This window comes from Coraliomargarita sinensis (assembly GCF_003185655.1).
In the GTDB taxonomy this organism is placed as follows: Bacteria; Verrucomicrobiota; Verrucomicrobiia; order Opitutales; family Coraliomargaritaceae; genus Coraliomargarita_B; species Coraliomargarita_B sinensis.
The window spans coordinates 57,672-169,064 of sequence record NZ_QHJQ01000001.1 but is presented as its reverse complement, the minus strand read 5'-3'; the positions used below and the strand labels follow the sequence as shown (position 1 = coordinate 169,064).

The 111,393-nt window shown below is 56.2% G+C and carries 112 protein-coding genes and 1 tRNA gene (2 of these 113 running past the window's edge); 59 read left to right on the top strand and 54 right to left on the bottom strand.

The features are described from left to right. From DDZ13_RS00800 to DDZ13_RS00780, 5 genes are all read right to left on the bottom strand, one after another. Positions 1-1,045, bottom strand: the 5' portion of a protein-coding gene (locus DDZ13_RS00800; protein ID WP_110129519.1) for a hypothetical protein. It extends 560 nt beyond the left edge of the window; 1,045 of the gene's 1,605 nt are visible here — the first part of the coding sequence; the start codon lies at positions 1,043-1,045; the stop codon falls past the left edge of the window. A gap of 38 nt (positions 1,046-1,083) precedes the next feature. After that, positions 1,084-1,875, bottom strand: a complete 792-nt coding sequence (gene surE / locus DDZ13_RS00795; protein WP_110129518.1) for a 5'/3'-nucleotidase SurE — start codon at positions 1,873-1,875, stop codon at positions 1,084-1,086. A 143-nt stretch (positions 1,876-2,018) separates the two neighbouring features. Continuing rightward, positions 2,019-2,480 carry an acyl-CoA thioesterase gene (locus tag DDZ13_RS00790; protein WP_110129517.1) on the bottom strand — a complete coding sequence of 154 codons (462 nt, stop codon included), beginning with the start codon at positions 2,478-2,480 and terminating at the stop codon, positions 2,019-2,021. A gap of 165 nt (positions 2,481-2,645) precedes the next feature. Continuing rightward, the gene (gene tal, locus DDZ13_RS00785; RefSeq protein WP_110129516.1) at positions 2,646-3,602 is read right to left on the bottom strand and encodes a transaldolase; all 957 of its coding nucleotides are present in this window, start codon (positions 3,600-3,602) and stop codon (positions 2,646-2,648) included. A 113-nt stretch (positions 3,603-3,715) separates the two neighbouring features. After that, complete coding sequence (locus DDZ13_RS00780) at positions 3,716-4,102, bottom strand: DUF423 domain-containing protein (RefSeq protein WP_110129515.1); 387 nt, start codon at positions 4,100-4,102, stop codon at positions 3,716-3,718. 135 nt (positions 4,103-4,237) lie between these two features. On the opposite strand from DDZ13_RS00780, the gene DDZ13_RS00775 reads away from it, so the two are divergent. The 3 genes from DDZ13_RS00775 to DDZ13_RS00765 all read left to right on the top strand — a co-directional run bounded on the left by DDZ13_RS00775 (position 4,238) and on the right by DDZ13_RS00765 (position 7,311). Further along, on the top strand, positions 4,238-4,774 hold the full coding sequence (locus DDZ13_RS00775) for a hypothetical protein (protein ID WP_146209186.1): 537 nt from the start codon (positions 4,238-4,240) through the stop codon (positions 4,772-4,774). A gap of 52 nt (positions 4,775-4,826) precedes the next feature. Beyond that, a complete protein-coding gene (locus DDZ13_RS00770; RefSeq protein ID WP_110129513.1) occupies positions 4,827-5,957 on the top strand; it encodes an outer membrane beta-barrel protein in 1,131 nt (376 codons plus the stop codon). A 145-nt stretch (positions 5,958-6,102) separates the two neighbouring features. Continuing rightward, positions 6,103-7,311 carry an outer membrane beta-barrel protein gene (locus DDZ13_RS00765; RefSeq protein WP_110129512.1) on the top strand — a complete coding sequence of 403 codons (1,209 nt, stop codon included), beginning with the start codon at positions 6,103-6,105 and terminating at the stop codon, positions 7,309-7,311. Positions 7,312-8,044: 733 nt separating this feature from the next. Here the strand turns inward: DDZ13_RS00765 and DDZ13_RS00760 are convergent. From DDZ13_RS00760 to DDZ13_RS00730, 7 genes are all read right to left on the bottom strand, one after another. After that, the gene (locus DDZ13_RS00760) at positions 8,045-9,226 is read right to left on the bottom strand and encodes a hypothetical protein (protein ID WP_146209185.1); all 1,182 of its coding nucleotides are present in this window, start codon (positions 9,224-9,226) and stop codon (positions 8,045-8,047) included. 12 nt (positions 9,227-9,238) lie between these two features. Beyond that, positions 9,239-9,964: an outer membrane lipoprotein-sorting protein gene (locus tag DDZ13_RS00755; RefSeq protein WP_158279718.1), complete on the bottom strand. Its 726-nt coding sequence runs from the start codon at positions 9,962-9,964 to the stop codon at positions 9,239-9,241. Continuing rightward, complete coding sequence (locus DDZ13_RS00750; protein WP_110129509.1) at positions 9,957-11,210, bottom strand: ABC transporter permease; 1,254 nt, start codon at positions 11,208-11,210, stop codon at positions 9,957-9,959. Before DDZ13_RS00750 ends, DDZ13_RS00755 begins: the two co-directional genes overlap by 8 nt. Further along, complete coding sequence (locus DDZ13_RS00745; RefSeq protein ID WP_110129508.1) at positions 11,207-11,881, bottom strand: ABC transporter ATP-binding protein; 675 nt, start codon at positions 11,879-11,881, stop codon at positions 11,207-11,209. Before DDZ13_RS00745 ends, DDZ13_RS00750 begins: the two co-directional genes overlap by 4 nt. Before the next feature lie 13 nt (positions 11,882-11,894). After that, the gene (locus tag DDZ13_RS00740) at positions 11,895-14,348 is read right to left on the bottom strand and encodes a thrombospondin type 3 repeat-containing protein (protein ID WP_110129507.1); all 2,454 of its coding nucleotides are present in this window, start codon (positions 14,346-14,348) and stop codon (positions 11,895-11,897) included. 61 nt (positions 14,349-14,409) lie between these two features. Then, positions 14,410-15,204 carry an SDR family NAD(P)-dependent oxidoreductase gene (locus tag DDZ13_RS00735; protein WP_110129506.1) on the bottom strand — a complete coding sequence of 265 codons (795 nt, stop codon included), beginning with the start codon at positions 15,202-15,204 and terminating at the stop codon, positions 14,410-14,412. Positions 15,205-15,207: 3 nt separating this feature from the next. Beyond that, complete coding sequence (locus DDZ13_RS00730) at positions 15,208-16,329, bottom strand: sulfotransferase family protein (RefSeq protein WP_158279717.1); 1,122 nt, start codon at positions 16,327-16,329, stop codon at positions 15,208-15,210. 83 nt (positions 16,330-16,412) lie between these two features. Here DDZ13_RS00730 and DDZ13_RS00725 point away from each other — a divergent pair, with 83 nt between their 5' ends. Both DDZ13_RS00725 and DDZ13_RS00720 read left to right on the top strand, forming a co-directional pair. Further along, the gene (locus DDZ13_RS00725; RefSeq protein WP_199221018.1) at positions 16,413-17,513 is read left to right on the top strand and encodes a 3-oxoacyl-ACP synthase III family protein; all 1,101 of its coding nucleotides are present in this window, start codon (positions 16,413-16,415) and stop codon (positions 17,511-17,513) included. A gap of 127 nt (positions 17,514-17,640) precedes the next feature. Then, complete coding sequence (locus DDZ13_RS00720) at positions 17,641-18,894, top strand: argininosuccinate synthase (RefSeq protein WP_110129503.1); 1,254 nt, start codon at positions 17,641-17,643, stop codon at positions 18,892-18,894. Positions 18,895-19,042: 148 nt separating this feature from the next. Here DDZ13_RS00720 and DDZ13_RS00715 read toward each other — a convergent pair whose 3' ends face one another. Further along, positions 19,043-20,311, bottom strand: coding sequence for a type II secretion system F family protein (locus tag DDZ13_RS00715; RefSeq protein ID WP_110129502.1), 1,269 nt, complete (start codon positions 20,309-20,311; stop codon positions 19,043-19,045). A 132-nt stretch (positions 20,312-20,443) separates the two neighbouring features. Here DDZ13_RS00715 and DDZ13_RS00710 point away from each other — a divergent pair, with 132 nt between their 5' ends. From DDZ13_RS00710 to trmB, 3 genes are all read left to right on the top strand, one after another. Then, positions 20,444-21,235, top strand: coding sequence for a hypothetical protein (locus DDZ13_RS00710; RefSeq protein ID WP_110129501.1), 792 nt, complete (start codon positions 20,444-20,446; stop codon positions 21,233-21,235). A gap of 34 nt (positions 21,236-21,269) precedes the next feature. Next, entirely contained in the window at positions 21,270-22,286 is a 1,017-nt protein-coding gene (locus tag DDZ13_RS00705; RefSeq protein ID WP_110129500.1) for a LolA-like protein, read from the top strand. A gap of 103 nt (positions 22,287-22,389) precedes the next feature. Further along, positions 22,390-22,986: a tRNA (guanosine(46)-N7)-methyltransferase TrmB gene (trmB, locus tag DDZ13_RS00700; protein ID WP_110129499.1), complete on the top strand. Its 597-nt coding sequence runs from the start codon at positions 22,390-22,392 to the stop codon at positions 22,984-22,986. A gap of 55 nt (positions 22,987-23,041) precedes the next feature. On the opposite strand, the gene DDZ13_RS00695 is transcribed toward trmB, so the two are convergent. After that, the gene (locus DDZ13_RS00695; protein WP_110129498.1) at positions 23,042-23,275 is read right to left on the bottom strand and encodes a hypothetical protein; all 234 of its coding nucleotides are present in this window, start codon (positions 23,273-23,275) and stop codon (positions 23,042-23,044) included. Positions 23,276-23,464: 189 nt separating this feature from the next. On the opposite strand from DDZ13_RS00695, the gene atpB reads away from it, so the two are divergent. The 15 genes from atpB (at position 23,465) to DDZ13_RS00620 (ending at position 37,769) form a co-directional block, all read left to right on the top strand. Beyond that, positions 23,465-24,310 carry a F0F1 ATP synthase subunit A gene (gene atpB, locus DDZ13_RS00690; protein ID WP_233246046.1) on the top strand — a complete coding sequence of 282 codons (846 nt, stop codon included), beginning with the start codon at positions 23,465-23,467 and terminating at the stop codon, positions 24,308-24,310. Between the two features lie 93 nt (positions 24,311-24,403). Beyond that, positions 24,404-24,673, top strand: coding sequence for an ATP synthase F0 subunit C (locus DDZ13_RS00685; protein WP_110129496.1), 270 nt, complete (start codon positions 24,404-24,406; stop codon positions 24,671-24,673). Positions 24,674-24,741: 68 nt separating this feature from the next. Continuing rightward, complete coding sequence (gene atpF / locus DDZ13_RS00680; RefSeq protein WP_110129495.1) at positions 24,742-25,287, top strand: F0F1 ATP synthase subunit B; 546 nt, start codon at positions 24,742-24,744, stop codon at positions 25,285-25,287. Between the two features lie 21 nt (positions 25,288-25,308). Next, on the top strand, positions 25,309-25,704 hold the full coding sequence (locus tag DDZ13_RS00675; protein WP_110129494.1) for a F0F1 ATP synthase subunit delta: 396 nt from the start codon (positions 25,309-25,311) through the stop codon (positions 25,702-25,704). 40 nt (positions 25,705-25,744) lie between these two features. Further along, complete coding sequence (gene atpA, locus DDZ13_RS00670) at positions 25,745-27,289, top strand: F0F1 ATP synthase subunit alpha (protein WP_110129493.1); 1,545 nt, start codon at positions 25,745-25,747, stop codon at positions 27,287-27,289. A gap of 43 nt (positions 27,290-27,332) precedes the next feature. After that, entirely contained in the window at positions 27,333-28,232 is a 900-nt protein-coding gene (gene atpG / locus DDZ13_RS00665) for an ATP synthase F1 subunit gamma (RefSeq protein WP_110129492.1), read from the top strand. A 45-nt stretch (positions 28,233-28,277) separates the two neighbouring features. After that, on the top strand, positions 28,278-29,699 hold the full coding sequence (atpD, locus tag DDZ13_RS00660) for a F0F1 ATP synthase subunit beta (RefSeq protein ID WP_110129491.1): 1,422 nt from the start codon (positions 28,278-28,280) through the stop codon (positions 29,697-29,699). A gap of 40 nt (positions 29,700-29,739) precedes the next feature. Continuing rightward, positions 29,740-30,153 (top strand): ATP synthase F1 subunit epsilon, encoded by a 414-nt coding sequence (atpC, locus tag DDZ13_RS00655; RefSeq protein ID WP_110129490.1) that lies wholly within the window; start codon positions 29,740-29,742, stop codon positions 30,151-30,153. A 319-nt stretch (positions 30,154-30,472) separates the two neighbouring features. Next, complete coding sequence (locus DDZ13_RS00650) at positions 30,473-31,735, top strand: hypothetical protein (protein ID WP_146209184.1); 1,263 nt, start codon at positions 30,473-30,475, stop codon at positions 31,733-31,735. A gap of 140 nt (positions 31,736-31,875) precedes the next feature. After that, the gene (locus DDZ13_RS00645; RefSeq protein ID WP_146209183.1) at positions 31,876-32,190 is read left to right on the top strand and encodes a phasin family protein; all 315 of its coding nucleotides are present in this window, start codon (positions 31,876-31,878) and stop codon (positions 32,188-32,190) included. Between the two features lie 49 nt (positions 32,191-32,239). Then, positions 32,240-32,590, top strand: a complete 351-nt coding sequence (locus DDZ13_RS00640; RefSeq protein ID WP_110129487.1) for a four helix bundle protein — start codon at positions 32,240-32,242, stop codon at positions 32,588-32,590. A gap of 49 nt (positions 32,591-32,639) precedes the next feature. Continuing rightward, on the top strand, positions 32,640-34,289 hold the full coding sequence (locus tag DDZ13_RS00635; protein WP_110129486.1) for an ABC1 kinase family protein: 1,650 nt from the start codon (positions 32,640-32,642) through the stop codon (positions 34,287-34,289). A 141-nt stretch (positions 34,290-34,430) separates the two neighbouring features. After that, positions 34,431-35,957 (top strand): ribonuclease Y, encoded by a 1,527-nt coding sequence (gene rny, locus DDZ13_RS00630; RefSeq protein WP_110129485.1) that lies wholly within the window; start codon positions 34,431-34,433, stop codon positions 35,955-35,957. Beyond that, a complete protein-coding gene (locus DDZ13_RS00625; RefSeq protein ID WP_110129484.1) occupies positions 35,954-36,997 on the top strand; it encodes a DUF481 domain-containing protein in 1,044 nt (347 codons plus the stop codon). Before rny ends, DDZ13_RS00625 begins: the two co-directional genes overlap by 4 nt. Positions 36,998-37,286: 289 nt before the next feature. Next, on the top strand, positions 37,287-37,769 hold the full coding sequence (locus tag DDZ13_RS00620) for a S24/S26 family peptidase (protein ID WP_110129483.1): 483 nt from the start codon (positions 37,287-37,289) through the stop codon (positions 37,767-37,769). Positions 37,770-37,788: 19 nt separating this feature from the next. Here the strand turns inward: DDZ13_RS00620 and DDZ13_RS00615 are convergent, their stop codons facing one another. The 4 genes from DDZ13_RS00615 to DDZ13_RS00595 form a co-directional block, all read right to left on the bottom strand. Continuing rightward, complete coding sequence (locus DDZ13_RS00615; protein ID WP_110129482.1) at positions 37,789-38,664, bottom strand: alpha/beta hydrolase family protein; 876 nt, start codon at positions 38,662-38,664, stop codon at positions 37,789-37,791. A gap of 114 nt (positions 38,665-38,778) precedes the next feature. Beyond that, positions 38,779-40,404 (bottom strand): hypothetical protein, encoded by a 1,626-nt coding sequence (locus tag DDZ13_RS00610; RefSeq protein ID WP_110129481.1) that lies wholly within the window; start codon positions 40,402-40,404, stop codon positions 38,779-38,781. Positions 40,405-40,647: 243 nt separating this feature from the next. Continuing rightward, a tRNA-Met gene (locus DDZ13_RS00600) sits at positions 40,648-40,722 on the bottom strand. Positions 40,723-40,787: 65 nt separating this feature from the next. Then, a complete protein-coding gene (locus tag DDZ13_RS00595) occupies positions 40,788-41,201 on the bottom strand; it encodes a DUF4405 domain-containing protein (protein ID WP_110129479.1) in 414 nt (137 codons plus the stop codon). Between the two features lie 150 nt (positions 41,202-41,351). On the opposite strand from DDZ13_RS00595, the gene DDZ13_RS00590 reads away from it, so the two are divergent. Next, positions 41,352-41,939 (top strand): riboflavin synthase, encoded by a 588-nt coding sequence (locus DDZ13_RS00590; protein ID WP_110129478.1) that lies wholly within the window; start codon positions 41,352-41,354, stop codon positions 41,937-41,939. Between the two features lie 92 nt (positions 41,940-42,031). Here the strand turns inward: DDZ13_RS00590 and DDZ13_RS00585 are convergent, their stop codons facing one another. The 7 genes from DDZ13_RS00585 to DDZ13_RS00560 all read right to left on the bottom strand — a co-directional run bounded on the left by DDZ13_RS00585 (position 42,032) and on the right by DDZ13_RS00560 (position 47,312). After that, positions 42,032-43,324 carry an MFS transporter gene (locus tag DDZ13_RS00585; RefSeq protein ID WP_110129477.1) on the bottom strand — a complete coding sequence of 431 codons (1,293 nt, stop codon included), beginning with the start codon at positions 43,322-43,324 and terminating at the stop codon, positions 42,032-42,034. 102 nt (positions 43,325-43,426) lie between these two features. Then, positions 43,427-44,527 carry an ACR3 family arsenite efflux transporter gene (gene arsB / locus DDZ13_RS00580; protein WP_110129476.1) on the bottom strand — a complete coding sequence of 367 codons (1,101 nt, stop codon included), beginning with the start codon at positions 44,525-44,527 and terminating at the stop codon, positions 43,427-43,429. A gap of 4 nt (positions 44,528-44,531) precedes the next feature. Further along, the gene (locus DDZ13_RS00575) at positions 44,532-44,963 is read right to left on the bottom strand and encodes an arsenate reductase ArsC (protein ID WP_110129475.1); all 432 of its coding nucleotides are present in this window, start codon (positions 44,961-44,963) and stop codon (positions 44,532-44,534) included. A 119-nt stretch (positions 44,964-45,082) separates the two neighbouring features. After that, positions 45,083-45,487: a four helix bundle protein gene (locus tag DDZ13_RS00570; protein WP_110129474.1), complete on the bottom strand. Its 405-nt coding sequence runs from the start codon at positions 45,485-45,487 to the stop codon at positions 45,083-45,085. Positions 45,488-45,547: 60 nt separating this feature from the next. Beyond that, complete coding sequence (locus DDZ13_RS00565; protein ID WP_158279714.1) at positions 45,548-46,501, bottom strand: permease; 954 nt, start codon at positions 46,499-46,501, stop codon at positions 45,548-45,550. Between the two features lie 155 nt (positions 46,502-46,656). Beyond that, the gene (locus DDZ13_RS15400; protein ID WP_158279713.1) at positions 46,657-46,830 is read right to left on the bottom strand and encodes a hypothetical protein; all 174 of its coding nucleotides are present in this window, start codon (positions 46,828-46,830) and stop codon (positions 46,657-46,659) included. A 98-nt stretch (positions 46,831-46,928) separates the two neighbouring features. Then, positions 46,929-47,312, bottom strand: a complete 384-nt coding sequence (locus DDZ13_RS00560) for an ArsR/SmtB family transcription factor (protein WP_110129472.1) — start codon at positions 47,310-47,312, stop codon at positions 46,929-46,931. A gap of 188 nt (positions 47,313-47,500) precedes the next feature. On the opposite strand from DDZ13_RS00560, the gene DDZ13_RS00555 reads away from it, so the two are divergent. The 3 genes from DDZ13_RS00555 to DDZ13_RS00545 are packed head-to-tail and all read left to right on the top strand — an operon-like array spanning position 47,501 to position 49,371. Continuing rightward, on the top strand, positions 47,501-48,172 hold the full coding sequence (locus DDZ13_RS00555) for a MotA/TolQ/ExbB proton channel family protein (protein WP_233246045.1): 672 nt from the start codon (positions 47,501-47,503) through the stop codon (positions 48,170-48,172). Between the two features lie 39 nt (positions 48,173-48,211). Then, the gene (locus tag DDZ13_RS00550) at positions 48,212-48,625 is read left to right on the top strand and encodes an ExbD/TolR family protein (RefSeq protein ID WP_110129470.1); all 414 of its coding nucleotides are present in this window, start codon (positions 48,212-48,214) and stop codon (positions 48,623-48,625) included. Next, on the top strand, positions 48,625-49,371 hold the full coding sequence (locus tag DDZ13_RS00545) for a TonB family protein (RefSeq protein ID WP_110129469.1): 747 nt from the start codon (positions 48,625-48,627) through the stop codon (positions 49,369-49,371). Before DDZ13_RS00550 ends, DDZ13_RS00545 begins: the two co-directional genes overlap by 1 nt. A gap of 93 nt (positions 49,372-49,464) precedes the next feature. On the opposite strand, the gene DDZ13_RS00540 is transcribed toward DDZ13_RS00545, so the two are convergent. Continuing rightward, positions 49,465-50,337 (bottom strand): sugar phosphate isomerase/epimerase family protein, encoded by an 873-nt coding sequence (locus tag DDZ13_RS00540; RefSeq protein WP_110129468.1) that lies wholly within the window; start codon positions 50,335-50,337, stop codon positions 49,465-49,467. A gap of 105 nt (positions 50,338-50,442) precedes the next feature. Here DDZ13_RS00540 and DDZ13_RS00535 point away from each other — a divergent pair, with 105 nt between their 5' ends. From DDZ13_RS00535 to hemN, 6 genes are all read left to right on the top strand, one after another. After that, the gene (locus DDZ13_RS00535; RefSeq protein WP_110129467.1) at positions 50,443-50,892 is read left to right on the top strand and encodes a MarR family winged helix-turn-helix transcriptional regulator; all 450 of its coding nucleotides are present in this window, start codon (positions 50,443-50,445) and stop codon (positions 50,890-50,892) included. A gap of 33 nt (positions 50,893-50,925) precedes the next feature. Next, positions 50,926-51,654, top strand: a complete 729-nt coding sequence (locus tag DDZ13_RS00530) for a pirin family protein (RefSeq protein WP_110129466.1) — start codon at positions 50,926-50,928, stop codon at positions 51,652-51,654. Between the two features lie 204 nt (positions 51,655-51,858). Beyond that, the gene (locus DDZ13_RS00525) at positions 51,859-52,749 is read left to right on the top strand and encodes a glutathione S-transferase family protein (RefSeq protein ID WP_110129842.1); all 891 of its coding nucleotides are present in this window, start codon (positions 51,859-51,861) and stop codon (positions 52,747-52,749) included. A gap of 101 nt (positions 52,750-52,850) precedes the next feature. Further along, positions 52,851-53,087 (top strand): hypothetical protein, encoded by a 237-nt coding sequence (locus DDZ13_RS15395; RefSeq protein WP_233246044.1) that lies wholly within the window; start codon positions 52,851-52,853, stop codon positions 53,085-53,087. Positions 53,088-53,132: 45 nt separating this feature from the next. Continuing rightward, a complete protein-coding gene (locus DDZ13_RS15580) occupies positions 53,133-53,261 on the top strand; it encodes an entericidin A/B family lipoprotein (protein ID WP_110129465.1) in 129 nt (42 codons plus the stop codon). 118 nt (positions 53,262-53,379) lie between these two features. Beyond that, on the top strand, positions 53,380-54,744 hold the full coding sequence (hemN, locus tag DDZ13_RS00515) for an oxygen-independent coproporphyrinogen III oxidase (protein ID WP_110129464.1): 1,365 nt from the start codon (positions 53,380-53,382) through the stop codon (positions 54,742-54,744). A 322-nt stretch (positions 54,745-55,066) separates the two neighbouring features. On the opposite strand, the gene dapF is transcribed toward hemN, so the two are convergent. Both dapF and DDZ13_RS00500 read right to left on the bottom strand, forming a co-directional pair. Continuing rightward, positions 55,067-55,915 (bottom strand): diaminopimelate epimerase, encoded by an 849-nt coding sequence (dapF, locus tag DDZ13_RS00505; RefSeq protein WP_110129462.1) that lies wholly within the window; start codon positions 55,913-55,915, stop codon positions 55,067-55,069. Positions 55,916-56,018: 103 nt separating this feature from the next. Beyond that, positions 56,019-57,104, bottom strand: a complete 1,086-nt coding sequence (locus DDZ13_RS00500) for a mechanosensitive ion channel family protein (protein ID WP_158279711.1) — start codon at positions 57,102-57,104, stop codon at positions 56,019-56,021. A gap of 133 nt (positions 57,105-57,237) precedes the next feature. On the opposite strand from DDZ13_RS00500, the gene purB reads away from it, so the two are divergent. Next, complete coding sequence (gene purB / locus DDZ13_RS00495) at positions 57,238-58,662, top strand: adenylosuccinate lyase (RefSeq protein WP_110129460.1); 1,425 nt, start codon at positions 57,238-57,240, stop codon at positions 58,660-58,662. Between the two features lie 63 nt (positions 58,663-58,725). Continuing rightward, positions 58,726-59,988: a 6-phosphofructokinase gene (locus DDZ13_RS00490; protein WP_110129459.1), complete on the top strand. Its 1,263-nt coding sequence runs from the start codon at positions 58,726-58,728 to the stop codon at positions 59,986-59,988. A 184-nt stretch (positions 59,989-60,172) separates the two neighbouring features. Here DDZ13_RS00490 and DDZ13_RS00485 read toward each other — a convergent pair whose 3' ends face one another. The 7 genes from DDZ13_RS00485 to DDZ13_RS00455 all read right to left on the bottom strand — a co-directional run bounded on the left by DDZ13_RS00485 (position 60,173) and on the right by DDZ13_RS00455 (position 64,519). Further along, positions 60,173-60,796, bottom strand: coding sequence for a hypothetical protein (locus DDZ13_RS00485; RefSeq protein WP_146209182.1), 624 nt, complete (start codon positions 60,794-60,796; stop codon positions 60,173-60,175). Between the two features lie 72 nt (positions 60,797-60,868). Beyond that, a complete protein-coding gene (locus tag DDZ13_RS00480) occupies positions 60,869-61,387 on the bottom strand; it encodes an AAA family ATPase (RefSeq protein ID WP_110129457.1) in 519 nt (172 codons plus the stop codon). Beyond that, entirely contained in the window at positions 61,384-61,791 is a 408-nt protein-coding gene (locus tag DDZ13_RS00475; protein ID WP_110129456.1) for a hypothetical protein, read from the bottom strand. Before DDZ13_RS00475 ends, DDZ13_RS00480 begins: the two co-directional genes overlap by 4 nt. Positions 61,792-61,800: 9 nt before the next feature. Then, positions 61,801-62,391, bottom strand: a complete 591-nt coding sequence (gene pnuC / locus DDZ13_RS00470; RefSeq protein WP_110129455.1) for a nicotinamide riboside transporter PnuC — start codon at positions 62,389-62,391, stop codon at positions 61,801-61,803. A 147-nt stretch (positions 62,392-62,538) separates the two neighbouring features. Next, positions 62,539-62,838 (bottom strand): Dabb family protein, encoded by a 300-nt coding sequence (locus DDZ13_RS00465; RefSeq protein WP_110129454.1) that lies wholly within the window; start codon positions 62,836-62,838, stop codon positions 62,539-62,541. Positions 62,839-63,030: 192 nt separating this feature from the next. Beyond that, positions 63,031-63,579, bottom strand: a complete 549-nt coding sequence (locus DDZ13_RS00460) for a DUF4136 domain-containing protein (protein WP_110129453.1) — start codon at positions 63,577-63,579, stop codon at positions 63,031-63,033. Between the two features lie 181 nt (positions 63,580-63,760). Beyond that, positions 63,761-64,519, bottom strand: a complete 759-nt coding sequence (locus DDZ13_RS00455; RefSeq protein ID WP_110129452.1) for a Nif3-like dinuclear metal center hexameric protein — start codon at positions 64,517-64,519, stop codon at positions 63,761-63,763. Positions 64,520-64,665: 146 nt separating this feature from the next. Here DDZ13_RS00455 and DDZ13_RS00450 point away from each other — a divergent pair, with 146 nt between their 5' ends. Continuing rightward, a complete protein-coding gene (locus tag DDZ13_RS00450; protein ID WP_233246043.1) occupies positions 64,666-65,514 on the top strand; it encodes a tRNA threonylcarbamoyladenosine dehydratase in 849 nt (282 codons plus the stop codon). 90 nt (positions 65,515-65,604) lie between these two features. Continuing rightward, a complete protein-coding gene (locus tag DDZ13_RS00445) occupies positions 65,605-65,892 on the top strand; it encodes a hypothetical protein (protein WP_110129450.1) in 288 nt (95 codons plus the stop codon). A gap of 12 nt (positions 65,893-65,904) precedes the next feature. Here DDZ13_RS00445 and DDZ13_RS00440 read toward each other — a convergent pair whose 3' ends face one another. Continuing rightward, positions 65,905-67,446: a glycine--tRNA ligase gene (locus DDZ13_RS00440; protein ID WP_110129449.1), complete on the bottom strand. Its 1,542-nt coding sequence runs from the start codon at positions 67,444-67,446 to the stop codon at positions 65,905-65,907. A gap of 473 nt (positions 67,447-67,919) precedes the next feature. Between DDZ13_RS00440 and DDZ13_RS00430 the strand changes: the two genes are divergently transcribed. From DDZ13_RS00430 to DDZ13_RS00405, 6 genes are all read left to right on the top strand, one after another. Next, the gene (locus tag DDZ13_RS00430) at positions 67,920-69,266 is read left to right on the top strand and encodes a vWA domain-containing protein (protein ID WP_110129447.1); all 1,347 of its coding nucleotides are present in this window, start codon (positions 67,920-67,922) and stop codon (positions 69,264-69,266) included. A gap of 123 nt (positions 69,267-69,389) precedes the next feature. Next, positions 69,390-69,983 (top strand): rhodanese-like domain-containing protein, encoded by a 594-nt coding sequence (locus DDZ13_RS00425; protein WP_158279710.1) that lies wholly within the window; start codon positions 69,390-69,392, stop codon positions 69,981-69,983. A 64-nt stretch (positions 69,984-70,047) separates the two neighbouring features. Further along, a complete protein-coding gene (locus DDZ13_RS00420) occupies positions 70,048-71,973 on the top strand; it encodes a sensor histidine kinase (RefSeq protein ID WP_110129445.1) in 1,926 nt (641 codons plus the stop codon). A 132-nt stretch (positions 71,974-72,105) separates the two neighbouring features. Further along, positions 72,106-72,810, top strand: coding sequence for a response regulator transcription factor (locus DDZ13_RS00415; RefSeq protein WP_110129444.1), 705 nt, complete (start codon positions 72,106-72,108; stop codon positions 72,808-72,810). A gap of 16 nt (positions 72,811-72,826) precedes the next feature. After that, on the top strand, positions 72,827-73,579 hold the full coding sequence (locus DDZ13_RS00410; RefSeq protein WP_110129443.1) for a lysophospholipid acyltransferase family protein: 753 nt from the start codon (positions 72,827-72,829) through the stop codon (positions 73,577-73,579). Continuing rightward, entirely contained in the window at positions 73,579-73,992 is a 414-nt protein-coding gene (locus DDZ13_RS00405; RefSeq protein WP_110129442.1) for a hypothetical protein, read from the top strand. The genes DDZ13_RS00410 and DDZ13_RS00405 overlap by 1 nt, the downstream gene beginning before the upstream one ends. Here the strand turns inward: DDZ13_RS00405 and DDZ13_RS00400 are convergent. Next, positions 73,989-75,056 carry a substrate-binding domain-containing protein gene (locus DDZ13_RS00400; RefSeq protein WP_110129441.1) on the bottom strand — a complete coding sequence of 356 codons (1,068 nt, stop codon included), beginning with the start codon at positions 75,054-75,056 and terminating at the stop codon, positions 73,989-73,991. The genes DDZ13_RS00405 and DDZ13_RS00400 overlap by 4 nt on opposite strands. Before the next feature lie 85 nt (positions 75,057-75,141). On the opposite strand from DDZ13_RS00400, the gene DDZ13_RS00395 reads away from it, so the two are divergent. Beyond that, a complete protein-coding gene (locus DDZ13_RS00395; RefSeq protein WP_110129440.1) occupies positions 75,142-75,957 on the top strand; it encodes a PEP-CTERM sorting domain-containing protein in 816 nt (271 codons plus the stop codon). A gap of 64 nt (positions 75,958-76,021) precedes the next feature. On the opposite strand, the gene DDZ13_RS00390 is transcribed toward DDZ13_RS00395, so the two are convergent. Both DDZ13_RS00390 and DDZ13_RS00385 read right to left on the bottom strand, forming a co-directional pair. Beyond that, positions 76,022-76,702 carry a DUF429 domain-containing protein gene (locus DDZ13_RS00390; protein ID WP_110129439.1) on the bottom strand — a complete coding sequence of 227 codons (681 nt, stop codon included), beginning with the start codon at positions 76,700-76,702 and terminating at the stop codon, positions 76,022-76,024. 90 nt (positions 76,703-76,792) lie between these two features. Next, complete coding sequence (locus tag DDZ13_RS00385; RefSeq protein ID WP_110129438.1) at positions 76,793-78,055, bottom strand: DNA polymerase Y family protein; 1,263 nt, start codon at positions 78,053-78,055, stop codon at positions 76,793-76,795. Positions 78,056-78,390: 335 nt separating this feature from the next. Between DDZ13_RS00385 and DDZ13_RS00380 the strand changes: the two genes are divergently transcribed. Beyond that, on the top strand, positions 78,391-79,404 hold the full coding sequence (locus tag DDZ13_RS00380; RefSeq protein WP_158279709.1) for a DUF3500 domain-containing protein: 1,014 nt from the start codon (positions 78,391-78,393) through the stop codon (positions 79,402-79,404). A 26-nt stretch (positions 79,405-79,430) separates the two neighbouring features. On the opposite strand, the gene DDZ13_RS00375 is transcribed toward DDZ13_RS00380, so the two are convergent. Beyond that, positions 79,431-80,678, bottom strand: coding sequence for a hypothetical protein (locus DDZ13_RS00375; protein ID WP_110129436.1), 1,248 nt, complete (start codon positions 80,676-80,678; stop codon positions 79,431-79,433). Between the two features lie 3 nt (positions 80,679-80,681). Between DDZ13_RS00375 and DDZ13_RS15390 the strand changes: the two genes are divergently transcribed. The 3 genes from DDZ13_RS15390 to recQ all read left to right on the top strand — a co-directional run bounded on the left by DDZ13_RS15390 (position 80,682) and on the right by recQ (position 83,483). Further along, entirely contained in the window at positions 80,682-80,849 is a 168-nt protein-coding gene (locus DDZ13_RS15390) for a hypothetical protein (RefSeq protein WP_158279708.1), read from the top strand. Between the two features lie 46 nt (positions 80,850-80,895). Then, positions 80,896-81,156 carry a Sec-independent protein translocase subunit TatA/TatB gene (locus tag DDZ13_RS00370; protein ID WP_233246042.1) on the top strand — a complete coding sequence of 87 codons (261 nt, stop codon included), beginning with the start codon at positions 80,896-80,898 and terminating at the stop codon, positions 81,154-81,156. A 131-nt stretch (positions 81,157-81,287) separates the two neighbouring features. Beyond that, positions 81,288-83,483 carry a DNA helicase RecQ gene (gene recQ, locus DDZ13_RS00365; RefSeq protein WP_110129434.1) on the top strand — a complete coding sequence of 732 codons (2,196 nt, stop codon included), beginning with the start codon at positions 81,288-81,290 and terminating at the stop codon, positions 83,481-83,483. 65 nt (positions 83,484-83,548) lie between these two features. Here the strand turns inward: recQ and DDZ13_RS00360 are convergent, their stop codons facing one another. Genes DDZ13_RS00360 through mutS form a run of 3 tightly spaced genes read right to left on the bottom strand, consistent with a single transcriptional unit; the run spans position 83,549 to position 87,064 of the window. Then, entirely contained in the window at positions 83,549-84,160 is a 612-nt protein-coding gene (locus DDZ13_RS00360) for a nucleotidyl transferase AbiEii/AbiGii toxin family protein (protein WP_146209180.1), read from the bottom strand. Beyond that, positions 84,160-84,456: a DUF6922 domain-containing protein gene (locus tag DDZ13_RS00355; protein WP_110129432.1), complete on the bottom strand. Its 297-nt coding sequence runs from the start codon at positions 84,454-84,456 to the stop codon at positions 84,160-84,162. Before DDZ13_RS00355 ends, DDZ13_RS00360 begins: the two co-directional genes overlap by 1 nt. Positions 84,457-84,508: 52 nt before the next feature. Beyond that, entirely contained in the window at positions 84,509-87,064 is a 2,556-nt protein-coding gene (mutS, locus tag DDZ13_RS00350) for a DNA mismatch repair protein MutS (RefSeq protein ID WP_110129431.1), read from the bottom strand. 129 nt (positions 87,065-87,193) lie between these two features. Between mutS and DDZ13_RS00345 the strand changes: the two genes are divergently transcribed. The 3 genes from DDZ13_RS00345 (at position 87,194) to DDZ13_RS00335 (ending at position 91,209) form a co-directional block, all read left to right on the top strand. Next, positions 87,194-87,877 carry a GDSL-type esterase/lipase family protein gene (locus DDZ13_RS00345; protein WP_110129430.1) on the top strand — a complete coding sequence of 228 codons (684 nt, stop codon included), beginning with the start codon at positions 87,194-87,196 and terminating at the stop codon, positions 87,875-87,877. Positions 87,878-87,916: 39 nt separating this feature from the next. After that, complete coding sequence (locus tag DDZ13_RS00340; protein WP_110129429.1) at positions 87,917-90,301, top strand: glycoside hydrolase family 95 protein; 2,385 nt, start codon at positions 87,917-87,919, stop codon at positions 90,299-90,301. A gap of 122 nt (positions 90,302-90,423) precedes the next feature. Next, complete coding sequence (locus tag DDZ13_RS00335; RefSeq protein ID WP_110129428.1) at positions 90,424-91,209, top strand: alpha/beta fold hydrolase; 786 nt, start codon at positions 90,424-90,426, stop codon at positions 91,207-91,209. On the opposite strand, the gene DDZ13_RS00330 is transcribed toward DDZ13_RS00335, so the two are convergent. Beyond that, positions 91,206-91,700 carry a PAS domain-containing protein gene (locus DDZ13_RS00330; protein ID WP_110129427.1) on the bottom strand — a complete coding sequence of 165 codons (495 nt, stop codon included), beginning with the start codon at positions 91,698-91,700 and terminating at the stop codon, positions 91,206-91,208. The two genes, DDZ13_RS00335 and DDZ13_RS00330, sit on opposite strands and share 4 nt — an antisense overlap. A gap of 223 nt (positions 91,701-91,923) precedes the next feature. Between DDZ13_RS00330 and DDZ13_RS00320 the strand changes: the two genes are divergently transcribed. The 7 genes from DDZ13_RS00320 (at position 91,924) to DDZ13_RS00290 (ending at position 100,459) form a co-directional block, all read left to right on the top strand. After that, entirely contained in the window at positions 91,924-93,081 is a 1,158-nt protein-coding gene (locus DDZ13_RS00320; RefSeq protein WP_110129425.1) for a hypothetical protein, read from the top strand. 85 nt (positions 93,082-93,166) lie between these two features. After that, a complete protein-coding gene (locus DDZ13_RS00315; RefSeq protein ID WP_110129424.1) occupies positions 93,167-93,910 on the top strand; it encodes a hypothetical protein in 744 nt (247 codons plus the stop codon). Positions 93,911-94,032: 122 nt separating this feature from the next. Beyond that, the gene (locus DDZ13_RS00310) at positions 94,033-95,070 is read left to right on the top strand and encodes a polyprenyl synthetase family protein (RefSeq protein ID WP_110129423.1); all 1,038 of its coding nucleotides are present in this window, start codon (positions 94,033-94,035) and stop codon (positions 95,068-95,070) included. 134 nt (positions 95,071-95,204) lie between these two features. Further along, entirely contained in the window at positions 95,205-96,701 is a 1,497-nt protein-coding gene (locus DDZ13_RS00305) for an SDR family NAD(P)-dependent oxidoreductase (RefSeq protein ID WP_110129422.1), read from the top strand. Between the two features lie 95 nt (positions 96,702-96,796). Beyond that, positions 96,797-97,426, top strand: a complete 630-nt coding sequence (locus DDZ13_RS00300) for a carboxypeptidase regulatory-like domain-containing protein (RefSeq protein WP_110129421.1) — start codon at positions 96,797-96,799, stop codon at positions 97,424-97,426. Positions 97,427-97,431: 5 nt separating this feature from the next. Beyond that, positions 97,432-99,192: an adenylate/guanylate cyclase domain-containing protein gene (locus tag DDZ13_RS00295; RefSeq protein WP_110129420.1), complete on the top strand. Its 1,761-nt coding sequence runs from the start codon at positions 97,432-97,434 to the stop codon at positions 99,190-99,192. 13 nt (positions 99,193-99,205) lie between these two features. Beyond that, positions 99,206-100,459, top strand: coding sequence for a hypothetical protein (locus tag DDZ13_RS00290; protein WP_110129419.1), 1,254 nt, complete (start codon positions 99,206-99,208; stop codon positions 100,457-100,459). A 205-nt stretch (positions 100,460-100,664) separates the two neighbouring features. On the opposite strand, the gene DDZ13_RS00285 is transcribed toward DDZ13_RS00290, so the two are convergent. From DDZ13_RS00285 to ruvB, 4 genes are all read right to left on the bottom strand, one after another. After that, positions 100,665-101,072 carry a gamma-glutamylcyclotransferase family protein gene (locus DDZ13_RS00285; protein WP_110129418.1) on the bottom strand — a complete coding sequence of 136 codons (408 nt, stop codon included), beginning with the start codon at positions 101,070-101,072 and terminating at the stop codon, positions 100,665-100,667. A gap of 35 nt (positions 101,073-101,107) precedes the next feature. Then, entirely contained in the window at positions 101,108-101,674 is a 567-nt protein-coding gene (gene rlmB, locus DDZ13_RS00280; protein ID WP_110129417.1) for a 23S rRNA (guanosine(2251)-2'-O)-methyltransferase RlmB, read from the bottom strand. 27 nt (positions 101,675-101,701) lie between these two features. Further along, positions 101,702-102,610 (bottom strand): Abi family protein, encoded by a 909-nt coding sequence (locus tag DDZ13_RS00275; RefSeq protein ID WP_158279705.1) that lies wholly within the window; start codon positions 102,608-102,610, stop codon positions 101,702-101,704. Between the two features lie 239 nt (positions 102,611-102,849). Beyond that, the gene (gene ruvB / locus DDZ13_RS00270) at positions 102,850-103,896 is read right to left on the bottom strand and encodes a Holliday junction branch migration DNA helicase RuvB (protein ID WP_110129841.1); all 1,047 of its coding nucleotides are present in this window, start codon (positions 103,894-103,896) and stop codon (positions 102,850-102,852) included. A 170-nt stretch (positions 103,897-104,066) separates the two neighbouring features. On the opposite strand from ruvB, the gene DDZ13_RS00265 reads away from it, so the two are divergent. Further along, positions 104,067-105,359 (top strand): Gfo/Idh/MocA family protein, encoded by a 1,293-nt coding sequence (locus DDZ13_RS00265; RefSeq protein WP_110129415.1) that lies wholly within the window; start codon positions 104,067-104,069, stop codon positions 105,357-105,359. Positions 105,360-105,546: 187 nt separating this feature from the next. Here the strand turns inward: DDZ13_RS00265 and DDZ13_RS00260 are convergent, their stop codons facing one another. From DDZ13_RS00260 to DDZ13_RS00235, 6 genes are all read right to left on the bottom strand, one after another. Continuing rightward, complete coding sequence (locus DDZ13_RS00260) at positions 105,547-106,344, bottom strand: ABC transporter ATP-binding protein (RefSeq protein WP_110129414.1); 798 nt, start codon at positions 106,342-106,344, stop codon at positions 105,547-105,549. A 59-nt stretch (positions 106,345-106,403) separates the two neighbouring features. Further along, positions 106,404-107,198 (bottom strand): ABC transporter ATP-binding protein, encoded by a 795-nt coding sequence (locus DDZ13_RS00255; RefSeq protein WP_110129413.1) that lies wholly within the window; start codon positions 107,196-107,198, stop codon positions 106,404-106,406. A 10-nt stretch (positions 107,199-107,208) separates the two neighbouring features. After that, complete coding sequence (locus DDZ13_RS00250) at positions 107,209-108,099, bottom strand: ABC transporter permease (RefSeq protein WP_110129412.1); 891 nt, start codon at positions 108,097-108,099, stop codon at positions 107,209-107,211. Next, the gene (locus DDZ13_RS00245; RefSeq protein ID WP_110129411.1) at positions 108,099-109,100 is read right to left on the bottom strand and encodes an ABC transporter permease; all 1,002 of its coding nucleotides are present in this window, start codon (positions 109,098-109,100) and stop codon (positions 108,099-108,101) included. The genes DDZ13_RS00250 and DDZ13_RS00245 overlap by 1 nt, the downstream gene beginning before the upstream one ends. Before the next feature lie 2 nt (positions 109,101-109,102). After that, complete coding sequence (locus DDZ13_RS00240) at positions 109,103-110,914, bottom strand: ABC transporter substrate-binding protein (RefSeq protein WP_110129410.1); 1,812 nt, start codon at positions 110,912-110,914, stop codon at positions 109,103-109,105. A gap of 119 nt (positions 110,915-111,033) precedes the next feature. Continuing rightward, on the bottom strand, positions 111,034-111,393 hold the 3' portion of the coding sequence (locus tag DDZ13_RS00235) for an SOS response-associated peptidase (RefSeq protein ID WP_110129409.1). Its footprint extends 300 nt past the window's final position; the window shows 360 of its 660 coding nt (coding positions 301-660); its start codon lies beyond the right edge, outside the window — the gene reads right to left on this strand; the stop codon is at positions 111,034-111,036.

Here is a 111,393-nt window from a genome sequence, read left to right as displayed (position 1 = left end):
CGGGGCGGTATTCGTAGAGCACGAAGCCGTGCCCCACCGGTGAAAGCACTTTCCGCATACCATCGTCCCAACGCATGAAGACATCCTGCCCCGTCATGGTCCACTGGCCGTCGAGCGAGCGGTCTTTCGAGGTCGTCAGACCTCCGAAACGGGCCAATTCCAGGCGCTCGTATTTTCCGTTTCCGCGGCGGACCAGCCAGTCGCCCCGGTAAAATGCACGGGCAACCTTGCGACTGGAGAAGGCGAGCCCTCCCGAGTCGGCTTCGCGTTCGGTTTTGTAGTCGGCATACCAGGCTGCCGGGACGTTCGACTCAATGGTGCGGGTGGCAGGAATGGTTTCGGTCTCATCGTCTTCGATAACCATGCCTGATTCGACTTGTTTGTAGTTAAAGCCGCGCTCGGTTTCCCGGAGGATGCCGTATTGGCCGCTGTCCCAAATAATATGCAGCTCACTGCCTTGCTTAGCCCACTCCCCCCGCTGGCCGCCGTCTTTACCAATGTTGGTCGCGGCGGATCGGTCGGGTTCGACAAAGAGAAAATCTTCTGTGTCAGCGAGTTTCCAGATCCCGAAATAACCTTTGGCCTGGTCCCGGTCAGAGCGCATGTCGTCTTCGCGGGTAGGCGGCTTGGCCCACTGGCCCAGTATTTCCTGAGGCAATTGAGAGCCGGCGGAACTGTAGATTTCGTTTCCTGTCGCGCCTTGATGGGTGACGGTAAACCCGGAACCGCTTCTCTCAATGACATGAGAGGAGCCGTCCTCCCAGGTCGCCGTTGCCGAGGAATCAGTGTGGCTCCAGTTGCCTTGGTAAACTGTGCGGTCCGTGTTATCGCCCCAAAAATAGGACGCAAGCCCCTGGCTTTTCAGAATGATGACAAGTGCGCCTTTCTCCGGGACCTGGACCTGCCAGGTGCCCCGAAACAAGTCTTCGGAACTCTGGGCAGAAGACGTGGTCGCGGTCAGTGCGAGAGTCAGTGCGAGTAGATACTTGGCCGCACCTACTATAAGGTCTATCGGGCAGGATTTTCCCCCTGTGATGGTGATCATGTGAGGTGCCTATTGTTCGTGGCCTAGGCAGGCAAGTTTTATTCGTGCTCCGAATGACCCCGACCAATTTTTGAAAAATCCAGAATGCTGCGGCTGATGTATCCTGCATCCAAAGCAGCCCGGTCTGTGTCCGACTCCTTTTCAACCGTCAGGCCCTCGTGAAAGTGGAAGCGGAATCGGCCGGGCCGGACTTCTTTAAACATACTGCCCAGCTCCACTTTCGCCGGCCGGGTCTCGAGAATCGAGCTGTCATCCCCGGTTTCGGGGGGGAAATTGATGTTCAGCACGACCCCTGCAGGAGGTGGCGCGTCGAGCACCTCACGGCTCATGAGGGCGGCCCAGCGCGCGGCCGAGTCGAGGGATCGGGAAAAATCACCGGAAGTCCGGCCCTTCGAACGACTCACCTCCGGAAACAAATCCTTCGGCACGCACTGACTGAAGGCGATCGCCGGTAAGCCCCAAAACGCACCTTCCAGGGCCCCTGCGATCGTGCCGGAGCTGAGCATGAGTGCCTCGGTTGTGTTATAGCCTATGTTGATACCGGAGACCACGACATCGGGCTTTTCCGGCAACAAATGTCCGAGCGCGATATTGACGCAATCGGTGGGCGTACCGCTGATGGCCCATGCCTCTTCCGTGCCCTCAAAAGTGGCAGGGCTGTGAACCACCTCGATTTCTTCCCGACGGCTCATCGCCCGACCGATCCAGCTTTGTTCGAATGCCGGTGCGGCGACCGAGATGCGGAATTCAGGCAGAAGCGACGCCACCAACCGGTGTAAAAAAGCCGACTCGATTCCATCGTCGTTGGTGACTAGTGCGTGAGGTTTCATAGTACGTTGCCTGTTGTTCGTTGACGGGTCATTGCTGGCTCCGGCGGGTTCCTCTTTTCGGCAGATTCTTCGGGGAAACGAAAAAGGTATTTAATCAAGACAAGTTGTGCGATTCCCAACAAGCAACATGGGACGAACAACGCTTAAACTCCCTCCGGCTTAGCCAGTACTTCGGCGGGTGCTTCGGTGATGCGCTCGCGAACGTGCGCCGGTAGTTCGACCGAGCGGAGTTCGCCCTCGGGGGTCAGTTCCGTCAGCACTGTCGTCATATGGCCTTTGCCGCATTGGGTCCGGCTGCCGTCCGGGTTGCGGCGCAGGATACGAAATTGGAATTCGATCGAGCGGTCTTTGACCGCTTTCACGGCGAGATGGATGTCGATTGTCTCTCCGAATCGCACCGGTGCCGAGAATTTACACTCGGCCCGGGCACGGGGCCAGCCCACCACCTCGCCCGGTTTTGTTCGGATCAGATCGACACCGGCGGCTTCGAAGAAGTCGCGCTCCGCCGTCTCCATGTATTTAAAGAAGTTGGAGAAATGAACCAGCCCGGCCATATCTGTCTCCGAAAATTCAATACGTCGGGTGGAGGTGTGTTCGTAGGCCATAGTGTAGAGTCATGACCAAGCTGGGAGTCTTGGCAACCACCTGTCTCGGTTTTCTGGAAGATGCAAGATAGATGGTGGGACCTCGCTGCGCGAGTTCGCTACGGTTCCTGCGGGTTGTCGCAATCTGCCGTATTGTAGCGTTGCGACGCCAGTCGCGTCTTTCCTTCAAAGTTTTTCCGCAACGATTTCCCGCACCTTCACCAGGTCCTGACTGAAGACGCGGATCCCCTGAGCCAGCTTTTCCGTGGCCATGGCGTCCTCGTTCATCAACCAGCGGAAAGAAGCCTCAGAGACATCCAGTCGTTGTATATCGGCGGACTTGGCCTCTTCCGGATCGAGCTTTCTTGTTACCTCGACGTCCATTCCCTGAAGCTCTTCCAGGAGTGCTGGGCTGATGGTCAGCAGGTCGCAGCCGGCCAGTTCCAGAATTTCACCCACGTTGCGGAAGCTCGCGCCCATGACCTCGGTGTCGTGGCCGAACTTTTTGAAGTAAGTGTAGATTTCCTTAACACTGGCGACGCCAGGGTCATTCTCGGCGGTGTATTCGGTGTCCGTGTTGGCCTTGAACCAGTCGAGGATACGCCCGACAAAAGGGGAAATCAGCTTAGCGCCGGCTTCCGCGCAGGCCACAGCCTGGGCCAGCGAGAACAGCAGGGTCATGTTACAGTTGATGCCTTCTTTCTGTAGAACCTTCGCGGCCTGGACGCCCTCCCAGGTCGAGGCGATCTTAATCAGAATACGCTCGCGTGGTGTGCCGGCAGCTTCGTAGAGCCCGATTAGTTCGCGTGCCTTGGCAATCGTGGCCTCGGTATCGAAGGAAAGGCGGGCATCCACCTCGGTGGAAACGCGTCCGGGCACGATCTCGAGAATTTTTTGGCCGAAGCCGATCAGCAGGTGATCGATAACTTGGTCGATCCGCTCCTCTCCGCTGGTTCCGGAATCCGCTGCCGCCGCGACGGCTGCATCCAGCACGCTGCTGTATTCCTCCTTCTGGAGCGCTTTTAGAATGAGCGATGGATTCGTCGTGGCATCCTGCGGGGCATAATCCGCCAGTGTTTCAAAGTCGCCGGTGTCAGCAACGACAGTCGTGAGTGATTTGAGGGTATCGAGTGAGTTGGACATGTGGAACATCAGATAAGTGATCCACCTCAAAGACAAACCTGAATCCGGATTCTTTAAGGGGTAGGGCCCTTTACATGCCCGGCGGGCGGAGGAAATATATTAGCAGGAAGGCGCTATGGCTCGGTAGTTGTGGGCTTGACGCGCCATACTGCCACCGCGAGAGCCACCCAGCCGCTCATCAGGGAAAGACCTCCGAGTGGCGTAATCGGCCCCAGCCATTTCGGCCCTTCCAGCGCCAGCCAGTAAAGCGAACCGCTGAAAAGGACGATTCCGATAAAGAAGAGCCATGCTGCAATCGCCTGCGCCTTGCCGGCCCCGGGCACCATCGCGCCAACAATCAGCGCCAGCGCGTGCCAAATGTGGTAGTCGACCGCCGTTTGCCATACCTCAAGCATGCCGGCTTCAACCAAAGTATCTTTGAGGGCATGGGCGCCAAAGGCACCCAGCGCGACTGCGACCAATGCTAGGGAGCATCCAATTGTGCCGTAAGTTCGATTCATCCTCTTTGCGATGTCTCAGTTTCATGCGGTCGGCAAGTTTGTTTCAATTGCTCCGGATAGTGAACGAAAGAGCATCGGTGAAAGTTATTTTATACTTGCGTTAGGGCGCACGAAAGACTTTTAAAAGCACTTAATATGCCGAAATTATCTACTAAAGCTGCGGCGCTTATGGCGTTGTCTGGTCTTTTCGTATGTCTCCCCTCTCCTGCTCTCGCCGATGCGGATGCCGATCGCATTGCGCGCTTGGAAAAGCGCTTGATGGAATTGGAGGCGCGCTTGTCCGAGCAGGAACAGGAAACCAAGGAAGTCAAAACCCTGGCGGCCAGCAGTGCGGCCGGAGCGAACCAATCCGGTGGCAGCTACACGGGTAACCCGCTCGCACTTGATATCATGGCCAACAGTGCCTGGCGTAATCTGCGCTGGACGCAGGAAGAACAGTGGGCCGGCATACGCAAAGGAATTTCGGAAGAGAAAGTGATCGAACTCCTTGGTAACCCGCCCCGCAGTCTCGATTCTTTAAAGCCCCGTGTGGACAAGGTATTCTGGTACGAAACCAGCCTTCGCGACCGCAGCACAGCCCTGCGCGGCAAAATTTCCTTCAAAGATGGCAAGGTAATTGCTGTCAAGAAGCCCAACTTTCAAGCGGTGAAGCAGGCCCTTCAATCACGATAGGCCTCGCTAAAGCGCTCGGAAAAACAAACAAAACAATAAACAAAACTACACTATGAAAAACAAAATTGCACTCGCATCTGCCTTCCTGGCAGCTTCGAGCTTCTCGACTGCGGAGATCGTGATCAACGACTTCCTCAGCTTCGAGGGCTTTGTAGACATGTCCTACTCCCATGTTGACGGGGAATTGGCTGACGCTAACGAGTCGGATAACAGCTTCGCGATCGACCAAGTCGAAATCAGCTGGTTGTTCGACTTCGATCCGGTAACCGCTCAAATCGACCTTCAGTACGAAGATCTGCCCGGTGATGACACTGTGGTTGAGCAAGCTTTCGCCACCTACCATCTCGACAATGGTAGTGCGATCACTGCCGGTCGTTATGCTTCCATGCTTGGTTTCGAAGCTTTCGAGCCGACTGGTTTGTATCAGTACTCCCTCGCCTACGACCTTCAGGTTCCTGGCTTCGACATTATGCTCGGTGGCGCAATGCCTGTTGCCGACGGTGTCGGCACTGTTGAAATCATCCCCGGTTACGCTCAAGGTGTGAAATACACTTACGAAGCGGACAACACCTTCTTCGGACTCTCCCTACAAGATGAAGTGTTCGATTATGACGGTGACCGCCTCGGTGGTGATGACGCTTCATCCTTCGGCATCGAAGCCGCTGGTTCGATCAACTTCGACAATGGTCTGACTTACTTCCTCGGTGGTGCGTATGAAGACTCCGATGAAGCCGAAGGTGACAGCTACATGCTGAACACTTACGTGACCTTCGAAACAGGCGCATGGATCTTTGCTGCTGAGCTCAACTACGGTGAGTCGGAAGCAGATGCATTCGCACTGGGTAGCCTGGTCAGCGGTAATTATCTTGCTGGTGGTAGCACGATGGGTGAAGAAGAAGCCCTTCAAGCACTCCTGATGGCGAACTTCGCCTACAGTGAAAAAGCTTCGATCACAGGTCGTTTCAGCTATGTTGATCACGAACTCGACGGAGACGGCTTCGGTGGCGACGTTGAACTTGAAGCATTCAAGTACACTCTGGCCCACGGTTATGCCTTCACGGACAACCTCTTCCTCGTCAACGAAATCTCCTACGTTGACGGTGATGCAGAATCCAGCACGCTTGCGCTTGACGAAGATTTCGAGTCGATCCAATACGCGGTCGAGCTGATCTTCAGCTTCTAATTTAGCCCAGACTAAATTTTATCTTAAGCCCTCCGGCCGTCAGGCCGGGGGGCTTTTTTTGTGCTTGCTAAACTAACGGTGTAATACCATATTCCTCCGATGAAACCCACTGGTTTCTGCAACAAACAACGCAAACTAACAAACTATGAAAAATTCAATTGCACTTGCTTCTGCCTTTTTGGCAGCTTCAAGCGCCTCGACGGCGGAGATCGTGATCAACGATTGGCTGTCTTTCGAGGGCTTTGTGGATATGTCTTATGTTCATTACGAAGGTGATGTAGATGCGACTTTAGACGGTACCGATGCGGAATTAACCGAATCGGGTAACAGCTATCAAGTCGATCAGGTCGAGATCAGCTGGCTCTTCGATTTCGATCCGGTCACCGCTCAGATTGATCTTCAGTATGAAGATCTTCCGGGTGATTCCACGGCCGTGGAGCAAGCATTCGCCACCTATCACTTCGATAACGGCGGCGCGATCACTGCAGGTCGCTACGCTTCCATGCTCGGCTTTGAGGCTTTCGAGCCGACTGGCCTGTACCAATACTCCACCGCATACGGCCTTCCGGCCACAGCAGGTGAGCTTACCGGCTTGATCCCGGGACCCATCGACACATTCCTCGGCCCGTTAACAGCGACGGCCTTTCCGATCGGTGCCCGTTACAGCCAAGGGGTGAAATACACCTACGACGGTGACGACACCTTCTTCGGCATCTCTATCCAGGACGGGATCAACCTGTATTCCGATCGTCTAGGTGGCGATCCCAATGGCTTCGACAACGGCGGTTATGGCGTGGAAGTGGCCGGGTCCTACTACATGGACAATGGCTTGAGCTTCTTCCTCGGCGGCGCTTACGAAGATGGCGATGGCATCGCTGTGGGCGGGACTCCCGTCACTGGTGATACCGAGTCTATTATTCTGAACTCCTATGTCACCTTCGAGACCGGCGCGTGGCTCTTCGCATTCGAACTCTTCTACGGAGAGAACGAGTTGGAAGACATCGTAATCGCTCCCGGTTCCAGTGCCGAGACAGAGTCATTCGGTGGTCTGCTTATGGCTAACTTCGCTTACAGCGACAAAGCTTCTGTGACCGGTCGTCTCTCCTACACAGATTTCGACATCGAAGGTTCGACCACTGTCCCTACACCGATCAACGGCAGTGCCGACGCAGAAATGCTGAAGCTCACACTCGCGCACAGCTACGCGTTCACCGACAACCTTCTGCTGGTGACCGAAGTTAGCTATTCTGATATCGATGCCGATGGTTCTGCTTCGGATGGGATCGACACGCTGTCGGCCGATGCCGACTTCGACGAACTGCTCGGCGCAGTCGAGTTGATCTTCTCCTTCTAAACGGAGACAACTGCTAAATTTTCAAACCCCCGGGAAACCGGGGGTTTTTTGTGGGTCGGGAGGCAATAGGTGTTGGCCCCATAGTATCCGGGTTAAAAGATTTGATCTGCATCCGATCGACTGGAGCGATGGTACGCTACATGCTACGCCATCTCCGTAAAAATTCCGTCGAGGCCACGTAGCCTCGCTTGTCAAAGCGGGGTGTTCGAGTTGCGAAAAATCTGGTTTTACCGGAAAAAGTAAGAAGCTGGTATAATACCGAATTCAGAAAGGGCTGTCTCGGTAGGCTCGCTTGTAGCGAGGGCACGATGGTGCCGTCGATTATCGCATAGATCTATCGACCTTGCTCTCGCAACGTCGTTACGAGGACAGATCTTCTTTAATTTGTATTTCACCATTACGAAGAAGGGCTGACCGAAATGACACCCAACTCATCATCTTAAGCGGAACTTATTGCGGAGCAGAGGATTACGATTACGAGCATGATTACGATGGTGAAACTTACGAGGGGCGAACCTCTTGTGTAACGGTATTATACCGCTTCGATATAATTATGGTTCAATCGAATTGATGTAGCAGAGCCAGTCTCTGGCTCTATCCCGATATGTATGCATGAGGGCCCGTCTTTGAAAAGCGACGCCGTGGCATACTGACTCGGCTACATTGCTCATTTCGACATACTTCGACCCCAACTTGTGTCGGATCGCTACCGGTATACTTCCAGAATACTGTATTAAAAGAAGAGCTCGATTCCGGCCTGCACCCAATATTCACGGAAGCTGTCGAGTTCTCCACCTCCGCTGCTGTTGATGGTCGCCGACGTAAAAAAGAGAGCGTTATCACAAAGATCCATTTCGATGTGCCCGAGTAAGCTGCGAGACTGATCGTCGAGATTATGAGTGTAGCGCAGAAGTCCGTCGGCGCCGCCGACCAAATCGTTGTGGTAGGCTTGCAGCAGTAGATAATTCTCACGGAAGAAGGACTCACGGTTGCTCTGGCTCAGTGCAAAATCAGCCAATGGTTCCAAATCGGGGAGTGTCTCCGGCAGCGGATCGTCAATCCCGCTGGAATTGTAGAAATATTCGGCGGCGAGCATTAAACCGTTGCCGAATGTATAGCTGGCTCCGGCGAGCATTTCTTCATCCTCAGTGGAAAAACTACCCTCGGAGTAGAGAATCCAAGCATCATCGAGATTGTAGCTCAGGTAGTAACCAAGGCGCTCGTCGATGGCCTCGGCATCCTCCATGGTGGAGGCAACGAGCGCGGCGTGCCCGCGGTCGAAAAGGTAGTCCAGTTTGAGTGCATAGATATCGCGGAAGTCCTGACGCAACTCAGGGCGGATGCGATATTCTTTACGCCCGTCATCAATATTGGCGATCGCGGTGAGGCTCCACTGGTCGTCAATCGTCCATGAGGCCTGAAGGAAATCGGCAGCATCGACTTCGTCTTTCGGCTCACTCCGCCCGTTCTTGCTGTCAAAGGGGTTGGAGGGCGAGAGCAGAAACGCGGGGCCCCATTGCAGGTCCTCGCGGGCATACGAAAGCGAGAGCCAGGGAGTCGGAAAGAACCGCAGGGTCCATTCGTGAAGGTAAGTGTCGTTATCGCTGTCTTCCTCGCCTTCCCGTGTGCCATCCTTGTAGTAATCCCGCCATGCCACGAAGCGCGGCGCGAGGTAAGCATAGAAACGATCCGTCTCGATACGAGCTTCCGGGCGAAACTCGTTTTGCAATCGGTATTCCGGAATGTCGAAAAGATTGTCCTGATTCAGAGGAATTGCCGCGTAATGCTGGGCAAAGGCCGAACTGATGTTGCGTATGCTGTAATCGCCATGGGCTTCCCACCATTCCAGCAGCGACTGGCTCGCATTTAGTGAATACACACAGGCTAAGCTGCAGGCGATGATTCTAAATTTCATGGATTTCAAAACTCAGCGCGCCAGTGATTGTGGCGAAAACAAGCGGTTGGGCACGGGGCCTAGTTCAGGAGGAGAAAATTTCATGATGGTCTTCGTTGTATCGCCGATCGCATCACTGATTGAAATCCGTGAAATGAAGGGGATGTCTTCCCCCTGCTTCAAGATACTGTGGGCGTAAGACATATTGGCGTGTTTGAGCTGCTTGCTCCCGTCGGGATTATAGTATTCAGCACGCAGCCCAACCAGACGTTCCTTCGAGATCCAGTATTTGATGCGTGCGTAGGTAACATTTCGGCTCTCTGCCTGAAGTTCAAAAAGATAACAAGGCTCACTATCAAGCATGCCTTCCTGCATGGAGAGGACTTCATAATCCTCCGCGTAATTGGTTGATGCGATATCGCCGTTTGCGGCTTTGCCGGCCAGCTTTTGCCTTGTGGAGACGGGGACTGCTTTACTCAAGCCGGGTTTATAGAACCACATGTTTCCTTTGGACAAGAGCAATGTGTGGCCCTTCTGGCGCGATGGCGCCAGTGTCTCGGCTCTCATGTCAAAGCCACGTGCCCGGACCTCAATTTTTCGGGTAGCTTCATCGGCATCGGTTATCTCAACTGTCCAGCGGACTCCGTCCAAATTGCCACGGGCGGCATCTGCGCGGGCGAGAATCTCTTTTGGCTCAATTGCATGGATTTGGCAGCAGAAAAACCCGACCAGGATCAAATAAATGTAGTGCTTAAACATGTCCGAGAGCATCGATGATTTTGATGCGGCTTGCTTTACGAGCCGGTAGCATGGTCGCGATCATCGCGACGACAATAATGATTATGCCTGTAGTCAGCATATAATGGGGGGCGATCGTAATTTCCCAAGGCACCTCTTTCGGGATGTTTGGCGGTGTCCACTGAGGCCGGAGTATCTGAATGATTGCACATATAACGAGGTGTAAGGCGCCTCCTACGAAGGCACCTGCGCTTGAGAGAAGCAGGCTTTCAACCATAAACAAGCGGAGGACTCCGCTCCGGCGCAAGCCGAGGGCTCGAAGTGTTCCGATCTCCCGAGTTCGCTCAATGACCGACATACTAATGGTATTAACGACAGCAAGTCCGACTACCAGTGCCATGATGACGAAGATGAAACTAAAAAGAACCAAAAACATGCCCTGAATCCGCCCGTAGGAAGGGCGTAATTCCTGCCAGGTCGCAATCTCTACATTATGGCCGGCATCCTTTAGTGCAGCGAGCATTTGCGCGCGGACGGCCTCCATATCGGCTTCCGGTTTGAGCAGCAATAAGACACGGTCGGCACCTTGCGTGCCGTAGAGCTCACGGGCCAGCCCAAGCGGAAGCGTGACCAGTAGTTGGTCGAGGAGCTCCAGCGGCGCGTCTTGTCGCTGCACGACGGTGGCGTCAAGCGCGTTCATATAACCGTCCTTGGTATTTGCCATTAGCACGACATCGGCATCCATCTCGAGTCCAAGCAACTCGGCCAGCCCATGGGCCGCGCTTATTCCGGTGGCACCTTTAGTTCCGGACAGCAGGGCACCCTCGTGGAAAGTAAGCTTACGGACAAAGCCATCTGCCGCTGATCGTATTTGCCGCACGTCTTCCGGCACAATGCCCTGAGCCAGAATAATGGTATTGCTATTCCCGTAGTTGAGCAGCCCGGTGAGGTGGAGCTGCGGTGTGCTGAGTGCGACTGGTTGCGCCTGTGAGCAGATGGCCAAAATATCTTCAAGCTCTTCATCTTCGATCAGATATTGGCCGGGGTTCAGCGCACCCTCGCGGCGGAAGCCCTCTTGGAAAATAGCGAGGTGCCCGTTGCCGAAAGCATGGACGTAGGAGTCTTCCAGCCCGCGAAAAACATAAAGCATGAAGCCGGCCATCAAATTAATCGCGGCAAAGCCCAGTGCTACCGCGCAGATCGTAAAAAATGACCGGCGCCGGTTTTTCAAAAGGTTACGGAAACCGAGTTGAAGCCAGGTATTCATGACGGGGCAATCCGGCCGTCTGCGAGATGGATCGCCCGGTCGGCCTGTTTAACGAGACCCATATCGTGAGAAGAAAAAACGACGGTAGTGCCGGACTCGCGGTTAAGGGTGCGTAGTGTATCCACGATCAATTGAGCGTTTGTCGAATCAAGGTTTGCGGTTGGCTCATCCGCTATGACGATTGCCGGGTCGGTCACCAGGGCGCGGGCGATAGCGACCCGTTGTTGCTGACCGCCGGAGAGTTTGTCGGGGCGGTGTGAGCTGTGATCCGCTAAGCCCATTGATTCAAGTAGCTTCCAGGCTTTTTGCTGACTGTCACGGCCCACCGTTGCGCCGAATTGAAGCGGGAGGAGGACGTTTTCCAATGCGCTCAAGACGGGAACCAGATTGAACTGTTGAAAAACGAAACCGATAGATTGATTGCGAAAGTCAGCCTTCGCATCGTCATCCAACGCGGCCATGTCGATCCCATTCAGAAGCACCTGTCCCGAATCTGCACGATCAAGTGCGCCTAGAATATGACAGAGAGTCGATTTGCCCGAGCCGGACGGCCCCGACAGTGCAACAAACTCACCTTTTTCGATCTCCAGACCGACATCCTGTAGTGCCTTTACCGTTAAGCGACCAAACTGATAGCGCTTGTTAACACCTTGCAACTCAACCAGTGGCATATTGCTTTCCGTGCTAGGGAGCCGGGGCGTCGAGGTTGACCTCGACCTTGAAGAATTTTGCATCGCTTAGCGAAGGGTCGTATTCGTGAGACATGGTGGCGCCAGTGCCTGCATAAGTGGCCACCGGGCTCCATGTGCCAGTAAGTGAGGTCGTCTCCCATACCGTGTAGTAGCGGATCGGGCTGCCCCCGACACTGGGCCACTCAATTTGCTGGAGTCCCTCGGTCGCTGCATTCTCCGGCACCGCAAAGAAGAAGCTGTTGGTGTCGTTCGGGTCGGTGCCAGCCAGCCACTCTTCGTAGTCGCTCAGTGGATCACCGTCCGTGTTGCCCGTAGGGTTATCGGTCGACCCGATCGAGCCGAAATTGGAAATCTCCCAGCCGTCGTCGAGTTCATCGAGGTCGTCGTCCGTGTAGCGCAGCTTCACCCGCTGAATCTCCCATCCACCGTCTTCAGGGTCACCGACTTTCTTGCTTAGCAAGTTGTTGACGTTGGCCATACCTAGATAGAGCTCGCCCCGTGATTCGTCCGCTTCGATCGTGCGTATCCCGTAGCTGGACCAGTTTTCCATCCCGCGACGAGTGATGGTTACTGCCGGCTCCGTCGACGAGGGAAGGCAATAGAGGTGTGCTCCGTCAGCCTCATCGGGCGAGGGGATGTCATCCCAATCCATGGTGCCGATGTAGAGTTTTCCGTCAAAAACCTGCATAGTCCAAGTGTAATTATTGTAGGGAAAGGTGACCAGACCGCCGAAAAAGGAGTCCGGCTCAATGCCCTCGGGGCCATAGAGTGGCACGTATCCGGAGGTGTTGGGAGTGACTTCCCAGTCGCCGCCGTCTTCCATCTCGACGGTCGTCCAGCCCAATAGCCCTGACGGCACCTCTTGGCCATCCTCGACAAAACGAAGTGCGCCCACATTGTCTTCAAAGAATGCCCCCCAATTGAGGAGTGATAAAGAGCCGCGAGCTGTTCCGGTGAAGGCGGTCCGCTCCATTCGCACTGGCATTTCAGAAGAGCCGTAAAGTAGTTCGATATCTCCCGATGTGTTTGTGAAGTCCTTGCCACGCCAGATGGAAATCGCACGGTAGGAGTTTCTAAAGTCCTCTTCCTGTTCAGCTTCGAAGCGTTCGAGATCGGCCTCATAGGCAACTCTCGCGGGATCTTCAGGATCTTCGGGATAGGGGTCTGGTCTGGGGATGACTGGCGTGGGAGTTCCGTAGCCAATGCTGTGAGCGACATAGGCAGTCAAAGGCACATGCATGGTGCCCCAGTGAAGATAGCCGTCGTAAGAGGCCATGGCACCGCCACCGTAGTGCAGGGCCACCACCAGGTCAGGTTCGTATTCCGTTACGCTCCAGACTTTATTCCAGTTCCCGGAATGCGAACCGGTGAGGCCGCCAGCTGGTATGAGCGGACTCCGCCAGAGCCCGGCCGGGGCATTGATCAAATCGAGGATGGCATCGATATCACCGCCGAGATCCAGGTTTCCTTCAACCCCGGGCCAAGTGTTGACAAAGAGACGGGGGCCGTCGCCGTCGTCGTGAATTTCGAGCTCGGCACCGCCTGCATCCAGGTTACCGACCTTGACAAAGGCAAAGGGATAATCCGAATGACCGGGGTTGTTGATCCAACGAAGGACTTCGCCGGTGCCGGTCTGCGTAGCTACCGCGGTATAGACCTGACCATCGAAGAACTTCCATTTACGGATGTTGGAGTAGGCAGGGAAGCTTTGGGCTCCCACGCAGTCCCCGGTTGCGGCATCGAATGCGAACATGATGATACCGTCGCCACCTTGCGTCGTTGCAGTCGTGCTGGGCCCGGCGAGAAAGACGAGGCCACTGGTATGGGTCGCATTCGATGCGGTGTAGCCAGCCGAGCGCAGTCCCAGCGTGCGCCAGATCAAGTCCTGTTCTGCCGGATCCATGAGTGCGTAGAGATTCTCCAGCGCATCAGTATCGAGGTTGTAACGATAAGCATCCGGTGGTCGCCAGTCGCCGATCGAACCGTCAACAGGTGGTCCCTTGTAGGTTGCGCCATCATAGAGCCCGTCGCGGGCAAACTTACTGTCTGCGTATTCGACCACGCTAAAATCGATGCCCCGGTCGATACTGCTTGAGATACTGGCAATACTGGCACCTAAATAGACGCTGCTGACGAGACGGTTGACGTTCGGGCCCGTGCCGAACCAGAGATAGTTGTCCTTTCGCGTCATGCCCCAAACGTAGCTCTGATTAATCTTGGGCACCCCGCCAGCGGTTATACAAGCCTGACAGTCGATTCCGCCTTTCTCATAAACATTTTCACCGCTTCCGGGGACCTCCGGATCGTATAAATTGTAGAAGCATTCGTCAGGTTGCGCTTTGGCGATGACTTCTGATTGAAAGCTGGCGTGAGGGTCGGCTGCTTGCACGACCAGCGCCGTGAAAAACGCAGCTACGGATACTTTAAAAAAGGTGGTCGCATTCATGGTAGTAGGAGTATTTTACCCAATAGATTTTTTGTCTTTGGTCGAGCCTGTTATCGTTACCCTAAGTTTTCGAGCGCCCGATCAGCCAACCCGCAACATACGTGGCCAATGCTTTCGAGCCCAATGTGGCCGCACAGGCGAGCATTCGATTCACCCCACCCGGCACAATGAGGGGCCGGTCCCGCTCCATGCCTCTGAAGAGGGCATCAACCACATCTTCCGTTGTGGAGATGGCCCAAAACGAACGTACGGGCCGGGTGAATCCCGCCTTGGGAATAAATTCGGTATCGGTCGCACCGGGGCATAGGGCGAGCGTTCGCACGGAGGTACCGCGTAGTTCCTCGTTCAGGGCGAGCGTCCAGTTGAGCAGGAAGGACTTCGTCGCGCCGTAGGTGGCCATCCAGGGGGTGGGTTGAAACGCGCTCGTCGAGGCGACGTTGACAATGCAGCCGCCGTGTTCGAGGAGGCTAGGCAGTAATCGCCCGGTCAGGTGCAGGCTGGCCCGAACATTCAGATCGATTGTGTCCAGAACAGACTTGTGGTCGCACTCCTGGAAGCGGCAATGTTTCCCGACGCCACTGTTGTTCACCAACAGGACATGTCCCGGACGCTTGTGGAGGGAGTCGATGACATTACCAGCTGCTTCTTCCAGCGCTGCCGCATCTGTTAAATCAACCGGGATATGCTGCAAGCGCCCGGCACCGCCCTGAATCGATGGCTCGGATCGCGAGAGATTGATGGCCTGCGCGTTCGGAAACGCCTGCAAAAAATATTCAAGTATAGCCTGCCCGATGCCGGAGGAACCACCCGTGATGACGAGCGTCGAAAAATCCTGACGATTGACATCCGTGGGCATGGCTTAATCCGGGCGGTAGCTGTAGCGCAGCATCTTTTCACGGCAGATCTCGGTAATGGTACCGAAATCCTGATAGCGGTTTTTGTGGTGAACGACACCGATACCTTGAAGTTTCTCCTGATAGGCCAGGTTGTCCTTCGCGGGTGCTTCCAATTCGCAGAATGCGAAGAGCTCGGCCATCTTACCGGCGGGATTCTCCAGAATATCTTCGTAGCGGACCTCCAGCAAGTGCCTGACATCGGGGCGGTAGCGGTCGACGACATCGATGGCCTCGTTCCATAGTGAAGCCGTGGTCCGTATGTCGTCAGCACCGTAGCGTTCAAGATACTCCTTTATTCTCGGCAGCCGCGGGTAGGGGATAAAAGGCTCTTCTGGAAGCGGGCGACCCTGGCGGGAGCGGATTTCCTTGAGCCTCTCGTTACTGATGCGGTAAACCTTCCGCATCGAGTTGGCCCCCTGTCTGGGATCCCGGATCAGATGGATGAATTTGGCATCCGGAAAGAGTGCATTGAGGACTCCGAGGTAGGGCAGGAGCATCGGTGTCTTACAAAAGAAGCGTCTCCCTGCGCTACCGTGGCACCAGATCGCCTGGCGTATGGTAGTTTTGATCGCTTCCCTCCGTTCCGTATTGAGGTGGTCGATATCAGGTTGGCGGTCGCTTATTTCAAAATAGTCTTCCCCGAATAAATCGGCCCAGGTCGCCACCGGGTCGGCGGGTGTGCCGCCGTCAACGATAACACTATCTTTAAGAAAGCGCTCGCCGCTAATGTTCAGCCCGAATTTTCGCCTTAAATGATCGGCAGCGCACGGAGCCGACCGGCAAATATCCATTATATTCGTCGTGTAGGCCAGCTTGGGATGTGTGCACAAAATATCCTGCAGCATGGAAGAACCGCAGCGGGGTAAAGATATGATGAAGATCGGCTTATCAATGGGAATGTCCGTAAGGTCGATTCGCATGCACCGCTTTTCGTACCAGCGAAGAAAAGACGCCACGGCCCTGGGCAGCGGTTCCGGGATGACCCACTGGTTTTCGAAAGTGGAGCGCAGGAAGTGTTTCGCAAACCAGTTGGAATAACTGACGTTCAATCCTTCAACGCCTACTTGCTTTTTCCGGTGCTCCATCGTCATCCAGAATGTTGTCCCAACGGGTATTGCGAGAAAAATCTCTTTCCATCTGCGCCCGGACCCCTTAGGTAATAACTACATTGAATACAGCAAAAGAGCTTAAAGAGTACTATCACTTCCAAAGGATGCAGCAGTTTGAGCAGCCGCGTTCCCGGGTGGGTGAGATCGGGGTGCACATTCCGGAACGAGTGGTGGATAACGCTGAAATGGCGAATCTGGTCAAGGGCCCGGATCGTTTAAAGCGCAGCCTGCCCGATATTATAGCCCGGACAACCGGAAATCACAATCGGGTTTATGCGGCGGAAGGCACCGTTCCTTCGGACCTGGCAGTCGCAGCAATCTTCGACCTGGTGAAGCGTGCGAGTCTGGATATTAACACCGTGGACACCCTGATTTTCGCGAGTACGGATATGGACATGATGGAGCCGGCCACTGCGAACATCGTTCAGGAGCGGCTCGGCTTGAAGTGCGTCAACTCCTTTGATGTCTCCAATGCCTGTAATTCCTTTTTGCAGGCCATGAATATCGGCAACAGCCTTATTGCCACCGGAGCCGCCCGGCGTGTTCTGATTTGCAGCGGAGAGCTGGGCAGTGTGGTTTGCAACCGGGAGGTCGCGGACGTCAAAGAATTACGCACCAAAATGGGAGGGCTGACTTTGGGCGACGCCGGGGCGGCGCTTTTGCTTGAGCCTGCAGATAACGGGATCGGCCTGACGGAAATTAATTTGATGACATACGGGGAGCACTGGCGGCTGTGCCACGTTCCGGAAAAGGAAGAGTGGCGCCAGAACGGCGGGGCGATCAATCCGTGGTTTTACCTCGATATGCCAGCCCTGGCCAAGATCGCCCGACGTTACAGCCTGAGGTATTTTCAGGATTATGAGCGCATCCGGCGCGACCATTTTGGGGAGAAGGACTTTGCGGCATCGTTGGACTTTTTTGTGCCCCACCAAATCTCGCGAAAGTTAATCGAAGAGGTCTGCCTTCAGGACATGAAGATGCCGACGGATAAAGTTGTCATCACCGCGGATATTTACGGCAATACGGCCAGCACTGCGATCCCACTGGCCATGCGCCGAATTATGGATAAGGGTGAGCTCCTGCTGGGGTCCGGGGCGGAATGCTTCCTCTACGGCGCAGCCAGTGGATTCGGAATGGGGCATATCCGGCTGCGTTTCTAGTGAAGCCCGGGACCGCGTGAGGCGAAGCCTTTTACGCGGTTTCCTGCTTGCCACAAGCCCGCCGCGTAAAAGGCTTGGCCTCACGCGGTTTCATCCCGTAACTATCTCATATCTCGTATCACCAACTATGAAAATTGTTCTCGCATATTCAGGGGGGCTCGACACCTCCGTTCTCGTAAGCTGGCTCAAAGAGCACTATTCCGCCGAAATTATAACCTTCGCCGCCGACGTCGGACAAGAGGAAGAGCTGGATGGTCTGCCGGAAAAAGCGAAAGCGACCGGTGCCAGTGCCCACTACACGGTCGATTTGGTCGAGGAATTTGCCCGCGATTTCATTTACCCCATGATGCGTGCCAACGCGATTTATGAGGGGCAATATTTCCTCGGCACATCGATTGCCCGCCCTTTGATTGGTAAAGCGCATGTCGAGATTGCGGAGAAAGAGGGTGCCGATGCCGTCGCTCATGGCGCTACGGGCAAAGGCAACGACCAGGTCCGCTTCGAGCTGGCCTATGCTGCGCTGGCTCCGAAATTAGAGATCATTTCCCCCTGGCGTATGCAGGTGTTCCGGGACGCCTTTCCGGGGCGTACGGAAATGATCAACTATTGTCGCGAGCACGGTATCGATGTGGAGGCCAGCGCTTCCAAGCCCTACTCGATGGACCGCAATCTTCTGCATATTTCCTATGAGGCCGGAATCCTGGAAGACCCCTGGTTCGATCCGACCACGGATGACAACAAGGCGATGTACAAGCTGACCGCGGCGCCGGAAGATGCGCCCGACGAGGCGGAATATGTGGAGCTCGATTTCGAGCAGGGCGATTGTGTCGCCGTCAACGGCACGGCGATGAATCCGGCCCAGGTGATGAAGCACCTCAACAAACTGGCCGGAAAGCATGGCGTGGGCCGTGTCGATATCATCGAAAACCGTTTTGTTGGTATGAAAAGCCGCGGTGTCTACGAGACCCCGGGCGGGACCATTCTCATGCATGCGCATCGCAATATGGAAACACTTACCATGGACCGGGAGCTCATGCATTTGCGTGACGGGCTCATCCCGCGCTATGCCCAGTTGGTCTATAACGGCTTCTGGTACGCACCGGAGCGGGAAGCTCTGCAGGCCCTGATCGACGATTCACAAAAGACGGTGACCGGCACAGTTCGCCTGAAACTATACAAGGGCAATATCACCACAGTCGGGCGCAAGTCGCCGCTCTCCCTTTACGATGAAAATATCGCTTCCATGGAAGGGGTTGCCAGCGACTACAACCCCGATGATGCCAGCGGCTTCATTCGCCTGAACGCCCTTCGTCTCCGCCGCCGCGCCCTGGCACAGGGCGGCCCGGAGATCGCCTCCGAAAGTCAGCTTAAGAAAAGCTGACTTTCGGGATGGGAGGGCCCGGCTCTGTCCGGGCCGCGACAGTGCAATCGGTTCCGCATTCGGCCTGCGCGGTCCAGACGGCTTGCGCCGCCGTAGCTTTGCGTAGGCCTGAGCTGGACCCTCCCGTTTGATTTCCCTGAGGGGGCACCTACAAAGTCTGGCTGACCTGAAACACGCTGGTGACGATTCCCAGCGCGATCAGGGCAACCAGGATAAAGGCGAAAGCGAGTGCCCCGGTGGAAACAATATTGGTCAGTGCCCCGAGGCGCTTGGTCAGTTCGTCCCGGAATCCACGGGTGACTTCGTTCATGCTTTGGCCGAGATTCCCCGTGTCTTCACCGACGGTCAGGATATCCACCGCGATATCGGGCATGAAATGGTTTCGGCGGAAGGCCTGTGCAATGGAAAGCCCCTCGTTGACTTCCCCGCGTGCGGTCCGGAAGCGCTCACGCAACTCAAGGTTGGCGATCGTTCGCTCCGTCAGTTGGAGAGTTTCGGTCGTATTGATCCCGCTTTCCAAAAGCGTGCTGACCAAACTGCCCGATTGGAAAAGGTCGGAATAATAAAAGATCTTTCCCAACAGAGGCGTACGCAGGAGCCACCTGTCGGTTTGCTTGCGGCCGGCATCGCTCCGCCGCCACTGCTGCAAAGCAACCCCGGCGAGCACAAGTGCGATGACGATCACCGGGCCGCCCTTTGTCAGTAAGGCGGAGCCGTCGATGAGCAGACGTGCGCTCCAGGTCATTTCTCCGCCCAGGCGGTCGAGCATCCCTTGAATTTGCGGTAGCAGAACAGTGATAAAAAGGATCACCACCGCAATCGCGACCGTGCAGATAAAGGCGGGGTAGGCCATACTGGCCAGCATCCTCTTACGGATGGCTTGTTTCTCTTCCAGGTGCTCGACGATTTTTCGGAGAATCGGGGCAAGGTTCCCCGTCGCTTCGCCTGCTTCGACCACATAACTCACCGAGCCGGAAAAATATTTCGGTTGGCGGGCCATGGCTCCGGCGAGGGTGGCACCTTCGCTCAAATCCCGCCAGAGTGAGGTGGCCAGCGCTTTCTGCTCCTTTTCACTCAGGCGCTGGCTGAGAATACGAATGGAATCACCAGCCGGCAGTCCGGAGCCATGCAGCTCAAGGAGCCGCTTCATGACTGCCAGCCCAATATGTTCGCGTTTAGCACCTCCGGATCTGGAGGGGTCGGCAGTTTCCTTTTTCGGATTCCCGTTCAGGGTTTTTAACTTCTCACTCAATTTGGAGAGGGGAGAGGGGGATTTGCCGCTGACTTCCTTCAAGGTCACCGGGCTGAGTCCATCCGCCTGTAGCCGACGCATCGCCGTCCTGCGCTCGGGGCCTTCAATTTGACCACTGACAACGACGCCGTCCCGGTTCCGCGCTTTGTAGTCAAATAATGCCATTGTTTTAAATCCACAGGCTTCGCGCCCGTACCAAGTCGATATTTTTCGCAAGCGGCCAATGAATCAATCTTCTAATTCCGCCCTAAGGAACAAATCTTGCCTACGTACGACTTAAGCAGTTTAACGCTGATAATGTTTCGCATTCACCATCTACTGGTATTTTCGGTTGCTCCGCTGCTGCTTGCTGCGGCTGACGACAATACACTCTCCTTGCCGCCGGAGGAGATGAATGTCGTCGTGCGGAATACGGCCATGCCGGAGATGGGAGATAGCCGGATCGGAAAAATTTTAGGACGCTATTACCGTGATGGGCTGGGCGGCCCGGAAGTCTGGGAGAAAATAGTCAGCCTAAAGGTCAGTGGAGAGCTTAAAACCAAAGACGGGGAGTTACAGCTTAATGCTTACCAAAAGAAGCCGGACCTGATTAAGATGAACCTCTACAAAGAGACGGTCCAAACGGGCCTGACGCTCGCCTATGACGGGGAAGTTGCATGGAAGCAAAAAGGCAAGCGATCCAAGCCCGAGTCCATGACCGATGTGGAGGCGAGGCGTTTTATCCACAGCGCGCGTTTTGGCAACTACCTGCTCTACCCTTTTGCTGAGGGCAAGCGCATACGTTTTGTCGACACCGTGCCGGTTGAGGGGGCCATCTGCCACCAAATCCGGGTCGAACTCGATACCGGATACCAGGTCGACTACTTTATCGATATCCGTAGCTATCTCGAAGTTAAGGTGGTCAATAAAGACCTTCTCACTGATGCTCAGAATAGTGTCATCTACAAAGACTACATTCGCGAGTTTGGCATGCCGATCGCGAAGCGTGTGGAGAGCCTTGAAGAGGGGAAGTGGGTCAGTTCGCTTACCTTGAACGATGTCAAAGTGAACTCCGGAGTCATGCCATGGATGTTCCATAAGCCGGACTAGGCCTTCAAGGCTGGGAACCCACTTTTATTTTATTATGATACTGAGTTCTGATGTGCTGAATCGCTGGTGTGCTTTCATCGGGACCTGGTGCCGGGGGGTGTTGCTCGCCGCGGCACTGTCCGCAGGTGTTCACGCACAACAGCTTGCGGAGAAACAGTCTTACCGGGAGTCGATTCAAAAGTTGGCTCCGATGAATACCGAGGGGCTCGATTCCAATCTGGTGCACATTCTAAATCGATACTACAAGGCGACCTTTGGCGGGATCGATAACTGGCAGACACTTGAAAGCGTCCGGTTTGACGGACGACTGCACCTGGAGAATGGAGTCGCTCGGTTCGTCGCATTTAAGAAAAAGCCGGATTACTGTAAAATGGATGTTTTTGCGGGTGGTAGCGCACAACTCGTCATGGGGTACGATGGAGAGGATGCCTGGAAAATAAATACATCAAGTTCGGGCGCAAAGCCGAGGGGAATGTCTGAGAAGGAAGCGCGCAATTTTATCCGTGATGCCAGTATTGGCGGTCCCCTCTTGTACCCCCTGATTAAGGGCAAAACCATCGAGTTGTCGGGGGTTGAAAAGGTCGCTGATTATTCCTGCTACAAACTGGTAACCACTCTGCCGGATGGAGAGCGCATTATTTCTTACCTGGATACTTCAAATTATGCGGAACGGCGGCAAATGACGACAAATGCGCTCACCGGGCTCCAGGAACAAACGACATACAGTGACTTTCGCCGAGTCGGCGGTGTGCGTTTTCCATTTGCAGCCAGAATGGAGTCGGGTGGCAAAGAGGTACATCGAGTCGAAATGCAGAAGATCCAGCTAAATATCGGGATGACGCCATGGATGTTTCAACGTCCGGCAGAAGGCTATAGCCCGGTCGAGGAATCGAACCCCGATGATGTTGCCCTAATTGATGAACCGGAAGGCACCATTCCTCTTGGCGAAGGTGGTTTTGGTTCGGAGGGGTTCGGCAACACTGCATTCCCTGATCCGGAATCAACCGAGGTGGATTCCATTTTAGACAAAATTGGTAAACCACAGCGCTGATTCTTTGGTTGGATGAAGTGGGCGATTCCGGATCATTTAAATACAGATGCTTCAGCTCCATGGGACTTGACGCCAAATTACCTCATGGATCATAAACCGCAGGATGGAAATTTCTGAAAGTCATGCCCGTGAGCTTGCCAGACAAGCCGAGCGTAAGGCCGAGCTGCGTGAAGCTTTGGAGCGAGAGCTCGCCGGGGTGGAGGAGATCCTCTTTGAGGCAGGTTGCGGGCATGGCCATTGGCTGACCAGTTATGCAGAGGAGCATCCGCACTTACAGTGCGTCGGAATTGACCTGATCTCCTGGCGCATCCGCAAATGTTTAAACAAGCGCGACAAGCGCGAGCTGCAGAACCTGCACTTTTACAAAGCCGAGCTGAACGAGTTTCTGGAAGTCTTGCCGGATGCCATTCGTTTCCAGTGTACCGTCCTGCTCTTTCCGGATCCCTGGCCCAAGGCCCGGCATCACCGCCGCCGCATGGTGCAGCCTGCATTTCTCGATGAAGTGGCCAAGCGGACGGACAGGGGAGGGCAGTTCTGTTTCCGCTCTGACGACCGGCCCTACTACGACTGGACCATCGAACATCTGGAAGCACATCCGGACTGGCAGATCGATGCTGAGGCCCAATGGCCCCACGAAAATGATACTTATTTTCAGGACATGATGGACGAATACCACTCCGTGATCGCGCGTCGGGTCTGAACCGGAAGGGGGCGGATCGTGCGGAAGCCCATCGCCTGCGTGGAAACCGGGCCTTCTAAATCACGTCCAGCCAGACGATTAAAGCCAGCTGTGCCACCAATGCGAAGGCGAGGAGGGCATAGACAAAGAGCATGAAGTAGTCGGTGGCGAATTTGCGTTCGGGGCGTCTCTTCTTCGGAGCCGACGGCTTCGGTTCTTCCGGAACGCCACCCCCCTGCACAACGGGGGAACTGCCCTTGCGGTCACGCAAATGGGAGATCCGGTCGGTTAAGTTGGTCAGCTCAGGCATGGGGTAATAAGATTTGAGCCTCCTATCCCGCTGGCAAGTTCAGAACTGCTTGATTTGATGATAAGCCACATTAGTAGAACTAATCCTGCGCGATGGCCTGCAAATCAGGTGTTGACGAGATTGAGACCCGACGTCATCACCTTCGGCTTTTCGCTAAATTTCTGCGCCTGAATCACCCTCAAGTTCCTCGTGAACAAGCTTCTACCAACAGTTTTTGTCCTTCTCGCAAGCGCCACGGCACTCAATGCCGCAGGGGGCGAGGTCAGTTCGCATGCGTACCAGTTGCATGAGATCATGGGTATGCCGATCACGAACTCCATGCTGACGACTTGGGTGATCGCGCTCGCACTTATTTTAGCAGTCCGTCTGGCTGTGGGTACGCCGCAGTTGATCCCAACGAAGGGACAAGCAGTATTTGAGAGCGTCTATTCGGGTCTGGAGTCGGTCATGGAGCCGATTGTGGGCAGTAAGCTGATCAACAAAGTGCTGCCGTTGTTAATTTGTCTGTTTCTCTTCATCCTGATCAACAACTGGTCTGGCTTGCTTCCGGGCGTTGGAGCTTTCGGCTTCAAAGATGCTGAAGGTAATCTGAATTACTTTTTCCGCCCGGCCAATTCCGACCTGAATACGACAATTGCATTGGCGGCGATAGCGATGCTCGGCTGGCTTTATTTCGTGCTGCGGTATGCCGGCATCAAGCTTCTCGCGCACGATCTCTTCGGGAATAAGGCGGAGAAGGATTCTACGCCACTGCCACTGTATTTTTTCCTTAGCCTTGTGTTCCTCCTGGTCGGTTTGATTGAGGTGGTTTCAATCGGCATTCGGCCGCTGACGCTGTCGATGCGACTGTTCGGTAACATTCTCGGTGGCGAAACCCTACTGGCTAAAATCATCGATATGCTTCCCTGGTATGTTCCGGGAGCGCTTCCTTTTTATCTGTTGGAGACTTTGGTCGGCTTGATCCAAGCCCTGGTCTTCACTCTCCTGACTGCTGTTTACATCGGATTAATCTGTAACCACGAAGAAGAACACTAGCACACTTTTGAGGTAGCATCGGGCCAGAGTTAACTCACAGATGCCTGAATACTTCAAAAACGAACTACATAAATAACAATAACACTAAATACTATGTTTGAAATACTTGCAGCAACAGACGCTACCGCAGTAGCAGAGGCGACAGAAGCAGTAACAGAGGCAGTTAAGGCTACTGGCGTGACCGGTAGCATTACATCCGCTTTGGGCGCACTTGGTGGTGCTCTGGGTGTTGGCCTGATTGGCTACAAGGCTTGTGAATCTGTTGGCCGTAACCCGGAAGCATCCGGTAAGGTCCTGATTCAATCCATTCTTGCAATGGCGCTTGCCGAGGGTGTGGCGATTCTTTGCTTGATCCTGGGCTAACCTTTCTTTCCGGGCCTGTACATGCAGGCCCGGAAATTTTCTCTTACTAAACTAACCTCGGTAATACGATGGACTTCATATTTTTAGCAGCCACCAATCCCGCCAGTGGTGAGTTTGCGCGGGAGTTCGGTTTCAATCCGTCTCTGATCATCGCGCAAGCGATCAACTTTACCATAATCGCATTCCTGCTCTATCGTTTTGCGATTAAGCCCATTGCCAAGACCCTGGACGAGCGTCAGCAAAAGATTGCGGACGGTCTTCAGTATGCCGAGGAGATGAAGACTCAACTGGCTGAGGCCGAGCGCGAGCGCTCGGAGAAGGTCAAGGAAGCCGCTCAGGAAGCCCAGCGCATTCTCTCAGAGGCCCGCGAGCAATCGAAGGAAATGATCGAGAAAAAGACTCAGGAAGCCGCGAACCAAGCGGAATCGATCATCCGCAAGGCCAGTGAAGCAACGGAGCTCGAGCGCCAGAAGATGTTGTCCGATGTACGCCAGGAGGTCGCGCGTCTCGTTGTTACCACAACTTCCACGGTGCTTTCCAAAGAGCTCTCCGAGGAAGACAGAAAAACATTCTCCGACGCTGCCGCCAAGGAATTGGCTGGGTCTTCTAACTAATCTGCTCCGTTTTTATCATCCATGACCAGAGATAAAAAGATTCTTCAGTTTGCCCGTAATCTGGTCGAATTGTCCCTCGACAACGGAGTGGTGACGGAGTCCCGTGTGACGGATGTCCTGAACGCACTGAAGAAGGCTGAGCTCCGCAACAAGCTGGCCCTTCTCAAAACCTACCTTTACTATATCCGCAAGGCTGTTGCAGAACAAACTGCGGTGGTTTCGACTCCCGGCGCACTCAGTGCGGATACGCTTTCCGCCATCGAATCAAATTTCACACAAGTCTATGGCCGCCCCATTTCGGCGGTCACTCAGGACGACCCTTCGCTCATCGCCGGTGTACGCATCCGGATTGGCGATGATGTTTACGATGCCTCAGTGTCCGGCCGCCTCAAGCGACTGGCAGACAACGTTCACTAAATTTCAGACTCCTAACTTCTAATTTCTACCTTCTCTTACAATGAGCACTATAGTCGAACAGATCGAAAAGGAAATCGCCTCTTTTGAAGCGGGCGCCGTCAAGTCCAACACCGGCAAAATTGTCACTATCGCGGACGGTGTGGCCAAACTGGAAGGCCTCTCCGGCGTCATGTACAACGAAATGATCGATTTCGGTGACGGCGTTTTCGGCCTCGCCCTCAACCTTGAAGAAGACGAGGTCGGTTGCGTTATCCTGGGTGACTACTCCAAGCTGAAGGAAGGCGACGAAGCCAGCACTACCGGCAAGCTGCTTTCCGTTCCGGTTGGCATGGGCCTCCTCGGCCGTGTGGTCGATGCCATCGGCCAACCCGTAGACGGCAAGGGCCCGATCGAGTCCAGCGAGACGTACCCGGTCGACCAAATCGCTCCCGGGATCATCCCGCGTAAGTCAGTCGACCAGCCCTTGCAGACCGGTATCATGGCGATCGACTCGATGATCCCGATCGGCCGTGGCCAGCGTGAGCTCATTATTGGTGACCGTGCGACCGGTAAGACCACCATCGCGATCGACACCATCATCAATCAGGCCAACATCAATAACCAGCACCGTAAGGAAGACGGTACCTTTGAAGAGGGTTTCCGTCCGGTATATTCCATTTACGTCGCGGTGGGCCAAAAGAATTCCAACATCGCCCGAACGATCAACGTGCTGGAGAAAGCCGGCGCGATGGATTATACCATCATCGTCAGTGCACCTGCCGCCGATAACCCGGCCAACCAATACATCGCTCCCTTCGCCGGTGCTTCCATGGGTGAATTCTTCATGCGTAACGGCATGGATGCGCTCATCGTTTACGATGACCTTTCCAAGCAGGCGGTGGCCTATCGTCAAATTTCACTCATCCTCAAGCGCCCCTCCGGCCGTGAGGCATATCCGGGTGACGTGTTCTATCTCCACTCCCGCCTTCTCGAACGTTCCGCTCGTGTGAACGAGGATAACGGGAACGGCTCACTGACAGCGCTGCCCATTATTGAGACACAGGCGGGCGACGTGTCCGCTTATATCCCGACCAACGTGATCTCCATTACCGATGGTCAGGTGTTCCTCGAAACCGATCTTTTCAATCAGGGCATCCGCCCGGCGGTTTCTGTGGGTCTTTCCGTGTCCCGTGTCGGCTCGGCCGCCCAGATCAAGGCGATCAAGAAGGTGGCCGGTAAGGTGAAGCTGCAACTTGCCCAGTATCGTGAGCTTGCTGCCTTCGCCCAGTTCGGTTCCGACCTCGATGCCAAGACCAAGTCGCAACTCGACCGCGGTGCTCGCGTCGTCGAACTCTTCAAGCAAACCGCCTTCAATCCGATTCCGGTGGAAGTGCAGTCGTCCCTCATCTGGGCGGTGCAAAACGGTTACTTCGACGACGTCGAGGTCAAGCAGATCGTTACAGCCACCATTAGCCTCCGTGAATTCTTTGAGACCCGTGGTGCCAAACTCATGGACAAGATTCGCGCCGAAAAGGCTCTCAGCGAAGAGATCGAGGGTCAGCTCAAGACTTCCATCGAAGAGTGGAAAGCCGGCTATTCCGCTTAATATTTTCTGTCCTCTGACTTCTGAACTCTGTCCTCTGATATAAATGGCCAACCTCCGCGACATCCGCCGCCGCATCAAGTCGGTTAAGAACACCCGGCAGATCACGCGTGCGATGCAGCTCGTTTCTTCCTCCAAGATGAAGCGTGCGCAGGACGCAGCTGTTGCCGGCCGTCCCTACGCCTTGTTACTTGCGGATCTCCTTGACACGGTGGGCGAGAAGCTCGAGCTCAGCGGTGCGACCATCGCGCATCCTTATTTCGAAAAGCGCGAGGTCAACACCCGCGGGATTCTGGTGGTCTCGACCGACAAGGGTCTCTGTGGTCCGCTCAACACCAACCTCTTCCGCAAGATTGCCGACGAAGTGAAGGGTGATGCCAAGTTTGTCACCATCGGGCGAAAGGCCACTCAGTTTGTTTCCCGTAGCAAGCGGGACTTGATTGCCGATTTCACTATTTCGGATAAAGCGGGCTTCTCCGAACTGCGTCCGATGTTGAAGCTCCTTATCGATGCTTACATCAATGGTGAGATCGATACGATCGAAGTCGCCTATCCCAGTTTCGTGAACGTGCTCATCCAGGAGCCGGTCATCCAGCCGCTTCTGCCGATCGTGGATCTGCGTGAGGTGCTCGACCAACTCAAGAAACGCGTGGCCGGTGCCGACGAAATTCTCGATGCGCGCAAAGATGCCCGCGAGATGACCTTTGAGCCCTCGGCAGAGGATGTGCTCACCGAGCTTCCCGGTCTTTACGTCAACGTCATTATTCACCAACTCGTTCTCGAGAGCCGCGCCGCCGAGTACAGCGCACGGATGGTCGCGATGAAGGCCGCCACCGATAACGCCTCCAACCTCGTGGACGATCTTACTCTCGACTACAACAAGGCCCGTCAGGCTGCGATTACCCAGGAGATCCTCGAAATCGCCGCTGCCTCCGCCGCCAACTAATTACTTTCCCACCTTTTACCTTTATACTTTCAAACCTTTATAATCATGAGCACCTCAACCGGTAAAATCGTTCAAGTCATCGGCGCAGTCATCGACGCCAAGTTCCCAGGGGACGGCGTGCCTGACATTCTCGACGCGCTGACCGTCGACTACACTGTTAACGGCGAAGCCAAGAAGCTGACACTCGAAGTGCAGCAGCACCTTGGCGAGGGCGTTGTCCGCGCCGTGGCCATGTCTTCCACCGACGGGCTGACCCGTGGTATGGAGATTACCGGCACCGGTAATGCTATTTCCGTTCCGGTGGGCGAAGCCGTACTCGGCCGCATCTTCAACGTCACCGGCGACACCGTCGACGAAAAGGGCCCGGTCGCGACCGAGGAGCGCCGCGGGATCCACCGCATGCCCCCCGAACTGATTGACCAGGCTACCGAGGCGGAAATCCTTGAGACCGGGATCAAGGTCATCGACCTCATTTGCCCCTTCACCAAGGGTGGTAAAGTCGGCGCCTTTGGTGGTGCCGGTGTGGGTAAGACGGTTGTGATTATGGAGCTCATCAACAACATCGCCAAGGCACACGGGGGTTACTCCGTTTTCGCCGGGGTGGGTGAGCGCTCCCGTGAGGGCAATGACCTTTACCACGAAATGTCCGACGCGGGCGTGATCGACCAGGAAAACATCGCGAACTCCAAGGTGGCACTGGTCTACGGTCAAATGAACGAGCCCCCCGGTGCCCGTATGCGTGTCGCGCTTTCCGGTCTGACCATGGCCGAATACTTCCGTGACGAGAAGAACCAGGACGTTCTCCTCTTCGTCGATAACATTTTCCGTTTCTCCCAAGCCGGTTCCGAGGTCTCCGCGCTGCTCGGTCGCTCGCCCTCCGCCGTGGGTTATCAGCCGACCCTGGCCGCGGAGATGGGTAACCTTCAGGAGCGTATTACCTCCACCAAGAAGGGCTCGATTACCTCCTTCCAGGCGGTCTACGTGCCGGCCGACGACTTGACCGACCCTGCGCCGGCCAACACCTTCGCCCACCTCGACTCGACGATCGTTCTCGAACGTTCTATCGCCGAGCTGGGGATCTACCCGGCGGTGGACCCACTTTCCTCCATCTCCAATGCGCTCGACCCGGCCATCGTCGGTGAGGAGCACTACAAGGTGGCCCGCGGCGTCCAAAACGTGCTTCAGCGCTACAAGGACCTTCAGGACATCATCGCAATTCTCGGCCTCGACGAGCTTTCCCCCGAGGACAAGCAAGCCGTTTACCGGGCCCGTAAGGTGCAAAAATTCCTTTCCCAGCCCTTCTTCGTGGCGGAAGTCTTCACTGGCACTCCGGGTCAATACGTTTCCATCCAGGATACGATCAAGGGCTTCAAGATGATCCTCGACGGCGAATGCGACGAGCTGGCCGAAAATGATCTCTACATGAAGGGCTCGATCGACCAGGCACTCGAAGCCAGCGACAAGTAGCCTACCTGCCACTTTCGCACCTTTCACCTTCGCACCTAAAATGTCGCTCACACTCGAAATCATCACCCCCGACGACAAGGTCCTCTCCACCGAGGCCGATCAGGTCGTATTGCCCACTGAGTCCGGCGAAACCGGTATTCTCACGGGCCACGTCCCTCTGGTGACCAAGATCAAGGCCGGTGAGCTCAAGGTGATCAAAGGGGCCGATACCGAATTCATTGCGGTCGACTTCGGTTTTGCCAAGGTTCTTGGCAACACCGTTTCCGTGCTCACCGAAGCCGCGATCGACGTCAAGGATATCGACCTCTCCGAACTCGAATCCGCCCAGTCGCGTGCCGAGCAAGCCCTCGAAGAGGCCGAAGCGGAAGGAATCGATCCCTTCGAACTCGAGCGGCTTGAGAAGAACGTCCAGTTCCTCATCGCGCAGAAGCTGACCAAGGGGCGACATCGCTAAGCTTGGCCAAAAACAGTTTTAACCAACGCGGTTTCGAAAGGAACCGCGTTTTTTTATTGCATGCCCATAAATGGCGGTATGACTAGCAGAAATGGCTAGAGGGAACTTTAATGACCTGACACTTGTTGTCGTTTCCCTCGTGGGGTTGGGCCTCACCCACTTTGCCTCAGCTGCCTGGCAGAAAACGCCGATTGCGACTACGGGCTATCAACTCAGTGAAGACGGCTTTCCCATACTTGACGATTTCGGGGACCCTTTGCCGGCGCTTCCCTCCGGTTACGAGCCCACTTTTGTCTGGAATTCAAATGGGCTCGAAATTTTGAAGGTGGACTATTCGGATCAGCCTGATCCACCGGAATACAATGACATCGGCTTTCCGGTACTAGGCGAGTATTATCAGCTAAGCCTTGTGTCACTCGATACGGGGATTTGGTCAAACACTGCGCCCGTGACGGATCTTTCAGAGGGAATTGAGGCACCCAGTTTGGTAAGTCGTCACGATACTGCTGTTACGGTTGCGCATTGGACCGGTGACCTGCTCCACATTGATACACTTGTCAGTCCGGCCAACACGAGAACTACCCTGCCGATCCCGAAGCGAGTTGGGTCCGTGGCAGTTGACGCAAATGAGGGGTTACACGTGCTTGCCGTCAATCCGGACTACGAGCTTTGGCATTACTATTATGCAGATGAAAATCTGACACTAACGAAGCTTTCCGACGGCCCGGTTTGTCACGTTGTGGCGGTTGCTGGAGAAGGGGACGATTGCCATGTCGCCTATTCCACTTTTTCAGAGGATGTGAATCTGAATGGGGAAATCGACACAGGAGAAGATCTGAATGCAAACGGCGTTTTAGATGAAACTCCAATGCAGCTCATTTACCAATCGGTCGATACCACGACTCCATCTTCAATCGAATTGGTCGATGATGATACTTTACTCAAACTCTGCGCTTTCGATATCTATTTTTCCTCTGCACACGGGGTGAAGCTCGCCTATTCCGATCCGGTGGGAAACGCCGTTCGATTTTCCGAACGTGGTGTGTCGGCTTGGTCGACGGTCAAAGTGTCGACGATTGCAGGTATGTTTGAATCGGTTGCCCTCGACTTCGATCCCGCTGCCGGGGTTGCCATCACTTATATCAATGCCGCACAAAATAGGCTTTATGTCGCTGAAGAATCGGGCGGGATTTGGTCGGAGACGTTGATCGCTCAAGTAACGACAGGAGATTACTTTGCGGGGGCGGATGTAGCTTTCGATAGCGATGGGCAAGTGGCCGTCCTCACCGCTGAAAAGGATCGCTTTTATTTGAACGTTTATACGCGTTCAGCGTTACCGGATTTTTTGAGCACTTTGGCCAGACCTATTGAAATCCGTAGTGCCTTTATCATCACTTGGCCGACGCCTTCCGAGGGTGCGACCAAACAAATACTTCAGAGCAGCATGAATTTGTCGGACTCGGATAGCTGGGAATTTGTTGCGCAGCGGAGTGTTTTCGGCAGTTCCAATGAGACAATGGAAACGACAGTCGAAATGGAGGGCCCCAGTAAATTTTATCGGGTGGTTGAACAGAGCGATTGATGGGACTCATAGCCCTAGGGACTTTTCTGTGGAGCTTTTGGACGATGGTATTCGGTTTGGCGGGTTTCCAGGACGAGTCAAAAGAATCACACTTTTTGTGACCTTGTCTTTCGCCGGAATCAGGCTACAGTATGTTTGCTATGATAGATCTCGTTAAAAAAAGTATGTTGGCCGGCGTAGGCCTGGCTGTCGTGACGAAAGACAAAGTTCTGGAGTCGCTCGATGAATTGGTTGAAAAAGGCAAGCTGACTCGCGAGGAAGCGGCCGAGATGTCCGACAAAATTGTTGAAGAGGGTAAAGTGGAAACCGAAAAGGCCAGAGTCGAGGCAAGCAAACTCTTCAACGAGATGCTGCATCGCGCCAACGTGGTGACCAAAGACCAATACGACGCCCTTGCGGCCCGCGTAACCGAACTGGAGGGCAGGTTGCACAAGGAATTCCCGAATGGAGAGTGATTTCTAAAAAGGTGCGAATGTTGGAAGGTGGAAAAGTACCAAGGTAAGTATGTCCGAATTTGCTGAACGATTCGAAGACCTTCGCATTTGGCAGCAATCTCGTGTCCTCGCAAATGGCATTTACGATGTCATGGTCGGCTGTAGTGATTATTCCTTTCGAAATCAGATTGAAAGAGCAGCCACTTCCTCAATGAATAACATTGCTGAAGGTTTTGAGCGGCGAACTTCAAGAGACTTCGGGCACTATTTAGATATAGCTAAAGGCTCATCGGGTGAGGTTCGTAGTATGCTTTACTTAGCTGAAGATCGAAAATTTATCGAAAAACATTTGGCCGAACAGCTTCGTGGTAAGGCAGAAATTCTGTCATCAGGTATCGCAGCGTTTAGAAGAAAGCTTTAATTCCGTGAATACCTTTCACCTTTCACATTCACACCTTACTACATAGGGGATGAAACCATTTAACTATTTAGCCAATGCGGTGCGGGCGCCTGAGATCGTTGCGATTCTGGTGCGCTGGGGATTCGAGGATTTGTTGCTGCAATTGGATACGCCGCAGTTCCTTCTTAAGAATCTGGTCCGTAAAAAGGTCTCCGGGCTGACGCCTTATGAGCGGGTGCGCAATGCCTGCGAGGAACTCGGCCCGATTTTTGTAAAATTCGGTCAGATCCTGAGCACCCGGCCCGATAAGCTGCCGGAGCCATTGGTCATGGAGCTGAAGAAGCTGCGCAGCCACGTGGAACCGCAGTCGTTTGAGAGAATTAAGCCCGTCTTACTCAAGGAGCTGGATGGCGAGATTGACGATTACTTCATTGAGTTCGACCCCGAACCTCTGGCTGCAGGTTCGTTGGGGCAGGTTTACAAGGCCCGGCTACTGGCCACCGGCGAATCGGTTTGCGTCAAGGTTCAGCGGGAGGATATCCGAAAGACCATTTCCTCAGATCTGGAGATCATTGGCTGGTTTGCCCGCCAGCTGCACGCTCACATCGATTACCTTCAGCCTTACAATCTACCTCTGCTCGTTCGGGAAGCGGAAGAACGTCTGGAGGAGGAGCTGAACTATCTGAATGAGGCGGATAATGCCGAAATTTTCCGCTCATTGAATCCGGACCAGTCCCGGGTTTTTGCACCCAAGGTGTATCGGTCTTTTACCACGCGCCGTTTGCTCGTGACGGAGTGGGTCGAGGGTGAGCCGCCGGATGAGGTTCAACTGACGCCGGAGGATGCCGCTGAGTTGGCTGTGCTTGGTGGCGAATCAGTATTTCATCAGATTGTCGGAACCGGGTTCTTCCATGCCGATCCGCATTCCGGCAACATGCTTGTTACGGCGGATAAACGCATTTGCTTTCTCGACTGGGGGCAGGCCGGGCAAATTACTGTCGAAATGCGTTACGAACTGGCGGACTTATTTGCCGCCATCACCTCCCGCGATGCGGACAAGGTCATCCGGGTGGCCGAGCGAATGTCAGTGAACAACCGGCGGATTGATCGTCGGCCCTTGGAAAAAGAGGTGACGTACCTGCTGAACAAGCATCGTAAGTTTGGACCGGCCGGCACCGAGATCGGACGCGTCGGTCTGGAAATGCTCTACATTTTCGGGACGAACGGGATTCAGGTGTCGTCGGATTATGCCTTACTCTCGAAGGCGATCCTCTGTGTGGAGGAAAGCGCCCGCGCGCTCGATCCAAAATTCGATATTCAGAAAGTCGCTGAACCCTTCCTGAAAAAACTCAACAAAGAGCGCTGGAGTATGAACGGGATGACGCGCCAAAGCCTCTGGCCGATGCTGGCGATGCTGCGGCGGCTGCAGCAGATTCCGGAAAATGTGCAGCGTATTCTGCAGCGCGTCGAGGAGGAGGACATACAGATCAACTTTCACCACACCGGCACGGAAAACCTGGAAGACACCTTCAACTCCTCCATGAACCGGCTGACGGTGGGGATTATTGTGGGCTCGCTGATTATCGGGTCCTCGCTCGTCATCACCACCGGTGTCAAGCCGCTGCTCTTCGGTTATCCGGCCATCGGGATCCTCGGCTTTCTGGTTTCGGGCTTACTAGGGTTTTATATCGTTATTTCTACCCTTCGAAAGCATCATTGATTTACAATATCTTGATCTTGATATTCAGAGATTTACGCGTTTAAATCGAATAACAATCTAGCCTGAAAACCCCGCAGGCAGGGCTGGCAGGCCCGGGCTTTGTCGATTACCCCGTCGAAAGAGTGACTGCCAACATCAACGATGAGTTTTGAGCAGACTTTGGGGATCGCAATGGGCGCCGTTATCGGGGCCTGTCTCGCCGTGCTCATCTACCGGCGTCGGGTAATCCGCCTCCAGGAGTCCGAGCGCTTGAAATGCGACGTCGAGCTGCGCGAAGCCAAGCTCAAGCTGCGCGAGGAGCACAACGAGATGGAACTCGAACTGCAAAGGAAGCAGACCGAAAACGAGAGGATGCTCGCGAGCCGGGAGAATGAGCTCACGGTCCGCGCCCGCGATTTGGACCGAAAAGCCGAGCATTTGAAAGAGGCGGAAAACCTCATCGAGCAGAAAAACAAAGAGGTCAGTCGCGAGCAGCGCTTACTTGATGATGCGGAGCACGAGGCCGAGAAAGTGCGCCGCTTGTACCGGCTCAAACTCCATCAGATCACTCACATGGATGAGAACGATGCGCGCCAACTCCTGCTGCGTTCGACCGAAAAGGAGTGTGCCCAGGAAATTGCTGATTTGCGGCGCTCGAAGCTTGGCCGCTCTGAAGCGGAAGTGAACGGTGAGGCCACGCGGATTTTGCTGGCAGCCATGCAGCGGATCACCAGTCAGCCGATGAACGATGCTACTGCGACTGTTGTCAGTTTGCCCAGTGACGAGATGAAAGGACGCATCATCGGCCGGGAAGGGCGCAACATCCGTACTTTTGAGCATGCGACCGGCACCACCTTGATGATCGATGAGACGCCGGACTCGGTTATGATCTCCTGTTTTGATCCGGTCCGGCGCGAAATTGCACGCATTTCCCTGGAGGCCCTGTTGAAGGACGGCCGGATTCACCCCGCCAGTATCGAAGAGCAGGTGGCCAAGGCAGAAGAGGAAATGCGGGCGAATGTCATCCATCTGGGTGAGAGCGCGCTTCGGAAACTGCGACTGCACGATGTGCATCCCGAGATCGTGGTGCTGCTCGGCAAGCTGCATTACCGCCTTTCCAACAACCAGAATACATTGGCCCACTCCGTCGAGGTGGCCAACCTCTGCGCGTTGATTGCCTCGGAAATCGGACTCGACCCGGCCATTGCGAAGCGGGCCGGCCTTTTCCACGACATCGGCAAGGCGGTCGATGAAGACTACGAAGGCAGTCACGCCATCGTGGGTGCGGATATCATTAAGCAGCACGGCGAGGACTCGCGCGTGGTTAATGCCGCAGCCGCCCACCATAATGAGGTCCCTGCCGAAAGCCCCTACGCCGGACTGGTTATGGTGGCTGATTCCCTCTCTGCTGTGCGTCCCGGGGCGCGCGCTTCGTCCATCGACGGCTTTATCCAGCGCGTCCGCAGTATCGAGGAGATCGCGGCGGCGGAGCATGGGGTCAGCGAAGCTTACGCTATTCAAGCGGGCCGCGAGGTCCGCGTCATTGTCGAGCCGGATGTGATAGGTGATGAGGAAGCACGACAACTGGCCAGAACGATCAGCCGCCGGATCGAAAACGAGTTGAACTACCCCGGATCGATTGAGATAACCGTGATCCGCGAGCAGCGCTATAAAGAGATGGCAGTATGAGTTTCCTGAAAAGCAGTCACCTCCTCCTGGCCTTATGTGTGGGTGTGACCGTGTGTTCTGGAAGTCAGACCATAGTCACAATGAAGTCCGGTGAGTGCCTGATTGGAGAAGTCATGGCGAAATCGAACGAAACGACCCTCGTTCTTGATTCCGCGTTGTTGGGTGAGATCCGCCTCCCGAAGGCAGGTATCCTCAAGCAGGAGAGCTATGTGACGGATGAAGCTGTCCAAGCGGAAAAATCTGACAGCCAGACCGGACAGGTGGTGAAAAAGGCCGGCACGGATCGTGAGCTACCGCTTTCTGAAGAGGAGGACGCTCATTTGCAGGAAGAAAGTCTCGTTGATAAGATGCTCAACCTGCAAACCCCGGACAGCTGGAACGGAAACCTGCGTTTCGGACTGGATTTCAGCAGCGGAGATTCGAAATGGAAGCAACTTTACACCAGAGGCAGTCTGGTTGTCGATCCGAAGGCCAGCCGCAACTATTACCGTTACACCGGATCCTACACCTACCGGACTACCGAGCGTAATGGGGAGACCGTGAAATCCACTGATCGCTACGATGCGAATTTTACCTATCGACGGGATGTTGCCGACTCCATCTTTCTGCAGAACTCCGTCGGCGGACGTGTGGATGAGATTAAAGGCATCAATCACGAAGTCCAGGAACTGGTCGGCGTTGGCTTGCGCGTGAAGCCTGTCGAGAAAATGGAATTTATTATCGGAGGCGGTGGAGGCGTGGAAGACTACGACCCGGACTTCGAGGATACCAGGTCCGGGGTGAATCCGGTGGCGAACGTTTTCCAGGAACTGACCTGGCGGCCATTTGAAAAGGCGACCCTTGCCCAGGAGTTTAACTACTTCATTAATCCGGACGATGACGCGCAATATAACTACGTCTTTTCCGCTTCCTTCCGCTATCGCTTAACGGATCTGCTAGGATTTGAAATCTCCTACGACCAGAATTTCGACAACGATGTCGGTAACGGTAATGTGAGAGACGATTCCCGATGGAGGAATGCGATTATAGTCTACTTTTAGCGTATTCGGTTTATGGATACGTAGTTTTCGGGAAAGAAAGCAGGGTTTGTCCGATTGGCGTTCTGCGAAAAAACGGTGGGTTCTCCGTGCGGGCTGAAAATAGGCGTGGGGAGCGCCCGGTCGCTAATATATGCCGTAAACCAATAGAGATTAATGGTTTATGATTCATCTACGTAATTTTACGTAGATGAAATACGTTGTTGAAGCTCATCCGATTCAGCAAACAAAGGGAAGTAATTGCCCGGTTCACCCGATACCCTAAAAGACGCCCAGAGGTTATTCTTTGGGCATGAAAACAACAGCCCTCCTCGCCATCCTCCTCACCAGCATTGTCGCGGCTCTTACCGCAAATGCTGCGCCCAAGTCTTCCGCTCCCTTTGAAAAAGCGCTTAAGGATGCTGAAATGGTCGCATCGCTCAACCCGGCATGGAGCGTGCACCGCACTTCCGGCAGATCCATGGGCGAGTTCTTCGGCGACAATTCTTTAATCCTCGTGCAAGAGGCCGCCAGCCTCGCTGATATTCGTGTTGGCATGATGATCGTTTACCGCTCCGCCTCCGGTGAGTTGATCTCCCACAAGGTGGTCTCTCATAACGGCACATCCGTAGAAACAATGGGTGTCGCCAACTGGAAGGCGGACCCCGAGCCTGTTACCGCCGACATGGTTGTGGGCACAGTCTTCGGTGTCTTCCACTCTGCCGGGGCGCCTGCCGGCCCGGTCTATGCTTCGAATGGCAGCGTTCTTCCTACCACGCTTTGCAAAACCTATTAGGCTTACTTTTCGGATAGAGTTATTGTTGTTTTCTTCTGTCCGGGATACGCCCCTTCCGCAAACAACGGGAGGGGCTTTTTTGTAAGGCTGAAGCTGTGTGCTTTAAAATAAAGCTGATGATCGGCTCTGGGTCGTCGAGACCGTGTCTGTGGCCTACGCCTGGTTTGTGAATCACGGTGATATTTCCGCCCAGTGCTTTGTAGCGAGCTTCCAAGAGCGCGGTATTTTCCGCGACCGGAACCACCTGATCGGCATCGCCCACCACGTGCAGGAGCGGAATGCCCGCGTCAGCAAGGGGCTTCAGCTTGTCGATCGGATTGTCCGTAAAGGGCTTCGCCTCATGATCGGTCAGCCCGTAAACTTTCTTGCATTTTGCCCAGTCTCCGGGCGAGCCACGCCCCTGCCCGAAGCCGCCCGGCCAGCTCGTTATATCGCAGACCGGTGCGTCCGCATAGATGCAGCTGAGTTTGCCGGGATTTTCCGAGGCCCAGTTGTAGACGATCAGTCCGCCCCGCGACATTCCTTCCAGCGCTGGTTTAGGATGAAAGCCATGCGTCTTTGTCAGATAGCTGTAGAAGCGATTCCAGCGGTCGACCGCCGCCGGGGATCCAAATAGGTTGGAGGCATCCACGTAAGCGACGTGGAAACCCTTTTTCAAGAGTGCCACATCCACCTCCGGGCGATGCCCGAAGAAACGGGCCCGCCAAACCCACGGCCGGTCGCGCGCTTCGTTCTTTGGGACAACCACCCGGCCTTTAAGCCCATCGTATTCGAAGTCATACTGAGCGTAGCCGTGAAAGTCGGAGCCCCTGCCCGGCCATGGCTTGCCATCTACCGGCGACAGGCCGGTCAGGAATATGACCAGGCACGGGAAGAAATATAAAATCGACCTCATGCAAACATAGGGGCGCAATTAGAAATAACAGAGCTCAACCCGCATCTTGGGAGAAAAGCTAATTTTGATAATGGCCTGAAACTTCAAGTATAAAGAGTGCATGAAGGCTGAAGGTCAGGGCTCGACCACCAACCTGAAGAAGGATGTGCCTGGCTGTAGTTCTTTCTCGATGACAAAATTTTCGGTCGTCTCCCAGTTCTTGAGGTCGTCGCTCTCCTTCAATGACCATTCCATATAAATAGTGGAGTCTGACAGGGTAATGTCCGGCTGCACGATCTGGCTGTTCATCACGTCCGATTCGTTAACAAAGCCAGAGGTGCTGGCCAACTCAGTTGTTAAAAAGGTGCTCTCGGTAAGCGAATACTGTAGAAACGGGTTCAGCTTTCCGGACGAGCCCAGTGTGGCGGGATAGCTTCTGAAGAATTCTGTTTTATCCAATGCACCGTCCTCGTCGGAGTCCGGATTGTAGACGTCGAGTCCAAAAAGGCTCTCAACCGCGTCTTCTATTCCGTCACCATCTGAATCCAAATCGATTTGTCGGATAAATCCTTCGGTCGTCTCGTTGTAAACGCTTTCCCATGCGTCAGCGATCCCGCTTTCATCATTGTCTTCACCGATGGCAATCCCCCAACCGGACGGATTGTAGAAAAGAAAGCCATCGCTGGGAAGATCGACAAAAGCTTGTCCTCCAAGTGCACTTTCGAATCTGGGGGTATTCTGCCACTGAAATTCTTCATAAACGATCTCATCGTGGTTGCCCGTGATGCGACTCGCGCCGGAAATCTGGTTGATCAGCTGAAAAATGGTTGGGATGGGCGATACCGCTCTTGTCTGGCTGCTTGTGACAAAGGCGAAATGCAAATCCAGGTTTTGGCTGAGATAGCTCTCCCAGTTGGGCAGTCGAAACACTCGTCCCGATCTTGAGATCGCGATGAACTCATTTTGGCTGATGAAGACATGGGTTGCCCATGCGACATAGGTATCCACCCGCGAAATTTCCTCCGCTGGCCCCATCACAAACACGTTCCCGTCTTTGGACCTGGCAACCATCCATTCTTCATCGGCCTGGTGGATGGTCGTCCCCGGCGCGGTAAGGACGTGTATGTTCTCAGTGCTTGGATAAAAGCTTTCGAAAGAAAACAACTGTATCTGGTTGGTGACGCGGTTTTTCAATGCGATCCCGTTGATGTAGTCCAGACAAGTGACTTGGTGCTCCGCTCGGATCGGGAGTTTGTATGGCAGTTTTTCAACCGGATCACTTTGGGACTGACGGTATTCGCCCAGGGGGACGATATTCCCGTCGGACTGAATTCCGAGGTATTGAGATTGAAAGGGAGAATGATTGCCGACAGCGACCTTCACAATAGGCCGGATCGGTGTGTAATGGCTCTGAGGTGTCGCCACGCTGCCATCTCCCAGGAGAATGATCCAATGGCCGTACTGGTCCAGCGCAGCATCTACAGTGTCCCAATATCCGGAGGCTTCGTCCAATTCCATCCCGAAAGGAATACCGAAGGGCGGGTGGGAAATTTTGTTTTTCGGGCCACTCTTGTAAAAGACCTCAATGTGATCCGCAAAGCCGTCACCGTCACTGTCGGGAAAGTAACTGCTCTTTTGCGGGTCCAAGCCCATTTCGGCTTCCAGTTCATCGGAGAATCCGTCCCGGTCCTGATCGTTGAAAGCAAAGCTGTGTGCAGCTAATACGGACACACTAAGTGCGGCAAAAATACAGGAGCGCATCGTTCAGTTTCTAAAACAGGGCGAATTCGTGACAAGCTCAGAATAACGGCTCAGAGCACTTCGCTATGTGCGGGGAATTATGAACCAAGAAAATAGAAAGGAAACGCTCCGGTCCCCAAACCTTGGTGTAGACCCCTTTCAAATGATGGGCCCGTGCGTCGCCTTCCAGGCTATGCAGGGCATTGCTTCGCTCAGCGCGATCTACTTTATGGCTCCGCCATGCGTAGCTCTCGGAGCGAAGCATGGTGCCAAGGGGGAGATTTGAACTCCCGACCAAAGGCTTATGAGTCCTCTGCTCTACCACTGAGCTACCCTGGCGTCCAAATGAAGAGTGTGCAGGAAAAAGGTAAGTTTCTTTAAGTCAAGCCTTGGACGCGGGGAATTTACCAACCTTTGCGGTGCTGCTTGCCCTGTGGCAGTTCCTCCTGGTGGGCCTCGGAGGAGCCATTGCCTGAGTGTTGAAGGGGTAATGCGTAAATTCCGAAGATAATAAGGGCGCCGGTTGCCAGCCCGGCCACGAGCCGCCAGGCCTTGCCGGAACTGGCGATCTTTTTGAGCCAGGGCCAGTTCAGCACGAGATGGAAGAGGGTGGTGCCGACGCAAACTACGCCGAGCCAGAAGTGAATGTCTCCCCACTCGTGGCGGGTCATGTCGAGAACGGTCAGGCCGTGCCCGCCCTGCGAACCGGGGATTAATTTCCAGTTGAGGAGGGCGCCGGTGCCAATCAGCCCGCAGAAGGATAAATAAAGCAGGAGGTTCGTTACCCGCATAAGCGGATTTTTCAGCCCGGGTTTCATGATGATTTAGTTTATCTTGGAATCGCGAGGCCGAAATCTTTTGTTGCACCGGCTGGAGGGTATAAGAGGTCTTTATCGGTTGGGTAAGCTGCGGTTTGTCGTGTCTCCTTTTTTCGCGACAATCCGGCTTCATCGACTAAGGTACTCCTTATGTTTACAGGAATCGTTGAAGAAACAGGTTCGGTCATCTCCTTCGAGGCGGGTGAGAAGGCATGGCGTCTGGTGGTTGAGGCGGACGAGGTGGCCAAGGATGTGAAGCTGGGTGACAGCGTTGCCGTCAATGGCTGCTGCCTGACCGTGGTTTCCATCGAGGGCCGGCAAATCGCCTTCGATCTTCTGGAGGAGAGCGTGCGCCTGACTTCGATTCAGGAGGTCGGTCCGGGAGGGAAGGTCAATCTCGAGCGCGCGCTTCTACCCACGACGCGGATGGGCGGACATTTCGTCTCCGGCCATGTGGATGGCATGGGCCGGATCGAAGCGATCGAACCCAGGGGGCAGGACCGCTTTTTCCGAATCAAGCCCGACAAGGAAAATTTAAAATACATCGTGCACAAGGGCAGCATCACCGTGGACGGGATCTCGCTGACGGTCGCCGAGGTGGATGAGGAGGGCTTTGCCATCTGGTTGATTCCGCACACCATGGAGGTGACAAACCTGCACACGAAAAAGCCGGGCGATCACGTGAACCTCGAGTACGATCTGATCGCGAAGTACGTGGAGAAGCTATTCGCGCGCTAGTTATTTGAACCGTTAATTAACGCCGATTTGGTGTCGCGGTTCGGCAGGATGTCTTCTGTTGCGCAGAGCAGGGAGAGCTGGGCTTCCTCGATTCAGGCCTTCAGCTTTTTTCCGTAAGCGGCACCGGTGGCGGCGGCGAGCATGAAGAGGGCGAGGGTCCACTGGATGGAGAGCAACGCGATCAGGCCGGTGAGCAAGCCGGCGACGATCAGCAGCACCCCGATAAGCGTGTTACCGACCGCAACGTAGTCGGTCCGTTTATTGCCTCCGGAAAGATTGACGAGGTGAGTCTTGCGACCGACGCGGACGCCGGCATGAGCCAGTCCGTTGAGGAAGAGAGCAAGGGGGAAGCAGAGTGAATCCATGCTGCCCGCCTCCAGGACTGTTACGTATGCGATAACGGCGCCCAGAAGCAGCGCGACGAGGAGCATGGCGATCCGGAGGGTAAAGCGGCTGGAGCGGTCGGCCATGCGGCCCCAAATCGGGCCACTCAGCATCGCGGCAAGTCCTTCCGCAATGATGAAGGCGCCGAGCCAGTAGGCGGCCCCGCCCAGTCGTTCGTGGGCCAGAGAAATGAGGTAAGGTGTCGACAGGCCCGAGCCGATTGCCAGCCCGCGCACGATCAAAAAGTCGCGAAAGGCCCGATCCTCTCGAAGTAAACTTAATTGCCCGTGGAGGCCTTTGGTCAGTGGCAGCTTTTCGCTTTCGCCCTCCGGCTCGATGACGCGCAGGTTCAGGCTGCCCGCCCACCACCAAATAAGGGCGGCGGCGGTCAGGAAGCCGGCGTAGGCAAGGGTGGAATCCGAGTTGCCGCGATCGAGAAAGAGCAGCGCCGCCGCCGCGATCGCAATCAGGCCACTGGCCGAGCCGGCGTAGCCGGTCAATTGACCGCGTTTGTCTTTGGGGAGCGACTTGCCCAGCACGTCTTTGGCGGAGAGTGAGCTGATGCCGCGGGCCAGACTGAAAAGGATGACCAGCCCGAGAATCGAGAGCCCGGCTGCCGTCCCTTCCAGGGAGAGGCCGACCAGGGCGCAGCCCAACATGGCGAGGCCTTGAAGGCCCGCACCGAGTGTCCAGGCGAACTTCCGTCTCTTGAAACGCTTTAAGTAATTGCTCAGCAGGATCTGGGGCAGGAGCGAGCCCGACTCGCGGATCGGCACAATCAGGCCGACGAACACCGCCGGAGCCCCGACGGTTTGGAGCAGCCATGCCAGGGTAGTCTTCGGGTTGGCCAGCCGGTCGCTGATCTTGCTGCCGGTTCGGGCGATCAGCAGGCGGACGAAATTGGCGGAGGCGTTGGCCGCCTGTTCGTCCTTTGGAGACTGTAGCTCCTCAGCCGTGGCGTCGGTCGCCTTCAGATAAATCCATTTCTCGAGTTTTCCCATGCGGATAAATTCCTGATTAATCAGGAATGAAGCAAGCCGTTGTGAAACCGCTTGTTTCCGTGTTTCATTCAGGCGCTCGTTTCGGGCTTATCTTGGGCGAAGTTATGTTTCGGCGGCGTCGGCTTGATGGGAGATGAAGAGCTTCCGCCGGAACCAGAAGGCGACATTGACCAAGGCGATCATGACGGGCACTTCAACCAGGGGTCCGATGACCGCGGCAAAAGCCACCCCGCTGCCGATCCCGAAGACGGCAACGGCCACGGCAATCGCCAGTTCAAAATTGTTGCTGGCGGCAGTGAAGCTCAGCGTGACGCTCTGTTTGTAATCCGCTCCCACTGCTTTGCCCATGAGGAAACTAACGAAGAACATGATGACGAAGTAGATGGTGAGTGGCACGGCGATGCGCAGCACATCAAAGGGGAGCTCGACGATCTTTTCACCCTTGAAGCTGAACATCAGGACGATGGTAAAGAGCAGTGCGATGAGCGTAAGAGGGCTGATTTTCGGGATGAATTTGTTCTCGTACCATTCTCGGCCTCTTAGTTTTACCCCGACAAAGCGCGTCAACATCCCGGCGATGAAGGGGACGCCCAGATAAATGAAAACACTCTTGGCAACCTCGCCCATGGTGATGGCGACCACGCTGCCTTCGAACCCAAAGACCTCGGGCAAAAATGTGATGAAAACCCAGGCGTAGAGGCTAAAAAAAAGAATTTGAAAGAGGCTGTTAAAGGCCACCAGTCCGGCCGCGTATTCGTTATCACCTTCCGCGAGTTCATTCCAAACGATGACCATGGCAATACAGCGGGCCAGACCGATCAGGATGACGCCGGTCATGTATTCCGGATAGTCCTGGAGAAAGAGAATCGCCAGTAGGAACATGAGCGCCGGGCCGATGATCCAGTTTTGCGCGAGTGAAAGTCCCAGCACCTTGAGATTTCGAAAGACACGCGGCATTTCCTCGTAGCGCACTTTCGCCAGCGGCGGATACATCATCACGATCAGGCCAATGGCGATGGGAATGTTGGTCGTGCCGACTTTGAACCTGTCCAGGAAGTCTTCCGCGCCTTCGAAAAGTACGCCGATGGTGACCCCGGCAGCCATCGCCAGAAAAATCCACAAAGTGAGAAAACGGTCGAGAAACCCAAGTTTCTTGGCGCAAGGGGTGCAGGCGCTGTTGGTATTCGAGGCTGTTGTTTTCATCGTCTTAAGCGGTCATTCCTTCACGGTAACCGGCGGCGTAGGCCTCGAAGACAAGTTTGATCTCGTCGCGAATACGCCGGAAGGCGTCGAGTTCGCTCTCGCCCTCACGCTGAGCGTGAGGCGGGTCTTCAAAGCCCCAGTGGTAACGCGTGATCTTTCCGGGAAAGGCCGGGCAGGCCTGGTCAGCGTTGCCGCAGACGGTGATGACGGTGTCGATCCCCGCGTTGAGATAGAGGTCAAGGTGCTCGGACTTATGGCCGGAAGCATCGATGCTGATTTCCTTGAGCGCTTCAATCGCCAGTGGATGGACTTCGCCCTTAGGCTTGGAGCCGGCACTGAAGACCTCGAAGAGGTCGCCGGCGGCGGCGCGTAGAATACCTTCAGCCATGTGGCTGCGGCAGGAGTTTCCGGTGCAGAGGATGAGGACTTTTTTCATGGGTTTGTGGGATGCGAGATACGAGATACGAGATACGGGATGCGGGATACGGGATGCGTTGTGAGATATGGGGTGGGAGGGGAACCGCGTGAAGCGTAGCTTTTTTACGCGGCGGGATGTTATTCGTTGTAGATAGCTGGGTCTTCGTTGATTTGGTCGTTGTGTTGTGCTTCGACTGACGTGATGAAGCGATTGAGTTTGCCACCTAGTTGGTTGAGTCGGAGGTGTAGCTTTTCATAAAGAGCTTCATTTTTAAGAGAACTTGTTTCCCATAGGATTTCCAAATGGTCGATGGTTTCGTCGCAGGAAGCGTGTGCGTAGGTGAGGAATCGAATGAAGTCCTGCTTGTAGCGCCGCCGTCCGTAGCCCTCGACGATATTTGAGCGAACCGATTTCATGGATCGTCGTATTTGCGAGGCCTCTTCATAGGCTTCACGCTTAGGAAGTTCGCGAAAACTCATCTGGTGAATCTCGATGACCAACTCGCGCGCTATCTGCCAAATCTGTAAATCCTTATAACTCATCGTATGTTTTAACCCGTATCCCGTATCCCGTATCCCGTATCCCGTATCCCGCATCTCGTATCAAAGGAACTGCGCCAAGAGATTCAGGAGATATCCGGTAAAGATGATCGCGACGGTGGTGATGCCGAAGTAGATCGCGATCAGTTGCAGGCGCATGGTGCGTCGCAGCATGATGGCTTCGGGGAGGCTGAGTGCCGCCATGGCCATCATGAAGGCGAGGGCGGTGCCGAGTGGGATACCTTTCTGGAAGAGGACGACGGCAATCGGCACAATGGCGGCGCAGCTGCCGTACATGGGCACGCCTAGAACGGTGGCGATGGGCACGGAGAAGATGCCGGTGGCCTCCATCAAGCCGTGAATGGTTTCCTGCGGGATGTAGTTGTGGATAAAAGCACCGATGCCGACGCCGACTATCACCCAGAGCCAGATCTGCCGGATGACACTGACCGCCTCGTCCCAACCGTAGCGCAAACGGCTGGCGAAGGTGTGCTCAATGATCTCCGAGTCGCTGTGGGCCGCGGCGATGATGTCACGCTCCAGATGCTTCTCCAATTTGAGCTTACCAAGTACGGCTCCTGCGAGGGTGCCGATGAGCAACCCGCTTCCCACGTAGGCAACGGTCACCGGCAGGCCGAACTCACCGACCATGAGGATGACGAGATATTCGTTGATGATCGGGGAGGTAATGAGGAAGGAGAAGGTCACTCCCAGGGGGACACCGGCTTTGAGCAGGCTGATGAAAATCGGGATCGACGAGCAGGAGCAAAAGGGCGTAATTGCACCAAAGAGGGCGGCGACGAAATTTCCCCAGAGGCCACCCCGGCCCATCCAATTTTTCAGACGGTCTTCGGGCAGCCAGGTGCGAACCACGCCGATGGCAAAAATCATCACCGCCAGCAGCAGGAAGATTTTTACCGTATCGTAGATGAAAAAATGCAGCGCCCCCCCGATCCGGGTCTCCGGGTCGAGTCCCAGCAGTTGATAGGTGAGCAGGTCGGCGAGTGCTTCAAGCATGGTCATTTATCGTGATGCAAGATCCGGGATGCGGGTGGCGGGATACGCGATACGGGACGCGGGATAAATTTAAAATAATGGATCGAATTGCTAGACCGGGCGTAGGTGGATTCACGCTCCATCACGGATCACGGATCACGGATCACGGATCACGACTAGCAGCACTTGCCGCCCTTGCCGTCGTTATCGCCACAGCAGCTGCTTTTGGCTTTTTCGTCGGCTTGCGCTTTCATGGATTGGTCCAGCTTTGTGAAGATACGCTTGAAGAAGCCGGACTTTTCCTGGCTGTTATCGTGTGACTTTTTATCGGTTTGTTCTTTTTCGCTCATGGTTTTGAAGTGTTTTTGAGATGCGAGATACGGGATAGGGTTTGATTGTTGTAGGCAGCGACTTATCGGATCATACGACTCGGCTCTCGCATCCCGGATTAACAGCAGCCGATGGTTTCGCAGACTGGGGAGGGGCAATCAGACGGCTGCTTCGTCAATTGCTTGACCAGTTTTTCGCGGGCTTTGAGGTCGGTCTTAAGTTCGTGGCATTCCTCACATTCTGCTTCACGCAGATAAGTTAGGTTGGCATGGAGCAATCCGTCGACGGGTTCGCGGAGGCGGTAAATCATCCAGGTGCCCTCACGTTCGGCCGCGATAAGTCCCGCCTGTTTCAGGATGGCGAGCTGCTTGGATATCTTCACCTGCGGCGCGTCCAGAATCTCCTGCAGGTGACAGACGCAAAGCGGGCCGGCATCCAGAAGATTGAGGATGCGTAGGCGCTGTGGGTCGGCCATACATTTGAGAAGATGTGATGCGGGCATGGTTTTATATTCTTAAATTAGTATATACTGTCAATAGTATATAAGAGACTTCTTTATTTTTATTCTGGCGGGATATTGAACGGCTGTGCTTATCTCCTGTCTGTTCCATTAACGTGACGATACTCCAGCCGATGAGCCTTACCTTTTTCTTAGATTCTTTTCTGATCCAAGCCGCTTCCGGGCCGAATGTGTTTACCTATTTCGCCCAGTCCAATTTTGCCGGGAAGGTCGTCATCTTTATTCTGGGCATCTGCAGTATTATTGCCTGGACCGTGATGCTGGGAAAATATCTGGATCTCTCGAAACTCCGTTCGCAGAACCGCCGCTACGAGCGTGTCCTGAGTAAGGAATCGCAATTGCTTGCGCTCGACCCCGAACGTCCGGGGCGTGGTAGTGGCCCGTATTACAACATCGTACGCGAAGCGATCGAGGCGTTTTACCGTTATGGTGACGATGTCGGTTCGGCCGACACGCATCGGGCGACGCTCCGGATGGGGCACGTGGAAAACGCGCTGCAGCGTGGCGTGGCCGACCAGATTATCCGCTATGAGGCAAAGATGGTCGTACTTGGCTCGATTGTGACCGGGGCGCCTTTCCTCGGCCTGCTCGGTACGGTTTGGGGTGTGATGGATGCCTTTGGCGGTATGGCCGGTGCGGGCTCGGCCAGCTTGCAAAGCCTGGCACCGGGAGTCTCGGGTGCTTTGCTCACGACCGTGGCCGGTCTGGTGGTGGCGATTCCTTCCGTCTTTGGTTACAACTACCTCCTGCAGCAGACCAAGATCTCGGTGGTCGAACTGGAGAACTTTGCCAGTACCGTGGCTGACCGCATCGAGCTCGAATCACAAGCCGCTTCGAATTAGAAACCACTCTCACCTTAACGTTCACTCTCACTCCTAAGCGTGGCCCGAAAATTTCATCGCAGAGACCGGCTTTCCGCCCTGACTGAGATCAACGTGACCCCGTTGATCGACCTGGCCTTTGCCTTGCTGATCATCTTCATGATCACCACGCCTCTCTTGGAGCAGACCATCGAAGTCAACCTGCCGGTAGAGGCGGCCAAGAGTCAGCCCGACGACCGCGAGGACTTTCAGAGCATTTCCATCAATCAAGCCGGTCTTTACTACTGGGGCGAGGATCAGGTTAGTCAACAGCAGCTGGGTGATCTACTCGATACCATGGCCATGGATCCGGCACCGCCCGTGCTCAGTATTCGTGCGGACTCCACCTTGCCCTACCAGAAAGTGATTACGGTCATCGATATGATCAAGCAGCGGAAGCTCTCCAAGATCAGTTTGGATACCAAGGTTGAATAATGAAGTTGCCCAAAGACCAGCCTTTTTGGACCTCGGTGATTCTGCATCTCGTCGTGCTGGTCGCACTTTTTCTCGCCACGATTATTGAGACGTTGAAGCCCAAGGAGAAGCCGCACGTTTTCGAAATGGTCACTCCGGCGGCCCAGCAGCAAGCCGTTGAAACACCGGTTGAAACACCGCCTGCGCCGGAGATTCCCATGCCGGACTTGCCGTCGGTTCCCGAGGTCGCGGAAGTGCCCAAGCCCGTGGATACACCGCCGGAACCGGCACCGCGGACACCGTCCCCACCCAAGCCCAAGGTCCTTTCCTATGAAGAGTTCTTGAAAAAGAATCCGATTCGCGAACCCAAGCCCCGCCAAGTCCAGCAGAGAAAACCGGTTGAAGCGCCCCGGATCGAAGTGCCCAAACTGGTGGTGCCATCAAATCCGCCGACGTCTGCTTCCCGCCCACAACCACTCACGCAACAACAGATGTCCGCACTGGGGACCTACAGCGCCAAGTTGCGCACCCGCATCGATGCGGCCTGGGCCAAGCCCGCCAGCCTCGCCGGAGTGCGGGTCGCGGCCACAGTGGTCTTTGATGTCTCGGCCACGGGGCGGGTGACCAATGCCCGCCTGCAGCCGGGCTCCGGTAACAGCGCCTTCGACCAGTCTGTCTTGGCGGCCTTCCGCAAAGTCGTGTCCGCCGGCCCCACACCGACCGGGCAAGGGCACAGTTTCACCATGACCTTCCGGATGACGGATTAGGGTTTGTCCGTAGCACAGGCGTCTCGCCTGTGTTAATTCGGAGGGCTCAGTATGCTTCGAAACAGCCGAGACGGCTGTTCTACGGGTCAAGGATTAATCCAGAGATCGCACCATCGCCTCAAAGGCCTTGCCGTAGGCGATAAAGCTGTCGTAGCACTGCTGCCAGTCGGGCTCCTGGCCGTCCTGAACGTGGAAGACCGTGGCGACGTGCGGCTCGATGGCGAAGCCGCCGTTATAGCCGTCCGCCTTCATTTCTTTGAGCGTTTCCAAAAGCCGGGCCTGACCTTCGCCCGGCATGGTGTATTTTTCCGGTTCCGTACTGCCTTCCGGCGGATTCAGGCAGTCCTTCACGTGGACATGCGCGACATGCGCTTTGACCGCTCGGTAAAATTCCAGCGCATCCTGCCAGGGGTGGGGCTCCGGCTTGGAGCGGTCCCGGGTAAAGACCGGGTTTCCGGTATCAAAGACCAGTTTAAGGCCCGGAACCTCCTCAACCAGACGTAAGGTGTGCTCGGCGGAAAAGCCGCCGTAGTTTTGACAGTTCTCGTGAACCGCCTGAAGCCCGGCACCCTCAAATCGTTTTACAATTTCACGCAGTCGGCGAAAGCGTTCCGTGTCCTGCTGGTTCTCGCCCCAGGGCTCCATGGCATAGGACATGATGCGGACGCAATTGGTATTCAGCCGCTTCATGCGGGGAATGGCGCGATCGATCTCGGCCAGCGTGATGTCGAAATCCGAGGAAATCGGCTTGGCCCAATTGCCAATCAGCGATCCGAACTCGACCACTTGAATGCCGGCCTCGTCCAGTTGGTCGGCCGCCTGCCTAAAATCATCCTCCGAGAGCTCGTGAATGTTGGTCCCGCCGATGGATCGGGCGGAGAGATGGGTCCAGCCCAGTTCCTTACATGCTTTTATCTGGGTCGCCAGGTCCTTGCCGGCTTCGTCGGTAAATCCACTTAGTTGCATCTTACGGAGATAACGGACCTGATTCCTGTGTCGCAAGGTCAAATTATAGGTCCTCGCAGCGCAGAATGCTTGACATCAAGACAAAAGTGCTTTTCTACATATTTCATGACTAAGATTTACCAGCATTCGGGCACGCACCTGTTCCTTCTTTTCTGGAAAGCTTCCCATGCGGTCATGCGCTATGACCAGGCTGGTATCAACAATGCGGGCTTCAGCTCCCTGACGGATTTTGCGGTGCTGGAAGTCCTGCTCCACAAGGGCTCACTCCCGGTGAACACTATCGGTGAAAAGGTCCTTTTGACCAGTGGTTCCATCACCACGGCGGTGGATCGGCTGGAGCGGAAGGGCTTGGTCAAGCGGGAGAAAAGTGAACTCGATCGGCGTGTGGTTTTGGTTCACTTAAGCGAGTCAGGGCGTGAGCTCATTACGAAGGCTTTTGCCGAACACGCAGCTAATCTGGATCAACTTTTCGAGGTCTTTAACGATGAAGAACGGGCCCAGTTTGCCAAGCTGTGCCGTAAGCTTGGCGGCTACGCGGAGAAAATGACCCAGTAGTGCAAGAATTTAAGCTAATACCTCTACATCAAGATGAATAACCCAATTAAGCAACTGACCCGCTCGGCAGAGCGGATGCACACGAGAATCGACTGGCTCGATAGTCGGCACAGTTTTTCCTTTGGCAGCCATTATGATCCGGAACGCATGGGCTTCGGTCCCCTACGGGTGGTCAACGACGACCGGGTGGCACCCGGTGGCGGGTTTCCGCCCCATCCTCACCGAGATATGGAGATAGTGAGTATCGTGCTCGAGGGCGAGTTGGAGCATAGGGACAGTTTGGGCAACGGAGGCATCATCCAGGCCGGAGAACTCCAATACATGAGTGCAGGCAGTGGGGTGCGGCACAGTGAATTCAACCCGTCAAAGGACAAACCGGTCCATTTTCTTCAAATATGGATCGAGCCTAGTGCAAAGGGATTGGAACCGCGTTATGCCGACCAGCCGATCATTGGCGAGCAGGTAAACCAGTGGCGCCTCATCCTCTCGTCCGATGGACGCGACGGTGCCATGGCGATACGCCAGGATCTGGAACTGCGGACCGTGCAGCTCACGGCGGGGGCTTCGATCAAGTATCGTCCCGCGTCTGTCGACCGCGGCCTCTGGCTTTTCGTATTGGCGGGGAAGATTACTGTGGCAGCGGAAGCTTTATCGGAAGGCGACTCCCTGGCCTTGACGGGCCTCGACAAACTTGAACTTCGGCAGAGCGGGCAAGACGTTTCCAAAATATTGCTCTTCGATTTGCCGATCACCTCAGGCTAAGGGAATCACTCATAATTGTCGTTTCATCGTTGGCTCACATTAAAAATAACTCGAAAAACCTAGGTAGCCTGCTCGAGTCGCCTGCCCTCAGTATAAACGATACCGCTTGCCCGATGCGGGTCGCACAGCTAAAGCGGTGCGACTACGTTGAAAAAAACGGACCTTCCCCATTCAAAGCAAACCAATCATCAACACGACTACACCATGGCACAATTTCCCAACGAAGAAGGCGCTGACGGCTCTTTCGAACGTCAACCGGACGAATTCCGCGATTGGGTGGAAACCCCCGAAGCCGGACGCTACCACCTCTATGTCTGCAAGGCCTGCCCCTGGGCGCACCGGGCTTGGCTGACACGCAATCTGATGGGGCTGGCGGAGGTGGTCAGCGTGAACTTCGTGGATCCCATTCGCGACGAAAAGGGCTGGGCCTTTCGGGAGGGGGAGGGACATGGCCTGGACGATGTCGAGGGCTTCGATTATCTTTCTGAAGCCTATGAGAAGACCGATCCCGATTTTGACGAGCGTGTCACTGTCCCGGTGCTTTGGGATAAGCAGGCCAAGCGTATCGTCAATAATTCGGAGGACGACATCTGTGAGATGTGGGCCGGGGTCTTCAAGCCCTTGGCCCAGCGTCCGGTGGACCTTTTCCCCGAGGACCTGAAGTCAGAACAGGCCGCTCTCAGTCAGGAAATTTACGAAAACGTGAACAACGGGGTATACGAAGCCGGCTTCGCTTCGAGCCAGAGCGCTTATGAAGATGCCTTCCGAAAACTCTTCGACACGCTGGAGAAACTTGAAGGGCGACTCGCTGGCGGTGGCCCCTATCTCTTCGGCGACCGCATCGTTGAGACCGACTACCGCCTCTTCTGTACTCTGGTGCGTTTCGATGCGGTTTATTTCGGTCATTTCAAATGCAACCTGAAGCGCATTACGGATTATCCCGCCCTGCAGACTTATCTGGAAAAGATTTATCATTCCCCGGGCATAGCGGAGACGGTAAACTTCAATCAAATCAAGCGACATTACTATTACACGCACGACGATTTGAACCCGTCCCGTATTGTGCCTGCCGGTCCTGAACTCGGCTGGGTGTAATCAGTTGGGCGCGAATCGGCTCTCGGCCTGTTCCCGGTAAGAGGGTTCCGCGGTCGCCGAAGGATTCAGGAACTCGCTTGCATTGATCCGAATAAGAGCGCATGCTTATAGCAAGTATAAGCGCGGTTCATCCGCGTAACATCATCACACTCACCCATCGCAACGAGCCCCATCGCAAACCAATGAAAGATAATAAACCATCACCCCACCGCATCATTCTTATCGCTCTCCTCGGATTCAGTCTACTCGGCACGAGCGGCTGCATGTTTTTAGCCGGCGCGGCTGCTGGCGCTGGTGCCGCAACCGCGATTGATCACGAAGATGATGATCTCGATTAATTGAAAAAGAAACGATCCACACATCCTAAAAAGTAAGAAAAATAGATGAAAAAATATCTGACACTACTCGCTGCACTGACTGCGGTTCTGGCACTCATGGGTTGTAACACGCTCGACGGCGTGGGCGAAGATCTGGAAGACGCCGGCGAAAGCATGCAAGAGGCGGCCGATTAATCCGCTGGGCATCAATTTTAATTTGAGGCGGAGCGAGAGCTCCGCCTTTTTTATGCCGCGGTAGGATCGCCCGTGGTTAATAATAGACAGCCGGGGCGATCTGGATTTTTTTTGAGCTATGCGGATTTCCGAACAGGACTTGCAACTCATCGAAAAGTACAACCGGCCGGGGCCGCGCTATACCAGTTACCCGCCGGCCAATCATTTCCGTGAGTACCAGGACCCGGCACCGCTGCTGACTTCCGTGGAATCCGGCGAGGCGCCGCTATCGCTCTATTTCCATCTGCCCTTTTGTGAAACGCTCTGCTGGTTCTGCGGCTGTCACATGATCCCCACGCTCGATCGCAATCGGGCGACCGACTATCTGGACTTGTTGGAGAAAGAGCTCGAACTTTTCGCGCGGCATCACCGCGCGGACCGCGAAGCGGTTCAACTACACTTCGGCGGGGGCACGCCCAACTTTTTCGGGCCCGAGCAAATCGACCGCCTGGCGGCGATGATTGACCAGCATTTCAAATTTACGCCCGACGCGGAAAAATCGGTGGAGCTGGATCCCCGTCGTTTGAGCCCCGAGCATGTCGAGGCCTTTGCCCGGATGGGCCTGACCCGTGCATCGTTTGGTGTGCAGGACAGTAACCCCGAAGTGCAAAAGGTTATCCATCGGGAGCAGCCGCAGGCAATGAACGTGGCGGCGATGGAAACATTACGGGCCAACGGGTTTGACTCCGTCAACATCGACCTGATTTACGGGCTGCCGCTGCAGACCCCGGAGAGTTTCGATCAGACGCTGGATCAGGTTCTGGAGCTGAAGCCGGATCGTTTTGCCATCTTTAACTACGCGCATGTGCCCTGGATGCGGCCGGCGCAGAAAATTCTGGAAAAAGCGGGCCTGCCCGATGCGCGCACAAAGCTCGAACTGCTTAAGCTCTGTATCGAACGGCTGACCCGCGAGGGCTATGTCTATATCGGAATGGACCACTTTGCCTTGCCGGATGACGAGTTGGTCGTCGCACAGCGTGAGTGCTCACTGCAGCGGAACTTCCAAGGCTACAGCACGCGTGCCGGCGTCGAGATCTGCGGTTTCGGGATCTCCAGCATCTCGCAAGGCGCGGACAGCTACCGCCAGAACGTAAAGGACATCGAGAGTTACCGCGCGATGGTCGAGTCCGGGCGTCTGCCGGTGGCTAAGGGCTACGAGCTGACCGACGAAGATAAATTGCGGGCCGATGTCATCATGCGCCTGATGTGTGATCTTTCCCTGAACTACGCACAAATGTCGGCGAAGTGGGACATTGATTTCCAGGAGCACTTTGCCGGTGCTCTGGACCAGCTCAAGGAGCCCGCCAGCGACGGCTTGCTCGATTTCACGGCTGAGGGACTGGACGTGACCGAGCGGGGCCGCCTTTTCATCCGGAATCTCGCGATGTGCTTCGACGCCTATCTCGAGCCGGCAACCGAAGGACGGTACTCGCGGACGGTGTAGGCCGAAACAACCTAGAGGTTGCGCTTGCGCATGCCACTGCGGCGCATGAACCATGCAACTCTCAGGATTTAAGAGCACCTTTTAAGCTGTGCTCCCGCCGGGGCTTATTCATTTGTCTTCAGGGGGTATATTGACCCCGTTGGAGTACCGCCTTTAGGCGGTTTTTGAGCCGAGGTGGGGCCGCATGAATGCGGAACGCTAACAAAACCCGCTTAATGAATAACCCCTGGTCCTCCCGTGCTTTTCGGGGCATCGCCTGAACGGCGATCCGGGCATGCGCAAGCACAGCCCCTACGGACATAGGCGCAACAAAGCGTATGTTCTATACCGAAAACCCCAGCGCTTCCTCGTCAAAGTCCATCTTGGCGACGCGGGTCGCCGGTCCGGTCATGCGGACGGCGAAGTCGTCGCCGATGGTGATGCCGATCTTGCCGCCCGGCATGTGCACGGTGATTTCCTTGTCGCAGAGACCGATGCGATGGGCGACGGCGGCCGAGGCGCTGCTGCTGGAGCCGGAGGCAAGTGTGTAGCCGGCACCACGTTCCCATATCTCGATCTCGATATTGTTGCGGTCAATTACCTTGAGGAATTGCACGTTGGTGCGGTTCGGGAAAAGGGAATGTTTTTCAATGACGGCACCGTCTTTACAGGCGAGTTCTTTGCTGATTTCCGGCTGCGGGATGACGCAGTGCGGGTTGCCGATATCGGCAATGTAAGCGGTGTATTCGGTGCCGTTGATGTCGAGCTTCTGCCCAATGTTGTGATCGGCCTGTTCGGGGCCGTCGACCGGGATGTGGTCCATGCCGAAGTTGACCTTACCCATGTCGACCGTGATGGACTCCGCATTGTCCGCGATCTTGCAGGTAACAACGCCGCCCGGGGTGTCCACCGTAAAGGCTTCGTTTTTAACCAGGCCCGCATCAAAGAGATAACGCGCGAAGATGCGCAGACCGTTGCCGCTCTTTTCCGCCTCAGAGCCATCCGGATTGAGAATGCGCAGGCCGAAGTCGGCCTTATCCGTGTCGAGCGGACCGTAAAGGATGCCGTCCGAGCCCAGCCCGAAGTTGCGGTGGCAAATCCGGACGATGCCGGCTTCGTCCGGCAGGTCGCCGTCCTTGGGATTGAGAACAAGGTAATCGTTACCGAGAGCGTGATATTTGCTGAATTGCATGTTCGTATGTAGTTAAGTGGTTAAGTGGTCCGTGGCGAGTTTTGCTTCCGATAGGACAGGTACAACCAACAACTCAACGACGCAACAACCCACCACTCAACCACTAACTTCCCTTCACCCCCACTTCCAGGGGCCGCGAGGGATCACCGGCTAGATGGACGGTTTGTGTGGGGAAGGCAAAGTCGATTCCGGCCTCGTTGAAGCGCTCGAGGATCTGCATGTTGATGCGCTCCGTCAGGGCGAGATAGTCCCACCACAGCGCCGGGTGATACCAGTAAATGCAGAAGAGATTCAGCGCGGAGTTTTGAAACTCGTTAAAGAAGACCCGGGGTGGAAATTCGGGGTCCATGCCTTCGTGGTCTTTCATGATCTCCTCGAGAATAGCTTTGGCTTCGGCTACCTTGGCGGGAGGGGTGTCGTAGGTGATGGTGATGTTAAAGATCCGCCGGATATGCGGCCGCTTGGTGACATTCTCGATCGACTTATTGGCCAGTTCTCCGTTGGGGATCGTAACCAGGTGACCGGTCAGCGTTCGAACCCGGGTCGAGCGCATGCCGACGGTCTCGACTGTACCGTCGGTGCTGTCGACGACGATACGGTCACCGACTTCAAAGGGCCGGTCGGCCAGAAGCACCATGGAGCCGAAAAGATTTTTAATCGTATCCTGCGCTGCGAGAGCGAAGGCCAGGCCGCCGATGCCGAGACCGGCCAGAATCGAGGTGATCTCCTTACCGCTGAGAATCTGGGCAATTTGCACCACCGTCAGAACAACAATAGTCGCGATCAGGCTCTTCGAAACGATGGGGGCGAGCATATCATCCAGCTTGCTCTCCGTTTGCCCGGCCCGCTGGGTCATCCAGGCTTTGGGGGCATCGACCAGACAGATCGCGGTCCAGGAAATCGCCAGGGTCACGACGATCGCGACACAGGTGCCGACCAGCTCACTCGCACCATTGAGAACGAGCAAGCTGGTGCCGGCGGCGAGGCCCAGGGCAAAAGCGAGAAAGGGAGCGGCCCGTCCAATCGCCCCGAGGGTCGCTGCGATGATCGGGCGCGGCTCGCGCAACTGTTCTGCCCGGCGGGAGAGTATAAACTTCAGCAGCTTACCGGCGGTAAAGCCGACGAGCAGGAGGCCAAACAGTCCGGTGATGCGCCAAAGGGTATTCCCCGCCACAATCTCCGTATTCATAAACTCGCTCAGATTCATATGACCCTATATGCAGCAAATAAGGGACCAAATGGTCAAATTTCATTTTTGCGGTTTTTTATGGCCTGAAAGGGGCAGAGGTGTATTTTCCCACCTTTTCTCAATTTCAAACACCATGGAAAGCACGCCAAATATATTAGCCACACGTTATGCCTCCGGCGCAATGCGGGGAGTCTGGAGCGCCGAAGGTCGGGTCGCTCTTGAACGCGATTACTGGATTGCCGTGTTGCGTGCCCAGAAGGATCTCGGGCTGAACATCCCCGCTGAGGCGGTCGAGGCCTACGAGCGTGTCAAAGGGCAGATCAACCTTGAGTCGATCAACAAACGCGAGGCCGTCACCCGGCATGATGTGAAGGCCCGGATCGAAGAATTTTGTGATCTTGCCGGCTACGAGCACATTCACAAGGGCCTGACCAGCCGCGACCTCACCGAAAACGTCGAGCAGCTGCAGATTCTGCGCGGTCTGGAAATTCTCCGCACGAAAACCCTGGCGGCGCTGGTCAAACTGGCGGACCGGGCCGAGCAATGGAAGGACTTGGTCATCACCGCCCGCACACACAACGTGCCGGCCCAACCGACCACCTTCGGCAAGCGGCTGGCTATGTTCGGGGAGGACTTGCTCTGCGCCGCCCGCGAGTTGGACCGTATCGTCAATAACTACCCGGTGCGCGGCCTGAAGGGTCCGGTTGGGACTCAAATGGACCTGCTCACCCTGTTTGATGGCGATCTGGAAAAGGTCGACCAACTCGAAAGCCGCATTCTCGATCACCTCGGAGTGGGGGCATCCCTTGAGAATGTCGGGCAGGTCTATCCCCGCGGCTTGGATTTCGAAGTGGTTTCCGTCTTTGTCCGTCTCGCCTCCGGTCCGTCCAGCTTTGCCAAGACATTGCGCATTATGGCCGGTCACGAATTGGCCAGCGAAGGTTTTGCGAAGGGGCAGGTCGGCTCCTCCGCGATGCCGCACAAGATGAACAGCCGTAGCTGTGAGCGCCTCAACGGGTTTGCCGCGATTCTCAAGGGCTACCTCACCATGGCCAGCGAACTTTCCGGCGACCAGTGGAACGAGGGCGATGTCTCCTGCTCCGTCGTGCGTCGCGTCTTTTTGCCCGACAGCTTTTATGCGATCGATGGTCTGCTGGATACGTTTATCACCATCCTGAACCAGATGGAGGTCTATCCGGCGGTGATCGATCAGGAAAACCAGCGCTACGGCCCGTTCCTCAGTACCACCACGGTGCTGATGGAGGCCGTCAAAGCCGGTGCCGGCCGTGAAGAAGCCCACGAGGCGATCAAGGAGCACGCCGTGGCCACTGTCCGCGACCTTCGCTCCGGTGTGATTATGCACAACGACCTGGTGGACCGCCTGGCCGCTGACCAGCGCCTGGGCTTAACCGCAGAGAAACTGGCCGCCGTCGTGGCCGATGCCCAGGCCAAGACCGGAATGGCGGCAACACAGGTTGCACAATTTTGCGAAGCGGTCCGTGAGGAAGTGCAAAGCTTCCCCGCTGCCAGCAGCTACGAGCCCGGGGCAATTCTTTAAGTATTGCGTTCGGAAAGAGCAAACGACACACAAACACCACCATCTTTTTAACACCAATAGATTATGTCAGAACAACTTGAAGGAAACTGTCTCGTCGCTCAGTCCGGCGGCCCTACATCAGTCATCAATGCCAGCCTCGCCGGTGTCGTGACCGAAGCGCTCAACCACGAGTGCATCGAAGAAATCTATGGAGGCCTCAACGGTGTGCTCGGTATCCTCAACGAGCAAATCATCGATCTCGCCGCTGAGTCCCAGCAAAATATCCGCGGCCTGCGCTACACGCCCGGCGCCGCACTCGGCACCTGCCGCTACAAGCTTAAGAAGCAGTCGGATTTCGACCGCGTGCTTCAGGTCTTTGAGGCCCACAACATCCGTTATTTCTTCTATGCTGGCGGGAACGACTCCCAGGATACCGCGGATAAAATTGCCAAGCTCGCTCAGGAGCGCGGCTACGATCTCCGCGTCATCGGTATTCCCAAGACGATCGACAACGACCTCGTCACGACAGACCACACGCCCGGCTACGGCAGCGTGATCAAATACATTGCCACCACGGTCAAGGAAATCGCCGCGGATAACGCCGCCATGGGGCAGCACGACCTCGTTCAAATCATCGAAGTGATGGGCCGAAGCGCCGGCTGGATCGCTGCCGGGGCCGCACTGGCCAAGCGCCGTGATGAGCCCAATGCCGCCCCGCACCTCATCTATCTGCCCGAAGTGGCCTTCTCGCAGGAGAAGTTTATTTCCGATGTGCAGCACGTTCTTCAGAAGGAGAAATACTGCGTCGTCGTGGTCGGCGAGGGTCTTGTCGATGCCGACGGAAACTACGTTTCCACCGACAGCGCCGGTGCGGATGCCTTCGGCCACTCCCAACTGGGCGGCGCAGGTGAATATCTCCGCGGACTCGTGGAAGAGGGGCTTCAGGTGAAAGCTCGCTCCGTGAAGCTCGGTATGGCCCAACGCGCCGCCGTGCACTGCTCCTCGCAGGCCGACAACGACGAGGCCTTCATGGCCGGCCAAGCCGCAGTCAAAGCCGCGATCGACGGTGAGTCCGACAAGATGGTCACGCTGCTCCGCGGTGAAAGCGACGGTTACACTTGCGAAACCGGACTCGCTCCGCTTTCCGAGATCGCCAACGGCGTGAAGAAACTGCCCGAGAGCTGGATCAACGAAGACGGCGTCAGCATGAACTACAACTTCTACAAGTATGCGCTGCCACTCATCGAGGGTGAGGTGCAGGTGCCTTACGAAAACGGCGTGCCGAATCTCGTCTCGCTTCGCGCGGAAAAGATCGAGCGTAAACTCGGCGCGCACAGCTTCGAGTAAGTTCAGAGGCCGGAAGACAGAGGCCGAAAATCAGCCCTGTTCAACAGATTTCAAAGTCCCGTCGGTTCGTCCGGCGGGGCTTTTTTTGTAGGGGGCAGCTGTGCGGCACCCGTGAGGCTGGCGGGCTGTGCCGGAACTTGCGCGGTGTTTGCCGAGCGTTCGCGGGCTTCCACGAGGGAAGCCCCTACGTGGCGTCGTTCTCGCTCGCCGGTTCGCTCTCTCCGGCTCTTGCCTTGATCCGGCGTTCGGCTTCAAGAAGGATCTCTTCTGCACCGGCAAACTTGTGGTCGTCCAGGCAGAGCCGCTTCTGCTTGCCCCCTTCTTCGTAGATAGCGTAGGCGATTCCCTTGTTCTTCCACTTTTTTCGGTCGGTCGCGATGATCGAGTCGAGGTCAACTTCCTGGCCGGACGCTCCGATCACGGTGTTGCCCTCGGCTCGAATGCTGAGACGGTGGTTCCACACCACCCAGCCCCCAAAGGTAAGCGAAACGGCGATCAAAAACCAGCCGATCACAAGCTGCTCCTGAATGGCTTCGGGTGTCCGCTCTTTCGGGATTTTTTCACTCACATCGGCCTCGCGGGCATAGCGCTTCCAGGCGATGCGCAATTCCTCGCTCTCTTCGTTCTCCGCTTTCCCGGAATCGAGCATCTCGTCCCGAATCTCGGCGTAGGCTTCGTAGCGTTCCGCTTCCTTCGGCCAGATAATGTAGCCGTCAGTGAGGAACCAGAGAGCGCAACCGAACAGCATAGCGAACATGAACAACATGCGGCGGCGCCATTCTTTGGAGATACGGGCGTGGACTTGCATGGTCATAAGCTGTGCAGGATCGGCCCGGCAAGACAACTTAATTGAAGCAAATTTTTGCCTACGGGCCCTCTGTTATTTGAGCAATTTATCGATCGCCAGGACCGCTTCGCCGAAACGGGCCTCTTCGGTGCCACTGAGTTCGAGGTAAGGAAGGTCCAGCGTCTTCAGGCTCTCCTTGAACTTTCTATGCAGCTCGGCGCGGGCCTCCGGGCTGTCGCGTTGTCCCGGATCGGGTTGCCATGCGATCCCTTCGGGCGAACAGAGCAGGTAGAGCGTATAGTCGCGACTCAAGAAATGTTCGTTCACCCAATCGATTTGCTCACCGAAATAATGATTCGCGTAGAGGATGGAGGAAAGCAGGTTCGTGTCGTGGAGAACAAGCTCGTTCGTCAGTTCCAGTGCATGGTCTTCTACGGCAATCTGCCCCTCGGCAATCGGTTCAAGATCGCTGCGTTCTAGTTCGCGGGAGATGGTATCCACATATTGCCTGACGTATTCAGGGGTCCACGGTTTCCCGTAATAGCCGGAGAGTGCCGTGGCCAGGGTGGTTTTTCCGGTGCATTCCGCACCCGTTATAACGACTCGTATCATTGTTTTGTCTCTTCCAGGCGCTCCAAAAGCTTTTCGTAGCGTTGTTCATTGTTCTTCCATGAGTGGATCGCCGGTGCGATGTTCACTCCCAGGGCCAACATAGTCCCGGTCGTGTAGATGGTTGTTCCATCATCGATTACTCCGAGGACTTTAAATAAAAGGAAAAAGCCGGTGAAAAGACTCACCGCCAGGCAAGAGCGCAGCAGCAGTTTTTGGTAGTAGGCCTTCCGGCCGAGTTGTCGCTTCACACCCCACTCTTTCAGGAATTTTAATTCCGACTTTCTGAGTGGAGTTGCCTGATTAGTGTGTATGCTTCGATTCGCGGGCTTGTAACTTCGATGCTCTTCTTGCTCCGCCCGGGAAAGCCCGACTTCCGGTATCGTCCACTTGAAAGTCTTACTCATCTTGCCCCCTTAAGGAATCAGAGGTTTCCACTCTTTCCAGCCTTTAACGGCCAGAATGATGAACACGCTGAACAGAATAACGCTGGGCCAGGAGGGTCCCTGAATGAAAATACCCAGATAAACCAAATCGGACAGGATCCAGAAGAACCAGGTTTCGATATGTTTGCGGCTCAGCATCCATTGCGCCACGAAGCCACAACAGGTGGCAAAAGCATCCAGATATGGCAGGTTGGCCTCTCTCCCCGATCCGAGCCACCAGCCGATGCCGAGGGTGCCAAGCAGCAGGAAGAGTCCGACCAGCGGGCAGTGTGCTTTCTTTGTGTGGGTGATGGGGAGTCGGTCCTCGGCCCCTTCCTTGTTCCGTGCCCATTTCCAAAAGCCATAGAGGGAAATCGCGATGAAGGCGATGTTCATTCCCATGAACGCGTGCAAGCCGTAGTCGTAGCTGATATAGACGTAGCAGCTGTAGCAGGTAATGAAACAGGGCCAGGCAGCGATCTTTTCTTTGATACTCAGCCAGACACCGCTTATGCCGACAACCATCGCCAGCCACTCGACCGGTGAGGTCTCGGCAAGTTGATTGAAGAACTGGTCGAGCATTAGAGGAGAGGCTAAAATGAAGCGTTCATGCCTGACTTCGTGGAGTGCCGGTTGGTCGGACGCCCACCAAAAAGGTTTGGTGTGTCATCTTCGGGGCACGATCGCAACAGGCGCCCGGCAAGCGGCACAGCAGAGCGACCTCCTTCATTAATCCGCGTCGTAGATTTTTACCGTTTCCCAGAAGTCTTTGTATTTGCCAATGAACTCCTGGTGAATCGGGTCGGCCTGATAGGCGTCGTGCGAGGGGATGTCCTTAAGGATAACGGTTAGGCAGATATCATAACTACTGTCGATCACCGGGCGGTCCGGCGTGGCAGAGGCCGTGCCGACGTAAACCGCCTCCGCACTGTCGATCTTTTGCAGGCTTTCAACGCCTTTGCGGAAATCCGCTTTTTGCGCCTCATCGAGGTCTTCTTTGAGCCAGAATAATACAGTGTGAACAAGCATGGCAGATATGAATGTATAAAGGTGTGAAAGTGTGAAGGTAAAAAGTGAGTCGGCCGGAGTGGCGTTGTCGGAGGGCGGACATTCTTGTCCGCCTGTGCTTCACGCAGCAGGCCTTACAATCAGTACAGGAATGTACTGCCCCACCATTAAACCCTGAGCGCCCGGCAGCAGGCGGGGTGTGGCCGAAGTATTTCAGCCCCCGGGCTGCTCAGGAGGGAATCCTGCGAGGATGGAACTGACGATTTTTTGCACTTCGGCTTCATCCGGGGCGCTCCAGCCGAGTCGCTTGACGTAAGCCCCGCGCCAAACCAGCTGCTTGCTCGCACGGTCCACGATGTTGATCAGGAAGGTGCCCTCTTCGTATTCATCGATGTCGAGGTGCCGGCCGGAGTAGCCGTAGTAAGGATGTCGGCGGAACGGCGGCGGACCAAAATCGTTAATTTCGGTCCGTGTTTTTGTGACCGTATTGAAGGTCACCCGAAAATCCGGGTTCGCGGAAACGGACTCGAAGCCCTTGGCGGTTAATTCCCTCTGGATGGCACGCTCGATACGGCGATCCACGATCGGGCTGAGGACAACATCCTGATAATTGCTGCGCGTCTCCCGGCTATCAATCGTGAACGTTTTGTAGTTCGACATCTCCTCCAGCGCCGCCTGTTCGTAGTCGTAACTGGTCGGGCTGATGCAGCCGGGGAGAACAGCGAGCACGAGCAGAAATGCGGGCAGAACAAATGTTTTCATAGCTGATCACTAGCGGATTTCCCGGAATTGGCAACGCCGCATGTTAATCCGCGGATCGATGTGGGCCGCTTGATGTAGAACAGGCGTCTCGCCTGTTTTCACGACGGACTGGCGAATGATTGTCAAAGTTCCGAGAAAGCCTCCCGGGAACGCTGACCTCCGGATCTGCCTCAAAAGCGCATCAGAGCAGACAAGGCTGTTCGATAAACTCCCATTCGAGCCCGAACTTCTCCGCCACTTCGGCGGCCAGTGCCTTTACCCCGAAAACCTCCGTCGCATAATGTCCGCAGGGGTAGAGGTTAAGCCCAAGTTCCTGAGCCATATTGAAATGATGCTGGCGCAGTTCTCCCGTGATCAGAGTGTCCAGGCCGTTGGCTTTGAGGTGGGGCACCGCACTCTGACCGCTACCGGTAAGAATGCCAATGCGCTCGGGCTTCTCGCTTCCGTATTCAATTCCCTGATACGTGTCGGGGAAGAGCGCCTTTAATTTTTCGGAGAGTTCCGCGCGCCCGTTTGCGGGCCCGCTCGCAATGGTTGCCATGTCATTGCCCTCGTAAGCGAGGAAAGAGCCGAGGCGCTCCAAGCCGAGTTCTTTCGCGAGAAGTGCATTGTTCCCGATTTCGGCATGGCAGTCGAGCGGCAGGTGGGCGCCATAAACCGCCAGGTTGCCATCGATTGCCGTCTTCACCTTTTCGTAGCGAATTCCGGTGAGCGGCACCGGGGGCGACCAGAACATTCCGTGGTGGCAGATGAGAAAATCAATCTTCGCGGCTATCGCGGCTTCGAAGGGCCGCTGTCCGGCATCGACGGCGGCACCGATCTTCGTCACCTCGCCAATGTTCTCCACCTGTAAGCCGTTGCAGGCTCCGTCGAAGTCCTTGATCTCCGACTTGCGTACACGCTGGTCGCAGAATTCTACTATATCAGTCAGTTTGGCCATAGAGAAAGGGTGGGAGCGGATGCGGTGAGAGTGAAGAGGAAATTTAAGTTAAAAATGAGTTGAACCGTGAATGGGCGTTAATGAATCTGCGTTTAAAATGGAGCAACGTTCAGGTTTTATATCTTTTCCCTAAGTCCTAAAGGAGTATGACGACTCAACCACTCACGACTCAACCACTCACGACTCAACCACTCACGACTCAACCACCCAACAACGGCATGCCCGATTACGAAACACGTTTTAGTGCGATTGGCCGACTTTACGGAGTCGATGGCTTGGCGCGCCTTCGTGAGGGTCACGTCTGCGTGGTCGGGCTCGGCGGTGTCGGCTCCTGGGTGGTGGAGGCCCTGGCCCGTTCGGGGATCGGCTCGCTGACGCTCGTCGATATGGACGAGGTCTGCCTGAGTAATGTGAACCGTCAGATTCATGCCATGGACGGCACGATCGGCCGGACCAAGGCTTCGGCCCTGGCCGAACGCGTGAAGCACATCGCGCCCGAGTGCGAGGTGACTTGCGAGGAGGTCTTTTTCACCGAGAAGACGATGGATCGCCTGTTGGCCCCGCAATACGACTACATCGTCGACGCCATCGACGCGACCAAGCACAAATGCCTGCTTATTGCCGAGGCGCGCAAACGCGGGCTCAAGCTCATCACCTGCGGCGGGGCCGGCGGATGTATTGATCCCGCGCGGATCAGGATTCAGGACCTTTCCCGCACCATTAACGACCCGCTGCTCCTGCAGGTGCGCAAAAAGCTCCGCCGCGAATACGGCTTCCCCAGACTTTCCCGCCAGAAGTTTAAGGTCGACTGTGTCTATTCCGACGAACTGCCGGTCTATCCCCAAGCCGATGGTTCGGTGGCCTGCGAGCGGGAGCCGGGTACCGACTACCGGTTGAATTGCGATGCCGGTTTTGGCTCGGCGACTTTCGTTACCGGGGCGGTAGGGTTTTTCCTCGCTGCGGAGGTGGTCAAACGGATCGCACTTTCTGAATGATTTACCCTGATCCGCGTGAAAAAAGATTGAATTACGCGGGGAGATCTCTGAGAGCTTGTCAGGCTTCTGCCAAGCTCTAGATCTCTTACCGTGCCTGCCTTACTCGACAATCCGCCATCAGTCTCCTGGTCACACAGTGACAGCACCGCGGACTTTTACGAACTACCCACCGACGGGAGTGAAATGCACGAGGCGCTCGGCTGGCTTCTTCCACACTACAACAGTGTTAAACTCTGGATGGGCCTGGAGAGCGAGGAAGGCACCGAGCTCTACCTGACGGCCAGCCCCTCGCGAAAAGCTGAAGTCGTCGAACGGCTGAAAGTTTACGAAGACGATCTCTCACTCTTCGAGCCCGGAGTAAAAGCTGTCGGAGAGTAGGGCGCGATTCCTTTACCCTTCGATCTGTTCTTCGAGGAAGTCGATCAGTTCGTCTTCGCTGACGCGGCGCTGCTCGCAGGTATCCCGGTCGCGCAGGGTGACAGTACCGTCCTTTTCAATCGTATCGAAGTCGATGGTGATGCCAAACGGGGTGCCGATCTCGTCCTGACGGCGGTAGCGGCGGCCGATGGCACCGGAGGCATCGTAGAAGACATTCCAGCGGCGCTGTAGCTTTTTATAAAGGGCCTCCGCACGCTCGACCAGCTCGGGCTTGTTCTTGAGCAGCGGGAATACGGCCGCCTTGTAGGGGGCCACGCGTGGGCTGAATTTCAGCAGGGTACGTGTCTCGACCTTGCCTTTGTCATTGGGCACTTCGTCCTCGCAGTAGGCGGCGGTGAGCACCGCCAGCAGGGTCCGGTCCACGCCGAGCGAGGGCTCGATCACGTGCGGGACAAACTTGCTTTTGCTGGCCTCGTCGAAAATCTCCATGCTCTTACCGGAGTGCTCCTGGTGTTGCTTGAGATCGTAGTCGGACCGGCAGGCAATTCCCCAGAGTTCCTGCTCGCCGTGTGGGAAATGGAACATGAGGTCGGTGGTGGCCTGGGAGTAGAAAGCGAGTTTCTCCTGGGGGTGGACGTCTTCGGTGATGGACTCGCGGGGCAGGCCGATCGAGACCAGCCAGTCGATGCACAGGTCGAGCCACTCGCGGTGGAGCTGCTTCCAGTCGGCCTCGGGCGCGATGAAATACTCGATCTCCATCTGTTCGAACTCGCGGGAGCGGAAGATGAAATTGCGCGGGGTGATCTCGTTGCGGAAGGCCTTGCCGATCTGGGCGATCCCGAAGGGGATTTTGACGCGGCCGGTATCGACCACGTTCTTGTAGTTGGCAAAGATGCCCTGGGCGGTTTCCGGGCGAAGGTAGGCCACGGCGGAGTCGTCCGCCAGCGGGCCCACCTTGGTCTCGAACATCAGTTTAAATTCACGCGGCGCGGTCAGGGTCCCGATCTTGGCGGCGTCCGGGCCGAGAGTCTTCTCTCGGACGACCTCATCGACTTCGGTAAATTCCGTCGCGCTGTTCAGGAGTTGTGCTTCGTCCAGTTTCGACTGTTTCCTGTCGAGCAAGTCGCGCAGTTTCTTTGCCTGCTTGATGATGCTGGCTTCGTCGGCGCCTTCGACATAGGCGATGTAGCCGCAGGGCTCTCCGTCAAGCACTACGGGCGCGGAAAACAGTTGGTCGGCGCGATAGCGTCGCTTGCTTTCCTTGCAATCCACCATCGGATCGGAGAAGCCGTCCACGTGACCGGAGGCCTTCCAGATCCTCGGGTGCATGATGATACTGGAGTCCAACCCGACCACGTCGTCGCGGCGTTGCACGAAGTCACGCCACCAGGCGTTCTTGATGTTGTTGCGCAGTTCCACCCCGAGCGGGCCGTAGTCGTAAAAGCCGTTATAGCCCCCATAGATTTCGGAGGAGGGAAAGATGAAGCCGCGGCGCTTGCACAGGCCGACGAGTTCTTCCATGAGGCTATCGTTGGATGCGGTGGGAGCTGTCATTGGGTGGGAAGGTTAAAGGTGAAAGGTACGAAGGTGAAAGGTACGAAGGTGGAAAGGTACGAAGGTGGAAAGGTGCGAAGGTGGAAAGGTGCGAAGGTGGAAAGGTGCGAAGGTGGAAAGGTGCGAAGGTGGAAAGGTGCGAAGGTGGGAAGGTGAAAGGTGCGAAGGCGGGTGGGAGGTTTGAAAGAGCGAAGGAAGTCAAGAGGTGTTAAACCTTGGTTGTAGTGGGTCAAGTGGAATGGCGCAGGCATAGCTAGGGGCTTTCCTCGGGAAGTCCCTAGCGTTCGACAGCCCCATCTCAAGCCTTACCGCCACACAACGCTCGCGGGTGCCGCAAAGCAGCACCCCTACGGAAATGGTGCCCCATCCATGACAAAATCCTGACAATCATTTTACGCGGGGATGACGACTTCCGGCGCGCGACTTGGTATTCTACGGCTGCAATCACGCATGATCACCAACCAAGGAAATTAATGAAAACATTCATCAAAAGAGTTCTCTTCAGCCTCGCATTCGCCTGTGGCCTGACCGCCATGGCGAGTGCCAAGGGCTATACCGAAATCCTTCACGTGGATGCCGCGCTCGACCGTCCGGTCGTGCCGGCCAACCAGACGGAGGATGTGGTCGTCCAAATCAAGATTCGTCCCGAGATCGTCCACTCGGACCGGGAGCGGCCACCCGTCAACCTCAGCCTTGTTCTGGACCGGTCGGGATCCATGAGCGGACAAAAGATCGAAGAGGCCATTCAGGCCGCCGAGGTGGCCGTCGGCAGTCTCGGACCGCGCGACCGGGTCTCTGTCATTATCTATGATCACGAGGTCGATACCCTCGCCCCCAGTCAGTTCGCCACCCGCGAGAACATCGCCGAGATTAAACGCAGGATTCGCGGGGTCACCTCCCGCGGGAATACCGCGATCTACGCCGGGCTCAATCAGGCCGCTGCCGAGCTGCGCCGCTACGAGGACGCTGGCTACATCAGCCGGATGATCCTGCTCTCCGACGGGCTGGCCAATCGGGGCCCGTCGAAAGTCGCTGATTTCCGCGCGCTCGGCCGTGCTCTCGCCGGCGAGGACATGGTCATCAGCACCGTCGGGCTCGGCCTGGGCTTCAACGAAGATATCATGACAACACTGGCCGAAGCCGGGCAGGGGAATACCTACTTCGTGGAAAACGCGGACGATTTGCCCCGCATCTTTGCCGGCGAGCTGGGTGACGCCCTCAATGTTGCCGCGACGGACATCGAAATCATCGTTCGCGCACGTGGGGGCGCCCGGATCATCAAGAGCGTCGGCCGCGAGGCGGAGATCGGGGAGAAGGTGGCCCGTTTCCGGATGCCCCAGGTCTACAGCGGACTCGATAAACTCGCCCTGCTGGAGGTCCGGGCGCCCGAGGGTCGCGTCGGGGCGGTGGAGGACCTGATTGAAGTCGAGGTGAACTATCTTCCGGTCGGCGAGAAAATCGCACGGACGCAGCAAGTCTCCGTGCCGATTACCTACACCGGCGAAGTCGAAAAAGTTGTGGCCGCGGCCCGAAAGGACATCGCCCGGAACGTTGTCGACAACCGTATCGCGGAAGCGAAAGAAGAGGCCATCGCCCACGCGGACGCCGGCGATCGCGAGATGGCGGCCAGCAGCCTTCGCGGGGTGGTCGGTAAGATCTCCGCCGACTATGGATTCCTCGGGGATGAGGTGGTCGCCGCACCGGCCGCCGAAATTGAGGAGGAAGCCGAACAGGTTGAGCGGCAAGGCTTGTCCAACGCCAAGCGCAAGTCTTACCGCTCGGACAGCTATCAACTCAAGAACCAGCAGTCCGTGAAGTAATCTCGATTTGAAGAAGAGGAAACCCGGTCGCGCAGGTGACTGGCCGTGCATCACAAATGACCGTGCGGGCCTGCGCTACCGTTCTTCTTCATCCAGATCATCATCAAAATGAAAGACATTTTTATGAAATACATTATCCTTCTGGTCGCTCTTTCGGCCAATATGGCTCTCGGGCTGGAGACAAAGGCGAAAGTCAGTTTTGACGATTACAAATCGCTCGTCGCGGCGGTTGAGAGTCACCGCGAGAGCCGTCTTATCGATCTGAATACCTTTCTCGAAATGAGCAAAGATCCGGATGTGATCATCCTGGATTCCCGGTCCGCATTCCGCTACGGGCGCTTGCACCTCAAAGGGGCACGGCATTTGGCCTTTGCGGATTACACCCAGGAAAATCTCGCCAGAGTGATCCCGTCCTCTGACACGAAAATCCTGATCTACTGCAACAACAACTTTGAGGGCAACCAGACGGATCTGGCGACCAAGGTGTTCGTGCCCGCTTCACCGGCTGAGGGTGGCTTGGGCCGCGAGTTCGCCGTCCAGAAAAAGCCGCTCATGATGGCACTGAACATCCCGACCTACATCAACCTGTACGGCTACGGCTACCGGAACGTCTACGAGCTGAACGAACTTGTGAATGTGAACGATCCGCGCATCAGCTTCGAAGGCAGTACCGTTCCATCCACTTCTCAGCCGGACTTGCGGCAAACCCTGCGCTGAGGCAATGAAGCGCGACCGCTATTTCTAGCTTCTCAATTCACCCGCTATCGCTAACTCTTGAGGAATGCGCGTCCGCCCCGTCATGTTTGCCTGGTGGCTCCTTTTCGGAGCGACGGTCTCGATGGCGGCTTGCGCCTGGTGGCTGCTCGGGCGCGAAGCCGACCGGGTGGAGTCGCTGGCAGCCGGGACGCTGGCCAACCGGACGGCGAGCGTGGCAGACAGCATCGACCTTCTCATGGAGGAAGTGCGCACCGGGGTGGTCGACGGGCTGCTCGCGGTTCGGGAGCTCCCGGATGCAAGGATCGCCCTGGCGGAAATGGTCGAGGGCAATCCCTACGTGGCTGTGGGTTATTATTTTCGGGGGGCGGATGCGGTGACGGTCTGGCTGGGGGAACGCGGCGAACTGCCCGCGCCGGGGTCGGTCCGTGGGAAGACCGAATCCGGTGGTGTCGTTTACCCCTGGAGCCTGCCCGAGTTTGCCTCCGTGCCACCCGAAGAAGAGGCCCCCGCCGCCACGCCGCGGCTTGCCAATTCGAAAGCGCCGAGCGATGCCTACGCTTACGCCAGCGCGCCTGTGGCCCCGGCCGCGGAGCGCACGGATGCCTTTGCCGATGAAGCGCAGGGCGACGCAAGCCAGCAGAAACTGGTGACGCAGAATGTTGCGCTGAAGCAGCAGCGGGAGGCGGTGCGCAAGGTCAACGTCGACAACCGTTTTGGACTGAACAGCGTGTCGGGTGCCCTCAGCCCGTCGGAGGAGGCCGCCGGAGAACCAACGGAGGGAGTCATGAGCAAGTCCGAGCTCGGCGCGGTGCGCGCCCAGGCGGACAAAAAGAAAAGGCAAACCGACAAGGAGGCGCCGCTGGTCCCGGAGGCCTCGGTGCGTCGCGGTTGGGTGGATTTCTCAATGGAGGGCCGGGAACAGTGGATGGCCTGGGTCGGCCTGCCGGAGAGCCGCGATTACATCGGTGCCTGGCTGGACCGTGAAGCCGTGCTCGCCGAGCTTTCCAAGGCGATCAGTCTCTCGCAACAGGACGGCTTGCGCTTTCGCCTGGTTGATGCCGGGGGTCGCACGGTGGCAGGAGATTATTCGCCGAAATTTGCCGGCAGTCAGTCAGCCGCACCTGAGCTCAGTCTGGCGGTCGGCAGCGCCTTGCCCAAGTGGCGAATCGAAACCTACCGGGCAAACGGGGCCAACACCTTCGGCAGCAGCTTTCGTTTCGTGGGCGGCCTCTTTATCGCCGGTCTCAGTTTGGCCATTCTCATCGGGTCGGCAGTCCTGATTTGGCAGGCCCGCCGCGATGCTCGGGATGCCCAGCAGAAGACAAGCTTTGTGGCCAACGTCTCGCATGAGCTGAAGACGCCTCTCACCAGTATCCGGCTCTTCGCCGACATGTTGCACGACGGGCGCGTCAAGGATGAGGCCAAGCAACGGGAATATTTACAGCGGATGCTCAACGAAACCCAGCGGTTGACCCGTCTGGTCAACAACGTGCTCGACTTCAGCCGCCTCGACCGGGGGCAGCGCGGGGCCCGCTACGAGTTGCGGGATCTCGGCGCGGCGCTGGGCGAGATGATCGAGAGCCAGCGTGAGCGCCTGCTCGCCGAGGGCTTGTCGGTCGACTACCAAGCGCCGGATTCGCCGCTGCGCGCACAGGTGGATGGCGACGCACTCGAACAGATCCTGCTCAACCTGCTCGACAACGCCGCCAAGTACGCCGCGTCCGGAGAGCGGGCAGAGGTGGCTCTCCGTGGCGGCAACGGCGGTTGGCAGCTGCGTGTGAGCGACTTCGGCCCCGGCATCCCCGCCGCCGAGCGCAAACAGGTTTTCGACGCGTTTCATCGTTCGGACGACCGGCTGACCTCGGAGCGGCCGGGCTGCGGACTCGGGCTGAGTATTGCCGCCCGGCTGGCCCGGGAAATGGGCGGTAAGCTGACGCTGGAAGAGAACAGGCCGACTGGTTGCTCCTTTGTTCTCAAGGTGCCTCGGTAAAATACGATGACTGACCGCGATAATTCAAGTAGAAGCGACACTACTGTCGCTTTCCCCACAACCGTAAGCGACAAGAGTGTCGCTTCTACAGACGGAATTTGCTCCGATTTATTTTAATCGACACGTATCCCTATGGCCGACCCGAAACATATTCTCATCGCGGAAGACGACGCCAGTATACGCATCGGGCTCGTCGATATTTTGGAGGGCGAGGGCTATCGCGTGACGGTTTCGGAGGACGGGGAACAGGCACTGGCCCGTTTTCACGACGAATCGCCGGACCTTGCGATCCTCGACATCATGATGCCGAAGTTGAGCGGTTACGATGTTTGCCGCGCCATTCGCAAAGAGAACGAAGCGCTGCCCATCCTCATGCTCAGTGCGAAGAGCGAGGAGATTGATAAAGTGCTCGGCCTCGAACTGGGCGCGGACGATTACATCACCAAGCCCTTCGGGGTGCGCGAGCTGCTCGCCCGGGTCAGTGCCGCCCTTCGCCGTTCCTCCGCGTTGAACGCGGCTCCGGCGGGCGAGAGCCCTGTCCGCTTCGGCGATGTCGAACTCGACCGGGCCCGTCGCCAGCTGGTGAAGGGCGGCACTGAACTTCCCCTGACTCAGCTGGAGTACAAGCTACTCATCGCCTTTGTGGAGAACGCCGACCGCGCGTTGAGCCGCGATGATCTGTTGAACGCGGCCTGGGGCATCGACTATCAGGGCACGACCCGGACGCTCGACCAACACGTTTCCCAGCTTCGCCACAAGATCGAGCCGGACCCGGCGAAGCCGGTTTACATCCTGACCGTGCACGGCTACGGCTATCGCTACTGCCCACTCGGCTGAGGCAGGGTAGAGACGCATGCTCCCATGCGTCCGCAGTGCCGCTTCGATCAAAGCCAATCGCGGCATTGCCAAGGCGGCGCATTCCCTCATCTTGGCAGCATCCATGTCCGATCCCGTCAACCAGTCCAGGCCCTACGCCGAGTTGAAATGGCACCAGCGTGTGCTGCTGTCCCTGCTCGCTTTTTTGATGGGGCTATGGTCGCGCAGTCTGCGCTTTCACTGGGGCCCGGAGGTGCAGGCCGTGATCGACAGGCCTCTGCCACCCTCGGTGGTGATCCTCTGGCACAACCGGCTCTTTGCCGCCCCGGAGTTTTTTCGTCGCAACTTTGGCAAACGTCGGCTCGCCACCCTGATAAGTGCCAGCGGCGACGGTGCCTGGCTGGCGGCTTTTGTGGGCAAGCTCGGCATGTTTCCCATCCGGGGCTCCCACTACAAGCGCGGGCCACAGGCGGTGCGTGAGATGCTGGCGGCCCACCGGGAGGGCTATGACATTGCGGTCACCCCGGACGGGTCACGCGGGCCGATGTACGATCTCAAGCCCGGCGCGATTGCGGTCGCGCTGAAAACCGGGGCGCCTTTTGTCATGTTCTCGCTCAACTTCAGCCGGGCCTGGCGACTTAAGAGCTGGGACCGCTTTTACCTGCCGGTGCCCTTCAGTCGGGTCGAGGTACAAATCAAAGTGATTGAAAGGCCCGCCGAGCTGGGGGAGGATCCCCGGCAGTTGGCCGACTTACTCAAAGAGCAGATGAACACCATCACTCAGGATTGATGAACGAAGACGAATCACATCTCCGCGGACTGGCGATCGCCCACTATGTGGTGGGCGGCTTCATGATCCTCTTTGCCTGTATCCCCCTGATCCACACCTTTATTGGTCTGTCGGTGATTCTCGGAATTGAAGGCATGCAACAGGCTCTGGCCGAAGGCGGCGAAGCGCCGCCGGCCGGTTGGTTCGGCTGGCTCTTCTTCCTCATCGGATTGGGCGCCTTCCTCCTCGGGCAGGCGGTATCCATCTCGGTCGTCGTCTCCGGACGTTTCCTCCGGCAGCGCAAGCACTACTGGTTCTCCTTCGTGCTCGCTTGCCTCGCCTGCACCTTCATGCCCTTCGGCACCGTGCTTGGCGTGCTCACGATAATCGTGCTCTCCCGGGACTCGGTGAAGGGGCTTTACGGGATAAATTAAAGACCTTTGGCCGGGCCGATGGTGCCTCCCTCCACAAGTTTTCCCGGATAGAAGATTCCCCTCCGGTCTTCTCTCCCGCTGGCAGCGTGGTTGGCCCAGCGGACAATCCGCCGGATCCAGGGTTGGCTGTCATAGGTGATATGCGAAATCTGTGGTTGGCACCATTGATAAGCCGGATCGGGGTCCATACAAACGACGGACAGATCCTCGGGGATTTTTATCCCCTTACGGGCGGCATATTGGAAGAGTGCGAAGAAAAGCGGAGCCGTCGGAATGAGAATCGCAGTCGGTGGTGTGTGACGAAAAATGTGATCGAGCGTTTCCTGTAAGCCGCCCGGCCTTTCCGGCCAGTCGGGGAGATTGTAGGATCCCGTCCGGATACCCAGTGATTCAAGCTCGTTTAGGAATAATTTCTCCAGAAAACCGGGTTCCGGCTTTCGGCGTTCCTCACGGCTCAAGAGGACAATTCTGCGGTGGCCCAACTCGTAGAGCTGCCGGATCAACTTCGTCTGAGCGGGTGCCTTCTTCGGGCCGGTTTTTGCGATCGAAACCTCCATACTCCGGCCGAAGAGTGCAAAGGCCGGAAAGTCCTGCGCGGCAAACCACTGGAGTATCGGCTGCGAGCCAGCCACGACAACCCAGGCGTCGGCCTCCGTTTCGGCGACATAAGCGGCGACCCGTGTGACATCCATCTTGAGGTCGGTCAGCGTCCGCTCGGCGAAAAAGCAATCGTGCTTTGCAGCCTGCAGTTCGTGTTCGAGTCGATTGAGGTAATGAACCTCCCGGTCGCTTGGCTCATAGAGGAGGATGACGATGCGCATGCCACGCGGCTTGCCGCGCGGGCTGTTTTCGATCTTGCGCCGCTTGCCCGGCCCCTGCGGAACGAGCAAGCCTTCTTTCTCCAGAGTGCCGAGCGCGGTTTTCACGGTCTTGTGGTTGACGCTTAGCTTCGCCGCCAGTTGGTGAATGCCCGGCATTTCGCCGAAGAGCCGTCGGCTCGCGATCTCGGAGCGCAGGTGTTCGGCCACCTGCTCGGCTACATTTTTTGGGTGAAAGGACTGCATGTTTCACTACCTTACCCTAAAAGGTAATGGTCTGGAAAGGGAGAAGTGCTTGCTCTAACAAAATATTGGGCTCACTCTAATTTATATGAAAAAAGTTCTTCTAACGATTTCCCTGATCGCCAATGTCTCTTTCGGACAAGTATTAGTCCAAGACACCTTCTCATTCCATGGTATTGATATAGGTGATGGAGATGGAACAGACAACATAAGCATCCAGAATTTTGGGGGTGGTAAATACGGCTTTGAGATTGATACGACTGGCTTTTCGGCAACTGGTAGCAAGCTGATATTATCCTACGGCACAAAGACTGAAACAGACATTGTGGGGGGTGGTGATCGTGGAGGTGCTCCTTTTGACGTTATCACTTACAATGGGGCTGGATTAACCGAGGCTCTCACTGTCTCTGATTTCAATCTCAGCACTGGTGGTATTTGGTATCTCGATGGTGTCGCGTCCGACGGGATACTTCGTCTCGAAATGAGCGAAGCAGACTATTTATCAAACCAGATCACTGATTTCGGAGTTGGTTTATACGCTGTCGATGGCCTAAAGACGGGTGTGCAAGATACGGCATTTGGAAATCCCGATAGTGCCGCCACTGTAACAGTAAACACGTCCTCAGGTTTTGTGGTGCAGGAGGCTATCCGCAATAATCAATCCCTTACTCCAAATGGCACCGACGCTTGGCTTACGAACTACGACTGGAGTTCAAATAGCTATCAAGGTTTGCAGCAGTACCAAGTTGTTTCAGCAGCTGGTGATTATTTCGCACCCACGTCTAACACCAACACTAAGCTCGTCATGGGAGGCGCCTTCGAGGCCGTCCCCGAGCCCAGCTCGTTCGCTTTGCTTGCTGGTATGTTCGGTCTGACATGGGTGATGCTCCGCCGCCGCAGCTAAGATACGCTGAAATCATTTTACTCGAGACGCTCGACCGGTTTTGGCGGTCGGGCGTTTTTTTGGCTCAATACCAAATTGACGGGTTTCTCTGGCCCCCGATCATTTGCAGGTCTTGAGGTTTTGTCGCCGCCGCGCAAAGCGCGAGCGCATCGATTAGGTCGTCGCGGGCGACTTCCTTTCGGGGAAAATCCGTGAGGGCGCGGCCATAGGCTTCGCGACTGCCCGGCAGGGTGTTTTCCAGCAAGTCGAGTCGCTGCGTCCGACCGCTCGGGGTTTTCTTGGAGTCCGCGACGATGGTTTCCGTGTTGAGTCGGTAAAAAACCAGCTCCGGGTGCGATTCCCGGACCCGCGGGTCGGCAATCGCGTCGAGCTCCCGAATCTTTGGAAAGAGATGCCAGCACTGTTTGGAGATGGCCTTGCCGGTGGCGGTGCGGGCCCGCGCACAGGCTTCCGGATAGCTTTCGGCGGCCAGGGCTTCGCGCGGTGGGGCGGGGAAGACCCGCGAGCCGTGAGGGCGGAGCAGCTGGCGGGCCAGTCGGTCGCACTCACGAATCGGATTCTGGCGGTCGGGCAAGCCGAGGATCATGTCGACGAGGATGGTGCTCTCAGGGGGAAGCGTCTCCAGGATATCGGCAATTTTCCGCTCGAGCTGCCAGGTAATTTGGCCGTCTGGGGAGCCGACGGCGGCAATCCAGCCGCCCCGGCAGCCGTCAATGCCGACGGCAGTATGTGTTTGTCGAGGCATAAAACATAATAAAGGAGCGTGGACATTCCTGTCCACCGGTCACCCTGAATAGTTCAGGACAAGAATGTCCAGGCTCCGAGGCTCGGGGCATCATTGCTCCATCCCGCGCTCCGGAGTATCGTCTTCCATGTCGAGATTCGGGATGTGGGTGAAGGCGATGCGCATGGGGGCGGCACCGTAATCCTTCTGGGCCTCCATGGAGTTGGCGTAGTAAAGGGTACGGCCGCCATGTGTCCTGTTGATCGCGTCCATGGCGTGCTGCAACTGCATGCGTCGCAGGTCGTTGTCCTCGGGAAAGAGGGAGACGGTATGGTTTTTGTGGTGGATGAGTTTCGTAAAAGTGACGCCCACCTTGGTCGGGCTCGGCACGTCATCCGGGCGGTCGGCCCAGAGTGCATCCAGCAACTGGCCGAGCGCGACGCTGTCCTGGGTGGGGAAGCAGTGGGTCTCCGCAGCCCAGCGCAGGTCGAAGCCGAATTTGACCTGCACGATGAGGCAGCCGGTAAAGTAGCCCTCGGCCCGCAGGCGTCGGCAGGCCTTTTGCAACATGCGGTGGAGGGTAGCGTGGCCGCCGTGGAAGGTGCGCAGGGCTGGTGGAAGTACATGGGAGTGGCCAATGGTGCTTTTTTTCGTTTCCACCGGGGGTAGATCAATCCCGCGGAGCGCATACCACATGCGGTCGCCTTCCACCGAGCCCCAAATGCGGTGCAGCTTGCGGCGGCTGGCGGCGTAAAGGTCCCCCATGTTGAGAATGCGGGCGCTGCGGAGGCGGCGCAGCATCCGCGGGCCAATCCCGGTGATGTCCGAGAGCTCCATGGGGTAGAGCGCGAGTGGCAGGTCTTTGAAGTCCACGCAGACCAGTCCGTTGGGCTTGTTCAGCTTGCTCGCCAGCTTGGCAATGAAGCGGTTCGGGGCCAGGCCGATGGAAACCGTCACTTGAGGGCCAATTTTATCACCGATAAGTGACTTAACTTCACAGGCTTTATCTTGGGCCACTTCAGGGTGCTGCCAATGAGGCGGCAGGCGGCCATACATCTCGTCGATGGAGAGGACTTCCTCGACGTAAATCACCGAATGGATCAACTCTTTCAGTCGCTCGTGAATTTTGACATAGCGGGTATGGTTCGCCTCGATCAGTTGTATGCCGGGGCAGAGGGCCCGGGCCTCGCGGACCCCTGTACCGGTCTTCACGCCGTAGGCCTTGGCCTCGTAGCTGGCAGCGATACAGCAAGTAGTGTCAACACCTAGTGACGGAACCACGCCGACGGGTTTGCCCCGCAGCTCCGGGCGCATCTGCTGCTCCACGGAGGCGAAGAAGCTGTCGAAATCGAGGAAAATGTAGCGGAGAGACATAAGGAGGTGGTCCGCCTTCGCCCTGCGAGACTACGGCGTGATGGAAACAGGTGGGAAGGTGGAGTGGGAGGTATTGGAGTTGTTAAGTATAAATATGTTCACTATTTCAAACTGGAAAATACGTCTGGTGAACTTTTTTTTTGGCTTGGCCGATTCGGGTGAAGTCAGGAAAGGCTCATTCCTGGGGCGAGGCCGGGAATGTCTGCGCTCCTTTCATGGAATTATTTTGCCTGTGATTGTTTTGCCACCACCCTGTCTTTCGGTGGTTTCAGGGAACTTTCTTATCTTTGTCGCGACCGGTAAAAATGGAGGTCTCTTTTTGCCCTCATATGAATATGAAACTTGCTATTCTCTTTTTGAGCCCGGTTTTCCTGCTGGGGTCGCTGCAAAGCCATCCTGCGCATCAGCCAGAAGAAGCGGCGGCGAAGGCGCTGGCCTCTTCAGCGCAGGCGTTTTTATCGAAACTGGATGCGGGGCAGAGAGAGCCGGCGCTCTTGCCTTTTTCAGATACGGCGCGTTTCGATTGGCACTTTTTCCCGAAGTGGAATCGTAAGGGGCTTTCGCTGGGAGAGATGACCGAGGCGCAGCAGACGGCCTATTGGGCCTTTCTCGGGGCCGTGCTGAGCGAGAGCGGCACAGCCAAGGTCAAGGGGGTGATCGGGGCGGAAGCCATTCTCTGGGAGCAATCGAATCGTTCCGATTCGCGCGACCCGAAGAAATACTTTGCCGTCTTCTTTGGCGAACCGTCGCAGGGGGGCGACTGGGGTGCCAGTTTCGAGGGGCACCATCTCTCCATCAACCTGACCGTCGTGGACGGTTCGCATGTTTATGTGACCCCTTCCTTTTTCGGGGCCAATCCCGATGAGACTGCCGACGGCGCACGCCCTCTGGCCGGAGAGTTCGATCGGGGCCTGGCTCTCCTGAAATCGTTCGACGCCGGGCAGCGAAAACTGGCTATCGGCGAGAAAATGCCCAGGGAGATCTTGACCGGTGCCCGGGAGCGCGTCGCCCCGATGGCGTTTCAGGGCCTACCGGCTGCAGGCATGACCGAGGCGCAGCAGGGCGCGCTGATGCAATTGATCGAGGAATATGTGGGCCGCTACCGGGAGCCCTTCTCGGAGGATGACCTGCAAAAGATCCGGGAGGCCGGTGTCGGCAAGATTCACTTTTTCTGGAGCGGTGGGGCAGCGCGCGGCGAGCCGGTGTACTATCGCATCCACGGGCCGACCTTTGTCATGGAATATGCCAACGTTCAGAACGGAGCCAATCACTCGCACACGGTTTGGCGGGATTTTGAGAATGACTTCGGCTACGATGCGCTGGAGCATCACCTCGAGGCCGAGCATTAAGGGGCTGCTTTGATACAAGCCCAGCTTTAAAAAGGGAGTTCGTTCTCGTCGTCGTCCCGGAGCACATCGCGTAGTTCGTCGATGTAGCCCTGGGTTTCGCGGTGGATGGCGAGCAACCCCTTTTTTAGAGAGCCAATCCATTCTGGGTGATCGATTAATTTTTCGGTTTCGACCGCTTGTAATGCAGCCTGTGCGTCGGCGAGGTAGCCCCGTGCTTTTTTCAGGCGGACGAGAGCGTCGCCTGCAAACAGGGGCTCGGGGGGCCAGTCGCCGGGATCGCCGTTAAGGCCTCCGGCCAACTTGGCTCCAGCAGACCAGAGTCCGTGCATGAGTTCATGCAAGGGGTGCTCCCCGTGGGCGTTTTCCGGAAGCCATTCGTTTAATTCGATTTCGTCGCTGGTTGTCATGGCAAGTTCCTCACACTGTTCGACCAGTGGATGTGTCTCGCAGTCGAGATCGTCTTCTTCGGCCAGTGTTCTCGCCATCGCATCATGCATCGCTTCTATTCGAGCGGCTTCTTCCTCCGGGCTCAGTGGCTCAGGGTCTGGTTCGTTGCGCTCCCGGCGGAGGCGCTCGCGTTCCTCCTCCAGAATCCGCCGATAATCATCGATATTAGCCTCCGGGTCTTTTTCCAAGCGCGCTTGGATGCGGTCGTTCAGTAAATCCATCCGTGCGGCCTCGGCATCCGCTTCTGCTTCGGCCTGGCTCTGGGGAGCGTCGTCATCCTCATCGCTCGTACGGGCCTCTCCGTCTGTAGCAGCCTCCAGTATGGTATCCATAAAGTCGGTCATGGCATGGGCATTCGCCTCGTGCTGGGATTGTTCCTCGTCCTTCGACATGCGCCAGGCGGCTTCCGGTTCGACCGTCAGTTCGTAGTCGGTGGCTTCAATCACGACCCGCCCGTTTCGGGCGCTGTGCCATTCCAGATAGAGACAATTCCCCCAGTGGTAGGGCATGGGGATCTTGTTTCTGTAGTAGTGCTCAAGCTCGCCGTCCGGGATGTCGAGGATCTTGACCTTGCGGGCAGCGGTCATGTCGCCGACCACGCCGGTCTGTTCCACAGCGAAACCGTCCTGCATGGATTCAGGTAAAGGTTTCGGCTTCGGGTTGACGAAACGCAGGTATTGCCCGGCAAGGTCACGATGCGGGTTTCCGGTCAACTCCAGTTCGACCGGCTCGTCGCTGCCGAGGATCCAGATCTTCCCCGTCACCCGGTCGCGGGTGCGGTTGTCGATTTCGCCTTTTACAATCGAGTCTGCAATACACCATGCCATTTCATGGAATCATCAGGAAAAGGGCTGACTGTCAACGAAGCGAAGGCAAAGAATCCGGAGGGAGCAGGCGGAGTGATCACGGAGATGCCGAAGCAATGGTTGACGGCAAAATTGATTTTATTAGCGCCGGGCGAGGCACTCCGAGGATGGACCTTGCGTTCGCCGTCATGAGAAATAGACTTTGCAACAAATAAAGAAAACTCCGGTCACAAAACTTATGATACCAAGCACGCCACTCTCTTTTATTCAGAATATGAATGCTCCTGAGATCGTCATGATCCTGGCGGTCATTCTTCTTTTCTTCGGAGCAAAACGCTTGCCTGAGCTCATGCGCTCGGTCGGGAAATCGATCGGTGAGTTCAAACGCGCCAAGGACGACATCGAAAAAGATGTCCGGTCAGCCATGGAGAGCGCCGAGGCGGAGCCAGAGCGTAAGCAGTCGATTCCCGAGAAAGCCAGAGTCGGCGAGTCAGCTTAAATCGAACAGGTCCGGCAAATGCCGGCAGAAGGTGTTTGTCCGGGGCGGTTATCCGGCGATTAGAAGCTTGAGAATGCTCTTGGGCGAATTTATTATTGCTCAAACGTTCATATAGTGTAGCGAAGCAGGGAATGGACGTTTCCCGTTTACTTGCCCCGCTCAAGTCCGTCTTCGGATACGATGCCTTCCGCCCGCTGCAGCGGGAGATCATGGAGGCATCGCTGGCCGGGCGCGACGTTCTTGCCATTCTTCCCACCGGCGGGGGCAAAAGCCTCTGTTATCAATTGCCCGCGCTTCAGCGATCCGGCCTGACGGTGGTCGTTTCGCCTCTGATCGCGCTGATGAAGGACCAGGTCGATCAACTGCAGGCGGCCGGCGTGGCGGCAACGTTCCTGAATTCCTCGCTCTCCGCCGGCGAGGCCCGCTCGCGCCTGTCGGGTTTGGAGCGGGGCGAATACAAGCTCCTCTATCTCGCCCCGGAACGACTCTTTTTGCCGGATTTTCTGCAGAAATTGAAGCGCTGGCAGGTGGCCGCCCTCGCCATCGACGAGGCCCACTGTATCAGCGAGTGGGGCCATGACTTTCGCCCGGAATACCGGCAGCTCGCTACCTTACGGGAGCATTTCCCGGGCGTGCCGGTCACCGCCCTGACGGCCACCGCGACCGAGCGGGTGCAGGGCGATATCGTTGCGCAGCTGCATTTGTCGGATCCGGGGCAGTTTGTCGCCAGTTTTAATCGGCCCAACCTGACCTACCGCGTCATGCCGAAACAGCGGCCGCGACGTCAGGTGCTGGACTACGTGGCCGCGAACCGGGATGCCTCCGGCATCATTTATTGTCAGTCGCGCCGGGCGGTTGAAGATTATGCCGCCGCCTTGAAGGACGCCGGGCACAAGGCGCTACCCTACCACGCTGGCTTGCCCCAAGAGGAACGGGTGCGGAACCAGGAGGCCTTCATTCGCGACGATGTGCAGGTCGTCTGCGCTACCATCGCTTTCGGCATGGGGATTAATAAGCCCAACGTGCGCTATGTCCTGCACGCCGACCTCCCGAAAAATATCGAAAGTTACTACCAGGAGACAGGCCGGGCCGGGCGCGACGGGCTGCCGGCCGAATGCGTCCTGCTCTTTTCGGGAGGCGATATCGCCAAGTACAACCACTTCATCGACCAGGTCGAGGACGAGCAGGCCGCCCGCATCGCCCGGCAACAGCTGCGGCAGATGGCCGACTTTGCGGAATTCGCGGATTGTCGTCGGGGGGCGCTCCTGCGCTACTTCGGGGAGGATTATACCAAAACAAACTGTGGTAGCTGCGATAATTGCCTGGACGACCGGGAGGAAGTTGATGTCACCGTAGAGTGTCAAAAATTGTTGAGCTGTATTTTCCGGATCAATCAAGCGGGCTTTCCGATGGGACTGAATCATGCCGTGGACGTGCTGCGCGGCTCCGAGAATCTGAAAGTGATCGGCAAGGGGCATCAGCGTCTCTCCACCCATGGCATCGGCAAGGACCAGCCGGCGGAGTACTGGCAGGGGCTGGGGAAGCAGCTGATTCAGCGAGGCTATCTCAGGCAGTCGGACGATGGCTACAATACCATCGAACTGACGCCAGAGGCAGGTCAGGCGTTGAAAGAGCGGCAAAAATTCCGGATGAAGCCGATCCGGACGAAGATGGCTTCGCCGGCCTCGCGCGCCAAGGCGAAGTCCGGCGCCATCGAATGCGACGAAGGGCTGTTTGAGGTCCTTCGGAAGCTGCGCAAGGATCTGGCCGATGCTCGGGGCGTGCCGCCCTACGTGGTCTTTGGTGATGTCGCCCTTCGGCAGATGGCGCGCCGCTACCCGAGGGACGACCAGGCCTTCCTTTCCATCCCCGGCGTTGGCCAGCGCAAACTCAAGGAGTTTGGCGCTCCCTTCATCGAGGTGATCGACGAGTGGTTGCTGGAGAACGATCCCCGCGATTTCGAGCCGAATGGCTTTCTCGATCCGGCCCCGAAGATGAAGAAGCGGGAAGACCCGGATGGGCTGAACTCGACCTCCCGTGCCACCCTGGAGTTCTTTCAGCAAGGGAAGAACGTTGAGGCGATTGCTGCCGAACGGAGCCTAAGCCCGACCACGATCGAGACCCACCTGGCCAACAGCATCGAGGCCGGGAAGTTGGAGAGTCTCGACGGGCTCGTTAGTGAAACAGAGTTCAGCCTGATTCGCGAGGCCGTGGCCGAGCACGGTACCGCCGCCCTGCGTCCGGTCTTCGATGCTTTGGGCGAGGAGACCAGCTTCGGCAAGATCCGCCTAACCGTTGCCATGTTGCAGCGAGAGGGTAAAGTGTAGCCGCAGCGCAGTTCGACCGCGCACCCTGCGGGCTATCGCGATGCGGTCATCGGTTCGAACCGCATTTATCCAAGTCGATTGTCGGCCAGAATGGTGGCCTTAACTTGGTCCCATGTCTGACCTGCCAGGTCGATTGGATCGGGCTCATTCTCCGCATCGTCGAAATAGCAAAGGGATTTTTCCACGCTCCAGCGGTTGCTGCTGGGGTATTTCCGAGTGAAGAAGCCAAGTAGTTCCTCCCGATCGAAATGTTTCAGCAGTTCGGCGTAGTCCCAAAAGTCCTTTTTGCTGCCTCGGTTGGCAATGGCGTTGAGTTTCATTGCGGCGATATCTTTCACCGAAAGCAGTCGAATGCCGTCGATGGTGTTCACTTCGCCGATCAATGGATACCGATGCGCAATAAAATCCGTTTTGATGCCGTTGATCTGGCCGAGCACGGTGTTTTCTTTGTTCGTGGTCTGTTGGAGCGAATGTGCGTTTTCCATGTACGCGCGCAGGCGTTCAGCATCGAAGGGAGTGTGTGTGAAGAGGTCGATATCGACCGATTCACGGTGCCCGTAGTAGAGGGCAAGTGCGGTGCCACCCACGAGGTAAAACCCTTGCAAGGGTTCAGCTTTCATCAATTCGTTGATTAACCTGAACAGTTTTTCGGAGACGGCTTTTTTGTGTAGTGGCATCACGACGCCCAGTTCTCAGCTCTTTCATGTGCGCGAAATGCCTCGACCGGCAGATCAAATTGATTGGCAAAAAAACGAATTGTTTCCGGCGAGAGGGAAGGTGCATTGACAAGTGCTTCCCGGACGGTTGGTTCGCCATAAAAACGCCAAACGGAGAGAACCTCTTCCTTCGTGCCGCGCTCCATGGTGCGAACAATAATAAAGGCGGCGTGTCGCTCCGTATCCAGACGGCTCCGCTCCGTATCCCAAAAAAGGGTGTCCGACAGTTGCGCGATCAATGGGTCGTCCGAACTCACGATACTCGAGCATGCGTCCTTCGATTGAAGAATCAAGCGATGTTCTCGGCTCTCAGAACAGCGCCAACTGATCGTCCTCGTCCCGGGTGTCGCCGCCCGATTTTTCCTTTTTCATCCGTTTGCGCAGGAGGTTGTGGGAGGAGTCGTCCGCCTCGAGGCGCTGGAGGATGGTTTTGGCCCGGTCGATCACGGTGGTTGGGAGTCCGGCGAGGCGGGCCACCTGAATGCCATAGGAGCGGTCGGCGGCCCCTTTCACTACCTGGCGGACGAAAACGATTTCGTCGTTCCACTCCTTGACCGCGACAGAGTAGTTTTCCAGGCGCTCGAGGGTCTTGGCCAGCTGGGTGAGCTCGTGGTAGTGGGTGGCGAAGAGGGTGCGTGGTCCGGAGGCATCCTTCGGATGAAGGTGTTCAATCACCGCCCAGGCAATCGAGAGGCCGTCGTAGGTACTGGTGCCGCGCCCGATCTCGTCGAGAATGACGAGGCTGCGTTCGGTGGAGTTGTTCAGGATGTTGGCGGTCTCGTTCATCTCCACCATGAAGGTGGAGTTGCCGCGCGCGAGCTCATCGCTGGCCCCGACACGGGAAAAGATGCGGTCGACCAGACCGAGTTGGCAGCTCCGCGCCGGGACCCAGGCGCCGGATTGGGCCATGAGTACGATGAGGGCCACCTGGCGGATGTAGGTCGATTTACCCGCCATATTCGGGCCGGTAATCAGGGCGATCTGCGGCAATTTGTCACCAGATGAGGACAAATTGCTGTCGTTGGGGACGAAGGCGTGGGTGCCGGCGAGTCCCAGTCGCTGGTCCCGCAGCATTTGTTCGACCACAGGGTGTCGGCCCTGGTCGATTTGCAGCCGGTCGGAGTCGTCGAGCGAGGGTTTGCAGTAGTCCCACTCGCGGGCCATCCCGGCCCAGCCCATGAGAACATCGATTTCCGCGAGCGCGGCCGCCGTCTCCTTCAGACTGTCGGCATACTCCAAAATGGCGTCGATCAGGCCGTTGAAGAGCTCTTCCTCGCGGGCGATGGCCTTTTCCTCCGCGTGCAGGATTTCGCGTTCGCGCTCCTTGAGCACATCGGTGGTGTAGCGCTCCGCATTCTTCATCGTCTGCTTGCGGATGTAGTCCTCCGGCACGAGGGCAAGGTTGGCTTTGGTGACTTCAATGAAATAGCCGAAGGCGCCGTTGTATTTAATCCGCAGGTTTTTGATTCCGGTGCGGGCCTGCTCGTCCAATTCAAACTCGGTGAGCCACTTCTGGCTGTCTCGCGTCAGGCTGCGATAGTGGTCGAGTTGTTCGTCGTAGCCGTCACGAATGGTGCCGCCGTCGTCGATCTTGCCGGGAAGCTCGTCGGCGAGTCCCCCGGCCAGTTTCTCGCAGAGGGTATCAAAATTGTGGATTCGGCCGGCGATGGCAGCGACCGGGGTCTCGGGAAATTCGAGCAGGGTCACCGCGATGCCGGGGAGGGCGTTCAGGGTATCGCGGACGCCGCCCAATTCTCGCGGATTGCGCATGCGGTTTTGCAGCCGCCCGAGGATGCGTTCGATATCGCGGATCCCGCGCAGCATCTGCTGGAGTTCGGTGGTGAGGCCGGGGGCGGCGACAAACTCTTCGACGCAGTCCTGGCGGCGTCGGATCTCTTCGAGGTCGAGCTCCGGGGCGCAAAGCCAGCGTTCCAAAAGCCGGGCGCCGGGCGGCGTGACCGTGCCGTCCATCGCTTCGAGGAGCGAGCCCTGGCGGGTGCTGGCCGCCGATTTGAAAATTTCAAGGTTGCGCAGGGTGGCCGGGTCCAGCAGCAGGGTCCTTTTGGTGCTGTATTCGCGGAGTTGGCGCAGGTTCTCCGGTTTGGCGCAGAGCGTCTCCGTCGCGTAGTGGACGAGGGCTCCGGCCGCCCCGAGGGCGGCGTGGTCCTTGGCGATGCCGAAGCCCTCCAGATTGAGCACCCCCAGCGTGTCCATGACCGACTGGGTCCCGGAAGCGACATCGAAATGGTAGTCCGGGATTGGGGTGACCGCGCGACCATCGCAAATGTGGGTGTAAAGCTCGCCAAAGCTGCCCTCGGTGTCGGCCCAGCTCTGGGCGGCGCCCTCCGGAACGATGATCTCGCGCGGGTCAATTCCCTCGAAGGCGGCGAACAGATTTTCCGGCCGGGCTTCGCTTGCGATCACGAATTCCCCCGTGGTCAGGTCGAGCCAGGCGGCCTGGAGCGCTTTCTTGCCCAGGTCGAGGGCGAGAAGGAAGTGGTTTCGGTTGGCGTCGATTTGCGTGTCGGCGAGACGGGTGCCGGGGGTGATGATACGGGTCAGTTCGCGTTTAACCAATTTGCCCGGCTTGGGGGTCTCCGTCTGGTCGCAGATGGCGATTTTGATCCCACGGTCCAGCAGCTTCTGCATGTAGGTGTCCGCCGCGTGGTAGGGGATGCCCGCCATCGGCATGCCGTGCCGGTGGGTCAGGGTGATCCCCAGGAGTTTGGCCCCGCGCTCGGCGTCCTGCTTAAAAATCTCGTAGAAGTCGCCCAGCCGGAAGAGCAGCAGCGTATCGTCAGACAATTTGGCACGGATCTCGTGCCATTGCTGCATCATCGGGGTGAGTTTCTTTTCGGCGGCCATTCGGGTGAAAGGTTCTGTTACAAGGAATTGTGCAGCGCAGATCAACCCTGATGCTCGCGGAATTTCAAAACACTTGTTGCCCCTCATTGTAACCTTGCCGCTGGCGCGCGGTAGCGACACTATTTTCTTATGAAACAAAGGCTGTTAATTGCCGTTCTTACTGCTCACCTGCCCTTATTTCTTGGCTCGTTGGCCAGCGCCGAGACAACGAAAGACCCGGTCCGTGTGGCCTGTGTTGGCGACAGTATCACCTTTGGAGCCGGAATTAAGGACCGTAAGAATAATAGCTACCCGGTGCAGCTTCAGGCCATGTTGGGCGACGGTTATGAAGTGAAAAACTTCGGCGTGAGCGGCGCGACCTTGTTGAAGCAAGGCAACAAGCCCTACTGGAAACTGAAAGCCTTCGATGCTGCCTGCGAGTTTCAGCCCGACTTGGTCATCATTAAACTCGGCACCAATGACAGCAAGCCAGGCAACTGGAAGCACGCCGATGAATTTAAGGAAAACTACACTGAGATGGTTGAGACCTTCCAACAACTCGCCAGCAAGCCCGAGGTGGTGATCTGCCGCCCGGTGCCGGTTTTTGCCACGCGCTGGGGCATCAACAACAAAACTGTCGTCGAAGAAGTGATCCCGCGTATCGATGCGGTCGCCAAAGCCACAGGCGTCACGCTGGTCGATCTTTATGCCCCACTGGAAGGAAAGCCGGATCTGGTGCCGGATCAGGTGCATCCCAATGCCGCGGGAGCGGGCGTCATTGCTCGCACACTTCAAGAGGTCATCGAATCGATGAATCTGAAAGCGGATAAGTAGAACTTTGCGTGCAGGGGTCAAAGGTCTGTAATTATTGCCATGTGTTTAAAGCAAATTTTCTCCGTTCTTTTCTTTTCCCTATCTAACCTAAGCGGGGCGACCTTATGGTATGAACAGCCTGCGAACCGGTGGGAGGAGGCACTTCCGCTGGGCAACGGACGCCTGGGCGCCATGGTTTTCGGTGGCGTCGAAAAAGAGCGCCTTCAGTTGAATGAGGAAAGTCTGTGGGCTGGTTGTCCCGTGGAGACCTATCCGGAAGGTTTTAAGGAAAATTTGCAGACCCTTCAGGAGATGGTGCTGGCGGGCAACGCCTCGGAGGCCGTCGAATTTGGCGTGGCCAATATGACGAAACGGCCCACCTCATTCCGGTCCTACGAGCCGCTTGCTGATCTGGAACTCGAATTTTTGCATGACGGACCGGTTGGCGACTACCACCGGGACCTCGATTTGATGGACGGGGTCGCCACTGTCGCTTACACCGTCGACGGTGTACGCTTTCGGCGGGAGGTCTTGATCTCGGCAGTTGACGACCTGATCGCAATCCACCTCTCAGCGGACCGGGCGGGGGCGATCAATTTCAAGGTCGGGTTGACGCGAGCCAAGGACATGGTTGTGAAAGCGACCGGCGCGGAACTACAAATGGACGGTCAAATCATTGATATCGCCAAGGAAGACGGCGGGGCCGAGGAAAACAGCGGAGGCTCGGGACCAGCCGGGGCTCACATGAAATTTGCTGGCCAGCTGGTGGCGAAAACCGTGGGGGGCACGGTGCGGCCGGAAGGGGACCGGCTCTTTATCGAAAACGCGGACAAGGTGCTGCTGTTTTTCACGGCCGCCACGGATTACAGCGTTCAAAGGATGGATTTTGACCGGGCGATCGATCCGCGCAGCGTTGTGGAAAGGATTCTTCAATCCGTCGGAGAAAAACGCTGGGAAGGCCTGAAAGCGGCGCATCTGGAGGAGCACCGGGAGGTCATGGATCGGGTCATTCTGGATATTGGAGGCTCGGAGTGGGCAAATATTGCGACCGACAAGCGCCTCGTTGCGATGAAAGAAGGTCAGTCCGACCCTGCTCTGATCGCCGATTTCTTTCAATTCGGGCGTTATCTGCTGATGAGCAGTTCACGCCGGCCCGGACGCTTGCCTCCCAACCTTCAGGGGATTTGGAACGACAAGATGTGGGCGCCATGGGAATCGGATTACCATCTCAATATCAATCTGCAGATGAACTATTGGCCGGCCGATGTGACGAATCTCTCTGAAACGGTTGATTCTCTGGTGGATTGGTTTGAGCCCCTTACGAAACGCGGAAAATATCCAGCAGACATTCTCTACGGTGCCGACGGATGGCTCAGTTATCACGCAACGAATGTTTTCGGGCGGGTAACCGGTTCGGGGTCGAACGAGGGCTCACAATTCAACAATGGGTTTCTGGATCCGCTGGCAGGGGCTTGGATGGCAATGACGCTTTGGCGGCACTACGAATTTACCCAGGATGTGAACTTTCTCGAAACGAAAGCCTATCCCATACTGAAAGGGGCGGCTGAGTTTCTCATTGATTACCTGTATGAGGATGAAGAAGGGCAGCTCGTTATCGTGCCTTCAGCTTCTCCCGAAAATAAATTCATCGATCCGAAAACAGACAAGGCGATCCGCGTAACCCGTGGCTCCACCTACCACAACACAATCGTGCAAGTGGTATTTGAAGCGGTGATCGAGGCTTCCGAGAAGCTTGATCTTGATGCTGCCTTGCGCTCCGAGCTCACTGCTGCGCTTAAGAAATTGCCTCCCCTGAAAATTGGAGGCAACGGCACCATTCAGGAATGGATTGAGGATTATGAAGAGGCCCAGCCCAAGCATCGGCATGTTTCGCATCTGCTCGGCCTTCATCCTTTCGCCACCATTCGGGAACACGACAAGGCTATGTTTGAGGCCGCTGCCAAGACTTTGGAGCGCCGTGGCTTTGGCGGGGATGTCGGATGGAGCAATGCTTGGAAGACCAATTTTTACGCCCGTCTGCAAAATGCCCCGCAGGCGCACTTTTATGTCAATCGGCTACTCCAAAAAAATGCCATGCCGAACCTGTTGACCGGGCACAATGGCCGTTCGCTTTTCCAGATTGACGCGAGCTTTGCCGGTACGGCCGGCATCGCCGAAATGCTACTGCAGAGCCATGCAGGCGAGATCCATCTGCTGCCCGCGCTGCCCGACGCCTGGCCGACCGGTTCCGCGACCGGCCTAAAAGCCCGCGGCGGATTTGTCGTCGATATCGAATGGCAGGATGGCAAGTTGACCGAGGTAGTGGTTTATTCGCAGGCGGGCCAGCCATGCGTGGTGCGGTATGGTAACGACCGCATAGTTCTGGATCTGGCTGAAGGCGAAAAGTCCAACGTAGCGGCTCCGCTTGCGGATGCCGGTAGTTGAGGAATATCGCGAGCAGCTCGCCGCGGGGAGCATATAACCTGTCAGCGCTACCGCGAATATTTTCAGGGCTCGGTTCGCTGGAAATCTTGCCTTTTTATGGTGTAGTCGCTTCATGCCGCAGGATGTCATTGCCGCTCAACGCACTTCGCTTTGAAAATCCCGGCGCACCTGCGCTGGTGATCCTGCACGGACTTTTGGGCGCGTCGCGCAACTGGACAACGATCGGGCGGGCCTTACAGGAGCGCTTCGACGTGCACGCGCTCGATCTTCGCAATCACGGCAGCTCGCCCCATGCCGAGTCCATGCGCTGGGCGGAGTTGTCCGCGGATCTCACCGCCTATCTGGAAAAGGAGGGCTTGAATGAGGTCATCCTTATGGGCCACAGCCTGGGCGGAAAGATTGCCATGCGCTACGCCTGTGAGAACCCCGATCAGGTGAAGAAGCTCATCATCGTCGACATCGCTGCCAAAGCCTACCCTCCCTATCACGACAACGAATTTCGTGCCATGAAGTCGATTGCCGTAGCCGAGCTGGATAGTCGCAAGGAGGCCGAGGCCGCGCTTGAACCCATGGTCCCGGATTGGGCCATGCGTCAGTTTCTACTCACCAATTTGGTGCGGGGCCAAGGGACCCGGACCTTTCGCTGGCAGGCCAATATTGAAGCACTTCACGCCAGTTTGCCGCACATTCGCCAGAACTCCTTACTGGAGACCGACCGTTTCAATGGCCCGGCGCTACTTGTGCGAGGGGCGAAGTCCGGTTTTATTGAGGACGGCGATGCCGATGACATGTTGTACTGGTTCCCGCATTTGCGTGAAGTCACGATCCCGGGCGCCGGGCATAATGTCCATGTTGAGAACCGGAAAGCTTTCCTTGAGGAGGTTGGCGACTGGCTCCGCCAGACCTAAGCGTTCCTTGTGTTGAGAAAAGGATCCTGGACTTTTGCCCTCCGTCGCTTCGGTTGTTCCTCGCGCAGCAACGCGCTGTAGAGTGTGACGACTTCGCCGTGCAGTTCTTTCAGATCGTTGTGCTCCTGAGTGACATCGCGCTCGATGGCGATAAAGCCCTGCAAGGATCCCGTGGCACTGCGAAGCGGCGTGATCGAGACGCGGGCCCAGTAGCTGTGCCCGTCTTTGTGGTAATTCAGGATGTCCGTTCGCAAGGCGAGCCCCGCTTTGATCGCCGTGCGAAATTCGTTCACCGTCTCCGGGTCTGTTTCCTCGCCCTGCAATAGCTCGCCCGGCCGTTCGCCAATGACTTCCTTGGGTGAATAGCCACAGAGTTTTTCAAAAGCGGGGTTCACCCAGGTGATATGCCCGGTTTTGTCTGCCAAAACGACCGCTTGAGGCATTTGCTGGGCGACCGTTTTCAGGGCTAAATTTTCAATTTTTACGTGCATGACGCACAAAGGGGTAAAGTCAGTTTTAAAATGCTCAAAAATGGGATGTTTGGCAAGCTTGTTCGCTTTTCATTGCTAGAATTTTTGTTTAAGTTTGTCGTCTTCGACAATAGTGGGGGGAAGGTTTCTTTTTCGGCCGCTCAAGGATTTTCTCTGCAGGTTTGCATGGAGCGGGGAATTGCCTCACATGATCTTAGGTGAGTCGTTCAATGGCCCCTTCGCTATGAAAAAATTCCTCTGCCTGTTGGCACTTTTCTGTTTGATAAAACTCGTCTCCGCTCAAGTGGTAAGCCCGCTGACCGGAGATCTGGCCGACGAGTACGGCCTGGATCCGGCCTTCTATGGGAAGACGACCTTGTCGGAAGGTATCCTGATCGCCTCATCCCCCGGGGTCTCGGATTATGCGCATCTGGAAACGGCCTACCTTTTCGGTCATCTCATGCAGGCGCTGAAGCCGCGGATCGCGCGACGTATTCGTGAAGGAAAGGTGCTCTGCATTCTAGTCGGCCACGATGAATTGACTTCGGAAATTCCCCAGTTTCAGACGGAGAAAACCGGCGAGGCACTCGATTTTTACAACTGGCGCAGCCGAGGTTTTCTCACTCTGGTTGAGGGGCGGCCGACCATGCTTTTCTCGGAGGAAGATGTCCTAGAATACGAGGGAGGCATGCAACTGGAGAGCATCCTTATTCACGAATTCGGCCATGTCATTCACCGGCCCGGGTTCTATGCAGGGCTGGACGAGCAGCTGATGGAGACCTGGCAAGCGGCTATGAAGGCCGGTCTCTGGAATGACGGCTATGCCTCCCAGCGCTTCCGCCGGGTGCGGGGTGACAAACCGGTCCTATTGCTTCACGCGCTTCGGGAGTCCTTTCCCCGGCATTCCTCTGAACTGCTCCGGCGCTGCCTTGCCCATGGCGACATCCTGGTCAATGGCGAGCCAACGGATTCGATAGCCGTCAAAGTCACCGAAACCGACAAAGTGCGTATCGTCTTCGGCGGGCCCAAAGCCTGCTACGCCACCAAAAACCGCGGGGAATATTTCGCCGAGATCGTACAAGCCTGGTTTGATACCAACCGCACCATGGATCACGACCACAACCATATCGACACGCGCGACGAGCTGAAATCTTACGACAAGAGGGGCTACGCTTTTCTGCAAAAGATTTTCAAGGAGGAAAACAAGTGGCGTTTTATCTCGCCGCGTAGGCGGGCCGGGCAGAGGCATTTGGAAGCGTACGATCCCGCAAGCGCTCCGGTGGTGGTGCAGCCTGATTTCATCAAGGATGCGGCCAACGATTACTACGATGAATATTGGGCTTCCTTCTGGGATCGGTTGTATGAGAAGCATGGGTTTTCGGCACCGGGAGAAAGCTCTTAAGACGGCTTACTAAGCCCGGTGGCGCCGACCAGCGTGGGGCAAATCGCCTTGACGAAATTAGTTCTTAACTGATAATTCAACGACCATGAAGTCTACCCTCACCCCATCTCTTTTCATCGGTTTCCTGCTTGCCAGCGCTTTGACCGTCCTTGCTGCCCCATCATCCTACTTCAGCGCTACTGGCGTGCAGGATATGGGCAGTACCAATGATTGGGGTACGAATCCTGAGCGTGATTCAGATACTGCCTTCGAGTTGACCTTCGATTTTACCACAGCGGTTGATACGGAAACAAATCCAGTTCATCTCTGGGAGGCTGGCGGTTCCGGTACTGGTGCGGCTCTGGTTTTGAATGGCGATAATCTCCACTTCTTCGCTGGCAATTCCAACGACGATGTTGTGACTGGCCTACACGGGCTGACCGCTGGTACCACCGGCGTTCAAGTCGTCGCAGTCTTTGATGTCGAAGGTGGAACGGGCACCAACGAAAGCTTATCGATCTATGTAAACGGAGTAGACATAACCAGCGGTGGGGTTGATGCGGATACTGCAGGCGTTTGGGACGGCGGTGAAGCTAATTCAACTTTGGGGTATTTTCTGGGTCCAGGTAATACCGAACGCTACAATGGAACCGGGCTTTTTGATACGAATAGTGTAGTCGGTTACGACGAAACAGGCGAAACCAACATCTCGTTTGCCGTATACCAATTAGCTTCTGGTGGCGGGCCAGCTGACAACACTTTGGGCAATATCCTGGTGGCGGTTCCGGAAGTCTCTACGGTGGCTTTGCTTGGCTTATTCGGTTCACTGGTGCTTCTGCGCCGCCGTTAAGCGACGCTTAACGAATCACTTCAAAAGGCTATCCCGGATGATGGCTTTTTTTGCGGATTCCTTTGAAAGGTATCTGCTAATTCGTTTTGCACTCGAGAGGCTTCCTGTTTTGCTTTTCAACAATGCCCACACGCTCACAGTCTGAAGCCGATAAAGTGGCCGCCTCCGGTTTTGCCGAAGTCTACGAACCGGTGAAGCCCTACCTTGAAGAACTGGATGTCTTCCTCCAGTCGCAGGTTGCGTTGCTCGAACCGGAGATTCAGGAGCATGTGCGTTATGTCTTCGGCCACAGCGGCAAGCGGCTGCGGCCCATGCTGGTGGCTTACAGCGGCTGGCAGGGGCCGGCGGCAAATAGCACTGCGGAACTGGTGCGGCTGGGGTCGATCATCGAGCTCGTCCACTTGGCCACGCTGGTGCATGATGATATTCTGGACGAGGCGGATACACGCCACCGCCAGGAAACCGCGGCCAAAAAGTTCGGGCCCGCCGCGGCCGTTTTGATCGGCGATGTGCTATTTTCCCACGCACTCAAGCTGGCGGCGGAATTTCCCACCACCGAGGTGTGCCGGGTGGTGGCGCAAGCCACGGCCCGGGTTTGTGCCGGCGAGATCGCGCAGACGTACCAGCGGGGCGAGGTGAATTACAGCCGGGATTTCTACTACCGGGTGATCCAACTGAAGACGGCCGAGCTTTTCGAAGTCGCCTGTGCGCTCGGGGCGAAGGTGGCCGGCTACTCCGATGCTTTCAGCGAAGCTGCCGGGGCGTTTGGGCGCCATCTGGGAATCGCTTATCAAATATTTGACGATCTCGTGGATCTCTATGCCGAGGAATCCATGATTGGCAAGACGCTCGGCACCGATCTGGAAAAGGGTAAGTTCACCCTGCCGCTTTTGCTGCTGCTTGAAAAAGTTGAGCCGGCGGAGCGCGACGATCTGCTGGCTCGTTTCAGGTCAGGGGATACCTCGGTGGTCGATGACTTCACCAGGCGACTGCATGACTTCCCTATTTTTGAAGAAGTGGTCGGTGTTTTTGAAGCCGAGCTTGCCAAGGCGACTGATGCGGTCGCGCCCTTTAGTGAGCTGGCCCCGGTTTCGGAAATGCAGAAGATTGCGGGTTTGGTGCGTGCCCAGCTGAGCCGTCTCCCTGCGGCAGCGCAGTAATTCTCGATCCGCAAAAGCGAATTCATTTGCCAAACAAGCATCTGAACGATGCCTTGGCGACTTCTCACCCACAGCGTTATTGACGAACCCCGTACCGGGAGTTCTCCGCTGAACGGGGATACTTTCTACACTCCATGGATATCGCAATTGTGACCGGCGCGGAAACACCGCTCGGCCTTCGTATCGTTCAAACTCTCGTGCAACAGGGATACCGCGTTCACGGGATCGGTAATAACTTTTCCAAGGTGTCTTATGCAGATCCCCAATTCAAGGGGCATGCTATTGACCTGACTGATCTCACGGCGGTTCAAACAACGCTCGATGAGATTATTCAAAAAGAGCAGCGTATCGACTGCCTGATTCATGCCATTGACGTCACGCCGGGCACGGCTTTTGAAAAATTACCCGCAGGCAATCTGGAGGCGATTCTGAAAATCGGCCTGCTTGGCCCGGTCATGATGACGCGCCTCGCACTGCCCAACCTGCTTCGCTTCCGGGGACAGCTTATTAACGTGATTACGGCGAACAAGCACGGTCACCGCGCCACTGCCGCAAATGCTCTGCTGGAGGGCGGGTTGCGCGAAATGAACAAGGCGCTCTTCGACCAGGGGCGCGACGCCGGCTTGCGGGTGACCAACTGCGTGCTGCGCCAGAACAACAAGCTCTCCGGCGCTGGTGTCAGTGATGACGTGCTTGCACAATCTCACATCAATCTGGAGGACGTGGGCCGTACCATCGAGCATTTGGTCGACTCCAAGGCGGTCAACGTGCCCGAAGAAGTGGTGCTCTATCCGAGGTTGAGCCCCGGGGCGGAAGAAGCGCTTCCCCAGACCGCACTCCCGCTCGATGCCTACGACGCAGTGGTACTGCCCCCGAAGGCCTACCGGCCGCCGGAAGAGCCCAAAATTCCGACCCAGCCGAAGCAGCAGGTCGAGCGCACCATTCCCTACACGGACGAGGAAATGGAGGATAAGATCGCCGCCGCGATAGAAGACTTCGAGGCCAACCCCGAGCTTTACGACAAGCCCGATCCCAACCAGGCGAAACCGCAACAACGCGGTGGTCCGCAACAGGAGGGACAAGGTAAAAACAAGCGCCGCCGCCGTCGCCGGGGTGGCCGGAACCGAAACAAGAAGCCTCAGGATCACGAAGCGCCGAAACCGGAACACGGGGCCGGGCCGCAGGCAAACGATAAGTCCAAGTCGGATTCGAATCGCAAGCCCGGATCCGATGCGCCGAAGGCGAAGCAAGTGACATCCCGGAAACCGGAAGATAGCGCGAAGCCCGGGAAAACACCAAAACTGGCATCAGATGGTGACGGTGACAATCTTCCCAAGGCGAAGCGCGGAAAAGCGGAGGAAAAACCAAGTTCCGGAAAGAAAAAGCCCCCGGCGAAGAAAGCCGCCAAGAAAGCGGCGAAAAAAGCGGTTAAGAAAGTCGTTAAAATTGCCAGAGATTCGGCCGGTGAGAAGGTGCCTGTGAAGAAAGCAGTGAAGACTCTGGTCGCTTCAGAAAAGGGCAGGAAAACGGCGACGAAAAAAGCCGCGAAGAAAAAGACCGCGGCCAAGAAGGCTGCTAAGAAAAGGGCTGCCAAAAAGGTGTCCCGGAAAAGCCCTCAGCAAGCGGACTAAGCTCTAAAGTAGAGTTCCCGGCGGACTGGTTCTGCTGTTCCCTGTGGTAAGGATTCTGCCTTGTGCTCGTTTCTTAATGTTGAGAACCTCCAAGCATGCTACGTTTCTGCCTTATCCTCTTGATCGGCTTCGGGCCAAGCCTGGCACTGGCCGGAGAGCTTTCCGGGAAAGTGGACCTCAAGCCGGCGAAGCAACGTCGCAGTGCGGCACGCTACACGGGGAACACGGCGGAACTGGGGCCGCCGGCACCTTTTCTTGGCGTGGTCTACCTGAGCCGTAAAGATCTGAGCGCGGGCACGCCGCCGGAAGCCCCCCGGGTGATGTCGCAGCGTGGCCTTCAGTTCTACCCTGCGGTTCTGCCGATTTCCGCCGGAAGTAAAGTCGCTTTTCCAAACGAGGATAACACCTATCACAATGTCTTCTCCTACTCCCCGGAAAAGCGTTTCGATCTCGGCCGCTATGCCAAGGGGGAGGGGCCGCCGATTGTGACTTTCGATAAGGTCGGGGAAGTGCGTGTTTTCTGCGAGGTGCATGAGCACATGCGTGCGATTGTCCTGGTTCTGGACACGCCCTATTTCACCACGACCGATGAAGAGGGGCGCTTCAGTTTGAGTGAGGTCCCGCCCGGCGAATACACGCTGAATGTGTGGCGATTGAACCAACCGCCACACACCCAGACCGTAACGGTCGATGAGGGGAAGCGTGTTGTTGAAATATCCGATTAACTCGCGTGGCGGTTTCCTTTAAAGTCAAACTCATGGTCGCGATGGTACTCGCGGTTATGGTGGTGTTGTTGGCTTCATTTGAGCTTATTCGTATCCGTGTGGCCGATTATTTTGAAGCCACGCTGCGCAATCAGTACGCCCAGCAATTCCAACTTTCGGAGGAGCGCGATGCCGAACGCTTGGCCGCCTACTCCAGCGAGATCATCAACAACACGTCGAACCCCCGTCTCCTCGCGGCGCTTTTCGAAGAGGATCTCTCGCGCTTTTACTACGACCTTTCCCAAGAGTTGGAGCCCTTTCAGCGCGGAGTGGAAGATCGGCATGCCACCAGCCGTGCCTGGCCTTTCTTTCGCTTCATTCGGGAGGATGGCCGCTACCTTCGCCCGCCCAAGTTCGGCACGGGCAATGTTCAAGAAGCGACGAATGCCTTGCCCGGAGTCCTTAGCCCTTTCCCGGAGGACCAATTGGAGTCACTTTTAAGCGGACTGCGAACCGCCGCGGACGAGATGCCATCCGCCCGCTCGGGTTACCTCGTGGCCAAGATCAAAGAAGAGCCGATTCTTCTCAAGGCTTTCGTCTGTCCGGTGGACGATGCCTTCGGCATGTTTTTGGGCGACCTCATATTGGTCATCCCCTGGCAGGCGGCCGGAGTCCGCGAAAAGGGCACTCTGGATGCCGTCGCGGTCAAGGGAGAGGTGTTCGACGGGGACGGGCGCGTGCGTTCTCAAGAATGGCCGATGCTGGGCGAGACCCTTGCGGCCTCGGGTCGAAAAGAGGGGAATCAGCGCGTTCGCATCGAAGGCTCCTCTTATCTCGTCTTCTCTGAAATGTTGGATACAGACCCGCGTTTCCCCGTGGCGGAGCGTGCGATTCTTTTTTCAACGGATGAACAGGAGCGCCTGCTCTCCGGGATTCGAAACATTTTTCTACTCTTCGCCCTGGCGGGTTTTCTGGTTAGCCTACTGCTGAGCCATGTCTTGGCGGGCGGGCTTCATGCGCCGGTGCTTCGTTTGCGGGAAGCCGCCCACAGAATTGGAAAAGGCGATTATTCCGCACGGGTGGAGGTTCGCTCCCGGGATGAACTCGGCCAGTTGGGGGATGCCTTTAACAGCATGGCCGAAGGGCTCGAACTCAAGGAGCGCTACAAAGCGGTGCTCTCGAAAGTCGCGGATCGGAAGGTGGCCGACCGGCTCATGCAGGGGCAGATCAATTTGGGTGGCGAAACCGTGCACGCGACGGTCATGTTTTGTGACATTCGCGGGTTCACGCGTATGACCGAGGGGATGGATCCGCATGAAGTCATCGCCATCATGAATACCCACATGACAGCCATGACCGAAATCGTGCACGCACACGGGGGCGTGGTGGATAAGTTTGTCGGTGATGAGATCATGGCGCTCTTCGGTGTGCCCGTTCCGGGAGACGATGATATTGGGCAGGCACTGCGATGTGCTAAAGCGATGGTGGCCCGCTGCCAGGAAATGAATGCGAGCCGCGAGCCCCCGATTGAGATTGGCATAGGCATCGCCCACGGGGAAATGGTCGCCGGGTGTATGGGATCGGAAGACCGGCTCAACTACACCGTCCTGGGCGATCGTGTGAACCTGGCTTCCCGCCTGTGCTCTCAGGCAAAACCGATGGAAATCGTGGTCGACGAGCCCGTTCGCAACGCCACCGGTCTTGACCTGCCGGATTCCGAGCGGCAAACCATCGCGTTGAAAGGTTTTGAAACCGCGCCACCTTTTTACATAGTGCGTGATAAGTAGACTCACTAATACGATGAAATTACCGAAACTGTTCACCTTGATCTTTTTGTGCTCGGGCCTTCAGGCCGTTGATTCGTTGGACCGGCAGTTGGATGCGTTGAAGAATCACCTGATCTACGAGACCGGTGACGGATTCTTCTACGTCGAGGGGGGTGCCCAGTTGGATTGGACCGGTTACTACACGGACAACGACAACTCCAACCCTCCGGGCTTTTTCTTCCCGCATGATGCCAAGAACTACGACTGGAGCCCGCGGCTGACACTGACGCTCGACGCCTTCTTGGGCGAACACCTCTATGGTTTTGTGAAGTTCCGCTTCGATGACGGTGTTCATCCCGGAGTGGCGAAATTTTATGGCGATACCCGATCCGCCCGCTGGGATGAGTTCTTTCTACGTGCGTCTTTTCTGGAGGGGACCCTTCAGGTGCAGGCGGGCCAGTTCGTTCCGATCATGGGGAACTTCCTCAACCGTCAGGATAACTGGGACATGGGTTTGGTCAGCTATCCCATGCTTTATGAACAGGTAACCACGGTCAGCGACGCACTCGTCCCCGCTTCCTCCGCTGACTTTGCGGCATGGCGGAATAACTCCGACTTTCCCTACAAGGTCTTCGGGTTGCCCGCCTACTGGGCTCAGCTCTATACCCGTGGTGTGTCGGTCTTCGGACAAAAGGGTGACTGGGACTACAGCCTTAATTTCACCAATCGCGCTCCGTCCTCGCGCGGGGCGACCTGGAATGATAATGATTGGAGTGACCCCAGTTGGATGGGTAGTCTCGGTTATCGAATTAATCCATCCTGGCGCATTGGGTTGACCGGTGCGTTCGGTCCTTATCTCCAGGACCTGGCGGAGCCCTCTTTACCCATGGGCAAAGAAGTGGGGAATTACATGCAACGCAACCTGGGGATTGATTTGAGCTACAAGCATCGTCATTGGCAGGTCTGGGCTGAACTCGTTCATACCAGCTACGAAGTGCCCAATGTGGGCGACGATGCGGAGTTTTGGTCCTACTTTATCGAAGCGCGTTACGACTTTCAGCCGCAGTGGTGGGTGAGTGCCCGCTGGAATCACCAGATCTACGAAGAAATTGACGGGATGGAGTGGGACAACGAGCACATCCGTATCGACTTGGGGCTGGGCCACCGGCTCGGGCGTCACACCCAGATCAAACTACAATATAGCTGGCAGGATGAAGACGAGACTTCGGGTGTCGACTTGATGAACGCCGAGCACTTCGTCGCGCTGGAGGCCAGTCTGAAGCTGTGAAGTTTTTGTAGAAGCGACACTCTTGTCGCTTTTATTATCACACCAAAAACTCACTTTTCCCGGTAATACAAAACCTCAAAACAGAGTTTGAGGCCACGTCGCCTCGCTTGCCCTGCCCAGCATAGCCTTTGGCGACGCTCGGGTTAAAGCGGGGTAGTCGCAATGCGGCATTTGTCTTTTTATCGGAAAAAGTCACGCACTGGTATTACACCTTCCAGTTCCCGCTGGGGATACGCGTGGCTTGGCAATCCTCCATCATGTGGTCTGTGATTTCATAGATCCAAACCTCGCCGAGCGGCTTGCCTTGCGTTGAATATACCTGGGCTCTTTTACGGATGTATTCGTTTTTCGAATACGGTCGATCCGGATCGTAACCTTCCAGATAGTCCAGTCTCAAGAAATCTTCTTCGGTTTTGAACGTAAGAAGGTGCCCGTAGGTCCAGCCTTCGTCATCCAAACGAAAGCCGGGAAAGCCAAGGTGCATATCGTAGAGCTGTCCCTTCACCCTGGCCGGAATCGGCTCGTCGACTTTGCCTTCACAGAACTTGGGCCAGTAGCGACCGCCCGGTTTCAGGGTGCCATAGACGAAGACAGATAAATCGGATATGTTCATGCGTTCTGACGAACCGCGAACTTTGAGGATGGAAATTACAGTCGTTGCCGGACGGCTTCGTAGAGGCAGACGCCCGCCGAGACGGAGACATTGAGGCAGTCAACTTTACCGGCCATGGGAATGCTGACGAGATGGTCGCAGAGATCGCCCGTGACTTTTCGCAGGCCCCAGCCTTCACTACCGAGGACGAGGGCCGTTGGCGGCTTGAAATTCATTTTGTAGAGATTTCCACCTCCCCGGTCCGAGGTCCCGATAATCTGAATGCCTTCGTCGTGAAACTTACGCAGGAGCATGCCGATGTTTTTCACCTTGAGGAAGGGGACTTCGTCGGCCCCACCGCAGGAAATATCACGCACGGTAGGTGTGATCCCGCAGGCTCCCTTGACCGGGGCCAGCACCGCTGTGACGCCCGCGCCTGAGGCGGTGCGCAAGCAGGCCCCCAGATTGTGGGGATCCTGCACGCCCTCCAGGACAAGCAGGAGAGGATTCTCGGTGCGTTCAATGAGATCGAAGAGGTCGTCCTCGTTCTCGATGTGCACGACGGCGGCCAGCGCGGAGTGGCGCGGTGGCTTCTTGAGTTTTTTTACGGAATTTCGTCCCATGAGAAAGTGAGTTATTGGTGTTTATTATCAGGTCCAAAGAGGGTGCTTGGTCCATTCTGCTGGTAAGCCCATAGCCTTAACCGGGATTTCAGGGTACTCGGCAAAAAGTTCTTCGGTGCGTTTTCGCCACTGGCTGGTAGGTGAAATTTGTTTAAGAAAATTATGGCATATCATTAAGAGTATGCCTACTCGATTATTTACCAATACACGCTTTCCTGTTGCATCAGTAATGTGCCAATTTGGGTATTTGTTTCTTTGGGGCAAGCTTGGTGCATAGCCTAAAACACGGTTCCAGAGTCTTGAGTGGTGGGCACAAACATTGCGTGCGGCATAGAGGCTCCGTAGCCAGCTCAATAAAAGTTCATCAGCCATTCCAAAATGGGAGGAGACTTTGCTTTGGATGCCACTATCCACTCCCTTGAGCATTGTCAGTAGACTTCCCATGCTCATAAGCTCCGAAGCCATCCAGACAGGTAGGTTGCGATGTGAATCGCCATATTTTTTGAAAAAGTGCTGCTTGAAAGCTTCCTTGCTTCGACTCGTTTCGACAATGAGGTTTTCCCTCCATTCAATATAGTCGACGATTTTTAGGTTGGGGAAGTGGCGCTCATCGCAATGGCCGAAGGCGCCGTGCTTTTCGGAAAAATGATAAGTGAGTTGGGTGCGTATAGCGACCTCGACCCGTTCAATTGCATCAAGTAGTAGCACCCGAAGACGTCGATCAAAGCAGTACCGGTCCCAGATAACTTTTAAAGTAGCACCTTCGACATAATTGTCAGAGTCCGTTTTGCGGAAGGGGTAGAGGTAGCCGGACAAACGGTAGTAACTGACTGAGCTCAGCCGTTTAATTAGCTCCTCCCTATCAGCTTTTAGGCCCCGGTCTAATAAGCGTTGCGCTTGTTCCTCAGAGCGAAGTGACTCTTTCAAATATTCCACGCAAATTTCTTCTCCTTAAATCGTGCAGAATTCGTGCACAAAAAACCCCCCGAATTACGCATACATTCAGAGGCGCGGGGGGCGTGCTAACTAGAAGATCGCCTAACTTATATGGGTTTTCAAGGGTTTTAATATAAGTTTTTCAAGGGTTCTTAAAGTTCTAGTTGGGAAATAGCATGATATTGTAGCGACAAATCGTGCGACGACTGTTGCTTCCAAGTTGCAAAATTTGCCATCATTTAAAGCAAATCAGTTTGGTTGCCGCCCGGTGCTTCCAGCCCGATGACCCGCCAGCCTTTTTCGGTCAGGACACGCCCCTGCGCGGTGCGCTGTAAATAACCCTCTTGAATCAGGAAGGGTTCGTGGACTTCTTCAAGAGTGTGGGCTTCCTCCCCGACCGCGACCGCGACGGTACCGAGCCCGACAGGGCCCCCGCGGTAATTCTGTGCCATCACACGCATGACCTGTTTGTCCATCTCATCGAGACCGCGGGTGTCGATTTCGAGTAACTCGAGTGCCGCCGCGGCGTTCTCTTTTGTGATCGTTCCGCCGCTGCGCTGCTGGGCGTAGTCCCGGCAGAAGTTCACCAGGTTATTGGCGATTCGCGGGGTCCCGCGGGCGCGCCGGGCGATTTCGGCTGCGCCGTCCTTTTCAAAGTCGACTTTCAGGAGGCCGCAGGTCCGTTCCACGATGCCCTGCAGGGTCCCGTGGTCGTAGTAACTGAGGCGGGACTGGAGCGTGAAGCGACTGCGAAGCGGCGCGGTGAGCAGCCCCATCCGGGTGGTGGCGCCAAGTAGGGTAAAGCGCGGAAGGTTGAGTCGGACGCTGCGGGCATTTGGTCCCTGGTCGATCATGATATCGATCCGGAAGTCCTCCATCGCGGAGTAGAGATACTCTTCGACCGTTTTGGGAATACGGTGAATCTCATCGATAAAGAGGATATCGCCTTCATTCAGGTTTGTCAGCAAACCGGCGAGATCGGCTGGCTTATCGATAATCGGGCCGGAGGTGATGCTGACCTTCTTGCCCATCTCATGGCCGAGAATTAAAGACAGGGTGGTCTTGCCCAGTCCCGGCGGGCCACTGAGTAGAATGTGGTTGAGCGCTTCCTCACGGTCACGGGCCGCACCGACCATGACCTTCAATCGTTCCAGTGTCTTTGGCTGCCCCGCAAAGTCATCAAACGAAAGCGGTCGAAGAATCGAATCCTGGGGGCCGTCATGCTCAGCGAGGCTCTGCTCGATAAAGTCAGTGCCGGTGGGCGGATCTTCGGGTGAAAAGGGCATGCGGGAGTAGAATAATTCTTTGCGGCCAATGCAAGCGTGGTGCTGTGCCACCTCGAAACTATTGAAGCGGCCCTTAAATTTGGGAACTTTTCGGGCGATAGCTCATCCACTGTAGAGCAGAATCGCGAGATATTCTTGCCCACACTTAATTACCCCATACATCTAAAAAAATGTCTACGTACACACCCCATTCTTCACGCCGAGGTTTCATCAAAAAATCAGCTGCTGCCGCAGGCGCTCTGTTTGCCGCCCCTCAAATCATTCGGGCTCAAACACTGGGCAACTCGGAGAAAAGTGCCGCCAACTCACGGATGGGGATCGGCTTTATCGGTATGGGCCTGATTTCCCAGGGACACCTGAAAACTTTCTCCGGCATGAAAGAGCTTCAGCCTATTGCGGTCTGCGACGTGAAATCCTGGCAGTTGGAGAGGGCTTCAAAGACGCTGAAGGACCGCGGCTTCAACGATGTGCAGGCGACAGCAAACTGGGAGGATGTGATTTCCAATCGCGAGATTGATATTGTCTGCGTGACAACTCCGGACCACTGGCATGCTGCGCTCGCCATTGAGGCGATGAAGAACGGTAAGGATGTTTACGTGGAAAAGCCGATGACCCTGACGATTGAAGAGGGTAAAAAGGTAGTCGAGGCGCAGGAAAAATACGGGCGTATTCTCCAGGTCGGTTCTCAACAGCGTTCTTCGGAGCGCTTCCGGAAGGCAGCCAACCTGGTGCGTAACGGAATGATCGGAGAGGTTAAAGAAATTTACTGCCAGTTGGGCCAGTTCCCGCAGCCGCCGGAACAAGAAGAAATCAAGCCGGTACCGGAAGGCTTCAACTATGATCGCTGGCTCGGGCCGACTCCTTACTACGAGTACTCCGATAACCGGGTTCTCGGTAATTACGGCCGCGGTTGGCGCTGCTACTGGGAATACGGCAGTCGTAAATTCGGTGACTGGGGAGCCCACCACTTCGACATTATTCAGTGGGCACTTGATCGTGATGATACCGGCCCGGTCGAGTTTATCCCCAAGGGGTACAACGGAGCAGAGTACCACCACTACCGCTACGCCGATGGCATCACGGTCTGGCGCGATCGAAAGCCCAATCCTGCCATGATCCGGTTCATCGGCACCGAGGGCGAGGTCCATGTGGGACGGGGTAAACTGGCCAGTCTGCCGGAAGATCTTGTGCGCCATCGATTCGACGATGATGCCATCCAGGTTTACGAGTCGAACAACCACCGGCAGAACTTCATTGATTCCGTGATTTCCCGTAAGCCGACAATTTGCCCGGCCAGCGTGGGGCACCGCTCCGGCACGATTTGCCAGTTGGCAGGCATCGCCGAACTTCTAGGCGAGCCCGTGCAGTGGGATCCGGCCACAGAACAGGTCGTTGGTAATCTCAAGGCCACCGCGATGCAGGACCGCCCGCGCCGCCCCGGTTACGAATTGCCCGAGGTATGATCAGGCTTCGGCTTCCAAAAACGAAGGGGCTTGTGGTTCACGGACCCGGATAGTCGTGTGCCCTTAGAGGCTCCGCTCTTGTCCCGGCGTAGTTTTCCGGAGACGGATGCGGATCCAGTGTGCAAAAGAGAACATCGCCTTGACGGCGATGCGGGCATTCGCGAGCGAAGCCCCTACGGAGCGGAGCTTACACCCGGATCCGCGGTACGGCACTCAGCAGCTTCCTGGTGTATTCGTGCTGGGGGTTCTTGTAGAGTTCTTCTGCCGAGGCCTTTTCGACCATTTTTCCGAAATACATCACCCCGACCTCGTGGGAGACGTGTTGCACCACCGCGAGATCATGGGAGATAAAAAGGAAGGAAATCCCGAATTCCTCCTGCAGGTCGGCGATCAGTTTAAGGATTTGATTTTGCACGGTGACGTCCAGGGCGGAGACCGCCTCATCCGCCACGATGAATTTGGGCTTCAGGGCGAGTGCCCGGGCGATGCCGACACGCTGACGCTGCCCGCCGGAAAATTCGTGAGGGTAGCGGTCGGCCATGGCCCGTTCCATGCCGCAGACGTCCAGAAGCCGGTAGACTTCCTTGTCCCGGTCCGACTTGTCTCCGATCGAATGCGTGTCCAGGGGCTCGCGAATAATCTGCCGCACCGTCATGCGCGGATTCAGGGAGCCGTAGGGATCCTGAAAGATGATTTGGATGTTACGGCGGAATTTCATCATCTCCTTTTGGGAGAGCTTTGTGATGTCGTTGCCTTCAAACAGGATTTGCCCGCCGGTAATCGGCTGCAAGCGGAGGATGGAGCGGCCAAGCGTGGATTTTCCGCAGCCGGACTCGCCGACAAGTCCGAAGGTTTGCTTCCGACCGATGGAAAAAGACACGTCGTCGACGGCTTTGAGGTGATCCTTGACGGTATTGAAGAAGCCCCCGCGAATGGGATAGTACGTCTTCAGGTTGCGGATTTCGATAAGTGGTGTGTCGTCCATCTTTAAAAGGGCCCTTTTCTTGAACCGTTAACGGTTCAATTGATGTTTCAGTTTTACAGTCAGTCGCGCAGCGTGAGGACGGAGTTGAGAAGCTTCCTGGTGTAGGGGTGCTGTGGGTTGCGGAAGAGCTCCTTGGTTTCGGCGATTTCAACGATCTTTCCCTTATACATGACGATGACGCGTTTGCAGGTCTCGGCCACCACGCCGAGGTCATGGGTGATCAGGATCATGCCCATGTTGCGCTCTTCCTGTTGGCGGTGGATCTCATCAAGCACCTGTGCCTGGACGGTGACGTCGAGAGCAGTGGTGGGCTCGTCCGCGATGAGCAGCTTCGGGTCGCAGGAGAGGGCCATCGCAATCATGACGCGCTGGCGCATGCCGCCCGACAGCTCGTGTGGATGCTGTTTCACGCACTTGGCCGGATTCGGAATGTTGACCGTGTCGAGCATGCGGACGGCGATCTCCAGTGCCTCCTTTTGGGAGACCTTCCGGTGCACGCGGATGACTTCGGTCATCTGGTTGCCAATGGTAAAGACCGGGTTGAGCGCGGTCATGGGCTCCTGAAAAATCATGGAGGCGAGGTCGCCGCGGATCTTGCGCATCCCGGCCTGGGTTTTCGAGAGGATGTCGACGCCGTCCAACTCGATGCGGCCGCTGGTAATCCGTCCCGGCGGGTTGGGAACCAGTTGCAGGATAGTCAGCGCCGTGACCGACTTGCCGCTGCCGGACTCGCCGACGATGCCGACCGGTTCGCCGGTGCCGACCTCAAAGCTGACGTTGTCGACGGCCTGAACCGGACCCTTGTCAGTCATGAATTCGACCGAAAGATTTTCGACTTTTAACAATGGTGGCATGGTTGGGAGCTTAGTTACTGATCTTCTTCGGGTCGGTGGCGTCCTGGAGGGCGTCCGCGAACATATTGAAGGCGATCACGAGCACAAAGAGGAAGCCGGAGGCGGCCAGAAAGTTGCCGAAGTGGCCCCGCAGCACCTCGTTGATGGATTCCGAGAGCATGGTGCCCCAGCTGACACCGTCCTTCACGCCGAGGCCGAGAAAGGTGAGGATCACCTCGCTCTTGATCGCGCCGACGAAGGTGATGGTCGCCTGGACCAGAAGGATGTGGAAGGTGTTCGGAGTAACGTGTCGGAAGATAATGGTCATCGGCTTCACCCCGATGGCGTGGGCGGCCTGGATGTATTCGAGGTTACGGATCTTGATGACCTCCCCTCTCACGATCCGGCAGGTGGCAGACCAGAAAGTGGCGATCATGGCCACGTGCATGGCGTAGGGCATGTCCTGCATGGCAAAGGCGATAGCGGCGACGAAGAGGTAAAAGGGGATCGCGTCGATGCAGCCATAGAGCCACATGATGATTTCGTCGATGATGGTGCCGTTGAAGTAGCCGGCAATCGCCCCGAGGACGCCGCCGATCAGCGTCGAGAGCACGGCGACCAGTAGCCCGACCTCAAAGGCGGTCTTCGTGCCCGCAATCGCGCGGGCGAAAATATCCTGCCCATTAATGTTGGTGCCGAACCAGTGCTCGCTGCTGACGCCGAGAAAGCCATTGTCCGTGAGGGCGCTCCAATTCTGCCCCCATAGGCCGAGCCATACGCCCAGAGCGATGATCGCGTAGATCCCGACCACGATGAGAGCGGCCACGCCGAAGCGGTCGCGCTTGAATTTACGCACACTCTTGGACCAAAGTGATTCCTTGGATTGCCTGGGTGGCTCCGAATTTTGGGAAGCGGGCTTCATCACTTGGAGTAAGAGATTCTCGGGTCGATTATTTTGTAGGCGATATCCGTGAGGATAAGAGCAAAGACGTAGAGGATAGCGGTGCAGGTCACGACCGCCTTGACCACGGGTAGGTCACCATTGGTGATGGCGTCATAGGTGACCAGGCCGACTCCGGGAATACCGAAGAACTTCTCCAGTACAAGGTTGCCCGCGATGATGACGAAGGGCAGGGAGATGATGATCCGGGTGACGATGGGGATGAGCGAGTTTTTCAAGACATGCTTGATCATGACCTTACCGTTGCCGATGCCGTAGGCCTTTGCCGTGCGCACGTAATCCCGGTTCAACTCCTCGACGATCACGGCCCGGAAAAAGCGCGTGTTGTAGCCGAGCGAGACGAAGATACTGGTTAGAGTGGGCACTGCCACGTAGAGCCAGTAATAATACCAGTAGTAATAGGCGATTTCGAAGAAGCCCGCGTCGATATAGTCCGGCGGGGGATCGATCCAGCCCTGCACGGGGAACCAGTTCAGGCCGTAGGTGGTGCAGAAGATGATCTGAAAGGCGATCACGATCATGAGGTAGCTGACACTCATTCCCACGACAGCAAAGATCATGACGGATTTGTCCCAAAAGCCGCCCCGGTGGTAGGCTGCGAGCAGGGCCAGGCCCACGCCCAGGATATTGGAGATGATAAAGGCAGGCAGCGCGACGGCGAAGGAGATCGGGACCGTTCGGGCCAGAATGGAGGTCACCTCCTCGCCGGTGGAAATCGAATTGCCGAAGTCGAAGGTGACGACCTCTTTGAGGAACATCAGGTAGCGCTGGACAAAAGGTTGGTCATAGCCGAGTTCGCGCTGCACCTCCGCGATTTGCTCCGGACTGGCATTCTTTCCGAGGAGGCTGTAGGTCAGATCCGGGCCGAAATAGACCATCAGGGTAAAGGCGATCAGCGTCACCCCGAACAGCAGCGGGATCGAGTAGATCAGTTTACGGACGGCGTATTGGAAGGTTTCCATGGCTAGTTCATTCCCTCCCCTGTGGACCCGGGCCGCATGTAGGCATACTTCAGCAAGCTGCCGTGCGGACTGTCGGAGTGGTAGTAGACGACATTGTGATACCAGACGTAAGGATTGTTACGCGTCATGCCGGAGATAGTGGGCACGTCTTCCAGAATCATCCGGTTCATTTTTTGGTAAAGCTCGGTGCGTTCCGGGCTGGGTTGCATGGTCTTCGTTTGCTTGAAGAGCTTGTTGAATTCCGGGTTGTCGTAGTTCGAGGTGTTGGAGCCCGGGCTTTGGTTCGGCCCGTAGAAAAGTTGCAGGACGTTCTCGCTGTCCGGATAGTCAAGGTTCCAGCCCATGGGGATGAGCATGACTTCCTTCTGTTTCACCGCCCGGTTGTAATCGCCGAAAGAGGCGTAGGTCTTGAGCACAACTTTTTCGCGGGGATAGCCGATCTTTTCCAGCCAGCCGCGGAATTGCTCGAACATCTGGATGTCCAGCACAGTCGCGGTGACGCCGTATTCCAAAATGGGGAGGTTCTCGGCCGTCCAGCCACCCGCCTCCAGATATTCCCGTGCCTGTGTGTAGTCGGCCTTCACGTAGGATTCGGGAAGATCCGGATCGTGTGCGTCGAGCCGAGGGGGAATAATGCCAGGGAAGATGATCCCCATGTCATTGTAGAAGCGCTGGTTTCTTTGGTCCCAATCGAATGCTTTCCGGATCGCCATGCGCAGGAGTCGGTTCCGCCTGTCCCGTTCCGGGTCCTGGTTGTGGCCGATTCGCGGGTCGGCCATGTTGAAAGACATGTAGACGAAACCGAAATCGGGTAAGCTCATGCCTTTGAATTTTTTCGCGTAGTCCGGCTTCAGCTTGAGTGGCTTCAGTTGGGAGGCGACCATGTGGGTCAACGCGGTCGGAATTTTTCCGAAGTGGATCTCGTTGCCTTTGTTCAGGGAGTTCCATCGGGTCATGCTCTCCTTCATGAAATGCGCTTCCACGTTGTCCATGATGGGGATGCGTTTTCCGTCCAGTACCTCGAGTCCCACCCAAGCTTGTGTTTCCGGGTCGTAGCCCTCGTATTCGAGGTCGAAATACTCTTCACGGTAATTTTCGTTTTTGGCCAGCACCGCTTTACGCGTGGTGAAGGACTTGAGGGCGTAGGGGCCGCTGCCGACCGGATTCAGGGAGAACTCCTTGCCGTAATGTTCGACGGCTTCCCGGGGCACGAAGGAGGAGTAGCCCATGGCCAGGGTGTAGACGAGTTGCGGGAAGGGCTCGTTGACCGTGATCTGGAGCGTATAGTCGTCGACCGCCTTGAGCCCCTCGATTTCTTGAGAGTAGTCGGAGCCGGTCGCCTTCCATTCGTCGAGGCCCTTGATTTTGCCCCGCCAGACCCACTCACCCTGGGGAAGATTCTTCGGGTCGAAGATTCGCTTGAGTGAAAAAATAAAGTCCTGGACCACGACTTCCCGTCCCTCGCCATCCGGAAAACAGGGGTCGTCGGCATAGCGAATGCCTTTTTTGATCCGGAAAGTGTAAACCAACCCGTCATCGCTGACATCGGGCATGCCGGCCGCCAGCTTTGGCTTCAGCTCGAAGGGGCGGGCCAGATACTTATATTCGTAGAACTGATCGTAGATGCTGGTAACCACCAGATTCTCGTAAGTGGACGAGGCTGCGGCCGGATCCATCGTCACCGGGGAGCCCGAGCCCGAAAAACGAAAGACATTATTGTCCTGCTCACGGTCGCTGAACGGTTTTTTACAGCCACACGGAATCGTGAGCAGGAGACCCACTGCCGCCAATGATGTTATCAGCTTCTTAGCCATCGGTGATTAATCTGCCTAATACCATATTTGTCAGTGAGGGATAGGGAGCCCGTGCCTCTGCGTCAATGACCACTCGCTCCAGTCTTTGAAGTATCGAGCAGTTCCCGTTCCAGAACGGCCTAGAAGAGTTGCATCTGCTCGTCTTGTAGAGGTGCGGTGGCTTGTATGAGGCGACTGTCGTTGTTCTGCACGCTGTTGACCCGCCGCGAGACCGTGTGTTTCTCAAAGGGGATTTCATTGGCGAGCCGCACGGCTTCTTTACGGGTCAATTGATTACCCAGCCAAGCGTCGCGAGCTTCCGGAGGCAGAATGACGGGCATCCGGTGGTGCACGTCCTGGATCGAGGCCTCGGCGGCAGTCGTCAGGAGAATGCAGGTGTCCGCTTCTTCTTCGCGGCCGGAGGGATACCAGAGCCCGGCCAGATAGCACAGTTCCCGGTCAGTCGGGTAGATGTAGTAGGGCTGCTTCGTGATCCCGTC

What these genes read in the sequence shown, in the direction of transcription:
- DDZ13_RS00260 (WP_110129414.1), bottom strand. Translation starts at nt 106,344, where the DNA reads ATGGACGACACACCACTTATCGAAATCCGCAACCTGAAGACGTACTAT.
- DDZ13_RS00765 (WP_110129512.1), top strand. Translation starts at nt 6,103, where the DNA reads ATGAAAAATTCAATTGCACTTGCTTCTGCCTTTTTGGCAGCTTCAAGC.
- DDZ13_RS00410 (WP_110129443.1), top strand. Translation starts at nt 72,827, where the DNA reads ATGCTCCCATGCGTCCGCAGTGCCGCTTCGATCAAAGCCAATCGCGGC.
- DDZ13_RS00775 (WP_146209186.1), top strand. Translation starts at nt 4,238, where the DNA reads ATGCCGAAATTATCTACTAAAGCTGCGGCGCTTATGGCGTTGTCTGGT.
- DDZ13_RS00440 (WP_110129449.1), bottom strand. Translation starts at nt 67,446, where the DNA reads ATGACAGCTCCCACCGCATCCAACGATAGCCTCATGGAAGAACTCGTC.
- DDZ13_RS00685 (WP_110129496.1), top strand. Translation starts at nt 24,404, where the DNA reads ATGTTTGAAATACTTGCAGCAACAGACGCTACCGCAGTAGCAGAGGCG.
- DDZ13_RS00425 (WP_158279710.1), top strand. Translation starts at nt 69,390, where the DNA reads ATGAAATACATTATCCTTCTGGTCGCTCTTTCGGCCAATATGGCTCTC.
- DDZ13_RS00290 (WP_110129419.1), top strand. Translation starts at nt 99,206, where the DNA reads ATGAAATTACCGAAACTGTTCACCTTGATCTTTTTGTGCTCGGGCCTT.
- mutS (WP_110129431.1), bottom strand. Translation starts at nt 87,064, where the DNA reads ATGGCCGCCGAAAAGAAACTCACCCCGATGATGCAGCAATGGCACGAG.
- DDZ13_RS00375 (WP_110129436.1), bottom strand. Translation starts at nt 80,678, where the DNA reads ATGGCATGGTGTATTGCAGACTCGATTGTAAAAGGCGAAATCGACAAC.
- DDZ13_RS15400 (WP_158279713.1), bottom strand. Translation starts at nt 46,830, where the DNA reads ATGAGCGAAAAAGAACAAACCGATAAAAAGTCACACGATAACAGCCAG.
- DDZ13_RS00335 (WP_110129428.1), top strand. Translation starts at nt 90,424, where the DNA reads ATGTCATTGCCGCTCAACGCACTTCGCTTTGAAAATCCCGGCGCACCT.
- DDZ13_RS00370 (WP_233246042.1), top strand. Translation starts at nt 80,896, where the DNA reads ATGATACCAAGCACGCCACTCTCTTTTATTCAGAATATGAATGCTCCT.
- DDZ13_RS00720 (WP_110129503.1), top strand. Translation starts at nt 17,641, where the DNA reads ATGAAAATTGTTCTCGCATATTCAGGGGGGCTCGACACCTCCGTTCTC.
- DDZ13_RS00300 (WP_110129421.1), top strand. Translation starts at nt 96,797, where the DNA reads ATGCTACGTTTCTGCCTTATCCTCTTGATCGGCTTCGGGCCAAGCCTG.
- DDZ13_RS00385 (WP_110129438.1), bottom strand. Translation starts at nt 78,055, where the DNA reads ATGTCTCTCCGCTACATTTTCCTCGATTTCGACAGCTTCTTCGCCTCC.
- DDZ13_RS00405 (WP_110129442.1), top strand. Translation starts at nt 73,579, where the DNA reads ATGAACGAAGACGAATCACATCTCCGCGGACTGGCGATCGCCCACTAT.
- DDZ13_RS00485 (WP_146209182.1), bottom strand. Translation starts at nt 60,796, where the DNA reads ATGCAAGTCCACGCCCGTATCTCCAAAGAATGGCGCCGCCGCATGTTG.
- DDZ13_RS00240 (WP_110129410.1), bottom strand. Translation starts at nt 110,914, where the DNA reads ATGGCTAAGAAGCTGATAACATCATTGGCGGCAGTGGGTCTCCTGCTC.
- DDZ13_RS00380 (WP_158279709.1), top strand. Translation starts at nt 78,391, where the DNA reads ATGAAACTTGCTATTCTCTTTTTGAGCCCGGTTTTCCTGCTGGGGTCG.
- dapF (WP_110129462.1), bottom strand. Translation starts at nt 55,915, where the DNA reads ATGCAATTCAGCAAATATCACGCTCTCGGTAACGATTACCTTGTTCTC.
- DDZ13_RS00760 (WP_146209185.1), bottom strand. Translation starts at nt 9,226, where the DNA reads ATGAAATTTAGAATCATCGCCTGCAGCTTAGCCTGTGTGTATTCACTA.
- recQ (WP_110129434.1), top strand. Translation starts at nt 81,288, where the DNA reads ATGGACGTTTCCCGTTTACTTGCCCCGCTCAAGTCCGTCTTCGGATAC.
- DDZ13_RS00415 (WP_110129444.1), top strand. Translation starts at nt 72,106, where the DNA reads ATGGCCGACCCGAAACATATTCTCATCGCGGAAGACGACGCCAGTATA.
- DDZ13_RS00730 (WP_158279717.1), bottom strand. Translation starts at nt 16,329, where the DNA reads ATGGAGCACCGGAAAAAGCAAGTAGGCGTTGAAGGATTGAACGTCAGT.
- atpG (WP_110129492.1), top strand. Translation starts at nt 27,333, where the DNA reads ATGGCCAACCTCCGCGACATCCGCCGCCGCATCAAGTCGGTTAAGAAC.
- rlmB (WP_110129417.1), bottom strand. Translation starts at nt 101,674, where the DNA reads ATGGGACGAAATTCCGTAAAAAAACTCAAGAAGCCACCGCGCCACTCC.
- purB (WP_110129460.1), top strand. Translation starts at nt 57,238, where the DNA reads ATGGAAAGCACGCCAAATATATTAGCCACACGTTATGCCTCCGGCGCA.
- DDZ13_RS15395 (WP_233246044.1), top strand. Translation starts at nt 52,851, where the DNA reads ATGCTTATAGCAAGTATAAGCGCGGTTCATCCGCGTAACATCATCACA.
- DDZ13_RS00565 (WP_158279714.1), bottom strand. Translation starts at nt 46,501, where the DNA reads ATGCTTGAAGCACTCGCCGACCTGCTCACCTATCAACTGCTGGGACTC.
- DDZ13_RS00585 (WP_110129477.1), bottom strand. Translation starts at nt 43,324, where the DNA reads ATGGGAAAACTCGAGAAATGGATTTATCTGAAGGCGACCGACGCCACG.
- DDZ13_RS00770 (WP_110129513.1), top strand. Translation starts at nt 4,827, where the DNA reads ATGAAAAACAAAATTGCACTCGCATCTGCCTTCCTGGCAGCTTCGAGC.
- DDZ13_RS00710 (WP_110129501.1), top strand. Translation starts at nt 20,444, where the DNA reads ATGTTTCGCATTCACCATCTACTGGTATTTTCGGTTGCTCCGCTGCTG.
- DDZ13_RS15390 (WP_158279708.1), top strand. Translation starts at nt 80,682, where the DNA reads ATGGAATCATCAGGAAAAGGGCTGACTGTCAACGAAGCGAAGGCAAAG.
- DDZ13_RS00560 (WP_110129472.1), bottom strand. Translation starts at nt 47,312, where the DNA reads ATGCCCGCATCACATCTTCTCAAATGTATGGCCGACCCACAGCGCCTA.
- DDZ13_RS00465 (WP_110129454.1), bottom strand. Translation starts at nt 62,838, where the DNA reads ATGCTTGTTCACACTGTATTATTCTGGCTCAAAGAAGACCTCGATGAG.
- surE (WP_110129518.1), bottom strand. Translation starts at nt 1,875, where the DNA reads ATGAAACCTCACGCACTAGTCACCAACGACGATGGAATCGAGTCGGCT.
- DDZ13_RS00345 (WP_110129430.1), top strand. Translation starts at nt 87,194, where the DNA reads ATGAAACAAAGGCTGTTAATTGCCGTTCTTACTGCTCACCTGCCCTTA.
- DDZ13_RS00755 (WP_158279718.1), bottom strand. Translation starts at nt 9,964, where the DNA reads ATGTTTAAGCACTACATTTATTTGATCCTGGTCGGGTTTTTCTGCTGC.
- DDZ13_RS00535 (WP_110129467.1), top strand. Translation starts at nt 50,443, where the DNA reads ATGACTAAGATTTACCAGCATTCGGGCACGCACCTGTTCCTTCTTTTC.
- DDZ13_RS00475 (WP_110129456.1), bottom strand. Translation starts at nt 61,791, where the DNA reads ATGAGTAAGACTTTCAAGTGGACGATACCGGAAGTCGGGCTTTCCCGG.
- DDZ13_RS00490 (WP_110129459.1), top strand. Translation starts at nt 58,726, where the DNA reads ATGTCAGAACAACTTGAAGGAAACTGTCTCGTCGCTCAGTCCGGCGGC.
- trmB (WP_110129499.1), top strand. Translation starts at nt 22,390, where the DNA reads ATGGAAATTTCTGAAAGTCATGCCCGTGAGCTTGCCAGACAAGCCGAG.
- DDZ13_RS00595 (WP_110129479.1), bottom strand. Translation starts at nt 41,201, where the DNA reads ATGAAACCCGGGCTGAAAAATCCGCTTATGCGGGTAACGAACCTCCTG.
- DDZ13_RS00525 (WP_110129842.1), top strand. Translation starts at nt 51,859, where the DNA reads ATGGCACAATTTCCCAACGAAGAAGGCGCTGACGGCTCTTTCGAACGT.
- DDZ13_RS00480 (WP_110129457.1), bottom strand. Translation starts at nt 61,387, where the DNA reads ATGATACGAGTCGTTATAACGGGTGCGGAATGCACCGGAAAAACCACC.
- DDZ13_RS00450 (WP_233246043.1), top strand. Translation starts at nt 64,666, where the DNA reads ATGACGACTCAACCACTCACGACTCAACCACTCACGACTCAACCACTC.
- DDZ13_RS00310 (WP_110129423.1), top strand. Translation starts at nt 94,033, where the DNA reads ATGCCCACACGCTCACAGTCTGAAGCCGATAAAGTGGCCGCCTCCGGT.
- rny (WP_110129485.1), top strand. Translation starts at nt 34,431, where the DNA reads ATGAGTTTTGAGCAGACTTTGGGGATCGCAATGGGCGCCGTTATCGGG.
- tal (WP_110129516.1), bottom strand. Translation starts at nt 3,602, where the DNA reads ATGTCCAACTCACTCGATACCCTCAAATCACTCACGACTGTCGTTGCT.
- DDZ13_RS00590 (WP_110129478.1), top strand. Translation starts at nt 41,352, where the DNA reads ATGTTTACAGGAATCGTTGAAGAAACAGGTTCGGTCATCTCCTTCGAG.
- DDZ13_RS00430 (WP_110129447.1), top strand. Translation starts at nt 67,920, where the DNA reads ATGAAAACATTCATCAAAAGAGTTCTCTTCAGCCTCGCATTCGCCTGT.
- DDZ13_RS00340 (WP_110129429.1), top strand. Translation starts at nt 87,917, where the DNA reads ATGTGTTTAAAGCAAATTTTCTCCGTTCTTTTCTTTTCCCTATCTAAC.
- DDZ13_RS00390 (WP_110129439.1), bottom strand. Translation starts at nt 76,702, where the DNA reads ATGCCTCGACAAACACATACTGCCGTCGGCATTGACGGCTGCCGGGGC.
- atpF (WP_110129495.1), top strand. Translation starts at nt 24,742, where the DNA reads ATGGACTTCATATTTTTAGCAGCCACCAATCCCGCCAGTGGTGAGTTT.
- DDZ13_RS00395 (WP_110129440.1), top strand. Translation starts at nt 75,142, where the DNA reads ATGAAAAAAGTTCTTCTAACGATTTCCCTGATCGCCAATGTCTCTTTC.
- DDZ13_RS00790 (WP_110129517.1), bottom strand. Translation starts at nt 2,480, where the DNA reads ATGGCCTACGAACACACCTCCACCCGACGTATTGAATTTTCGGAGACA.
- DDZ13_RS00780 (WP_110129515.1), bottom strand. Translation starts at nt 4,102, where the DNA reads ATGAATCGAACTTACGGCACAATTGGATGCTCCCTAGCATTGGTCGCA.
- DDZ13_RS00695 (WP_110129498.1), bottom strand. Translation starts at nt 23,275, where the DNA reads ATGCCTGAGCTGACCAACTTAACCGACCGGATCTCCCATTTGCGTGAC.
- DDZ13_RS00545 (WP_110129469.1), top strand. Translation starts at nt 48,625, where the DNA reads ATGAAGTTGCCCAAAGACCAGCCTTTTTGGACCTCGGTGATTCTGCAT.
- DDZ13_RS00265 (WP_110129415.1), top strand. Translation starts at nt 104,067, where the DNA reads ATGTCTACGTACACACCCCATTCTTCACGCCGAGGTTTCATCAAAAAA.
- DDZ13_RS00675 (WP_110129494.1), top strand. Translation starts at nt 25,309, where the DNA reads ATGACCAGAGATAAAAAGATTCTTCAGTTTGCCCGTAATCTGGTCGAA.
- DDZ13_RS00645 (WP_146209183.1), top strand. Translation starts at nt 31,876, where the DNA reads ATGATAGATCTCGTTAAAAAAAGTATGTTGGCCGGCGTAGGCCTGGCT.
- DDZ13_RS00305 (WP_110129422.1), top strand. Translation starts at nt 95,205, where the DNA reads ATGGATATCGCAATTGTGACCGGCGCGGAAACACCGCTCGGCCTTCGT.
- DDZ13_RS00315 (WP_110129424.1), top strand. Translation starts at nt 93,167, where the DNA reads ATGAAGTCTACCCTCACCCCATCTCTTTTCATCGGTTTCCTGCTTGCC.
- DDZ13_RS00610 (WP_110129481.1), bottom strand. Translation starts at nt 40,404, where the DNA reads ATGCGCTCCTGTATTTTTGCCGCACTTAGTGTGTCCGTATTAGCTGCA.
- arsB (WP_110129476.1), bottom strand. Translation starts at nt 44,527, where the DNA reads ATGAAAACAACAGCCTCGAATACCAACAGCGCCTGCACCCCTTGCGCC.
- DDZ13_RS00745 (WP_110129508.1), bottom strand. Translation starts at nt 11,881, where the DNA reads ATGCCACTGGTTGAGTTGCAAGGTGTTAACAAGCGCTATCAGTTTGGT.
- DDZ13_RS00400 (WP_110129441.1), bottom strand. Translation starts at nt 75,056, where the DNA reads ATGCAGTCCTTTCACCCAAAAAATGTAGCCGAGCAGGTGGCCGAACAC.
- DDZ13_RS00255 (WP_110129413.1), bottom strand. Translation starts at nt 107,198, where the DNA reads ATGCCACCATTGTTAAAAGTCGAAAATCTTTCGGTCGAATTCATGACT.
- DDZ13_RS00625 (WP_110129484.1), top strand. Translation starts at nt 35,954, where the DNA reads ATGAGTTTCCTGAAAAGCAGTCACCTCCTCCTGGCCTTATGTGTGGGT.
- DDZ13_RS00640 (WP_110129487.1), top strand. Translation starts at nt 32,240, where the DNA reads ATGTCCGAATTTGCTGAACGATTCGAAGACCTTCGCATTTGGCAGCAA.
- DDZ13_RS00285 (WP_110129418.1), bottom strand. Translation starts at nt 101,072, where the DNA reads ATGAACATATCCGATTTATCTGTCTTCGTCTATGGCACCCTGAAACCG.
- DDZ13_RS00320 (WP_110129425.1), top strand. Translation starts at nt 91,924, where the DNA reads ATGAAAAAATTCCTCTGCCTGTTGGCACTTTTCTGTTTGATAAAACTC.
- hemN (WP_110129464.1), top strand. Translation starts at nt 53,380, where the DNA reads ATGCGGATTTCCGAACAGGACTTGCAACTCATCGAAAAGTACAACCGG.
- atpD (WP_110129491.1), top strand. Translation starts at nt 28,278, where the DNA reads ATGAGCACCTCAACCGGTAAAATCGTTCAAGTCATCGGCGCAGTCATC.
- DDZ13_RS00460 (WP_110129453.1), bottom strand. Translation starts at nt 63,579, where the DNA reads ATGAAAACATTTGTTCTGCCCGCATTTCTGCTCGTGCTCGCTGTTCTC.
- DDZ13_RS00750 (WP_110129509.1), bottom strand. Translation starts at nt 11,210, where the DNA reads ATGAATACCTGGCTTCAACTCGGTTTCCGTAACCTTTTGAAAAACCGG.
- DDZ13_RS00735 (WP_110129506.1), bottom strand. Translation starts at nt 15,204, where the DNA reads ATGCCCACGGATGTCAATCGTCAGGATTTTTCGACGCTCGTCATCACG.
- DDZ13_RS00740 (WP_110129507.1), bottom strand. Translation starts at nt 14,348, where the DNA reads ATGAATGCGACCACCTTTTTTAAAGTATCCGTAGCTGCGTTTTTCACG.
- atpC (WP_110129490.1), top strand. Translation starts at nt 29,740, where the DNA reads ATGTCGCTCACACTCGAAATCATCACCCCCGACGACAAGGTCCTCTCC.
- DDZ13_RS00705 (WP_110129500.1), top strand. Translation starts at nt 21,270, where the DNA reads ATGATACTGAGTTCTGATGTGCTGAATCGCTGGTGTGCTTTCATCGGG.
- DDZ13_RS00540 (WP_110129468.1), bottom strand. Translation starts at nt 50,337, where the DNA reads ATGCAACTAAGTGGATTTACCGACGAAGCCGGCAAGGACCTGGCGACC.
- DDZ13_RS00500 (WP_158279711.1), bottom strand. Translation starts at nt 57,104, where the DNA reads ATGAATACGGAGATTGTGGCGGGGAATACCCTTTGGCGCATCACCGGA.
- DDZ13_RS00330 (WP_110129427.1), bottom strand. Translation starts at nt 91,700, where the DNA reads ATGCACGTAAAAATTGAAAATTTAGCCCTGAAAACGGTCGCCCAGCAA.
- DDZ13_RS00575 (WP_110129475.1), bottom strand. Translation starts at nt 44,963, where the DNA reads ATGAAAAAAGTCCTCATCCTCTGCACCGGAAACTCCTGCCGCAGCCAC.
- DDZ13_RS00530 (WP_110129466.1), top strand. Translation starts at nt 50,926, where the DNA reads ATGAATAACCCAATTAAGCAACTGACCCGCTCGGCAGAGCGGATGCAC.
- DDZ13_RS00715 (WP_110129502.1), bottom strand. Translation starts at nt 20,311, where the DNA reads ATGGCATTATTTGACTACAAAGCGCGGAACCGGGACGGCGTCGTTGTC.
- DDZ13_RS00360 (WP_146209180.1), bottom strand. Translation starts at nt 84,160, where the DNA reads ATGCCACTACACAAAAAAGCCGTCTCCGAAAAACTGTTCAGGTTAATC.
- DDZ13_RS00245 (WP_110129411.1), bottom strand. Translation starts at nt 109,100, where the DNA reads ATGGAAACCTTCCAATACGCCGTCCGTAAACTGATCTACTCGATCCCG.
- atpA (WP_110129493.1), top strand. Translation starts at nt 25,745, where the DNA reads ATGAGCACTATAGTCGAACAGATCGAAAAGGAAATCGCCTCTTTTGAA.
- DDZ13_RS00570 (WP_110129474.1), bottom strand. Translation starts at nt 45,487, where the DNA reads ATGAGTTATAAGGATTTACAGATTTGGCAGATAGCGCGCGAGTTGGTC.
- pnuC (WP_110129455.1), bottom strand. Translation starts at nt 62,391, where the DNA reads ATGCTCGACCAGTTCTTCAATCAACTTGCCGAGACCTCACCGGTCGAG.
- DDZ13_RS15580 (WP_110129465.1), top strand. Translation starts at nt 53,133, where the DNA reads ATGAAAAAATATCTGACACTACTCGCTGCACTGACTGCGGTTCTGGCA.
- DDZ13_RS00420 (WP_110129445.1), top strand. Translation starts at nt 70,048, where the DNA reads ATGCGCGTCCGCCCCGTCATGTTTGCCTGGTGGCTCCTTTTCGGAGCG.
- DDZ13_RS00455 (WP_110129452.1), bottom strand. Translation starts at nt 64,519, where the DNA reads ATGGCCAAACTGACTGATATAGTAGAATTCTGCGACCAGCGTGTACGC.
- ruvB (WP_110129841.1), bottom strand. Translation starts at nt 103,896, where the DNA reads ATGCCCTTTTCACCCGAAGATCCGCCCACCGGCACTGACTTTATCGAG.
- DDZ13_RS00620 (WP_110129483.1), top strand. Translation starts at nt 37,287, where the DNA reads ATGAAAACAACAGCCCTCCTCGCCATCCTCCTCACCAGCATTGTCGCG.
- DDZ13_RS00635 (WP_110129486.1), top strand. Translation starts at nt 32,640, where the DNA reads ATGAAACCATTTAACTATTTAGCCAATGCGGTGCGGGCGCCTGAGATC.
- DDZ13_RS00615 (WP_110129482.1), bottom strand. Translation starts at nt 38,664, where the DNA reads ATGAGGTCGATTTTATATTTCTTCCCGTGCCTGGTCATATTCCTGACC.
- DDZ13_RS00250 (WP_110129412.1), bottom strand. Translation starts at nt 108,099, where the DNA reads ATGAAGCCCGCTTCCCAAAATTCGGAGCCACCCAGGCAATCCAAGGAA.